The organism is Variovorax durovernensis (assembly GCF_977011995.1).
This window is the reverse complement of the sequence record NZ_CDRNCW010000001.1, coordinates 112,375-222,693: the sequence shown is the minus strand read 5'-3', so window position 1 is coordinate 222,693 and position 110,319 is coordinate 112,375. Positions and strand designations below refer to the sequence as shown.

The following is a 110,319-nucleotide window of genomic DNA, read 5'->3' as shown; positions in this document are numbered from 1 at the left end:
CGAACCTCGGGGAGATTGAAGAATGGCGCGAATGTAGGCCGCATCGCCCGTCAGGAAAATCTGTTTGTTTTGTACGGTGCGTATAGAAATTTCATACACTCCCCGGCCATGCGCGCCATCTCCCAGACCTTCCGCTGTTTCGACGAAGTGGCCCGCCGCGGCTCGGTGCGCAAGGCCGCCGAGGCGCTGCACCTCACGGCGGCCGCCGTGCACCAGCAGGTGCTCAACCTCGAGGAACAGGTAGGCACGCCGCTGTTCGACCGGCTGCCGCGCGGCATGCAGCTCACCACGGCCGGCGAGATCATGGTGGCCGCCGTGCGGCGCGGCCAGCGCGACTTCGACAACGCGCTGGCCCAGGTCGAAGACCTGCGTTCGCTTCGGCGCGGGCACATCAACCTGGCGGTGTCGCATTCGTCGGCCGAGCAGCTGGTGCCCGAGGTCATCGAGGCGGCCATGAAGCACTACCCCGGCGTGACCTACAGCGTGCGCTCGGGCAGCGGCGAGAACATCCTGAAATGGGTGGCCAACGGCGAATCGGACATCGGCTTCTGCCTGCGCCGCAAGCCGCCGCCCGGCGTGGAAGAGATCCGTGCCTTTCCGCAGCACCTGGGCCTGGTCACGCCGCCGGGCCATCCGCTCACGGTGGCCAGCAAGCTGCCGCGCCTGCGCGACTGCCTGGACCACCCGCTGATCCTCATGACGCCCGACACCGAGCTGCGCGCCATGGTCGACCAGATCGACCACCGCGAGCACCGCAAGGTGCGACCGCTGGTGGAGACCAGCTCGGTCGCGATGGTGCGGCGGCTGGTGGCCGGCGGCACCGGCATCGGCTTTCTCATTCCGGAGAACGTGGCCGAGGACGTGGAGCGCGGCACGCTGGTGTGGACCGGCCTGGCCGACGCGGGCGCGCGCTCGTTCAGTTGCCTCTACCAGCGCGCCGGCCAGACCACGGCGGTGGCCATGGGCATGTTCCTGCAGTTCCTGGAGGCCGCGCTGCTGGCCATCGAAAAGCGCTTCGAGCGGCAGGCGCCGCTGCCGTCGCTGAACGCCTTCGCGCAATAAACACGCCGGCGCGATACGATCATCGGATGAATTACGCGGCTTTTTTCCGCCACGACCGACTGACCGACAGCAGCGAATGATCCAGCGCAAGACCCACCTCGACTCCCTCGCCATCGGCCTCCTGATCGCCTGCTGCGCGTTCTGGGGGCTCCAGCAGATCCTCATCAAGACCACCGTGGCCGAGGTGCCGCCGATGTGGCAGGCCTCGATCCGCATGGTGGGCGCCACCGCGCTGCTGTGGCTTTGGTGCGTTTGGCGGCGGGTGCCGCTGTTCGAGCGCGACGGCACGCTGTGGCCGGGGCTCCTGGCCGGGCTGCTGTTCTCGGGCGAGTTCGCGGGCATCTACCTGGGGCTGCAGAACACCAGCGCGTCGCGGCTCACCGTGTTCCTCTACACCGCGCCCTTCTGGGTGTCGCTGCTGCTGCCGCGCTGGGTGCCGGCCGAGCGGCTGCGCGGCTTCCAGTGGCTGGGCCTCTTCATCGCGTTCTCGGGCGTGGTGCTGGCCTTCAGCGAAGGCTTCGGCCACATGAGTTCGTCTCAGCTGGTGGGCGACGCCATGGGCCTGGCGGCCGGCGCGCTGTGGGGCCTGACCACGCTCACGCTGCGCACCACCAGGCTGGCCACGGCCAGCGCCGAGAAGACGCTGTTCTACCAAGTGGCGGTCACCGCGGCGATGTGCCCGCTGCTGTCGCTGGCGCTCGGCGAGCACTGGGGCTTCGCCTATTCGGCCGGGGCCTGGACCTCCATCGGGCTGCAGACCGTGATCGGCGCCTTCGCGAGCTACCTCACCTGGATGTGGCTGCTGCGGCACTACCCGGCCACGCAGATGTCGTCCTTCACCTTCCTCACGCCGCTGTTCGCGCTGGTGTTCGGCGTGGTGGTGCTCAAGGAGCCGCTCACGGCGCAGCTGATCGTGGCGCTGATCGGCGTGGCGCTGGGCATCGTGCTGGTGAACCGGCGGCCTGCGGTACAACGCACCGCATGAACGGCAAGACCATGAACTTCCAGCCGGTGCTCGACGAGATCGTCGCCACCCTGCGCCCGCAGATCGACCATGGCTGCCCCGGCGGCACCGTGGCCAGCTACATCCCGGCGCTGGCGCGCATCGATGCGCGGCAGTTCGGCATCGCGCTGCGCACCTGCGACGGCACCGAGGCCGGCGCGGGCGACTTCGAGACGCCCTTCTCCATCCAGAGCGTGTCCAAGCTCTTCACGCTCACGCTCGCCATGCAGCGCATGGGCGACGCGCTGTGGGAGCGCATCGGCCGCGAGCCTTCGGGCAATCCGTTCAACTCGCTGGTGCAGCTGGAAAACGAACAGGGCAAGCCACGCAACCCGTTCATCAATGCCGGCGCCATCGCGGTGGCCGACCGGCTGGTGAGCCAGGCCAAAGCCAAGGGCGGCAGCGCCAAGGCCGACATCCTCGCGCTCATGGCCGGCCTGTGCGGCGAGCCCATCGCCTTCGACGACGAGGTGGCGCAGTCGGAAGCCGACACGGGCTTTCGGAACATCGCGCTGGCCAATTTCATGAAGAGCTTCGGCAAGATCGACAACGACGTCGCCACCGTGCTCGACACCTACTTCCACCAGTGCGCGCTGCGCATGAGCTGCCGCCAGCTGGCGCGCGCCGCCGCTTTCCTGTGCCGCGACGGCGCGCACCCGGTCGACGGCCAGCCCGAGATCACCGGCGAGCGGCAGACCCGCCGCATCAACTCGCTGATGCTCACCTGCGGCACCTACGACGCGGCCGGCGACGTGGCCTTCTCGATCGGCCTGCCCTGCAAGAGCGGCGTGGGCGGCGGCATCGTGGCCGTGGTGCCCGACAAGCTCACGCTGTGCGTCTGGTCGCCGGCGCTCGATGCCACCGGCAACTCGCTGCTGGGCATGAAGGCGCTCGAATTGTTCGTGGCGCGCACGGGGCTGTCGGTGTTCTGAGCGACGTTGCGCCTCAGGCCGCGGCCGCCACCGGCGCCGTGGCCAGGCAGCCCATGCCTTCGAGCGATGCCTCGACCGCCTCGTCGAGCGGCGTGTGCGGCTCGCGGCCCAGCAAGGCCACCAGCTTGGCGTTGTCCATGCCCACGGGCGTCTGCCACAGGTAGCGCATCTCGCGCATTTCACGGAAGGTGGCGACGAAGGGCGAGGCCAGCGTCAGCAGCCACCACGGGAAGGCAGACACCCGCGCCTCGGCGCCGGTGCGGCGCATCACCGCCTTGCGGATGGCGCCGCTCATGCGCGTGCCGTCAGCATCCCAATGGCCGGCCATGTGAAAGCGCGCGAAGGGCTCGAGCCGGTCGCGGCGCGCCAGCAGTTCGACCATGGTGCGCGCCACGTCCGGCAGGTACGACCACTGGTGGCCGATGCCGGCGCGGCCAGGGTAGCTCACCGCCTTGACCGGCTGCCCCGCCTTCACCAGCCCCTGCGAGAACCAGTTGTTGCCCGCCCTGGGACCGAAGAAGTCGCCGGCGCGCACGATCAGCACCCGGGCACCTTCGCGGCTCGCGTCTTCGAGGCGCTTTTCCATCTCGACGCGGATCGCGCCCTTGCGGGTGACCGGATGCTGCGGCGACGTTTCGGCCAGCAGCGGAAAGGCGTCGGGGCCGAAGTTGTAGACCGTGCCGGGCAGCACGATGGTCGCGCCCTCGGCCTTGGCGGCGGCGATGGTGTTGTCGAGCATCGGCAGCACCAGCTGCGACCAGTTGCGGTAGCCCGGCGGGTTGACCGCATGCACGATGACCGCGCAGCCCCTGGCGGCCTGCCGCACGGCTTGGGCGTCCATCGCGTCGCCGGCCAGCCATGTGATGCCATCGCGCTTTCCTTCGGCCGCGCCGCGCTTCAGTGCGCGCACCTCCCAGCCCGCGTCGCGCAGCTGTCGGGCCACCTCGCCGCCGATGCCGCCCGTTGCGCCAAGAACCAGAACCGTGTTGTCGTTGCCGTGTGCCATGAATGCTCCAGAACAGTTGTCGATGGATGAATTCTGGAACCGGGACGGGTCAATTGGAATTACCGAACATGAGCCATCAGCTATACATTTATGTATGACTTCGAACATCGGCTGGGAGCTCTATCGCTCCTTCCTAGGCGTGCTGCGCGAGGGCTCTCTCTCGGGCGCGGCGCGCGTGCTGGGCATCACCCAACCCACGGCCGGGCGCCACGTGGCGGCGCTTGAAGAAGCGCTGGGCGTGGTGCTCTTCACCCGCTCGCAGGTCGGGCTGCTGCCCACCGAGGTGGCGCTGGCGCTGCGCACGCACGCCGAGGCCATGGAAAGCACCGCCGCATCGCTTCAGCGCGCCGCCAGCAGCCAGGGCGAAGGCGTGCGCGGCGTGGTGCGGGTGTCGGCCAGCGAGGTGATCGGCGTCGAGGTGCTGCCGCCCATCGTGGCGCGGCTGCGCGAGGAGCATCCGGCGCTGAAGGTCGAGCTGGTGCTGACCAACCGCGTGCAGGACCTGCTGCGGCGCGAGGCCGACATCGCCGTGCGCATGGTGCGCCCCCGCCAGGAACAGCTGGTGGCGCGCCGCATCGGGAACATCGAGCTTGGCTTTCATGCGCACCGCGACTACCTCGCGCGCCACGGCACGCCGCGCCGGCTCGAGGAGCTGGCCGGCCACGCGGTGATCGGCTACGACCAGCCCTCGGCCTTCGTGCGCAACGCGGGCAAGTCGCTGCCGGGCTACAGCCGCGACAGCTTCTCGCTGCGCACCGACAGCGACCTGGGGCAGATGGCGCTCATTCGCGCCGGCGCGGGCATCGGCGTGTGCCAGGTCGGCCTGGCCCGGCGCACCGAGGCGCTGGTGCGGCTGATGCCGCGCGCCCTGGCGCTCAAGCTCGACACCTGGGTCACCATGCACGAAGACCTGCGCAACAGCCCGCGCTGCCGCGCCGCCTTCGACGCATTGGCCGAGGGACTGCAACAGTACGTTGACGGCCAGGAAGACGCCGGCGCACGGGGGAAAATGGCCCGCGCAAGCAAACAGGCCTCCGAATGACAGAACCGAACGAATCCGACACCCTCCCCCTGCAGGAAGCCCGCCTCTGGCGCGACGACACCTGGACCGCCCGCGTCATCAAGAACGAGGAAGACGACGGCTGGGCCGTCGAGATGACCCGCCACGGCGACCCCGAGCCGGCCCTGGTCGGCCCCTGGACCATGGGCCGCGACAAGAAGAACCCCAAGCCGCTCGACGGCCCCGCCTTCTCCACGCTGGTGAAGACCGCCGCCGAAGTCATCCGCCGCCACGAGCAGCAACTGCACGCCACGCTCAACAAGAGCGTGACCGTCACTGCGCGCAACGACCAGCGTGTGCGCGTGGCGCTGGCCATCGTGCCCGACGAGGACAACCCCTCGGCCACGCTCAGCGCCTACGACGATGCCGACGACTCCGAGCTCGCCAGCGTGAGCGTGTCGCCGGCCTTCAGGCTCACGGCCAGCAGCGCCAGCGCATGGATCGAGTCCGGCTACGCGCGCCCGCGCTGAGCGCAAATAACACATGAATCGCGATCTCGCCAATTAGCGAAACAGCGTATGTTCATGCCGGGGTGAGTTGAGAAGAATCCGCCCCAACGAGCAATCGTTACCAGTCATACGACACCCGCTGCCAGTGCTGCCAGCGAGGCGTCGGGCAATAAAGCCCGAATCGGTTTCACCACCGGTTCGGGCTTTTTTGTTTTCTCGGCCGCAAGGAAGCTTTTTCGAAACGGATGCGCGTCATCCGGTGGCGGAGCCTTGCCCGGAGAAAACGCACTGGCAGCCGAACGCACGTTTGCAGGGCCGCGCCGCGGGAGGAGACACCCAACGCGCGGTTCCGAAGGTCGGATCTTCCTGATGACTCGCACAAACACAAAGGAATTTGACATGACGAACGCTTTCAACCGCCGCCAGATCGTGAAGACCGGCGGCTCGATGATCGTGCTGGGCGCCGCTGGCGGCGTGGCCGGCATCGCATCGGCGCAGGACGGCGGCACCGTGAAACTCGGCCTGCTGCATTCGCTCTCGGGCACCATCGCCATTGCCGAGGCCTCGCTGGTCGATGCCGAAAAGCTCGCCATCGAGGAGATCAATGCGGCCGGCGGCGTGATGGGCAAGAAGATCGAGGCCGTGGTGGAGGACGGCGCGAGCGAGAACCCGGTGTTCGCCGAGAAGGCGCGCAAGCTGCTCGAGCGCGACAAGGTCGCGGCCATCATCGGCTGCTACACATCGGCCTCGCGCAAGGCGCTGCTGCCGGTGCTCGCCCAGGCCAAGGGCCTGCTGTTCTACCCGACCTACTACGAAGGCCAGGAGCAGGACAAGCGCGTGTTCTATCCCTCGCAGGAAGCCACGCAATCGGTGATCGCGGCCGTCGAGTGGATGGCGCGCGAGAAGGGCAAGAGCTTCTTCCTGGTGGGCTCCGACTACATCTACCCGCGCACCTGCAACAAGATCGCCAAGCCCGCCATCGCCAAGGCCGGCGGCAAGGTGCTGGGCGAAGAGTACGCGCCGCTGGGCCACACGGAGTTCTCGTCGATCATCAACAAGATCAAGGCCGCCAAGCCCGACTGCATCTACAGCACCGTGGTGGGCGGCTCCAACGTGGCCTTCTACAAGCAGCTGCGCGCGGCGGGCCTGGACGGCGCCAGGCAGGTGCTGCTGTCCACCGTGGTGTCGGAAAACGAGATCGACGGCATCGGCAAGGACAACGCCGCCGGCTACTACGCCTGCATGGGCTACTTCCAGAGCATCAAGTCGCCGGCCAACGAGAAGTTCGTGAAGGCCTTCAAGGCCAAGTACGGGCAGGACCGCGTGATCGGCGACCCGATGGAGGTGGCCTACAACAGCGTGTACCTGTGGAAGCTGGCTGTGGAGAAAGCCAAGTCCTTCGACGTCGACAAGGTCACGGCGGCAGCGGCGGGCGTGGAAATAGAAGCGCCCGAAGGCACGGTGCGCGTGCACGCCACCAACCACCATGTGTGGAAGAAGGTGCGCGTGGGCCGCGCCCGGCCCGACGGGCAGTTCGACATCGTGTGGGAATCGCCCCAGCTCGTCGAGCCCAACCCCTTCCCGAAGGTCTGAACGCGATGAACTTCGACATCGCGGTGATGCAGGTGTTCAACGGCGTGAGCCTGTTCACCATCCTGCTGCTGATGGCGATCGGGCTGGCCATCGTGTTCGGCCTGATGGGCGTCATCAACATGGCGCACGGCGAGCTGATGGCCCTCGGCGCCTACATGACCTACCTGGCCGCGCGCTTCTTCGAGCACTTCGCGCCGGGCTTCATGGACCTGTACCTGTTCGCCGCGATTCCGTTCGCGTTTGCCGTGACCTTCGCGTTCGGCTATGTGCTGGAGCGCGGCTTCATACGCTTCTTCTACGACCGGCCGCTGGACACCCTGCTCGCGACCTGGGGCCTGAGCCTCATGCTGCAGCAGGCCTACCGCTCGATCTTCGGCGCGCAGGAGGTGAGCGTGCCGCTGGCCTCGTGGCTCGCGGGGGCGTGGGAGCCGACGCCGGGCATCCAGCTGCCGCTCACGCGCATCTTCATCGTGGGGCTCACGGCCCTGGTCGCGACCGGCGTGTACCTGCTGCTGTACCGCACGCCGTGGGGGCTGAAGGTGCGCGCGGTGACGCAGAACCGCGCCATCGCCGGCGCGGTGGGCATCGACACCCACCGGGTGGACGCCATGACCTTCGCGCTGGGCTCGGGCCTGGCGGGCATCGCGGGCGCGGTGTTCACCATGATCGGCTCGACCAACCCGGGCACGGGGCAGCTCTACATCGTCGACTCGTTCATCGTGGTGGTGTTCGGCGGCGTGCAGAGCCTGGTGGGCACCGCCCTCTCGGGCTTCTCCATCGCGCAGTCGCAGACCTGGCTGGAGTACCTGATGAGCGGCTCCATGGCCAAGGCGACGATCCTGCTGCTGGTGATCGTGGTGCTGTACTTCCGGCCCAACGGGCTGTTCGCCACGCGGTCGAGGAGCTGACGGCATGTTGTCGAAACTCTCCCCCCAACGCAGGCGCGACATCGGCGCGATGGCCGCGGTGCTCCTGCTGCTGGCCGTGGTGCTGCCGGCCACGCTCGATCCGTTCCGGCTCAACCTCGTGAGCAAGTACCTGGCCTTCGCCTTCGTCGCGGTCGGCGTGGTGCTGACATGGGGCTACGGCGGCGTGCTAAGCCTGGGCCAGGGCATGTTCTTCGGCCTGGGCGGCTACATGATGGCGATGTTCCTCAAGCTCGAAGCCTCGGCGCCCGAGCTGCCGGACTTCATGGTGTGGAGCAGCGTGGACCAGCTGCCTTCGTGGTGGATTCCCTTCCACTCGCTGGGCTGGACCATCGTGGGCATCCTCGCCGTTCCCGCGGTGCTGGCGTATGTGTTCTCCTACGCCATCTTCAAGCGGCGGGTGAGCGGCGTGTACTTCGCGATCGTCACGCTCTCGCTGGCGCTCACGCTCACCGTGGTGGTCATCGGCCAGCAGGGCGACACCGGCGGCGCCAACGGCATCACCGATTTCCGCACGCTGCTGGGCCTGGACATCGCCGGCGACGACGCCAAGCGCACGATGTATTTCGTCGAGGTGCTGGCGATCGCGCTGGTGATGGCGGTGTCGCTCGTCATCGTGCGCAGCCGCTTCGGCAAGATCCTCATCGCCATCCGCGACCGGGAAGACCGCGTGCGCTTCAGCGGCTACAACACGGCGCACATGAAGGCCTTCGTGTTCGCGGTGGCCGCGGTGCTGTCTTCCATCGGCGGTGCCTTCTACAGCCTGCAGGTGGGGCTGATCGCGCCGGGCGTGATCGGCGTGGTGGCCTCGGTGGAGATGGTGATCTACGCGGCGGTCGGAGGTCGGCTTTCGATTCCGGGTGCTGTTGTCGGCGCGCTGCTGATCGGCTTTCTCAAGTCGTACCTGTCGGAGACCTTCCCTGAAGGCTGGCTGTACTTCCTGGGTGCCGTGTTCATCCTCGTGGTGTGGGCCATGCCCGACGGGCTCGCGGGCCTGGGCGCGAGGCTGCTGCGCCGGCGCGGCGCGGAGGCTGCGCCATGAACGCGACCATGACCATGCCCAACGGGGGCCTGCCGCGGGCCGCCTCGGCCGTACCGCCCTCGAACGAGCAGATCCTGCGCGTCGAAGACCTCACCGTGTCCTTCGACGGCTTCAAGGCGGTGGACGGCCTGAGCCTTGCGGTCGAGCGCAACGAGCTGCGCGTGATCATCGGCCCGAACGGCGCTGGCAAGACCACGCTGCTGGACATGATCTGCGGCAAGACCCGGCCGAGCGCGGGCCGCGTGCTGTTCAACGGCCAGGACCTCGGCCGACTGAACGAGTACGAGATCGTGCGCGCCGGCGTGGGCCGCAAGTTCCAGACGCCCTCGGTCTACGAAGACCTGACGGTGCTGGAGAACTTCGAGATCTCGCTGCCGCGCATGCACGGCCTGCTGCAGTCGCTGGCCTTTCGCCGCACCGCCGCGCTGCGCGAGCGAATCGACGCGATGGCGGCCGACGTGTTCCTGCTCGACCAGCTCGAGCGCCGCGCGGGCCAGCTCAGCCACGGCCAGAAGCAGTGGCTGGAGATCGGCATGCTGCTGATGCAGGAGCCCGAGCTGCTGCTGCTCGACGAGCCAGTGGCCGGCATGAGCCCGCGCGAGCGCGAGCAGACCGGCGACCTGCTGCGGCGCATCTCGGTGGGCAAGTCGGTGGTGGTGATCGAGCACGACATGGACTTCGTCAAGCGCATCGCCCACCGCGTGACCGTGCTGCACCAGGGCCGGCTGCTGAGCGAGGGAACGGCCGCCGAAGTGCAGTCCGACCCGCGCGTGATCGACGTCTACCTCGGCCATTGAGCACAAGGAGAAGCACAAATGCTCGAAGTCTCCGAACTCGACGTCGCCTATGGCGAGTCGCACGTCATCCGCGATGTGTCCCTTCGCGTCGCACCCGACGAGGCGGTGGCCATCATGGGCCGCAACGGCATGGGCAAGACCACGCTGCTGAAATCGCTCATCGGCCTCCTGCCCGCGCGCGGCGGCAGCATCCGCCTGGGCGGCGCCGACATCACGAAGCTGCCGAGCTACCAGCGCGTGGCACAGGGCCTGGCCTTCGTGCCGCAAGGGCGCATGGTGTTCCCGTTCCTCACGGTGGAGCAGAACATCCTCTCGGGCGCCGCGAAGTCCGGCCACCGCACTGTGCCCGACTACCTCTACCGCTTCTTCCCCGTGCTGAAGGACATGAAGCAGCGCAAGGCCGGCAACCTCTCGGGCGGCCAGCAGCAGATGCTGGCGATTGCGCGCGCGCTTATCTCCGAGCCGAAGCTGCTGATCCTCGACGAACCGACCGAAGGCATCCAGCCTTCGATCATCAAGGAGATCGCGCAGACGCTGAACGTGCTGCGCGCCGAGCGCGGCTTCGCCATCGTGGTGTCGGAGCAGGTGCTGAGCTTCGCGCTCGACCTGGCCGACCGCTTTCTCGTCATCGACCGCGGGCGCCTCGTGCACGACGAGGCGCGCGCAACGCTCGACCAGGACAAGGTCAGGTCCTTCCTGACCGTGTGAGAGCCCTTCCCTTCTTTCTTCAACCCCTCTTTCAGGAGCAGCGTCATGAGACATGGTGATATTTCGAGCAGCAACGATTGCGTGGGCGTCGCGGTCGTCAACTACAAGATGCCCCGCCTTCATACCAAGGCCGAGGTGCTGGACAACGCCCGCAAGATCGGCGAGATGCTGGTCGGCATGAAGAAGGGCCTGCCGGGCATGGACCTGGTGGTGTTCCCCGAATACTCCACGCACGGGATCATGTACGACGCCAAGGAGATGTACGACACCGCCGCCGCCGTGCCCGGCGAGGAAACCGCCATCTTCGCGGACGCCTGCCGCCGCGCCAACGTGTGGGGCGTGTTCTCGCTGACCGGCGAGCGCCACGAGGAGCATCCGAACAAGGCGCCCTACAACACGCTGATCCTCATGAACAACAAGGGCGAGATCGTCCAGAAGTACCGCAAGATCATGCCGTGGGTGCCCATAGAGGGCTGGTATCCGGGCGACTGCACCTACGTGAGCGAAGGCCCCAAGGGCATGAAGATCAGCCTGATCATCTGCGACGACGGCAACTACCCCGAGATCTGGCGCGACTGCGCGATGCGCGGCGCCGAACTCATCATCCGCTGCCAGGGCTACATGTACCCGGCCAAGGAGCAGCAGATCCTGGTGTCGAAGGCCATGGCCTTCATGAACAACACCTACGTGGCGGTGGCCAACGCAGCGGGCTTCGACGGCGTGTACTCGTACTTCGGCCACTCCGCGCTCATCGGCTTCGACGGCCGCACGCTCGGCGAATGCGGCGAGGAAGAGATGGGCATCAACTACGCCGAACTCTCCATGAGCCTGATCCGCGACGCACGCAAGAACGGCCAGTCGCAGAACCACCTGTTCAAGCTGGTGCACCGCGGCTACACCGGCACCATCAACTCCGGCGACGGCGACAAGGGCGTGGCGGCCTGCCCGTACAACTTCTACACCCAGTGGATCAACGACCCCGAGGGCACGCGCGAGATGGTGGAGTCGTTCACCCGCAGCACGGTGGGCACGCCCGAATGCCCGATCGAGGGCATTCCGAACGAGCCGGCCAAGCACCGCTGACGCGCCGCGCCATGGACTACGAAATCTTCGAACTCGGCGACGTCGTGCTGCAGCGGGGCGCCACCCTGCGCGGCGCGAAGCTCGCCTACAAGACCTACGGCACGCTCGATGCAGACAAGAGCAACGCCATCGTCTACCCGACCTGGTACTCGGGGCAGCACTACGACAACGAGTGGCTCATCGGCCCGGGCATGGCGCTCGACCCGGCGAAGTACTTCATCATCGTGCCCAACATGCTGGGCAACGGGCTGTCGTCTTCCCCCAGCAACACGCCCGAGCCCTACGACCTCTCGCGCTTTCCGAACGTCACGCTCTACGACAACGTGACGCTGCAGCACCGGCTGGTGACCGAGAAGTTCGGCATCCGGCAGGTGGCGCTGGTGGTGGGCTGGTCGATGGGCGCGCAGCAGACCAACCAGTGGGGCTGCCTCTACCCCGACATGGTGAAGCGCATCGCGCCCTTCTGCGGCTCGGCGAAGACCGCGCCCCACAACATCGTTTTCCTCGAAGGCGTGAAGGCCGCGCTCACGGCCGACGCGGCATGGAACGGCGGCTGGTACACCGCGCCGCCGGGCAAGGGGCTGCGCTCGGTGGGCCGCGTGTACGCGGGCTGGGGCCTGTCGCAGCCCTTCTACATGCAGGAACTGTGGCGCGAGCTGGGCTTCAGCTCGCTCGAAGACTTCCTGGTCGGCTACTGGGAGGGCTTCTTCCTGAAGAAGGACGCGAACAACCTGCTCGCCATGCTGTGGTCGTGGCAGCACGGCGACATCAGCGACAACCCGGTGTTCAAGGGCGACTTCAAGAAAGCGCTGGGCGCCATCAAGGCCCGCGCCATCGTGATGCCCGCCGAGCGCGACCTTTACTTTCCCGTGGCCGACAACGAGTGGGAGGTGTCGCACATGCCGAACGCCGAGTGCCGCCCGATCCCCGGCGTGTGGGGCCACTTCGCGGGCGGCGGCAGCAGCCCCGCCGACACCCGCTTCATCGACGACGCCCTCAAGGAACTGCTCGCCACGCCATGAACGCACCCGTCCACGATCCGCTGGCCGCCTACCGCATCGAGGCCGAGCCTTTCTACCGCCCCGCGGGCAACGAGGTGGCGCTCTACCGGCAGGCGTACCGCCACCGCATGCCGCTGATCCTGAAAGGCCCGACTGGCTGCGGCAAGACGCGCTTCGTGGAGCACATGGCGTGGTCGCTCGGGCGGCCGCTGGTGACGCTGGCCTGCAACGAGGACATGACCGCGTCGGACCTCGTGGGGCGCTACCTGCTCGACGCCAACGGCACCGCCTGGCACGACGGGCCGCTGACGCTGGCGGTGCGGCACGGGGGCATCTGCTATCTCGACGAAGTGGTGGAGGCGCGGCAGGACACGACGGTGGTGATCCACCCGCTGACGGATGCGCGGCGCATATTGCCGCTCGACAAGAAGGGCGAGCTGGTGCACGCGCACCCCGACTTCCAGCTGGTGGTGTCGTACAACCCCGGCTACCAGAGCAGCGCGAAGGACATGAAGCCCTCGACGCGCCAGCGCTTCGCGGCGCTGGAGTTCGACTACCCCGGCAGCTCGCTGGAGGCGGAGATCGTCGCGCACGAGGCCGGCGTCGAACCCGGGCTTGCAGCGAAGCTGGTGGCCATCGCGCGCTGCTCGCGCGAACTGAAGCACCGCGGGCTCGACGAGGGCGTGTCGACGCGCATGCTGATCTACGCGGGCGTGCTGATCCGCGACGGCGTAACGCCGCGCGAAAGCTGCGAGATGACGATGACACGCGCGCTGACCGACGACCCCGACATGGCGAGCGCGCTGCAGGGCTTCGTCGAGGCGCAGTTCGGATGAACGACGCGTACGGCAGCTTCGGTGCGCTGTCGCTGCTGGCGCGTGGCCTGGCCGGCGTCGACGTGGAAGTGCAGGCGCGGGCACGCGCGGGCACGCGCGCGGTGCTCACGGGCCGCAAGCTGCTGCTGCCCGAAGGCACCGGCGACCCGAACCTGCGCCGCGCGATGGTCGCGCATGCGGTCGCGCACCTGCGGCACTCGCGGCCCGCGCGCCCGGCGCATGGACTCAAACCGATGGGCATCGCCGTGGTCTCGGCCATCGAGGACGCGCGCGTCGAGCGCCTGCTGTGGAGCGACTTCCCCGGCCTTCACCGCTGGTTCGCGGCATCGCTCCCGCCCGTGCCCGACCCGCTCGACCTGCGCTTCGCAGCGCTCATCGCGCGCATGGACCGCCTGCTGCTGCTACCCGATGCGATCGACGACAACCACTGGGTGAACAAGGCACGCCGCCTGTTCGAGGAGACCGCCGCCAGCGCGGGCCTGGAGGACTACGACGCCTTTCGCGCCATCGCCTCGATCCTCGCCAACGACCTGGGCCAGATGCGCGTGCGCTTCGAGCCCCAGGACTACGCCGTGCCCGCGCCCTGGCGCGACGACAACAGCTACCTGTGGGAATTCGCCGAGACGGAGACCGCGCCTGACGAAGCCATCGCGCTGCAGCAGGCGGGCGCGCGGCCGCCACCGCCTTCCGATGCGCCGGACGAAGGCGGCGGCTCGCCCCCATCCGATGCCACAGGCGACATCGAACTCGGCCGCTACACGTATCCCGAATGGGACCGCCAGCTCGAGCGCCTGCGCCCCGACTGGTGCACGGTGATCGAGAAGCTGCCGGCGTGGCAGGGCCTGCTGCCGGGGCGTGAGCAGGCCGCGTCCGGCAACGAGCGCATCGCCCCGCTCGCCCTGCCCCGCGCGCGTCACCTCGACCGCACGCACCGCCTGCGCCGCCAGTGGGAGGGCGACGACATCGACCTGAACGCCGCCATCGAGGTGCTTGTCGACCGGCGCCTGCGGCTGCGGCCCGACGCGCGCCTGTTCATGCGGCCGGGCAAGGGCCCGCGCCCGTCGAGCGTGCTGGTGCTGCTCGACCTGTCGGCGTCGGCGAACGACCCCGGCCCGCATGCCGCCTCGCTGCTCGACATAGAAAAGCAGGCCGCGCTGCTGCTGGCCGCTTCGAACGCGCGCGGCGTCGACCGGCTCGCCATCCACGGCTTCTCGTCGAACACGCGCGCCGAGGTCTACTACTACCGCCTGCTCGAAGCCGGCCGTCCGCTGGATGCGCCCTCGCGCGCCATGATCGGTGCGCTGCGCGGGCGCTATTCGACCCGCATGGGCGCCGCGCTGCGCCACGCCGCCGCGCTGATGCAAGCCGAGCCGCCCGGCCAGCGCGCGGTGCTGCTGGTGACCGACGGCGCGCCTTCCGACATCGACGTGCACGATCCGCAATACCTGATCGAGGACGCCCGCGAGGCCGTCGCCGAGGCCCGCGACGCCGGCGTGCGCGCCGCCTGTATCGCCGTGGACGGCGCGGCCGACGACTATGTGCGGCGCATCTTCGGCTGGCGCAACTATTGCATCGCCGACGACGCGCGCAGCCTGCCGGTGCGGCTCGCGCGCATGAGCGCACGGCTTGCCGCGGCCCACTGACTGAAGACTATGATGATTCGACACCCCAGGAGACTTCAGCGTGGCTGACAAGGACCCCATACGCGTCGGCATCCTCTATTCGGAAACCGGCGTCACATCGACCATCGGACTCTCGCAGCTGCAGGGCGCGTTGCTCGGCATCGAGGAGATCAACGCGGCAGGCGGCGTGGACGGCCGCGAGATCGTGGCGGTGCGCTACGACCCGCAGTCCAACCCCGCGCGCTACGCCCAGCTTGCCGAGAAGCTGATCGTGCAGGACCGCGTGAACGTGATCTTCGGCTGCTACATGTCGAGCAGCCGCAAGGCGGTGATACCGGTCATAGAGAAGTGGAACAAGCTGCTGTTCTACCCGACGCTCTACGAGGGCTTCGAGTATTCGGGCAACGTGATCTACACCGGCGCGGCGCCCAACCAGAACAGCGTGCAGCTGGCCGAGTTCATGACCACGAACTTCGGCGCGCGGGTGTACCTGATCGGCTCCGACTACATCTACCCCTACGAGTCGAACCGCATCATGGGCGAGCTGGTGATGCAGCGCCCCGGCAGCGAGAAGCTGGGCGAGCGCTACGTGGCGCTGGACGCCGGCGAGCGCGACTACCGGGCCATCATGGACGACATCCGCGACAAGCGGCCCGACTTCATCTTTTCGACGGTGGTGGGTGACTCCACCGCGAGCCTGTACCGCGCGTATGCCGAGGCAGGCTTCGACCCGAAGACGATGCCGATCGCCAGCCTCACGACCTCGGAGGCCGAGATTTCGCAGATGGGCCATGGGGTGGCAACGGGGCACTTCACGGCGGCGCCGTATTTCCAGTCGATCGACTCGGCCGCGAACCGGCGCTGCCTGGCGATGCTGCGCGCGCGCTTCGGTGATGGCTGCGTGCCCAACCTGTGCTGGGAGGCTTCGTATTTCCAGATGCACATTTTTGCGAATGCCTACCGGCAGGCGGGGAGCGACGGCATCGCGGAGATTCTTCCGCACATCCTGGGCAGCGAGTTCGATGCGCCGCAGGGGTTGGTGAAAATCGATCCGGCCAACCATCACACATGCCTGTACCCCCGCATCGGCCGGGTCGACGCGCACGGGCAGTTCACCATCGTGCGGCAGGCGACGCGGGCGGTGTACCCGGATCCTTATCTGGTCACCCACTCGCTGGGCGACTGGACGGCCAAGCTGGATACGCTGGAGATCTAGGATGAACTTCCGTTCTTCCATTTGTCGCTCCAGGAGGCATTCGGGGCACGATCCCGCCGACGGGGTACCTTGCTCCGCGAATGTCCCCCGGCCTTCGGCCTCCTCCTTTATTTCGCTGCGCAAGGCACCCCATCGACGTGATCGTTGGACAGAGCGCTGGTTGATCGGCTGCAGACCGGCAGCGTGCCTCGTGCACAGGGCGTCGGGTGCTCCCCGCAGCGAAATAAAGGAGGAGGGGCGCAGCCCCGGGGGACATTCGCGGAGGGGAGTACCCGGCGCCCTGTGCACTCGCCCCGAACAACAGCGCCAAGAAAACAAGAAGGCCTGAAAGTGGACGGCACAGCCCCCAAACGGCACACCCTGCGCGTCACGCCGCCGCAGCTGAAAGAGCTGCGACTGCTGAAGATCGCCGTGATCCACCCCGACGACAGCGACGGCCGCCAACTCACACAACAGCTGCAACGCATCGGCTGCCAGGTGCAGGCCTTCTGGCCACCCGTGCAAGTCCTTCCCGAAGGCATCGACGTGGCCTTCATGGCGGTGCAGCCCGACTTCATCAACCTGCGCTTCGAATGGACCAAGAGCGAAGACGCGCCGGCCATCATCGCGGTCGTGACCTACGAGAACCCGACCATCATCGAAGCCGTGCTGGAAATCGGCGCCAAGGCGGTGCTGCCTTCGCCAGTGCGCTCGTTCGGGCTCTTCTCGGCACTGGTGGTGGCGCGCGAGGCGCACAAGGAGGCGCGCTCGCTCGCCAAGCGGCTGCGCAAGGTCGAGGCCAAGCTGCAGGGGCAACGCCGCATCGCCGAAGCCAAGGCCATTCTCATGAAGACGCACGACGTGTCCGAAGGCCAGGCCTACGACCTGATCCGCGACCAGGCCATGAGCAAGCGCACCACCACCGAAGAAATAGCCACCGCCATCGTCAACGCCAACGAGATCCTCTCGCTCGGCATGCGCAAGCCCGACGCGGGCTGATCTGCCGGGTTCCGTTCAGGTCTGGCGGAACGCCGTCAGCACCTTCAGCACGCTCAGCGTGGCACCGTCGAGCGCCGCGTGCTGCCGGTGCGCAATGCCCACGCGCCGCGTGAGCCTGGGGCTCACCGGCAGGATCTGCATGCGGTCGCCGCGCACGTTGTCGGTGCTCTGCTGCAGCGGCAGCAACGCCGCGCCGTAGCCGGCCGCCACCAGGCTGCGGATGGCGGCGTCGTAGTTGAGTTCTATGCGCGCACGCGGCGCAAAGCCCGCCTCGGCAAACCACTCCATCGTGAGCCGGTACATGTGCGTGGTGGCTTCGTTGAAGATCAGCGGCTGCGCCGCCAGCCACGCCGGCGTGACGCGCTTCGGCGCCTTCCAGCGCGGGGGCACGAAGGCCATCATGGGTTGTTCGCACCACGGCGTGACGACGATGCCGCGCACCGGTGGTTGCGGAATCGCGACCAGCCCGATGTCGAGCGTGCCCGCCGCCAGCCGCTCCATGGCCTCGTAGGAGCCGCGGATGCTCACCTCCACGTCGATGCCCGAATGCTCGGCGCCCAGCGCCTCCAGCACCTGCGGCAGCAGGTCGACCAGCACGCCGGTGGACGTGCCCAGCCGCACGCGGCCGGTGCGGCCCTCGGCCTGGCGCTTGACTGCCTCTACCGCGTCGTCGGTGTCGCGCAGCAGCTTGCGCCCTCGCTCGACCAATGCCGCGCCGGCGGCGGTCGGCGTGATGCGGCGGTTGCCGCGCACCACCAGCGGCGCCTCCAGCCGCGACTCGAGTTCGCTGATGTGCAGGCTCACCGTCGGCTGCGCCAGATGCAGCGCCTTGGCCGCGGCCGAGAAGGTGCCGAGGTCGACGATGGCGATGAGGGTGCGCAGTTGGTCGAGGTTGAGTTGTCGCATCGGGTGGATGTGTTCGGTGAAAGATCGCGCCATCAGTAAAGCTGATTGCAAGCCTCAGGATTCTCAACTTCCACAATAGCACGCACCGCCGGAAGATGAGCGCTCCCAACCAAGGAGCCCATAGTGACCGCGCCGAAGCCATCGACTTTTCATCAACGCCTGATCCATGCCCTGCGCGGCTGGCGCCGCCGCGTGGTGAATCGCCGCCGCGCGCGCACTGACACGCAGCACCTGGCCGGCATGAGCGAGCACGAGCTGCGCGACCTGGGCATCGGTCGCAGCGAAGTGCCCGAGCTGCTGGACCGCCACCGCTACTGAGCCGGCTCGGCGCTTTTCTTCAGGTATCGCGCCGGTTTTGAGGTTCAATTCGGGGCGTGTCCAAGCCCGCTCTTCTCTCCATCGAACTCACTTCGCCGCAGTCGGTCAACGGCCGGCGCGCGGCCTTCCAGTCGCTCTGGCTTCTCGTGCGCATGCAGCACGCCCACGAGTCCGGCACCGGCGTCGTGCGGCTGGCCGACCTGCGCGGCGAAGTGTCCGACGCCAGCACCCTGCGCATGGTCGTGAGCCGTGCGTTCCGCGACTTCAAGGCCTGGAACATAGAGGTCGGCTGGGGCGAAGACACGCTGCGCGAGCCGCGCTTCCTCAATGCCGAGCGGCGCAGCCAGGGCCCGTTCTGGCTGTCGGCCGCCGAAGCCAGGCGCGTGCGCGTGCTGGTGGAGGGCCGCCCGGCCACGGCCGCCGAGGTGGCGTCGTTCCTCGGCTTGCGCGCGCGCAAGTCGCAGGCCGCAGCCGGCTCGCCGCCGCCCGACGCGGTGCACCTGCAGGACGCCGCGTTCTGGAAGCAACTGGTCGCCTCCCAGCAGGCGGCGCGGCAGGGCCGGCTGATGGCGCCGGTGGCGGGCATGAGCGCCGGTGATGCGAGTGCCAGCGGCCAGCCGGCCAGCGCGCTCGAATCGATACGCCTGGCCGGCACGCTGGCTGCCACCGACTTCCAGCGCGCGCTGGTTACGCTCAACGAGGCCATGCTGTGGCGCCGGCTCGGCGACAACGAGCAGGCGCGGCGCCGGCTGCAGGCGCTGAAGAAACAGCGGCTGGCGCATCACGTGGCAGGCAACGACTACCTCGGCGCGATGGAATGCATCGTCTCCGCATGGTGCGCCTACACCGCGCGCGACCTGCCGCTGGCGCAGTCGCTGCTGGGCGGCATGGCCGACGACGCGGCGCGCGGGCTGGTGCTGCGGCACCACCCCGACGTGCGCTTCGAGTGGTGCAACCTGTGGGCGCTGGTGTGCCGCTCGCGCGCACTCGGCCTTTCTGCCGACGACAAGCCGGCCGCAGCCGCGCTCGCCGAAGAATCGCTGCGCCGCTTCGGCGAGGCGCTGGCGGCAGCCTTCGAGTCGCACTCCTTCGACGCGGCGCAGCACGTGGCCGCCAACATGGGCATGGCCGCGTGGCTGTTCGACCGCGTGGGTTTGTCCGACCTGCCCGCGCTGGCGCAGGACGGCAACGCCGACACCACGCGCCGCGCGGTGCAGTGGATCGCCTTCAGCGAGTGGCTGTGCGGCCATACCGACGGCCAGGGCCGCTCGGCGTGGAACGCGATCTACCTGATGCGCATCGCGCGCGGCCACTGCCGGCCCGAGAAGCAACCGACGCTCGCGCAGTTTCGCGCGCAGAAGCCGCTGGACCCGGCCTCCATCTCGAAGCTGGCCGGACCGCTCGCCGATGCTTTCGACGCGACGAACTGGCCCGCGCGCTGGGTGCAGGTGGCGCAGGCGCGGCTGGCCGACCACCAGGCCGGCCGCCGCCGCTACCCGGGCCTGCAGCATTGCAGCCTGTTGTTCGAGCACGCCTGGTACGCCGCGCACGCCGGCGAGCTGAAGGCGGCGGAGCAATCGCTCGCCCTGCTGCGCGAGGCGCTGCCGCAGCTGGTGCCAAGCGACCGCGCCTACTTCACCGAATCGTGGAACGACACGCTGCCGGCGGAACTCGTGCTGGAGGCAAAGCCGCCGCGCCGGCCGGCTGCGCGAAAGAAAAACGCGTCCTAGACTTCGGGGTCCGACCATGCCCGACAACTCCCACGAACCCATCGACTTGGCAGCGCACCGCGAGCGCCGCGCCCGTCAGCAGCAACAGCGTGCTGCGGAGCAAGCCGCGCGCGACGCGGCCTCGTCGTCCGCGTCAGAGCCGGGCCCCGGCGAAGTGCCCTGCATCCGCTGCGGCGAGCCGATCTTCGGCTACGTGCTGCGCTGCCCCTACTGCGGCGTGCATTTCAGCGGCCGTGCCGAAGACTTCGCACCCAGGGAGGGCATGTCGCGGCGCGCGAAGGCGCTGGTGGTGCTGGTTGCCGTGGCGCTGCTGCTGGCAGGCCTGAGCGACGACATCGCCGCCCTGTGGTGGCGCATGAAGTAAGGCGCCTCGCCGCCCGTCAGCGCGGTGCGGCGGTCGACTGGCGCACCACCAGCTCCGGGCGCAGCACCACGGTCGAGGCCGACATCGAGCGGCCGTCGATCTCGTCGAACAGCATCTCCGCCGCGCGCCAGCCCAGCTCGCGGTGCGGCAGGCGGATGGTGGTGAGCGGCGGGTCGACCATGTCGACCAGCGGCATGTCGTTGTGGCCGGTGATGGAAATGTCCTGCGGCACGCGCAGCCCGGCCGCGCGCAGCGCGTCGTAGGCGCCCAGAGCGACGAGGTCGTTGCAGCACACCACCGCCTGCGGGGCCGCGCCGGCATCGAGCATCTGCTTCATCGCCAGCGCACCGGCCTCGCGGCTGTAGCTTGCGCACTCGACCACGCGGAAGGGCTTCATGCGGTGGTCGCGCAGGGCCTGCTCCACGCCCAGCCGCCGGCCCACGCCGGTAGGGATGGTCTGCGGCCCCGCGAGATGCGCGATGCGCTTGTGGCCGAGCGCCACCAGGTGATCGACCGCGAGCTTCATCGCGAGCCGGTCGTCGCTGACCACGGCCGGCAGGCGGCCGGTTTCGTCGGCGCGGTTGACCAGCACGGCCGTCATGCCGGCCTTGGCGAGGAAGTCGACCAGCGGATCGTCGCGCGTGGCGGTGGCCATGACCACGCCGTCGACGCGCTGCGCGAGCATGCGCTCCAGCACCGGCCGCGCCAGTGCCGGGTCGGCCACGTTGGTGACGAACACGAAGTACCCGCGCGCCGCCGCGCTGGCCTCGATGCCCTGCAGGATCGGCGGGAACACCGCGTTGGTGATGTCGGGCACCAGCACGCCGATGGTGTGGGTGCGGCCCGTGCGCAATGCCGAGGCCGCGCGGTTGGGTCGGTAGCCCAGGCGCTGCGCCGCTTCCTCCACCACGCGCAGCACCTCGTCGCTGATGAGCGACCGCTTCTCGGGGCTGAGCGCACGCGAGACGGTGGACACATGCACGCCGGCCGCACGCGCGACGTCGCGGATGGTGACGGTGCCGGAAGACGGGGAAGAAGGCGGGCTGGTGCTCATTGGTGCAAACGATTGTCGCGCAGGCGGCAGGCGGCGTGTGCCAATGCTTGCCTCAGGGTCTGCCGGAAACCTCCATTTTACTTTTCGGCAAATCTGGCTAATATCATGCAAACGATTGCACAGATCCAACATGAACATCGCCACCTCCCCCGACTCGGTGCTGGGCCATGTGCTCGACGCCATGAAGCACACGCCCGACCCACGGCTGCGCACCGTGATGGAAGCGGTCACGCGCCACCTGCACGCGCTGGTGCAGGAAGTGAAGCTGACGGAAGAAGAGTTCGAGCAGGCCCTCGAATTCATCGTCGCCATCGGGCATGCCACCGGCGAGACCAAGAACGAGGTGGTGCTGGCTGCGGACATCCTGGGTGTGTCGACCGTGGTCGCGCTGCAGAACAACCAGGACCCGCACGGCGAATCGCCGGCCGCGCTGCTCGGGCCGTTCTGGCGTGCGAATGCGCCGGCCTGCCGGCTGGGCGACAACATCGCGCGCTCGGGCACTCCGGGCATTCCGCTCGAGGTGACGGGCACGGTGAACGACCACCAGAGCCGCCCGGTGGCCGGCGCCACGGTCGACGTGTGGCAGGCCTCGCCCATCGGCCTCTATGAAAACCAGGACCCGTCGCAGGAAGACATGAACTTGCGCGGCCGCTTCACCACCGACGCCGAGGGGCGCTTCCGTTTCCGCAGCGTGCGCCCGGCCGGCTACCCGGTGCCGACCGACGGGCCCTGCGGCGTGCTGCTGCGCGCGCAGCAGCGCCACCCCAACCGGCCCGCGCATCTGCACTTCATGGTGAGCAAGCCCGGCCACAAGGTGCTGATCACGCAGGTCTTCGCGGACGACGATGAGAACCTGGAGAGCGATCCGACCTTCGGCGTGACGCGCAGGCTGATCGGGCGCTTCGCGTTGGCGCCGGACGGCAAGAGCGCATCGATGCACCACGACTTCGAACTCGAGCCCGGGGAAATGAAGTTTCCCCGCCCCCCCATACCTTGACCACCCCCAGGCTTCGCGCACTTCGTGTCGCTTCGCCAACCCCCTTCGAGGGGGCAACACCCCGATCAACCAACTCTTCTCACATCCATGAGCTTCGATCCTGTCTCCAGACTCGACGGCAAGGTTGCCGTCATCACCGGCGGCCTGGGCGCCATCGGCTATGCCACGGCCACGCGCCTGGCCGCGCTCGGCGCGACCTGCGTGCTGCTGCACCGCAAGGGCGACGACGCCGCGGCGCGCGCGGCCGACCTGCCCTCGGCCAACGGTCAGCGCCATGCAGCGATCCGCGCCGACATCATTGACTCGGCGAGCCTCGTGGCCGCCGCGGCCGAGGTGAAGGCCACGCACGGGCGCTGCGACATCCTCGTCAACAGCGCGGGCCACACGCAGCCCGTGCCGGCCGCCGACCTCGATGCGCTGACCGACGATCTCATCGACGACATCGTGCGCGCCAACTTCCGCGGCGTGTTCGCCACCATCCGCGCCTTCGCGCCGATGCTCAAGGCCAGCGGCGACGGACTGGTGGCCAATATCTCGTCCATCGCCGGCTTCACGGGCGTGGGCAGCAACCTGGCCTACGTAGCGGCCAAGGCCGGGCTCGACGTGGTCGGCGACGCGCTGGCCAAGGCGCTGGCGCCTGCCGTGCGCGTGGTGTCGGTGTCGCCGGGCGCGGTGGAGTCGGGCTTCGTGCCCGGGCGCGGCGCGGAGTTCGCCAGCAAGATGGCCAGCACCACGCCGCTGGGCCGCATCGGCAAGCCCGACGACGTGGCGGCCACGGTCGAGGCGCTGGCCACCACCATGCGCTTCGTCACGGGCACGCGCATCGTGGTCGACGGAGGGCGCCACCTGTGAGCGCCGCCAAGACACTCATCACCTGCGCCGTCACGGGCAACCTCGTGAAGCCGGAGCAGACGCCGCACCTGCCGATCACGCCGGTGCAGATCGCCGACGAATGCCTGGCCGCTGCCGAGGCCGGCGCGGCGCAGGTGCACATCCATGTGCGCCATCCGGAAACCGGCAAGCCGTCGATGGAGGTGGAGCTGTACCGCGAGGTGGTGGACCGCATCCGCCGCGGGAACCGCGAGCTGATCATCAACCTCACGACCGGCCCGGGCGGGCGCTTCATTCCGAGCGAGGACGACCCGAAGGTCGCCGCGCCCGGCACCACGCTGCTGCCGCCGGAGAAGCGCGTGGAGCACATCGCGCTCATCAGGCCCGATGTGTGTTCGCTCGACCTGAACACCATGAACTCCGGCCCCGACGTGGTCATCAACACGCCGAGGAATGTGCGCCGCATGGCGAAGGTGATGCGCGAGGCGGGCGTGAAGCCGGAGCTGGAAATCTTCGATTCGGGCGACATCAACCTGGCGCTGGACCTGATCGCGGACGGCACGCTCGATGGCCCTGCCATGTGGACCTTCGTGCTCGGCGTGAAGTACGGCTTTGCGCCCACGCCCGAGACGCTGCTCTACGCACGCAACATGCTGCCGCGCGGCGCGTTCTGGAGCGCCTTCGGCATCGGCCGCATGGAGTTCCCGATCGTCGCGCAGTCGTGGCTGCTGGGCGGCCATGTGCGCGTGGGGATGGAGGACAACATCTACCTCGAGAAAGGCGTTCTCGCCGAGAGCAACGCCCAGTTGGTGGCGAAGGCGCGCGACATCCTCGTGAGCCTGGGGGGCGTAGTAGCCAACCCGCGTGAAGCGCGCGCGATGCTGGGGCTGTCGAATGTCTGAAGCGCGTCGTTCGGGGCGCGCTCACGCCGACGGGGTACCTTGCTCCGCGAATGTCCCCCGGGCTTCGCCCTCCTCCTTTATTTCGCTGCGCAAGGCACCCCGCCGTCGTGATCGTCGGACAGAGCAGTCGTTGATCGGCCGCGAACCAGCAGCGTGCCCTGTGCACAGGACGCCGGGTGCTCCCCGCAGCGAAATAAAGGAGGAGGGGCGAAGCCCCGGGGGACATTCGCGCAGGGGAGTACCCGGTGGCCTGTGCACTCGCCCCGAACAAAAACACGAGCCCCAAAAAACACAGCAAGCAGGAAACCAAAGATGAACGTCGCTGCCATGCACACGACCCACACCTCCCGCGCATTGCGCGTGAACGAGAAAGCCGCCAACCTCGATGCGCTGCAACTGCACGCCGCGCCGCAGGCCGAACCCACCCCGCCCCCGGGCCACGCCGTCGTGCGCATCGCCGCCGCCGCGGTGAACCCCAGCGACGTCAAGGCAACGCTCGGCATCATGCCGCAGGCCGTGTGGCCCAGAACCCCCGGCCGCGACTTCGCGGGCACCGTCGTCAGCGGCCCTTCCGAATGGATCGGCCGCGAAGTCTACGGCTCCGGCGGCGACATCGGCATCACGCGCGACGGCTCCCACGGCCGCTATCTGGTGCTGCCCGAACAGGCGCTGCGCGCCAAGCCCCGCGGCATCTCGATGGACGAGGCCGGCGCGGTCGGCGTGCCCTTCGTCACCGCGTATGAAGGCTTTCGGCGCAGCGGCATGCCGCAGGCCGGGCAGACGGTGCTGGTACTCGGCGCCAACGGCAAGGTCGGGCAGGCGGCCGTGCAGCTGGCGTCGCAGGCCGGTGCGCGCGTGATCGCGGTGCAGCGCCATGCCGGCCCATATGCGGGCTTTGCGAACGGGCCGGTGGACCTGATCGATGCGCGCCACCACACCGACGTGGCCGCGCGGGTGCGAGAGCTGACCGACGGGCGCGGCGCGCACATCGTCTACAACACCGTCGGCAGCGCCTATTTCGAGGCCGCCAACAAGGCGATGGCCAAGGGTGCGACGCAGATCTTCATTGCCACGCACGACCGCGCCGTGGCCTTCGACATCTTCGCGTTCTACCGCGGCATGCACACCTTCGTGGGCATCGACTCGCTGGCGATGGACTGCATCGCCAGCACCGCGCAGCTCGACGCCATGCGCGAAGGCTTCGAGCGCGGCACGCTGAAGCCCTTTCCCGTCGCGCGCCACTTCACGCTCGACGAAGCCATGGACGCCTACCGCCTGGTGCTGTCGGGCAGCACCGACCGCGTCGTACTGCGGCCCTGAAGAACCCCTCCTGGAGCACATCCCATGCACGTGACCCGTTTCAGCGCGGCGCCGCACTACGAGGCGCCCAACCATTTCGACATGCGCTGCCTGCGCCTGCAAGGCAAGGAAGCCGGCCCCTCCACGCAGATGTGGATGGGCATGAGCCAGATCCTGCCCGGCGGCCACACCGGGCTCGACGGCTCGCCGATGGAAAAGCTCTACCTCGTGCTCGAAGGCCAGCTCCACGTGGTCGGCGAGACCGACGGCGCGCACCAGGAAGACGTGCTCGAGCAATACGACAGCTGCCGCTTCGCCCCCGGTGAAAAGCGCCAGCTGGAAAACCGCACCAACCGGCCGGTGCTGGTCGCGCTGGTGATGCCCAACGCGCCGCCGCCGTAGCAGCTCTTTCGTCGGTCGGTCAGTCATTCATCGCTCAACCAAATAAATCAACGGAGACAAGACGCATGAAGAAGACACTCAACTGGAGCCGCCGGCGCACGCTGGCCGTGGCGGCGACTCTCGCGGCCTGCGCGCTCGGCGGCGCCCATGCGCAGGGCCCGTGGCCCGGCACGCAGGCGGTCAGGCTGGTCGTGCCGTTCACGGCGGGCAGCGGCACCGACATCGTCGCGCGCCTGGTGGCCGAGAAGCTGGGGCCCGCCCTGGGCACCAGCGTGATCGTGGACAACAAGCCCGGCGCGGGCGGCACGCTGGGCGCGGCCATCACGGCCAAGTCGCCGGCCGACGGCTACACGCTGCTGGTGCATTCGGCCGGCCACCTCGTGAACCCGTGGATCTACAAGGGCCTGTCTTACGACACGCTCAAAGACTTCACCGGCATCACGCCGATGGCCAGCCTGCCCAACGTGCTGGTGACGGCGCCGTCGCACTTCACCGACGTTAAAGACCTGGTGGCCAAGGTCAAGGCCAAGCCGGGCGGCTTCAACTACGGCTCCGCCGGCAACGGCTCGGCCACGCACATGAATGCCGAGGTGTTCCGCCTTGCGGCCGGCATCGACGCGCAGCACGTGCCCTTCCGCGGCACGCCAGAGGCCATGACCGAGGTGATGGCCGGGCGCGTCGACTGGTTCTTCGCGCCGATGGTGTCGGCACTGCCGCTCATCAAGACCGGCAAGCTGCAGGCACTGGCGGTGGGCACGGGCAAGCGCTCGTCGGCGCTGCCCGATGCGCCGACGACGGTGGAAGCCGGCGTGCCCGGCTCCGAATACCTGTTCTGGGTCGGACTGTTCGCGCCAGCGAAGACGCCGCAGCCGGTGGTCGACCGCCTGCAGGCCGAGGTCGCGAAGATCATGGTTTCGCCCGAGCTGAAGGAGCGGCTGGAGAAGCTCGGCGCCGAGCCTTTCACGATGTCGTCGGTGCAATTCAACAAGTTCATCGTCGACGAGACCGCCAAGGCCCAGCAAGTGGTCAAGGCCGCAAGCATCAAGGTCGACTGATGAAGCTCACCCACAGTCTTCGCGCACTTCGTGTCGCTACGCCAACCCCCTTGCAGGGGGCGACACCTGCAGCCCGGCAAAGCCGGTTCCGCGGTGTCCCTGGCAAGGCGCTGGTGCTTGCCAGCCTCTTCGCCCTGACCCTTGCCGCACAGGCGCAACCGGCAGACCTCGTCGTCACCAACGCAAAGATCGTCACGCTCGACAAAGCCGGCACCACCGCGCAGGCGCTCGCTGTGCGGGACGGGCGCATCGTGGCCGTCGGCAACGCCGCGCAGGTGCGACCGCTCTCGGGCCCCGCCACGCGCACCGTGGACGCTGGCGGACGCACCGTCATTCCCGGCCTCATCGACTCGCACATGCACGCGGTGCGCGCCGCGCTGAGCTATTCGACCGAGGTCAACTGGATCGGCGCCGGCACCATCGCCGAGGCCATGGCACGCATTCGCACCGCCGCGGCCAGCGCGCGCCCCGGCGGCTGGCTGATCGTGGCCGGCGGCTGGACCGAGCAGCAGTTCGCCGAACGCCGCAGGCCGACGCTGGCCGAGCTGCAGGAGGCCGCGCCGAACAATCCGGTGTACGTGCAGCTCTTCTACGAAGCGGTGGTGATGACGCCCAAGGCGCTCGAGGCGCTGGGCGTTCCCGCCGGCACGCTGCCCGCGGGCATGAAGCCCTCGCCCGATGGCGCGCCGGGCTGGATGACCGGCGACATCGTCGGCATCTCGGCGCTGTTCGACAAGCTGCCCAAGCCGACCTACGACGACAACGTGGCCGGCACGCGCGCCTTCTTCACCGAGCTGAACCGGCTCGGCATCACCGGCCTGGTGGACCCCGGCGGCTTCAGCATCGCGCCCTCGCAATACGCGGCGCTGTTCGAGCTGTGGCGCGAGAAGGCGCTGACGCTGCGCGTGGCCTACAGCGTGTTCGCGCAGAAGCCCGGCGCCGAGCTGCAGGAGTTTCGCGACCTGACGCAGATGCCGCCGATGGGCTTCGGCGACGACATGCTCAAGTTCAATGGCCTGGGCGAGCGCGTGACCCTCGCGATGTACAACAACAACTTCCCCGACGAGGCGGTGAAGGCGAAGTTCTACGAGCTCATCAAGTGGGCGGCGCAGCGCAAGCTGGCCGTCACCATCCACTGGCAGGAGAACGGCTCGGTCGAGCATCTGCTCGGGCTGTACGAGAAGCTGAACGCCGAGGTGCCGATCAAGGACCTGCGCTGGTCCATCGCGCATCTGGACGACGCCTCGCCCGAGACGCTCGCGCGCATGAAGGCGCTGGGCATCGGCTGGACCATGCAGGACGCGATGTACTTCCAGGGCGACCGCGCGCTCGCCGTGCGCGGCGACGCGGCACGGCGCATGCCGCCCATCGGCACCGCCTTGCGTGCCGGCGTGAACGTGGGCGCGGGCACCGACGCGCACCGCGTGGCCTCGTACAACCCCTTCGTCGCGCTGCAATGGATGCTCGACGGCAAGACGGTGAGCGGCAAGGCCATGCGCGGTCCCGACGAAACACCCACGCGCGAAGAAGCGCTGCGCCTGTACACAGCGGGCAGCGCATGGTTCAGCTTCGACGAGAACCGGCGCGGCACGCTGGAGGTCGGCAAGCTCGCGGACTTCGCGGTGCTCGACCAGGACTTTCTTGCCGTGCCGCTGGAGCGCATCGGCAAGACCACATCGCTGATGACAGTGGTGGGCGGGCGCGTGGTGTACGCGGTGCGGCCGTTCGATGCGGCGGCGACCCCGGTGGCGTCGGCGCGCTGACCTCAGGTGCCGAGTGCCAGGCGCACCCGCTCGCGAAGCGCGGGCAGCACGTCGCTCTCGAACCACGGGTGGTGCTTGAACCAGCCCGTGTTGCGCGGCGATGGATGCGGCAGCGGAATGAAGCGCGGCGCGTAGTCGGCGAAGGCCTCGACCGTGCCGGTCACGTTGCCGCGCGCGGTCTTGCCGAGGAAGTGGCGCTGTGCATATTGGCCGATGAGCAGCGTCAGCTCGATGTGCGGCATCTGCGCGAGCAGCTTGTCGTGCCACAGCGCGGCGCACTCGCGGCGCGGCGGCAGGTCGCCGCTGGTTCCGCGGCCGGGGTAGCAGTAACCCATGGGCATGAGCGCGATGCGCGCGGGGTCGTAGAAGACGGCACGGTCGACGCCGAGCCAGCGCCGCAGCTGCTCGCCGCTCCGGTCGTCCCACGGCACGCCGGTCTTGTGCACCGTGAGGCTGGGTGCCTGCCCGACGAGCAACAGCCGCGCGCTCGCGCTGGCCTGCACCACGGGACGCGGCCCGAGCGGCAGGTGCACCGCGCATGCACGGCAGGCACGTACCTCGGCGAGCAGCGCATCCACCGCGTCAGCCGGCGAACGGGCGGAAGAAGGCGTCGAGTTCGCTGCCCGCCGCGGCGTCCGCGAAGCCGTCGAAGCGGCCTTCGTCGGCGAGCGTGCGCGCGGCGCGCATGAAGCCGCCCCAGGCAGCGCGCGCCATGCCGCCGCCCACGCTGACACGGCGCACGCCGAGCTCGGAGATGTCCACCATGCTCAGCTCGCTGGTTCCGCCGACCAGCAGGTTGACCGGCTTGGGCGCCACGGCCGCGACCACCGCCGCGATCTGCTCGCGGGTCTTGATGCCGGGCGCGTAGAGGCAGTCGGCGCCCGCGTCCGCATACGCCTTGAGCCGCGCGATGGCGTCGTCCAGGTCGGGCCGTCCGGCGAAGAAGTTCTCCGCGCGGCCGATCAGCAGTACGTCAGCGCCCGAGGCGTCGATGGCCTGGCGCGCGGCGCGCATGCGCTCGGCCGCCACGTCAATGGGAAAGAGCGGGTCGGCCGCATTGCCGGTCGAGTCCTCGATCGACAGGCCGGCCACGCCGGTCTCGATGGCGAGGCGCACGCTTTCGGCAACGCCTTGCGCATCGGCGGCGAAGCCGTTCTCGAAGTCGGCGTTCACCGGCAGGCCGGTGGCGGCCACCAGCTCACGCAGGTGGTCGAGCATCTGTGCGCGCGACAGCGCCCCGTCGGCCCGCCCGCGCGACCACGCGAAGCCGGAGCTGGTGGTGGCCAGCGCCTTGAAGCCCAGGCCTTCGAGGTAGCGCGCGCTGCCCGTGTCCCAGGGGTTCGGAATGACGAAGCAGCCTTTTTCGTGGAGGGCGCGGAAATCAGCGCGCTTTTCGGCGACGGAGCGGGTCATGGGGCCTCGGCTTTCTGCATTGGACACAGTGAGCCGGCCATTCTGACGCAGCCTCCGTCAGCACTCCACCACGTTCACCGCAAGCCCCCCCAGCGAAGTCTCCTTGTAGGTGGACTTCATGTCCTCGCCGGTCTGCTTCATGGTGCGGATCACCGCGTCGAGCGACACATAGTGGCTGCCGTCGCCGCGCAGCGCCATGCGCGCCGCGTTGATGGCCTTGACCGCGCCCATCGCGTTGCGCTCCACGCAGGGGATCTGCACCATGCCGCCGACCGGGTCGCAGGTCAAGCCCAGGTTGTGTTCCATGCCGATCTCGGCGGCGTTCTCGACCTGCGCCGGCGTGGCGCCGAGCACCGCGGCCAGCGCGCCGGCCGCCATCGAGCAGGCCACGCCCACTTCGCCCTGGCAGCCGACCTCGGCGCCCGAGATGGAGGCGTTGGCCTTGTAGAGCATGCCGATGGCCGCGGCGGTGAGCAGGAAGTCGACGATGCCGTCGTCGCTCGCCTGCGGCACGAAGCGCTGGTAGTAGTGCATCACGGCCGGCACCACGCCCGCCGCGCCATTGGTGGGCGCGGTGACGACACGGCCGCCGGCGGCGTTTTCCTCGTTCACCGCCATCGCGAAGGCATTGACCCAGTCCATCACCGCGAGCGGATCGGCGGCGCCGGCCTGCGCCAGCAGCTCGCGGTTCAACTCCGGCGCGCGGCGGCGCATGCGCAGCGGACCGGGCAGCGCCTCTGCGGCCAGCGGGTTGTCGATGCCGAAGCCGCGCTGCACGCACTGCTGCATCACGCCCCAGATGCGCAGCAGCCCGGCGCGCACTTCGGCCTCGGGCCGCCAGACGCATTCGTTGCGCATGACCAGCGCAGCCACCGACAGGCCGGTGGCGCGGCATTGCGCCATGAGTTCGTCGCCTGTGGAGAAAGGATGCGGCACGGCGGACGCGGCGGCCACCGTCTCGGCCACGGCCTTCCCGCCCTCGACGACGAAGCCGCCGCCGACCGAGAAGTACGTGCCCTCGGCCAGCACGGCGCCTTCGGCCGAGAACGCGGTGAAGCGCATGGCGTTGGGATGCTCCGGCAGCGACTCTTCGCCGCGAAAGGCGATGTCGCGCACGCGGTCGAAGGCAATGGATTTGCGGCCCAGCAGGTCGAGCAGCCCGGTGCGGCGCAGCGCCTCCAGCCGGGGCTGCACTGTCTCGGGCCGCACGGTGTCGGGCGCATCGCCGAAGAGCCCGAGGATCACGCCCTGGTCGGTGGCGTGCCCGTGCCCGGTGGCGCCGAGCGAGCCGAACAGGTCGGCATGCAGCCGCGCGATCCGCGCGAGCAGGCCGCGTGCTTCGAGCGAGCGCGCGAACATGAGCGCGGCGCGCATCGGCCCCACGGTGTGGGAGCTCGACGGGCCGATGCCGATCTTGAAGATGTCGAAGGCGGAGAGCATCAGCGCATCATGCCCTCATCCCTTGATGCAGGAAGCTGCTGCTTGACCAGCGCCACCCAGTAGGCCGCGCCCAGGGGCAGGATGTTGTCGTTGAAGTCGTAGCACGGGTTGTGCACGTTCGGGTCGTTCGGGCCTTCCCCCGCGCCGATGCCGATGTAGGCGCCCGGGCGCTTCTGCAGCATGAAGGCGAAGTCCTCCGAGCCCATGGCCGGCGGGATGTCGGTCTTGACCTGTGCGCGCTCGACCAGGCTGGCGGCGGCGGCCACGGCGGCATCGGTCTCGGCGGGGGTGTTGACCACGCCGGGGTAGCCGCGGCGGTATTCGAGCGCCACCTTCGCGCCGTGCGTGGCGGCCACGCCGTCGCAGATCTGCTGCATGGCGGCCTGGGTCTTGTCCTGGATGGCGGCGTCGAGCGTGCGCACGGTGCCGCGCAGCACCACGGTTTCGGGAATCACGTTCCAGGTGTCGCCGCCGTGGATCTGCGTGACGCTGACCACGGCCGAGTCGGTCGCGCCGGTGCGGCGGCTCACGATGGTCTGCAATGCATTGACGAGCTGGGCCGAGACCACCACCGAATCGATGCCGGTCTCGGGCATGGCGCCGTGGCTGCCCTTGCCGGTGACGACGATCTCGAAGGTGTCGAGGAAGGCCGTCATCGTGCCCTTGCGGATCGCGAACTGCCCGCGCGGCAGGCCCGGGAAGTTGTGCATGCCGTAGACGGCGTCGGCCGGGAACTGGTCGAACAGGCCCTCCTCCACCATCACCCGGCCGCCGCCTTCGTTCTCCTCGGCGGGCTGGAACACGAAGTGCACCGTGCCCTTGAAGGGCTTGTGGCGCGACAGGTGCTCGGCAGCGCCCAGCAGCATGGCGGTGTGGCCGTCATGGCCGCAGGCGTGCATCTTGCCGACGCACTTGGAGGCATGCGCCTGCGTGCCCAGTTCCTGCATGTTGAGCGCGTCGAGGTCGGCGCGCAGCGCGATGCTCGGGCCCTCGCCGTTCTTCAGCGTGCCGACCACGCCGGTGCCGGCCAGGCCGCGGTGCACCGGCAGGCCCATCAGCATCAGCGCATTGGCGACGACGTTGGCGGTGCGGTGTTCCTCGAAGGCGGTCTCGGGGTTGGCGTGGATGTCGCGGCGCCAGCTGAGCATGCGGGCGCGGGTGTCTTCGGCGATTTCGGGGTCGCGGTACATAGGAATGATCTCGGTTGATGAGTGGGGACTGGAAGGACTTTTCGGGGAATACCGCGGAACCGGCTTTGCCGGGCCGCAGGTGTTGCCCCCGGTAGGGGGAAGGCGTGCGCGACACGAAGTGCGCGCAGCCTGGGGGCGAGCCTTTTTCGTCAGTGGAAGAATTCGGCGATGAGGGTCGCACCAAGGAAGGTGCCGGCCGTGGCGGTGAGCGACACCACCACGATGCGCCAGCCCAGCTGGCGGAACACCGGCAGGTCCTTCGCGACCGAGAAGCCGGCCAGCGCCAGCACCGGCGTGGTGAAGGCCAGGAAGTTGAGCTTGGCGGTGATGGCGATCAGCGCGTCGGAAAACGGAAACAGCCCCGGAATGCCCGCCAGCGTGGCCACCACCGACAGCACCAGCACCATCGGCAGGCGCGGCACCAGCCGCTTGATGCCCTCGACCACCAGCGCGATCAGCACCACCGCCGCCATGCCTTCGAGCGACACCAGCACCGGCACCTTGTAGGTCAGCGAATTGCCGATGAGCACGCCGCCGCCCACCACCGTCCAGGCGATGAGCGTGTCGCGCAGCGACGTGGCGCCGCCGTGCGGCACGCTGACTTGCGACACCGCACCGGTGCCCGCCGCGTCCTGCGCGCCGCGTTTGGAGAAGCGGCCCAGCACCGGCTCCAGCTTGCCGTAGAGCCACGAGCAAAGCGGCAGCGACAGGAACAGCGTGAAGTAGAAGCCGGCCACGGTGGTCAGCAGGTTCGACGCGGCCGCAATGGCGGTGAGCTGCGGCAGCATCTCGGCCGGCTGCTGCGCGGCGATGGCGCCCAGCGCTGCGGCCATCAGGCTGCCCGAGCCCACGCCGGCGCCCATGGCCAGCGAACGCGGATCGAAGATGTGCAGGCTGGCGATGAAGCCCGCCAGCACCGCGATGAAGAGCGCGCCCAGCACGGTGCCGGTGATGTATTCGGCCAGCACGCCGCGGCCTTCGGGCGAGGCCATGCCGTATTTCTCGCCGATGATCACCAGGTTGCCCTCGCGGCCCACCGAGAAGGTCGCGCCCACGGCCTCGCGCTTGATGCCCAGCAGCAGCGCCAGCGGCAGGCCCAGCGCCAGGGTGCCGAGCGCATGGCCGAACTCCTGGAACAGCAGCGCCCAGCCGGCCTGCTTGACCTGCGGCAGCGCGGCGCCCACCGTCAGGCCCAGCTTCACCACGAACAGCAGCAGGCCCGCGTTCAGCAGGCCGCCGGCCAGCGACTGCTCGGCCGTCGCCACGCGCACCGCGCCCGGCACGCGGCGTTGCGCAATGCCCCACACGGCCGCGATCAGCAGCGCCCACAGCATCGGCAGCAGCGCCACCTTGCCGGGGCCGACGCTGAACTGCACCGGGCCGATGAGTTCAGCCGCGGCCACGATGGCCAGCGTGACGAGCACGAGCTTGAGTTTTCCGGAGGCGCTGGAGGGCACGGCTGTGGAAAGAACGGAGGCGGCAGAGGTCATGGGTGGGGCTTCTTCTGGCGGAATGCCGGCGAGTTTCCGCGTCCGGCTCTATTGCATCAATGACCGTAAATCAGGATATTCGATGCATTGAATGCAACACTCGCCACGAACTTCAGGAGACCGGGCCATGGACGACAAGCTCGACACGCGCCGCGTGCGCTACTTCATGCAGGTGCTCGACAGCGGCTCGGTGCGCGGCGCCGCCGACGTGCTGGACATGGACCCCTCGGCCGTCAGCCGCGCCATCGGCATCCTCGAGCAGGAGTGCGGCGTGCCGCTGCTGGAGCGCCACGGACGCGGCGTGGTGGCCACCGACGCGGGCGAGATGCTGGCCGGCTACGTGCGGCGCCAGAACAGCCAGAAGCAGCACCTCATGGCGCAGATGGACAGCATCCGCAAGATCGAGCGCGGGCACATCGACATCGTGGCGGGTGAGGGTTACGTCGACTGGCTCATGCGCCACAGCCTGCGCGACTTCATGACCACGCACCCGAAGATCACCATCGAGCTGGACGTGGCCAGCACCGACGAGATCGTGCGCCGCGTGGTCGAGGAACGCGCCCACATCGGCATGCTGTTCCAGCCACCAAAGGACGACCGGCTCACCTCGCACCAGTCGCACCCGCAGCCCATCCAGGCGATGGTGCTGCGCTCGCATCCGCTCGCGCAGCTGGGCCGGCCGCTCAAGCTGGCCGACCTGCTGCCCTACCCCGGCGCCACGCTGCACCGCCACTTCGGCGTGCGCCAGCACATCGAGGCAGCGGAGGTCAGCGAGGGCGTGCGGCTGCCCGCGCTGCTGACCACCACCTCGTTCAGCGCGCTCGGCCACTTCGTGTCGGCCGGGCTGGGCTACACGCTGGGCACGCGCATCTCGCTCACGCCCAACGCCAACAGCCCCGAACTGGTGGAGCTGCCGATGAAGAACCCGCTGCTGTCTCAGGGGCGCTCGCACATCGTGTCCCGGCACGGGCGCATGCTGTCGCCGGCCGCGGCCGAGTTGCTGCGCCGCGTGGTGGCCGACATGCGGCTTTATGCCGACGACACGCCCGGCAAGGAAAAGCGCACGGCCGCGCGGGCCAGAAGCACCCCGGCCTGAAAGGGATGTTCGGCCGCATTGCGCGCACCGCCGCTTCGGTGTTCTGATCGGACCCCATGTCCTACGTCATTGCGCTTTTCATCCACCTGCTGTGCGCCGCCTTCTGGGTCGGCGGCATGGCGACCATGCACTTCGCGGTGCGCCCATCGGCCGTCGCCACGCTGGAGCCGCCGCTGCGGCTGCGCATGATGGCCGCGACGCTGCGGCGCTTCTTCGTCGGGGTGGATGCGTCGGTCACGCTGCTGTTCGTGACCGGCGTGACGATGATCCTTGCGACAGGCGGCTTTCGCGGCCTGCACTGGCGCATCGAGGCAATGATGAGCATCGCGATCGTGATGGCCGCGATCTACGTCTATATCCGCGCATCGGTGTTCCGGGCGCTGCGGCGCGCGGTGGAAGAAAGCGCCTGGCCGGCGGCTGCCGCGCGGCTGAACACCGTGCGCAAGCTGGTGACGCTGAACCTGGCGCTGGGCGTGGTGGTGTTCGCCGTGGCGACCATCGGGCGCGCGGGCTGACTCAGGCCAGTTGAATCAGCAAGGAGCGCCCTTGAGCTCGACGGTGTTGCCGTCGGGGTCGCTGAGGTAGATCGACGGGCCGTTGCCCTCGGCGCCGAAGTTGTGGTGCACGTCGCCTTGGATGGCGACGCCGTGCCGCGCCATCAGCGCGCGGATGCCGGCTTCATCGAAGGGCTCGATGCGCAGGCAGAGGTGGTCGAGGTTGCGGCCCTCGGCACCGGCAAGCGCCCCGCCCTGCTTGCCCAATGGGCCGTCTGGCGTGACGAGGTCGATCAGGCTCGCGCCGGCACGCAGGTGCACCAGCCCCAGGTCGTCGCGGCGCTTTTCGACGGTGCAGTTCAACACGTCGCAATAGAACGCTACGGCGCGCTCCATGTCCTTCACGCGCAGCACGACATGGTCGATGCGCAGCACCGAGAACGGCGGGCGCATCGGGCTTGTCATGCCGGCGGACTCTTCAGACCACGCCGGCCGAACGCAGGGCGTCGAAGCGGGCGTCGTCGATGCCCATCTCTGCCAGCACCTCGCGCGTGTGCTGGCCCAGCGCCGGCGGCGCGTGGCGCAGCACCGGCGGCGTGGCCGACAGGCGCAGCGGGCTCGCCACGCCGGTGATGCTGGCAATGCCGTCGCCCGCGTCGCGCGGCAGCGTGACAGCGAGGCCGCGCGCCTTGACCTGTGCATCGTCGAAGGCTTGGGCAATGTCGTTGATCGGGCCGCAGGGCACGGCCTTGTCCTCGAGCAGCGTGACCCACGCGGCCGTGGTGCGGGTGCGCGTGAGCTCTTCCATCATCGGGATCAGCACGCCGCGGTGCTTCACGCGCAGGGTGTTGGTGGCAAAGCGCGCGTCGCTCGCCCATTCCGGATGGCCAGCCGCCTCGCAGAAGCGCGCGAACTGGCCGTTGTTGCCGATGGCCAGCAGCATCGCGCCGTCCTGCGTCGGAAAGTCTTGATAGGGCGCGAGGCTCGGGTGCGTATTGCCCTGGCGCTGCGGCGCATGGCCGGTGTTGAGGAAGGCGCTGGCCTGGTTGGCGAGGATGGCCATGCCCACGTCGAGCAGCGCCATGTCGATGTGCTGGCCTTCGCCGGTGCGGTCGCGCACCTGCAGCGCCGCGAGGATGGCGGTGCTGGCATAGACGCCGGTGAACAGGTCGGTCAGTGCCACGCCCACGCGCAGCGGGCCGCCGCCGGGCACGTCGTCGGGGCGGCCGGTAATGCTCATCATGCCGGTCATGGCCTGGATCATCAGGTCGTAGCCGGCGCGCTCCGCATAGGGGCCGTCGTGGCCGAAGCCGGTCACGCTGCAGTAGATGAGGCGCGGGTTGGCCGCGCGCAGGCTTTCCTGGTCGAGGCCGTATTGCTTCAGGCCGCCGGTCTTGAAGTTCTCCACCACGATGTCGGCCTGCGCCGCCATCTGCCTGAGCAGCGCCTGCCCATCGGGCGTGGCCATGTCGACCGTGACTGACCGCTTGTTGCGGTTGCAGGCGGTGAAATAGCTGGCCTGGTCGGAGTCGTTGCCGTTCGCGTCCTTGATGAAGGGCGGGCCCCAGGTGCGCGTGTCGTCGCCGACGCCGGGGCGTTCGATCTTGACGACGTCGGCGCCCAGGTCCGCCAGGATCTGCGTGCACCACGGGCCCGCGAGCACGCGGGACAGATCGAGGACCTTGATGCCGTCGAGTGCTGCGGGCTTGTTGCTCATGCGTTCGATCAGTTCGCGAACGCCGCGATGCCGGTGATGGCCCGGCCGAGGATCAGCGCGTGAATGTCGTGCGTGCCTTCGTAGGTGTTGACCACCTCCAGGTTCACCAGGTGGCGTGCAACGCCGAATTCGTCGCTGATGCCGTTGCCGCCCATCATGTCGCGCGCCATGCGGGCGATGTCCAGCGACTTGCCGCAGTTGTTGCGCTTCATGATCGAGGTGATTTCGACAGCGGCAATGCCCTCGTCCTTCATGCGGCCCAGGCGCAGGCTGCCTTGCAGGCCCAGCGTGATTTCGGTCTGCATGTCGGCCAGCTTCTTCTGGATGAGCTGGTTGGCGGCCAGCGGACGGCCGAACTGCTTGCGGTCCAGCGTGTACTGGCGGGCGCGGTGCCAGCAGTCTTCGGCGGCACCCAGGGCACCCCACGAGATGCCGTAGCGGGCGCTGTTCAGGCAGGTGAACGGGCCCTTCAGGCCTTGCACTTCGGGGAAGGCGTTTTCTTCGGGGCAGAACACGCCGTCCATCACGATTTCGCCGGTGATGCTGGCGCGCAGGCCGACCTTGCCGTGGATGGCGGGGGCGCTCAGGCCCTTCATGCCCTTCTCGAGCACGAAGCCGCGAATGGGGCCGACCGTGCCGCTTTCGCTGACTTCCTTGGCCCACACCACGAACACGTCGGCGATGGGCGAGTTGCTGATCCACATCTTCGAGCCGCTGAGCGAGTAGCCGCCCGGCACCTTCTTGGCGCGCGTGGCCATGCTGCCGGGGTCGGAGCCGTGGTCGGGCTCGGTCAGGCCGAAGCAGCCGATCCATTCGCCGGTGGCGAGCTTGGGCAGGAACTTCTGCTTCTGCGCTTCGGTGCCGAATTCGAAGATAGGCACCATCACCAGCGAGCTCTGCACGCTGGCCATCGAGCGGTAGCCCGAATCGACGCGCTCGACTTCGCGGGCGATCAGGCCGTAGGCCACGTAGTTGAGGCCGGGGCCGCCGTACTGCTCGGGGATGGTCGGGCCGAGCAGGCCGAGCGCACCCATCTCGCGGAAGATGGCCGGGTCGGTCTCGCCGGTGCGGAAGCCTTCGATGACGCGGGGCGCCAGGCGCTCCTGGCAGTAGGCATTGGCCGCGTCGCGGATCATGCGTTCTTCGTCGGTCAGTTGCTGGTCGAGAAGAAGGGGGTCGTCCCAGTGGAATTGCGCTTTGGCGGCCATGTGGCTGTCTCCGGAGAAGGGGGAAGAAAACAAAAAGAGGGGGATCGGTCGATCCTAGCCACGCGGGGGCCATGACGCAAACGAGGATTCCTCACCCAGATATGCGTTTGTAGAATGTCTTGCAAGATGTTCGGGCAGCGTCTTCATTGGAAAGCGCTGCGTTCCATTCATACTTTCCAGGCATACATGCGCCGCAAGATCCCGCCCCTGCAGACCCTGGTGTGCTTCGACGCCGCCGCGCGCCACGAGAGCTACACGCGCGCCGCGCAGGAGCTTGCCCTCACCCAGAGCGCGGTGTCGCGCCAGATCGGCACGCTCGAAGCCTTCCTGGGCGTGGCGCTGTTCCGCCGCACGCGGCACGGCGTGGCGCTCACCGCCAGCGGCGCGGCCTATGCGCGGCAGACGGCCAAGCGGCTCGAGGCCATGGAGCGCGACACGCTCGACGCAATGGCGCACCAGGGCGAGGGCGGCTCGCTCTCGCTGGCGGCCGTGCCCACCTTCGCCACCCGCTGGCTCATGCCGCGCCTGAAGGGTTTCGCGGCGCTGCAGCCCGACGTGGTGGTGCACATCGAGACGCGCACCCGTCCCTTCCTGTTCGCGGATGCCGAGTTCGACGCCGCGCTCTACGCCGGCACGCCCGCGCAGGTCGAGAACTGGGCCGGCACGCATGCGCTGCTGCTGATGCACGAAGACGTGGTGCCGGTGTGCAGCCCCGCCCTGCTGCCGCGCGGCAAGGCCGTCACGCCCGCAGCCATCGCGAAGATGCCGCTGCTGCAGCAGAGCACCCGGCCCGACGGCTGGCGCCAGTGGTTCGACGCGCAGCAGATCGATGCGCCCAACGCACGCGGCGGGCCGCGCTACGAACTGTTCTCCATCCTCGCGGCCGCCGCGTCCCATGGCCTTGGCGTGGCGCTGATGCCGACGATGCTGGTGGCGGACGAACTGGCGCGCGGCGAGCTTGTCGTCGCATGCGCGCGGCCGCTGTCGGGCGAACGCAACTACTACCTCGTCACGCCGGAGCGCGCGGACCAGCGCCCGCTTTTGAAGTTCTTCAGCGACTGGCTGCTCGGGCAGGCGCGGCAAGGCTGAACGGGCATGCCGCGCGACCACCGCTCCGAGTACGAATGGCGCATGCACAAGGTGCTGACGCACATCGACGACCACCTCGACGAGCCGCTCGAACTGGCGGCGCTGGCCGACGTGGCGCATTTCTCCGCGTATCACTTTCACCGGCTGTTCGCGGCATGGGCCGGCGAGACGCTGGGCGACTACATCCGCCGGCGCCGGGTGGAGGTAGCGGCGCTGCGGCTGGCGACGCAGCCGCGCGTGACGGTGCTCGACGCCGCGCTGTCGGTGGGCTTCGGCTCGGGCGAGGCTTTCTCGCGGGCCTTCCGCGCGCACTTCGGCAGTTCGCCGACCGCATGGCGCACAACGCACCGCTGGGCGCCGGCCGACGCGGAAAGCAATCCTGATCAGATCGCTTTGCACGGCTTCACGAAGAATGGGCCTTCGCCGCGCGACATCGCGCCAACGGAGGCAACGCCCATGAACGTCGAACTCATCACCCGCCCGCCCCTCACCATTGCCTACCTGCGCTACGTGGGCCCGTTCGGCGCGCCGGTGGGCGCCTTCTGGGGCACGAAGGTGGCGCCGTGGATCACCGCGCACGACCTGTGGTCGCATCCGCGCTACGGCATCAGCCACGACGACCCGAGCATCACCGCGCCGGAGCATTCGCGCTACGACGCGGGAGTGGAAGTACCGGAAGACTTCGTGCCCGACGGCGGCTTCCAGAAGACGGTGCTGCCCGGCGGGCGCTATGCGGCAATGAAGTTCTACGGCGTGCCGCCGGAGATCAACGCCGCCTGGACCCGCCTGCTGCGCGACTGGCTGCCGGCCAGCGGCTTCCAGTTCGACGGCCGGCCGGCGTTCGAGCTTTATTCGCCGTGCGGCGCATTCGACGAGAAGACCGGCGCATTCGAATGCGACATCTGCATTCCCATCGCGCCGCTTTGAATGACGGCGGGAACTGCTGCTAACGCAGCGTGATGCCGAGCGAATCGAAGGGCGCGTCGAACTCGGCGCGCCAGGACTGACCGGATTCCAGCGGCCAGGCATCGGTCCACGTGCCGGTGGTGACCACGTCGCCGGGCATCAGCGCCGGCGCGCCGGGGCAGCGCTGCAGTTCCTGGTTGAAGTGGTGCAAGGCGTGCAGCGGGCCGTCGAGCACGTTGACGCCCTTGCCTTCTTCGACAAGTGCATCCCCACGGTAGAGCCTCACGCGGGTGCGGCCGAGCAGGCCGTCCAGCGCCTGGGCGCTGCTGGCGAAGTGGCCGACCGGCGTCTCGCGCCCGACCAGCAGGCGCGCATGCAACCCGCCGTCAGCCACGGTGTCGGCGGCGGCGAACTTCCAGCCGGGCAGGTGCGACTGCACGATCTCGAAACCCGGTGCGAGCCACGCAATGCAGCCGAAGAGTTCTTCCAGCGTGGCACCCTGCGGCGGTGTCGCGGCCATGCCGAACACAATCTCCGGCTCCAGGCGCGGCTGGCAGAGTTTGTCCAGGCTCAGCTCGGCGGTGCCACCGCTGCTGCGTGTGAGCGTCGTGTGCCACACGGTGCCCCAGATGGGCGCATAGACCTCGTAGCGGGGCCAGATCGTGCGGTTGGTGAAGCCGATCTTGTAGCCGACGGGCCGCTCGCCGCGAGCGGTGCGAAGCGCGCGCAAGGCCAGCGCCTGCTGGTAGGCGGCGTCGACGCTGGCAGCTATGGGGAGTGCGCGATCGGCGGGCCACAGCAGCCCCTGGTCGTAGTGCTCGAGAACGGCTTGCGGGGTCATGGCATCAGTCCTTTGCGGGCCGGGCGCCTTCCAGGGCGTAGGCCTCGATCAGCGCCGGAAAGGCATCCATTGCGGGCAGGGCACCGAAGCTGTGCTTCGCGGGCGTCGTGGCCCAGGGCAGCTTCTCGTCGGTCCAGGTTTCGACGAAGGGCTCGACCCAGCCGTGCCGGTCGAGCATCGACGGCCGGAGGTTGACGAAGTAGTCGAGGCCCTCGGTGCGCGTGAACATCCAGCTCTTGCAATGCGGGCAGAAGAAGTGGTGCGAATCGGCACCGTGCAGCCCGCCGACGACGGGCTCGCCCGACACCACCTCGAAGCCCTGCGCGGGAATGGCGAGCGAGAGCGAGAAGGCGCTCGCGCTCATGGCCTGGCAGCCGGTGCAATGGCATGCCATCGACAGCAGCGGCGGCGCGCTGATGCGCAGGCGCACCTGGCCGCAGCGGCAGCCGCCGGCCCAGGGGAGTTGCCAGTCGTCGCCGGCTTGGTCGGGGGATGGATTCGAGGTGGTGCTCATGGGGTGCTGCGGCCCTGTGGTTGTTGCGGTGGAATTTTCTTCTTCGCCGGCGAAACGCGCCGCGGCTTGAACGGCCCGGTCACCTTCTCCAGCCACGGATCGCACACGGCACGGAGTTGAGGATCGACCTTGAACTGCGGATCGCGCGCGTCGAAGAGAACCGACTTCTTCGCCTGCGCCCGCACCAGCGCGAAAGCGTCTTTCTCGGAGCGGCTGTTGTCGAACATGAGCGTCATGTTGGCGATCTGCGCCGCATGGCCGACCGCCGCCTGCGTGCGGGGAAAGCGCTCGACCAGCTTCCTGCGGTCCACGTCGTGGCCGCCCTGCTGCTTGCGGGTGCTCACGCGAAAGACGGACATGTCCACCGACACCAGGCCGACGAAGAGCAGCACGACGAAGTAGCCCGCCTGCTGCATCGCGCGGATGTCGTCCGCCTTGGACTCATGGCCGCCGCCCGGCAGCGGCTTCCAGTGGGAGAAGACCGTCTCGAACGCGAACGGCATGCGCTGGTCCATCACCAGGCTCTTGAAGGCGCGCACGCCTTCCTGCGACAGGATCTGCCACTTCTGGTCGTCGTCGCGCAGCTGCTGGGCCCAGAGGGGGATGTGCCCCGTCCTGGGGTCGGCATCCGGCAGGATCGACATCATCATGCGGTCGGCGTTGATGAGTGGCAGCCGCAGCGACGCGGCCAGCCGCGAGTACCACAGCGTGGACTTGCCGGAGCCGTTGTGGCCGGCAAGCACGAACGCCACCGGGCGCGGGCCCTGCGTCTGCTCGAGCAGCTTCTCGAGGCTGGGCGGGCGGCGGCTCACGCCTTGCTCGCGCGGAACCTGCCGTCGACCAGCCGGCCGATCACCTGGGTGCCGTCGGCGGACTCGCGGATGACCTTGCTGGGGTCCTGCGGGTAGGCGTAGTAGGCGAATATCCTGGCGGCGTTGGGTCCGCGAAAGACCACCGACCTGTCGATGCCGGGCTTGTTGAGCGCACGGGCCGCCTTCTTCAGCAGCACGGTCGTGTTGTCTTCGGGGCGCACCACAGGCCGCGATGCCTTGCCGACCTTCACCAGCGCCATGCCGCGCCCCAGCGTCGCAACCGAGCGGCCCTGCACCAGTTGCCCCGTGGCGCTTGCACGCGCGGTCGTCGTCTTTTCTCTTGCCATGGCCGGATGATCGCTCAAAAAGAGCGGCGCGGTGCATGCCGCGGACCCGTGTCCGGAAACGGCGAGCGCCGGCACTGCCGGAGCCGGACACTGCGCGCATGACAACCCCCGCCTCTCTTGTCGAAGCGCTCGACTGGCCCCGCATCGAAACCGAACTCGCCACCCGCGGCTGCGCCACCACCGGCGTGCTGTTCACGCCGAAGGAGTGCGCCGCGCTCGCGGCGATGTACGACCGCCCCGCCCACTTCCGCAGCCGCGTCGTCATGCAGCGCCACGGCTTCGGCCAGGGCGAGTACCAGTACTTCGCGAACCCGCTGCCGGCCAAGCTGGCCGCGTGGCGCGGCGCGCTGTACGAACGCCTCGCGCCGCTGGCCAATGCCTGGGCCGCCGCGATGGGCCAGCCCGCCGACTACCCGCCGGACCACGCCAGCTATCTCGCGCGCTGCCATGCCGCGGGCCAGTTGCGCCCCACCCCGCTGCTGCTGCGCTACCAGGAAGGCGACTACAACTGCCTGCACCAGGACCTCTACGGCGACCTGCAGTTTCCGCTGCAGCTCACTGTGCTGCTGAACCAGCCGGGCGAAGACTTCAGCGGCGGCGAGTTCGTGCTGACCGAGCAGCGCCCGCGCATGCAGTCGCGCGCCGAAGTCGTCTCGCTCGCGCTGGGCGAGGCGGTGATCTTCGCGGTCAACCAGCGGCCCGTGTCGGGTACGCGCGGCAGCTACCGCGTGACGATGCGCCACGGCGTGAGCCGCCTGCGCTCGGGCCGAAGGCACACGCTGGGCATCATCTTCCACGACGCGCGCTGAACGAGGGCTTTCCCGAACGGTCGTTCTACTTGTGCGAAACGGCCGCAACCACAGCCAAGACCGGCGAAAATCGCCACCGCATCAGGCACCCGCCAGGATCCCCGACACCAACGATCGGGGCCGTGGACTCGCCTGATGCCGATCCGCGCCTTCGTGGCGCGGATGTGTTCGAGTGGTCGTCAGGGAGCTGTATGAACAAGAACTCGTCCGGGAATCCGGGTGTGGCGGGAAAGCCGCCTTTCGAATCCGCCGCCGCGGCACAGCCATCGAGGCGCTCGCGGCACTTCAGGGTGGACGTTGGCACCATCGTCAGTGCGGTGGCGCTCACGCAGTCGCTGCTGCTGGTGTCGCTGGGCTACTGGGGATCGCAGCGGCTGGTTTCGCGGATCGGCATTTCCGCGCACAAGGCCAACCACGACCGCACCGAAGACAAGGTGCTGGCCTTCCTGCAGAAGGCCGAGTCGGTGATCGACGCGGCGGGCAGCGCCCCCAGCCTGCGGCCCGCGGGCGAGCAGTCCGAGAGAACGTCGGAACTGTTGTGGACGCTGCTGGCGCAGTCGCCCGAGCTCGACAGCATCTACGTGGCCAACGAAGCCGGCCAGATGCTGATGGCCCTGCGCTACCCCACGCCCGCCATGCGCCATATAGAGCGCGGCCCGCAGTTCACCACCGAGACCTGGCACTACAAGCCACCGCCCTCGGCCGAAGCCGACGCGCAAGACCGCTACGCCACGCAGCGCGTCGAGACTCTGCGCAGCAGCTACGACCCGACGCAGCGCAGCTGGTACGTGCAGGCCCGCAAGGCGCAGGGGCCGGTCTGGACGCAGCCTTATGTATTTGCCGCCGCGCAGGAACTGGGCGTGACCTACGCGCTGCCCGGCAAGCGGCGCTATGCCGAGGGCGGCACACAGGCGCTGGTGGTGGCGGGAGACGTGTCGCTGGGACGCCTGTCGGGGTTCGTGCAGCAGTTCAGCAGCAGCATCGGCCACGGCGACAGCGCCCTTCTGAGCGCCGACTTCCGCGTGCTGGCGCGCAGCGACCATCCGGGCGTGCTTCACAAGCTGGAAGCACCGTCGGGCGTGCTCGGCGCGCTGCATGCCCACATGCTGGCCGACGGCACCGCGGGCAGCAGCCACGACACCGCGTTTTCCTTCACCCACGAAGGGCGCAGCTACCTGGTGCAGACCTCGTTCATTCCCAGCACGGGCTGGCAGCTGGTGAGCTGGGTGCCCGAAGACGTCCTGCTGGGCGACCTGCGGCAAGCGGTGCTGCTGAGCGTGCTGCTCGCGCTGGCCTTCCTGGCGGTCGCGCTGTTCATGTCGCTCAAGCTGTCGAAGCTGGTGACATCGCCGGTGGAGAACCTCTCGCACATCGCTCGGCGCATCGGCCTGCTGGAGCTGGACAACCTGCCGCGCGAGCCCAGCCGCGTGCTCGAGATCCAGCACCTGGACCAGGCGCTGGACGACTCCGCGCGCAGCCTCAAGGCCTTCAGCAAGTTCGTGCCGGTGGATGTCATCAACCAGCTGGTCGCCGACGGCCATGCGCTGGCGCCCAACGGCTCGCCGCGCCGGGTGACGGTGACTTTCACCGACGTGGAGGGCTTCACCTCCATTTCGGAGTCGCTCGACACCGACGTGCTGGTGGGCATGCTGACCGAGTACTTCAACCTCGCGACGGCGGTGTTCGCGCGGCACGGCGGGGTGATCGACAAGTTCATGGGCGACGGCATCATGGTGCTTTGGGGCGCGCCCGCCGATCTGCCCGACGCGGAGTACAAGGCCTGCCTGGCGGCCCTCGAGCTGCACGTGGAAATGGACGAACTCAACCGCCGGTGGCAAGAGCAGGGCCTGCCCGAGTTCCGCACGCGCGTGGGCATTCACACGGGCATGGTGATCGCGGGGGTGCTGGGTTCGAACGACCGGCTGTCTTACACCGCGTTCGGCGACGCGATCAACGTGGCCAGCCGCATCGAGGGCATCAACAAGCAACTGGGCACGCAGGTGCTGATGTCGGAGGTGACGTTCGCGGGCCTGCAGGGCCGGCTGCACACGCGCCGCATCGAGGAGCTCGTGGAGCTGCGCGGCCGGCAGACGCGCATGGTGCTCTACGAGCTGATGACTTCGTAGCGACCCGCTCTAGCGCGGCGCCTGGGTGACGCGCACCAGCACCAGGTTGGCGCTGGTGCCGCTGCCCTGCGTGAGCACAGAGTACTGCGTGTCGTTGATGAACAGCAGCTGGTCGCCGCGCGAGATGCGCGCCGACACGGCATAGCGCATGCGCGGATCGATGCGGGCCGCGTCCACCTTCAGCTCGTAGGCGAACGGCGGCTGCCTGCCGTCGGCCTTGAAGCGCTGCTCGGCCAGCACGGTCGATGGCGCGTCCATGCGCGACACGTCGAGCAGCTGCACCACGATCTCGGCCGCGGGGTCGAGCGCAATGCGCTCGCGGTAGGCGACGGTGCCGCTCACACGCAACTGCGAGGCGCCAGCGGCCGCGCCGGACGACGAGGGCGCCGCGCAGGCACCCAGCAAAGAAGCGCCTGCCACGGCGGAAAACATGAGGAGGCTGGTACGTCTTTTCATCCGCCCATTATGCGGAGGCACGCTCCGCGGCGAAGGCCACATACCACTCGAGGCTTCCGGGGTTTGCCATCGCCTCGCGGTTGACCACCTTCTCCAGCGGCTGCCCCAGCAGCAGTTTCTTGATCGGCAGTTCCTGCTTCTTGCCCGAGAGCGTGCGCGGGATCTCGGCCACCTGGAAGATGTCGTTGGGCACGAAGCGCGGCGACAGCGAAGTCTTGATGGCGTTGTTCAGCCGCGTGCGCATGGCATCGTCGAGCGCCACGCCCGGGCGCAGCACCACGAATAGCGGCATGTAGCTGTCGCGGCCCAGGTACTCGAGGTCGACCACCATCGAATCGAGCACCTCGGGCAAGCCCTCGACCGCGCTGTAGATCTCGCTGGTGCCCATGCGCAGGCCCTGGCGGTTGATGGTGGCGTCGCTGCGGCCGTAGATGACGCAGCCGCCGTCGGTGCCTATCTTGATCCAGTCGCCGTGGCGCCAGACGCCGGGGTAGGTGTCGAAGTAGCTCGACAGGTAGCGCGCATTGCCCTCGTCGCCCCAGAAGTACAGCGGCATCGACGGAATGGGCTGGGTGCACACCAGTTCGCCCACCTCGCCGATGACGGGCTGGCCGTCGTCGTTCCAGGCCTCCACGGCATGGCCGAGCTCGCGGCACTGCATCTGGCCCGGCACCTCGGGCAGGTCGCGGTTGCCGCCGACGAAGGCGCCGCAGAAGTCGGTGCCGCCGGAGATGTTGCACCACCACACGTCGGGGGAGCCCGCGTCGAGGATCTGCCGCGAGCCCCAGCGCTGCACTTCCTCCGGCAGCGGCGAGCCGGTGCTGCCGAGCGCGCGCACGGCCGACAGGTCGCCGCAGTCTTTCGCGACGAGGCCGGCCTTCATGCAGTTGGTGAAGTAGGCCGCGCCCGCGCCGAAGAAGGTGACCTTGTGCCGCGCGACGAAGCGCCACAGCACGCTCCAGTCGGGCTTCTCCTTGCTGCCCGCCGGGTTGCCGTCGTAGATGCAGATGGTGGCGCCGAAGGCCATGCCCGAGAGCTGCGAGTTCCACATGACCCAGCCGGTGGAGCTGTACCAGTGGTAGCGCTCGCCGAGGTTGTTGGCGCCGTAGCTCGAGCCCACGTCGTTGTGCAGGCCGCAGGCGTGCATGGTGAGGATGATGCCGCCCTGCCCGTGCACGATGGGCTTGGGCAGGCCGGTGGTGCCGCTGGAGTAGACGATCCAGATCGGATGGTCGAAGGGCAGCCATTCGGGTTCGAAGGCGTTGACCTCGTCGTCGTAGCGGCCGATGGCGCGCGACCAGTCGATGTCGTGCGGCACCGCGTTGGCGGCGAAGGGCGACTTCACCAGCACCAGCTTCTTCACGCTGGGCAGCTGGCCGCGCAGCTCCTGGAGCACCGCGCTGCGATCGAGCGGCTTGCCGCCATAGTGCACGCCGTCCACCGCGATCAGCACCTTGGGCTCGATCTGGCGGAAGCGGTCGGCCACGGCGGCGGTGCCCATGTCGGGCGCGCACACGCTCCAGATCGCGCCGATGCTGGAGCACGCGAGGAAGGCGACCATGGTCTCGGGCACGTTGGGCAGGTAGGCCGCGACGCGATCGCCGCGACGCACGCCCAGCGCCCTGAGCGTGAGCGCGACCGACGCCACCTGGCGGCGCATTTCGGGCCACGACAGTTCGCGCACGTCACCGCGCTCGTTGTCGCTCACGATCGCGGGCATGCCGGCCGCATGGGCCGCATCGACGTGGCGCAGCACCTCGCGCGCGTAGTTGACCTGGGCGCCGGGGAACCAGCTCGCGCCGGGCATGCGGCGCTCGGCCAGCACGGTGGCGCCGGGCGCGAGCGGCGTGGGCGACTGGATGGCGGCGTAGTCCCAGATGCTGCGCCAGAAGGCGTCGAGCTCGGTGACGGACCAGCGCCACAGCGCGTCGTAGCTGTCGAAGGAGAGGCCGCGCTTCTCGCGCAGCCAGTTCTGATAGAGGCGGATCTGGGGAATGTTGGGGGCGGGCATCCTGCAAGCGTAGCGCCGCGCACGACCGCTCTCAATCGGGGTTGACCTCAGGGTTTGTACGTGTGTTCAAGTTTTTTGTACAAGCGTTCAATACGCCCCGATGAGCACCCGCACACCGACCACCAGGCGTGGCGCCTTGCGCGCCGCGGCACCTGCAGCCGCCGAGACTGTCCGCCCCGACCGCAAGCACGCCATCCTGCTGGCGGCCGAGAAGCTTTTTGCGCGGCACGGCTACCACGTGGTCACGATCCGCCAGATCGCCGAGGAAGCCGGCGTGCCGCTGGCGCTGGTGGGCTACTACTACGGCCAGAAGCACGAGCTGTTTCACGCCATCTTCGAACACTGGGGCCACACCATCGAGGAGCGGCTCGCCGGCCTGGCCGCACTGACCCTCGACCCCGAGGACGTGCGCACCCTGCCGCGCATCATCGAAGCCTTCACCGCGCCGGTGCTGGCGCTGCGCGCGAGCGCCGAGGGCGAGTACTACGCGCTGCTGGTGGCGCGCGAGCTGTACCACGCGACCGAGGAAGCCGACCGCGTGCTGCGCGGCTACTTCGACCCGCTGGCCGAGGCCTACATCGACGCGCTGCACATCGCGCTGCCGCACGCCACGCGCAGCCAGGTCGCCTGGGGCTACCAGTTCGCGCTGGGCTCGCTGCTGCACCACCTGAACGACAGCCGCATCGAGCGGCTCTCGCGCGGCGAGAACAAGCGCGCCGACCCGGCCGTGGCGCCGATGCTCGTGAGCTTCATCGTCGGCGGCCTGCGCGCCGCGCTGCCTCGCCCGAAAGCGGCCAGGACCCCAACCACGAAAACCACCCCACGGAGACAGAAGACATGATGACGAAGACCCCGGTGAAACGGCGCACCCTGTTGTTGTCGGCGCTCGCTGCCGCATCGACCACCGCCTCGCTGCCCGCGTTCGCTCAGTCCGCCACGAAAATCGTATTCGGCTACACGGCCGTGACCGACTTCGCATCGGCGTTCGTGGCGGCCGAAGAGGGCTACTTCAAGAAGCGCAGCCTCGATGTCGAACTCAAGTTCATTCCGCTGAACTCGACCATTCCGGCGGCGCTGCAGTCCGACTCGCTGCAGATCGGCGGGCCCACGCCTTCGGTGTTCCTGCAGGCGGTGGACGGCGGCCTCGACCTGGTGCTGGTGGCCGGCGGCGGGCTCACCTCGAAGAACATCACCGGCTTCGGCCTGGTGGCGCGCGCGGGTTCGGGCATCAAGAGTCCGCAGGACTGCGCGGGCAAGAAGATCGGCGTGCCGGGCCTGGGGGCCTTCCTGCACGTGACCTTCCGCGCATGGCTGAAGGACAGCGGCGTGGACTACCGCAAGGTCAACTTCGTGGAGGCGGCGTTTCCGCAGCATGCCGACCTGCTGCGCGGCGGCTCGGTCGACGCGGTGGTGTCGGCCGACCCGTTCATGAGCCGCATCACCGAGAGCGGCGCTGGCTACGTGGCCTCGTACTACTCCACCTTCCTGCCCGAGAACAACCAGACCATCGTGCATGCGGCCAAGCGCGAGTGGGTGGCGAAGAACCCGGCGGCGGCGCGTGCGTTCCGCGAGGCGCTGGTGGAAGCGGCCGCGTTCATGCAGCAGCCGAAGAACGACGCGAAGGTGCGTGCGGCCATCGGCAAATACATCAAGCTGCCGCCCGAGGTGCTGGCCAAGGTGCAGGTTTCGCCGCCCGGCCCCTTGGTGACCGAGAAGCAGCTCGCCTACTGGACCGGGCTCATGAAGGAGCAGGACATGCTCAAGACGAACATCGACGTGGCGAAGCTGGTGGCCAAGTGATCTCCGCGCCCGCCCCTGTCACCGCGCGCGCCGCGCTGTCGGCCAGCGCCTTCCATTCGCCAGCCGGCACCGCGATGCAAGCCACTCCTTTCCTGCGCTTCGACGGCGTGACCATCCGCCTCGGCGGCCGAGAGATCCTGTCGCCCACCTCGTTCGACGTGGCGCGCGGCGAATTCGTCTGCATCGTCGGCCCCAGCGGCTGCGGCAAGACCACGCTGCTGCGCGCAGCCAGTGGGCTCGTCACAGCCAGCGCGGGCGAGGTGCGGCGCAACGGCGTGAAGATGACCGAGCCCTCGCGCGAAGTGGCCTTCGTGTTCCAGGACTACGGCCGCGCGCTGCTGCCCTGGCGCACGGTGGAAGGCAACGTAAGCCTGGCGCTGGAAGCCGCCGGCGTGCCGACGGCCGAACGCGCGCCGCGCATTGCCGATGTGCTCGGCAAGGTCGGCCTCGCCAAGCATGCGCACAAGTTCCCGGTGCAGCTGTCGGGCGGCATGCAGCAGCGCGCGCAGATTGCCCGCTGCCTCGCGCAGAAGCCCGAGCTGATGATGATGGACGAGCCCTTCGGCGCGCTGGATGCGCTCACACGGCAGAGCCTGCAGGACGAACTGGCGCGGCTCGTGCGCGACGACGGTCTCACGGTGCTGTTCGTCACGCACGACCTGGAAGAAGCCATCTACCTCGGCGACCGCGTGATCGCGCTGCAGGCCAACCCCGGCCCGGGCCGGCCCAGCCTCGCGCGGATGATCGACGTGAAGATCCCGAGGCCGCGCGACCAGCTCACCACCAAGGAACATCCGGAATACCTGCGCCTGCGGCGCGAGCTGTTCGCCTTCATCGAGCAGGGCCATGACTGAGCGCGGCTTCTTCCGCTGGCTGCGGCCGTGGGTGTTCCCTGCGTTGCTGATCGGCCTCTTCGAGTGGTATGCGCGCCGCGCGGCTGCCCTGGGCAGCGACTCGCTCGCGCCGCCGAGCGCCGCGGCCAAGGCTTTCGCCGGCGCCGCGATGGACGGCTCGCTCTGGCAGGCCACCGGCTTCACGCTGGGCACCGCCGCGCTGGGCCTGCTGCTGGGCGCGGTGCTCGGCATTGCGTTGGGCCTGGTGCTCGGGCTCTCGCGCCGTGCGGCACAGCTCGGATCGATGTCCATCGAGGTGCTGCGCCCGGTACCTTCGGTCGCGCTGATTCCCCTCGCGATGCTGGGCTTCGGTTTCGGCGTGCGCATGGAGCTGGCGATCGTCGCCTTTGCCACCTTCTGGCCGCTGCTGGTGCTGGTGCAGGCGGCCGTGCAGCAGGTCGAGCCCCGGCTGCTCGAGGTGAGCCGCGTGCTGGGGCTGTCGGCGCGCGAGCGGGCCTTCAAGATCGTGCTGCCGGCCATCGTGCCGCGCCTGTTCGTCGCGCTGCGGCTGGGGGTGGCGGTGGCGCTGGTGGTGGCCGTGACGGTCGAGATCGCGGCCAACCCCAACGGCATGGGCTACGCGATGATGATCGCGCAGCAGAGCTTCGACCCCGCGCTGATGCTCGCCTGGCTGGGCTGGATCGGCGTGGTGGGCTTCGCAATCAACGCCGGCATGCTGCTGTTGCAGCGCGTGGTGGCGCGGCGCATGGGGGTGCAGGCATGAACGGCCGCGACAAACCCTCGCACCTGAACTGGCTCGGCTCGCTCGGCGTGCTGCTGGCGCTGGTCGCGCTGTGGTGGGTGGCAAGCAATGCCGGCTGGGTCAGCCGCGTGTTCCTGCCCACGCCGCAGGCCACGTTCGCAAGCCTGCTCGAAGGGCTGAATCTCTCTGGCACCGGCGGCAACGGCGAGCTGCTCGGCTTCACGCAGGCCACGGTGGGCCGGATGATCGAAGGCTGGCTGCTGGCCTCGCTGTTCGGCGTGCTGCTGGGCGCGGCCATCGGCGTGTCGCCCTCGGTGCGCGCATGGGTGCAGCCGACGCTGGAGTTCATCCGCCCCCTGCCAGCTTCCGCGCTGCTGCCGCTGGCGATTTCGATCTTCGGCCTGAACCCCGGCATGGTGCTCTTCGTGGTCGCTTTCGGCGCGATGTGGCCGGTGCTGCTGGCCACGGTGCACGGCTTCGCGGCGGTGGAGCCGCGCCTGTCGGAAGTTGCGCGCTGCCTGCAGATGTCGCGCGCGGCGTACATCTGGAAGATGGGCCTGCCCAACGCCATGCCCGACATCCTGGCCGGCATGCGCCTGGCGCTGACCATTGCGCTCATCGTCGCGGTGGTGGGCGAAATGATCGCCTCGCAAAGCGGCCTGGGCCAGGCCATCCTGCTGGCGGCGCGCGCCTTCCGCGCGAGCGACCTGTTCGCGGGCATCGTGCTGCTGGGGCTCATCGGCTTCGCGAGCAATGCGCTGCTGGCCTTTGCGGAACAACGCCTGCTGCGCTGGCAGCAGCCCTGATTCCTTCGTCTTCCAACACCAACACCCCACAAGGAGTTCCCATGCCACGCAAATTCGTCGACCTGTCGATCTTCCTGGAGAACGACGTGCTGTCCGATCCGCCAGCCTTCGCGCCCAAGATCCAGTACTTCACGCACGAGCAGACCTACGAGCAGATCGAGCCTTTCTTTCCGGGCCTGAAGAAGGAAGACCTGCCCGACGGCGAGGGCTGGGCCGTGGAGCTGGTGCAGCTGTCCACGCACAACGGCACGCACCTCGATGCGCCCTATCACTTCCACTCGACCATGGACAAGGCGCTGGGCGAGAAGAAGCCCGCCATCGCCATCCATGACGTGCCGCTCGAGTGGTGCTTCCAGCCCGGCGTGAAGCTCGACTTCCGGCATTTCGCCGACGGCTACGTGGTGACCGCCGCGGACGTCGAGGCCGAGCTCAAGCGCATCGGCCACACGCTGAGCCCGCTGGAGATCGTGGTGGTCAACACGCGCGCCGGTTCGCGCTATGGCAACCCCGACTACGTGTCGGCCGGCGCTGGCATGGGCTACGAAGCGACGATGTACCTTCTGGAGCGCGGCGTGCGCCTCACGGGCACCGACGCATGGAGCTGGGACGCGCCCTTCGTGCACACCGCCAAGAAATACGGCGAGACGCAAGATGCATCGCTGATCTGGGAAGGCCACAAGGCCGGGCGCGACATCGGCTACTGCCACATCGAGAAGCTGCACAACCTGGAGGTGCTGCCGCCTACCGGCTTCTTCATCAGCTGCTTCCCGCACAAGATCCGCGGAGCGTCGGCGGGTTGGACACGCGCGGTTGCCATCTTCGACGACGCACTGATGGCTTCGGTATGAGGGTCCGTTCATGAGCATTGCACTCAACCACACGCACGACGTTCATGCGCGCAGCTGGGTCGAATCGGCCAATGCGGCGGGCAGCGACTTTCCGATCCAGAACCTGCCGCATGCGGTGTTCCGCCGCGCGGGAAGCAGCGAGGCGTTTCGCGGCGGCGTCGCCATCGGCGACCAGGTGCTGGACCTCGCGGCGCTGGCCACTCGCGAGCAACTCGAGGGCCTCGCGCTGCATGCGGCACGCGCGGCCGCGCAGCCTGCGCTGAACGACTTCTTCGCGCTCGGCGCCGCCGCGTGGAAGGCGCTGCGCCATGCGCTCTTCGACCTGCTGAAGAACGATGCGCCAGTCGCCACGGTGCAGGCGGTGCGCGAATGCCTCGTGCCGCAGGCCGATGCCGAATACACCGTGCCCGCGCGCATCGGCGACTACACGGACTTCTACACCTCCATCGATCACGCGCTGAACATCAGCCGCCTGATGAACCCCGACGGCGACGTGACACCCAACTTCCGCTGGATCCCCACGGCGTACCACGGGCGCGTGTCGACCATCGGCGTGAGCGGCCAGCGCTTTCACAGGCCGATGGGGCAGTCGATGGCGCCCGGCGCGAAGGCGCCCACGTACCAGGCCTGCGCGCGGCTCGACTACGAGCTGGAGCTTGGCGTGTGGATCGGCACCGGCAATGCGCAGGGCGAGCCCATTGCGCTGGAGCGCGCGGAGGAGCACATCTTCGGCATCTGCCTGCTCAACGACTGGTCGGCGCGCGACATCCAGTTCTGGGAGATGGCGCCGCTCGGGCCGTTCCTCGCGAAGAATTTCGCGACCACGATCTCGCCGTGGATCGTGACGATGGAAGCGCTCGCGCCCTACCGGCAAGCGTGGACCCGGCCGGCCAACGAGCCCCAGCCGCTTGCCTATCTGGAGAACGCGGCGAACCGCGAGAGCGGCGCGCTCGACATCCGCCTGGAGGTCTGGCTCGAGAGCGAGAAGGCACGCAAGGAGAAGACCGGGCCGTCGCGCCTGTCATCCACCAGCTTCAAGCACCAGTACTGGAGCGTGGCGCAGATGGTGACGCACCACACCATGGGCGGCTGCAGCCTGAACCCCGGCGACCTGTTCGGCAGCGGCACGATCTCGGGGCCGGGCCCCGGCGAGGCCGGCGCGATCATCGAGCTGACGCGCGCGGCGCAGAACCCGGTGACGCTGGCCAACGGCGAGCAGCGCGGCTTTCTCGAAGACGGCGACGCGGTGCTGCTGCGCGGCTGGTGCGAGAAACCGGGGCATGCGCGCATCGGGTTCGGCGAGAGCCGCGGCACGGTGTTGCCGGCCAGAGGTTGACGCCCAAGTAAATACTCTTTACAGTCCGCCTCCTTCGAAACGAACACCTTCACCGGAAGCTTCATCGTGAACGCCGCATCGGTCATCGCCAACATCTGCCGCATCGTCTGCCCCGCATCGGGCGGCACATTCGCGTACGGCATCGACCATGCAACGAACCTGCATCAGGCAGGCGAACACACGGCACCGGGCGGAGGCAGCGCATAGCGCGCACCTCTTCGACACTCTTTCACAAGAGGCCCGGACACCGAATGGTTCCGGGCCTTTTTCTTTTTTGCGTCACCGTCAGTTCATCATCAATCAACCACAGGGAGAAAAAACCATGCGCAAGCTTGTCACCGTTCGCACTGTCGATGCCGTCCGCCCCATTCCCGGGGCCGACGCGATCGAATGCGCCATCGTCGAAGGCTGGACCGTTGTCACCAAGAAGGGGGAGTTCGCCGTCGGCGACCGGGGCGTCTTCTTCGAGATCGACGCGTTCCTGCCGCTCGACGATCCGCGATTCGCCTTTCTCGAGAAGTCGGCCATCACCTGGAACGAGCAGCGCGGCGTGCGGCTGCGCACGATGAAGCTGCGCGGGCAGATCTCGCAAGGGCTGATCCTGCCGCTGTCGCAATTCGCCGAGATCGACGCACTCGCGCTGGCCGATCCGGCGCTTCGCCAACGCGACTGGGCCGAACTGTTCGGCGTCGGCAAGTGGGAGCCGGTGATCCCGGCGTGCCTGTCGGGCGAGGTGGAAGGCGCGTTTCCCGCATTCATCGTCAAGACCGACCAGGAGCGCATCCAGAACCTGCCTGAAGTGCTCGCGGCCGATGACGGGCAGTCGTTCGAGGTCACGGTCAAGCTCGACGGTTCGAGCATGACCGTGTTCCACAACGCAGGCGCGCTCGGTGTGTGCGGACGCAACTGGCAGCTTCGCGAGACCCCCGGCAACAGCCTGTGGCGCGTGGCGCGGCAAGACCGGCTGCTCGAAGCGCTGGCCACTCTGGGCCGCAACCTCGCGCTGCAGGGCGAGATCGTCGGCGAGGGCATCCAGGGCAACCCGGAGAAGCTGCGCGGGCAAGCGTTCCACGTGTTCGATGTGTTCGACATCGACCGGGGCATCTACTGCGGGATGGAAGAACGCAACGCCGTCATCGACGTGCTTCGCGTGCTGGGGGCGACGGTTCGCACCGTGCCGCTGCTCGAAGTGACCACGCTCGAGCGCTTCGGCGGATCGACCGCCGAGGTGCTGGCCTATGCCGAGGGTCCGTCGCTGAACCCGGAGACCTCGCGCGAGGGTGTGGTGTTCAAGCGGCTGGACGGCGGGCTGTCGTTCAAGGCGATCTCGAACAGCTACTTGCTGAAGCACTCGGACCGTTGAACAGGAAGGCAAGCCAACAGGAAAGGCTTGCCGCAACGAAAAAAGGCCACCCGGATGGGTGGCCTTTTTCGGCAATGTTGGAGCGGGAGAAGAGTCTCGAACTCTCGACCTCAACCTTGGCAAGGTTGCGCTCTACCAACTGAGCTACTCCCGCGTCGAGCCTCAGATTATAGGGTACTTTTTGACGGGTTTTTCCGAATCCGAGAAAAAAGTTCTTTCAGACCCCGAACACCAGCGACCGGTGCATCGACACCCCTGCCATCAACCCGTCCGCAGACGCCAGCGTGGCGTTGGAAAACGCCATCGCAAGATCGCCCGCCGCGTAGACGCCGGGCACCGTCGACATCTTCATGGCATCGACGCGCAGCACCCGGCCCATGGGGCCGTCGTCGAAGACGCAACCGAGCTGTTCGGCCAGCGGACTGGAAGGCCGCGTGTGCGGCGCCACGAACAGCGCCTCGACAGGCACGAGCCTGCCGTCTTCGAGGCGCACGCCGGCCAGGTCCGTCGCCGCGCCTTCCAGGCTGGCGATGCGCCCCGGCTCGACAGTCACGCCGCGCGATTGCAGCCTGGCGCGAACCTCCGCATCGGGGGGCGGATTCAACCGGTCGATGCAACACATTCGCTGAACATTTCAGCAGGTGTATGGAAGCCGAGCGTCTTGCGCGGCCTCTCGTTCAATTGTCTCGCGATCGCGTTGAGTTGAAGCTGTGAGAACCCTGAGACGTCCATGCCCTTCGGCATGTACTGCCTGAGCAACCCATTGGTGTTCTCGTTGCTGCCGCGCTGCCAGGGGCTCTGGGGATCACAGAAGTAGACCTGGATGTCGGTGGCCATCGTGAATCGCTTGTGACCGTGCATCTCCGTGCCTCGATCCCAGGTCAATGACTTGTAGAGCTCCTGCGGCAACTTGCGCGCGTTCTTTATCAGCGCGTTGACCACCGATTGCGAGTCCTTGCCTTCGAGCTTCACCAACATCACATATCGCGTTTGCCGCTCGACCAACGTGGCGATCTGGCTGTTGCCGCTGCCGAACACCAAGTCCCCTTCCCAATGACCAGGCACTGCCCGATCCTCGACGGATGCGGGGCGCTCGCTGATCGACACGGCATCGGCAATCTGCCCATGGATCGCAGTCTTCTGCGTATAGGAACGAGAGCGTCGCATGCCGCGCGTGCGTCTGAGGTGCTCCAGCAGCTCCTTCTTCAATGCGCCGCGCGCTTGAATGAACAGGCTGCGATAGATGGTCTCGTGTGACACATGAAGGCTCTGGTCGTTCGGATAAGTATGCTTGAGCCAGCCGGCGATCTGCTCCGGCGACCACAGCATTCGAAGCAGGTCCGCCACGACGCCAGCCAGCGCCCGGTTCTTGACCAGCTTGCATCGCTTCGGCCGCAGGGCACGGTTCCAGGCAGCTTCGTCGGCGACGCTCGCCCGATAGCCGCCTTGCCCTACGTTGCGCCCGATCTCTCGGCTGATGGTCGACGGTGCCCTGCCAAGTCGGGCGGCCACCGAACGCATCGATTCACCAACCATCAGAGCGCGAGAGATCTCTTCCCTCTCTGCCAGGGTTAGCGCATTGGCGCCACGCCGTCGTTCCGGAGGTCGAATGCCACCGGTCTTGGACAAGATGTTCTGGATGGATGTGTGAGGTCGGTCAAACAGTTGGCCGATCTGGTGAAGGGTCCAACCTTCCCTCCACCGCTCCCACATCAATGCCTTCTGGGTACTCGTGTAGTAGGTCCGTGTCCGGTACTTCATCTGCAACACTCCTTCTGCCTAAGCAGTTATAAGTGTGTTGCATCGACCGGTTGAATCCGCCGGCCCTTGCTGCCGTTCAGGAAGAGCGTGGTCGGGCCCCACTCGGCGATCAGCAATGCATGGTCCGGCGGGCCGCCGGCGTGGAACAGCAGACCCAACTGGCGGTCGCCGAACTCGTAGCCGTGGCAATAAGGACAGTGCAGCACGCTCTTGCCCCAACGCTGGCCGATGCCGGGAATGTCGGGCAGGCCGTCCTGCACGCCGAACGACAGCAGCAGCTTGCGGGTCGACAGCTGCACGCCGTTGTCCAGCGTCACCGTGAAACCTCCCGCTTCGCAGGCGTCGTCGGCCTGCGCTGCCGTCACGCTGCCCTGGATGAAATCGACCGACGGATACGCGAGCAACTTCGCGCGCGCATCGGCGACCATCTCCAGCGGCGGCGTGCCGTCCTGCCCGAAGAAGCCGTGCGAGGCGGCGGCGAAGCGGTTGCGTGGCGCGCCCGCGTCGACCACGCACACCTTCCTGCGTGCGCGGGCCAGTTGCATCGCGGCTGAAAGGCCGGCAAAGCTGCCGCCCACCACCAGAACGTCATAGCGCATGTTCAATGTCCTTTGAAGTGAAGCCGCCGCCCGTCATGCGGCGATGAAAGTCCCTGGAAAGATCGGCCAGCGTGATGCTGTTGAAACGCCTAAGCAGCAGCGCCTCGGCCTCTTCGCACACGCCGTCGAGCGCGGCGTTCACCGCCTGCTCGACGATGCAGCCCGGGCTTTCGGTGCGGTTGCCCATGGCCAGCAGCGCGGGCGCGCCGACGGCGTTGTGCACGTCGCCCAGCGTGACCGCCGACAGCGAGCAAGACAGCACCCACCCGCCGCCGTGCCCCTTGGCCGAACTCACGAAACCCGCCTGCCGCAGGCCGGCCATGAGCCGGCGGATGACGACCGGGTTGGTGTGCATCGCGACCGCGAGCAACTCGGAGGTGACGGGGCCGTCCATTTCGGCCATGTGCAAGAGCACGTGGAGAACGCCTGAAAGCTTGCTGTCTCGTTTCATGCAACATTATTAGTTGCGTGTGTTTAACAGGGCACGCCGCAGGGTCTTGTGGAGCAGCAGCAACAACGAGAATCGGGCTGGCCCCATTTCTACGCCCCACACTGTCATGACGCCCGCCCTGCCCACCTTGCTCGACGCCGCCCTGCGCGGCGTGCTGCTGGCCCTGCTGCTCGTGCTCGCGCTGGTCTTCGGCCGCGACCGTCCGCGCCTGCCGGTCGCGCGCGCGGGCGTGCTGCTTGCGCTCGGGCTGTGCGTCCAGGTCGTCGGATCGACGCCCATGTTCGAGGCGAGCGTGCCGTGGCTTTGGCAGTCGCCCTTCGTTGCCGTGTCGGTCGGCAATGCGGTGTTGTTCTGGGTGTTCGCGCAGGCGCTGTTCGACGACGACTTCCAGCTGCGGCCATTGCACATCGCGGCATGGCTCGCGGTGGCGGCGCTGGCGATGCTCAACTGCACGGTGGTGGCGGGCGGCGCGTCGGTGCTCGCGCCGGTGACGATGGGCCTGCAGCGCGCGGTGCCGCTGGTGTTCGCGGTGCTGGCCGCTCTGGCGGCGGCGACGCAGTGGCGGGCCGATCTGGTGGAAGGGCGGCGCCGGCTGCGCATGTTCATTGTGGTCTCGGGCGCCGGCTACAGCGTCGGGATGCTCGCGGTCCGGCTGGCGTCGCCGCGCGGGCAGCTCTCGGGCCCGTCGGCGACGGTGGACGTGGTGATGCTGCTGCTGATCGTCGCGGTGGTGGCGTGGCGGATGCTGCGCCTGGCGGGGTCCGATCTGTTCCCGGCCGCGCGGATGCCGGCGCCGATCCCTGTGGAGGTGGCGCCAGACACGCCGGCCATGCCGCTCCCGGCAGAAGAACCCGCCGAACCCACACCCGACCCCGCCGAAGACCGCCTCGCCCAATCCCTGCAGCACGCGATGGCCGTCGACCACGCCTACCGCCGCGAAGACCTCAGCATCGCCGCCCTCGCCTCCCTGCTCTCGGTGCCCGAGTACCGGCTGCGCCGCGTCATCAACCAGCGGCTCGGCCATCGCAACTTCAACGCCTTCGTGAACGGCTTCCGGCTTGCCGAGGCGATGGCGGCGCTGGCCGATTCCTCGAAGCGCGAGCTGCCCGTGCTGACCATCGCGCTGACCGCGGGCTTCCAGTCGATCGGCCCGTTCAACCGCGCATTCAAGGCCGCAACCGGCCTCACGCCCACCGAATTCCGCAAGCAGAAGCTGGCCGATTCCTGAAATCCATGGCCGAAAACCGCGCTTGCAGATTTCGGCAAGACGTGGGCGGCACGCCACGGCATCGTCCGGTTCGACAGGGGCGTGGGCCCCTGACGACCACCAGGAGTTCGGTTCGATGCGACGTCTTGTTTTCATTTTCTGGCCAGCCTTGCTGGCGCTTTTCTGCGGACTGGCACAAGCCTCGATGGGTCTGGCGGAGTTGCCCGCCGCGGCCGGCGACGGGCCGGTCGCGGTGTTCTACCCGTCCGGCGATCCGCCGCAGCCGGCACGGCGCGGGCGCTTCACGCTCGACGTGGCGGTGCAGGGTGCGCCGGTGCGCGGCAACGGCCGGCTGGTCGTCGTCTCGCACGGTTCGGGCGGCGCGCCCTGGGTCCATAGCGACCTGGCACGCGACCTGGTCGACGCCGGCTTCATCGTCGCCATGCCGGAGCACAAGGCCGACAACTACAAGGACGACAGCAACACCGGCCCGGACAGCTGGACGATGCGCCCCGCCGAGGTGTCGCGCGCCATCGATGCGGTGGGGCGCGACCCGCGCTTCGCTCCGCTGCTGAAGCTCGACAAGGTCGGCATGTACGGCATGTCCGCCGGCGGCCATACGGCGCTGAGCCTGGCCGGCGGGCGCTGGTCGCCGGCCGCGTTCAGGCAGCATTGCGAAGCCGACCTGGTGGACGATTTCCAATCCTGCGTCGGGCTGATCACGCGGTTGACCGGCGGGCCTTTCGACGGCATCAAGAAATGGGGAGCGCTGCTCGTGATCCGCCATCGCTTCGGCGACGCCACGCCACGCGAAGACCACGACCCGCGCATCGCCGCCATCGTCGCGGGCGTGCCCTCGTCGGCCGATTTCGACATGGCCTCGCTGGCCAATCCGCGTGTGCCGCTGGGCTTGATCACCGCAAGGCAAGACCGCTGGCTGATCCCGCGCTTCCACGGCGACCAGGTGCTGGCGGCCTGCCTGCCGCGCTGCAAACTGATCGCCGACATGCCCACGGGAGGGCACGGCGCGCTGCTGTCGCCGCCTCCGCCCGGGCTCACCGGCCTGATCGGCGACATGCTCAACGACCCTCCGGGCTTCGACCGCGCCACCGTGCTGCCGGAAGTGAACCGCAAGACAACGGCCTTCTTCAGCGCGCATCTGCTGCATTGATGACCGGACCCGGAGGGCTCGGCGCGAACGTTCGAGCCCCCGATCCCGCCGACAGCCATGTCCCACACGCGTGGGCGACTGTGCCGCACATGGCGACAGACGACGGCCCGGCCATGGTTGCACCCGGATCGATCGAACCTCGGTCGCTCCTTGATACGTGACCATGCTACGAAAGGAACAGTCACCCATGAAGCAACAACAACACAACCGCATCCTGATCGGCGCCGTGCTCGCAGGCCTGCTGGCCATCGGCGGAACAGCCCAGGCGCAAGGCGTCGGGGTCGGCGTGGGCGTCAATGCCGACGTGAACGCATCCGGTTCAGGCACAGGTGGCAAGGCGGGCACAGCGGCCGGCGCCAATGCAGGAGCCAAGGCCAATACCGGGAGCACGGCAGGCGGCGCGGGCAATGCCGTGGGTGGCGTGCTCGGCGGCGCGACGGGCGCTGTCGGCGGTGCCACGAATGCAGCAGGCGGCGTGACCAATACCGTGGGCGGCACGCTCGACGGCGCGACCGGTGCTGTCGGCTCGGCCGGCAGTGCGGTGAAGGCGCCCGCCGCGGGCGTGAAGGCGAACGGCAAGGCCCAGGGCTCGGGCGCGGTCGACCTCCAGAAGTAAGCAAAGCCAAGCCAGGTCAAAGGCCCGCGGCGCTTGATTGCGCGGCGGGCCTTTTTGTTCGTCAGGAGAAAGCCTCAGTCGACGGGCTTCAGCTTGAACAGGCTGGTGACCTCGACATCGAGCACCAGCATTTCGCGCTGGTTGAACAGCCGCCAGCGCCAGCGCAGGATGCCGAGCGTGGGCCGCTTCTCGGAGCGCCGGACCTCGATCACGTCGGCCACCAGGCGAAGCGCATCGCCGGGCCGCACCGGGTTGGGCCAGCGCACGTGCTCCAGCCCTGGAGACGCGAAAGACTCCGAGCCCGCCAGCACCGCGTCGACCACCAGCCGCATCGCGATGGAGCAGGTGTGCCAGCCGCTCGCGATCAACCCGCCGAATGGGCTTTCGGCCGCGGCTTCGGCGTCTGTGTGAAACCACTGCGGATCGTAGGCCCGCGCGAACTGCACGAGTTCGGCTTCTGTGAGTACGTAAGGCCCGGCCTCGATGACCTGGCCCGCATGGAAGTCGGCGAACTGCATCCGCCGCAGCTTAGTACGTTTCGAGGTGCAGGCGGCCTTCGCGCTTCAAGGCGGCGCCGACGGTGTCCCAGTCGAGCCCCGCTTCCTTTGCAACGTCGCGCAGTGCGAGCACCACGCCCTCTTCCATGCTCTTCAGGCCGCACACGTAGAAGTGGCTGGCACCGTCCTTCAGCAGCGCGGCCAGGTCGGCGGCGCGCTCGCGCATCAGGTCCTGCACGTAGCGCTTGGGTTGGCCCGGCGTGCGCGAGAACGCCAGGTTGATGTCGATGAAGTCCTTGGGCAGCGACTGCAGCGGGCCGAAGTACGGCAGTTCCTGCTGCGTGCGCGCGCCGAAGAACAGCATCAGCTTGCCGCCCTCGAACTTGCCGCTCTTGCGCAGCCGGCGGCGCCACTCGGTCATGGCGCGCATCGGCGCGCTGCCGGTGCCGGTGCAGATCATCACGATGTGCGACTTGGGGTGGTTCGGCATCAGGAAGGACGAGCCGAAGGGCCCGACCACCTGCACCGTGTCGCCCACCTTCAGGTCGCACACGTAGTTGGAGCACACGCCGCGCACCGGTTCGCCTTCGTGGTCTTCGGTCACGCGCTTCACGGTGAGCGACACGTTGTTGTAGCCGGGCCGCTCGCCGTTGCGCGGGCTGGCCACCGAATACTGGCGCGCATGGTGGCGCTTGCCGATGGCGTCGATGCCCGGCGGCACGATGCCGATCGACTGGCCCTCGAGCACCGGGAACGGCACCACGCCGAAGTCCAGCACGATGTGGTGGGTCTCGCTGTCGAAGCCCGCTTCGGTGCAATTGAAATTGCCGACCACGGTGGCGGTCGTCGGGGTCTTCGGCGGGAACAGGTTGGTGTAAGCATGCGCGGCCGACCACGGCGGCACGCTGGCGCCGTACTGCGCCGAATTGAAGACCGGCTCCACCGATTCGGCGGCGGCCTGGGCCTGCGTCTGTGCGGGCAAGGCGGCCGCGGGGTCGCCTGCGGCGTCGGCGGACACGCCCGCGGCTTCTAGCTCTTCAGGGGAGAGTTCGTCGGGCAGCGACTCCCAGGTGAACTGTTCCTCGATCGAATACGCGCGCACCACCGGCATGGTGCGCCAGTTGTCGATCGAGCCCGTCGGGCACGGCGAGATGCAGGCCATGCAGCCGTTGCAGGTGTCCGCGCGCACGACGTAGTTGTTGTCGTCGTGCGTGATCGCGTTCACGGGGCAGATGGCCTCGCAGGTGTTGCAGCGGATGCAGATCTCGGGGTCGATCAGGTGCTGCTTGATGACTCCGGCTTCAACGGCCATGTCCATGTCTTTTTCTCCTGGAGCCCTCCCCCTCTGGGGAAGGGTTGGGTGGGGGCAGGCGGCGCTTGTCGTGGTCGCGCCGCTTGCCCCCATCCCAGCCTTCCCCCAGAGGGGGAAGGAGCAATACCCAAATACCAATCAACCGAAACGCACGTACTCGAAATCGACCGGCTGCCGGTTGATGCCCATCACCGGCGGCGAAATCCAGCCTGCGAACTTGCCCGGCTCCACCACGCGGCCCATCAACGATGCCACGAAAGCGAAGTCTTCGGAACTCGGCAGCCATTCGTCGCGCTTGGCGGCCCATTCGATCTCGTTCACCACGCGGCCGTCCGGCGACATCTTGATGCCGGCGAGCGCGCCGATCTGGCGGTTGAAGGCCTTGTGCGGCACGCTCAGGCGGGTCGGGATGCCGGCCTTCTCGAGCACCTTGTTCCAGCGGTTCACGCCGGCCACAGAGTCCTTGATGAAGTCGTCGCGCAGCACTTCGTTCAGCGCGTTGAGCATCGGCACGTCCTTCTCGACGAGCTGGCCGTCCTTCACTTCCAGCACCTTGTAGGTCTGGCCCTTGAGCACGTGGTCGTCCTCGCGCTTGCCTTCTTCATAGCGGCCCTTCAGGCCCGAGCTGTAGAAGATGGCGGCGTTGCTCGACTGGTCGGCGCCGAACAGGTCGATGGTCACGCTGTAGTGGAAGTTCAGGTAGCGCTGGATGGTGCCCAGGTCGATGGCGCCGGCCGCGCGCACCTTCTGTGCGTCGTCGGTCTTCAGCTCGTTCATGACCTGCGCGGTGCGCGCGATGACGCGCGACACGCCGCTCTCGCCCACGAACATGTGGTGCGCCTCTTCGGTCAGCATGAACTTCGTGGTGCGCGCGAGCGGGTCGAACGCGCTCTCGGCCAGCGCGGCCAGCTGGAACTTGCCGTCGCGGTCGGTGAAGTAGGTGAACATGAAGAACGCGAGCCAGTCGGGCGTCTTCTCGTTGAAGGCGCCGAGGATGCGCGGGTTGTTGGCATCGCCCGATGTGCGCTGCAGCAGCGCGTCGGCCTCTTCGCGGCCGTCGCGGCCGAAGTGCTTCTGCAGCAGGTAGACCATGGCCCACAGGTGGCGGCCTTCTTCCACGTTGATCTGGAACAGGTTGCGCAAGTCGTACATGCTGGGAGCGGTCAGGCCCAGGTGGCGCTGCTGCTCGACCGAGGCGGGCTCGGTGTCGCCCTGCGTCACGATGATGCGGCGCAGGTTGGCGCGGTGTTCGCCGGGCACGTCCTGCCAGGCCTTCTCGCCCTTGTGGTCGCCGAAGTGGATCTCGCGGTTGGCGTCGCCCGGGTTCAGGAAGATGCCCCAGCGGTAGTCGCGCATCTTCACGTGGCCGAACTGGGCCCAGCCCTGCGGGTCGACGCTCACGGCCGTGCGCAGGTACACCTCGTGGTTGGTCGAGCCCTCGGGGCCCACGTCGTCCCACCAGTTGATGAAGTTGGGCTGCCAGCCTTCGAGCGCGCGCTGCAGCGTGCGGTCTTCGCCGAGGTTGACGTTGTTGGGGATCTTCTCGCTGTAGTTGATCGTGCTCATCGTTGTTCCTTGGGTTCTTGCGGGGCTGCGCTATCAGACGCGGTTCATGTCGAAGCCGGCCTTCTGGCCGGTGCCGTAGACCTTCAGCGCGCCCTTTTCGCCGACGGCGTTGGGGCGGTTGAAGATCCAGTTCTGCCAGGCGGTGAGCCGGCCGAAGATGCGGGTGGCCATGTTCTCCTTGCTCGCAAAGCGCAGGTTGGCTTCGAGGCCGGTGAGTGCGTCGGGCGACATGGCGGCGCGCTCCTCGATGGCGATGCGGATCTCGTCGTCCCAGTCGATGTCGTCGGGCGCGGCGGTCACCAGGCCGAGCTTCAGCGCCTCGTCGGCGTCGAGCGGCTTGCCGGCTGCGGCACGCGCGGCTTCGAGCGGTGCGGCCTCTTCATAGAAGCGGCGCTGCAGGCGGCTCTGGTCGTTCACCATCGGGAAGAAGCCGAAGTTGAATTCGCCCAGCGTGAGCCTGGGCGCGCGGTCGGCGTCGTCGGGCAGCGCGAGCATGTAGGTGCGATCGGCGGCAAAGGCCAACTCGGCCAGCGTGCCGGCGAAGCACGAGCCGGTTTCGACCAGCGCGAACAGGCTGCGCGACGACACGTCCAGCCGTGCCAGCGTGCGGCGCAGCGCGCCGATGGTTTCGCGCACCAGCCAGTGGTCCTTGTTGGCGAACATCACGGCGTCCGACGCGAGCACGGCGGCGGCGTCGCCTTCCGTCTTGAGCAGCCAGGTGCCGATGTCGAGCTCGTTGGTGCGCAGGTTGAGGATTGCGTCGTCGAGTTCGCGGCACATCGCGAGCGGCCACCAGGCGGCGCCCGCGGCTTCGATGGCTGCCACGTCGGCCGGCTGCGTGCCGGTGGGCGCCTTGACGATGATGGTAGCGGTGCGCTTGCTGCGGTCGATCTGCACGTTGACGTGCGAATAGGCAATGCCGTCGGCGCTGTCGGTGCGCTCGAGGCGGGTCAGGGCCACGCCCTTGCCGCCGGCGGGGCGGTCGCTGCCGGCCGCGAGCTGCGAAGCACGGTCCTGCACCGCGGCGGCGAACTGCGCGGGCTTGGCCACGGCATCGACCAGGCGCCAGTCGACCGCGCGCTGGCCGCGCACGCCTTCGACGCTGGTGCAGAAGATGTCGGCGAGGTCATGGCGCACGTGGCGCTTGTCGGTCACGCGGGTCAGGCCGCCGGTGCCGGGCAGCACGCCGAGCAGCGGCACTTCGGGCAGCGAGACGGCGGAGGAGCGGTCGTCCACCAGCAGGATCTCGTCGCAAGCCAGCGCCAGTTCGTAGCCGCCGCCGGCGCAGGCGCCGTTCACGGCCGCGAGGAACTTCAGGCCCGAGTGCTTCGACGAGTCTTCGATGCCGTTGCGCGTTTCATTGGTGAACTTGCAGAAGTTGACCTTCCAGGCATGGCCCGAGACGCCGAGCATGAAGATATTGGCGCCGGAGCAGAAGATGCGGTCCTTGCCGCTGGTGACGATGACGCTGCGCACTTCGGGGTGCTCGAAGCGCACGCGGTTGAGCGCGTCGTTCAATTCGATGTCCACGCCCAGGTCGTAGCTGTTGAGCTTGAGCTTGTAGCCGGGGCGGATGCCGCCGTCTTCGGCGATGTCGAGCACGAGGCGCGCAATGGCGCCGTCGAAGCTCAGGGACCAGTGGCGGTATTGGGCGGGCTCGGTGCGGTAGTCGACGCGCGGGGGCGCCTGGAGCGTGGTGGTGTCGGTCATGCGGAAGTCTCCTGTGGGGCAGTGTTCGGAAACCGTGAACAGGAAAGATAATGCACTTTACTGCTCCGATGACATGCATCATGCTGCATGCATGCAGGCAAGTCAATGCCTGGTGCACTTTTTTTCAGATTTCAGGCTGGTTGGGGTTCGGGGGTGCGTGCCCAGGACACCGGGTACTCCCCTCCGCGAATGTCCTCCGGCCTGCGGCCTCCCCCTTTATTTCGCTGCGGGGAGCACCCGGCGCCCTGCGCACAACGAGCGCTGCTCTTGTGCCGGCTGATCAACAAGTGCTCTGAACGATCACGACGGCGGGGTGCCTTGCGCAGCGAAATAAAGGGGGAGCCCGAAGGGCGGAGGACATTCGCGGAGCAAGGTACCCCGTCGGCGTGATCGCGCCCCGAACAAGAACCCGAAGGCTCAGCCCCCCAGCCCCATCGACTGCCGAGCCACCGCCCGCAGCGCCTGGAAACTCTGCGACAAAGTCCTGCCGCTGGTATCCACCGACAGGTCGGCCTTCGAATAGAAGGCGGCGCGGCCGTTCAGGATGCGGCGCAGGTCTTCCATCGCCTCCTTGCTCGCCGCCATCGGGCGGGTGTCGCCCTGCGCGGCCACGCGGCCCATGTGCTCCTCGGGCGCGGCCTGCAGCCACACGGTGGTGCAGTGCGCGAGCAGCTCGTTGAAAGTGGCCGGGTCCGAGACGATGCCGCCGGGCGTGGCGATCACCACCTCGCTGTAGATCTGCACCGCTTCTTCGAGAGCGCGGCGCTCGTAGCGGCGATAGGCGTTGGTGCCGTAGAGGTCGTGGATCTCGCGCACGCTGCAGCCCGCGAGCTTCTCGATCTCGCGGCTCAGTTCGATGAAGGGAATCTCCAGGTCTTCGGCCAGCATCTGGCCCAGCGTCGACTTGCCCGCGCCGCGCAGGCCCACCAGCGCGATGCGGCGGTGCCGCGCCGGGTCGACGGAAGCGGTGCCCAGCAACTCGCCGAGCGCCACGCGCACGCGGCGCAGGTCGGCTTCGCTGCGGTTCTCGAGCAGTTCGCGGATCAGCAGCCACTCGGGCGAGCTGGTCGTGACGTCGCCGACCAGTTCGGCCAGCGAGCAGTGCAGCGCGCCGGCCACCTGCTGCAGCACCAGGATCGACGCGTTGCCGATGCCGTACTCCAGGTTGGCCAGGTGCCGCTCCGACACGTCGGCCGACAGCGCCACCGCCTTGCGCGTGAGGCCGCGTTGCGCGCGCAGGTTGCGCACGCGGTCGCCCAATGCCGCCAGCAACGGATTCTTGGCCTCCCCGGCCGGCGCCGCGCCGTTGCCGCCGGCGGCGCTTTCGGGCGCGGTGGCCAGCACCGCGTCTACATGCTCGTTCATGCAATTCCTCGTTCTTCGCCGGGATTGTGCGCGCTCAGGGTAAACACCATAGATGCACTATATTGCTTGACACTCATTGTCTCGATGCTTATTGTTCGGCCACAAGCAAGATACTGCACGCGCAGCATTCATGCAAGGTAGTTCATAAGTTCGAGGCCCCACGATGTCCGACCGCAACACACCCGTCACCGGCAAGGAAGCATTTCACCAGCTGATTGCCGGCCTGACCGCCGAAATCGCCGGCAAGCCGCTCGACAGCGCGCTCGACCAGTGGCTCAACGCCCACCACGGCGCGGGCAGCGCCAGCTTCGAGGCGCTGCGCCAGGCCTGCATCGGCGGCGTGGCCGAAGGCTGGCTCTGCGAGCGCGAAGGCGGCGGCATCAAGTACGGCCGCGTCTTCAAGGCCGAAGACGCGCTGCACCGCTTCTCGGTCGACGTGGTCGACATGCAGGACATCGCCGGCCCGCACCATACGCATCCCAACGGCGAGATCGACCTGATCATGCCGCTCGACCACCACCCCGCCACCTTCGACGGACGGCCCGCGGGCTGGTGCGTCTACGGCCCGGGCACCGCGCATCGCCCGACCGTGGCCCAGGGCCGCGCACTCGTCCTGTATCTCCTGCCCGAAGGGCAGATCAAGTTCACCCAATGACCGAACTCCTTTCCAACTACGTCGCCGGCCGCTGGCAAAGCGGCTCGGGCGCCGGCACGCCGCTGTTCGACCCGGTGCTCGGCACCGAGCTTGCGCGCGTCGACGCCACCGGCCTCGACCTGCCCGCCGCTTTTGCCTTTGCACGCGAACAGGGTGGCAATGCGCTGCGCGCCCTCACCTACCGCCAGCGCGCGGGGCTGCTCGCGGCCATCGTGAAGGTGCTGCAAGCCAACCGCGACGCTTACTACGAGATCGCCACCGCCAACTCCGGAACCGTGAAGAACGACTCGGCGGTCGACATCGACGGCGCGATCTTCACGCTCGGCCAGTACGCGAAGTGGGGCGATGCGCTCGGCGACGTGCGTGCGCTGCGCGACGGCGAGGCCGTCAAGCTGGGCAAGGAGCCGGTGTTCCAGTCGCAGCACCTGCAGGTGCCCACGCACGGCGTGGCGCTGTTCATCAACGCCTTCAACTTCCCCTCGTGGGGCCTGTGGGAAAAGGCCGCGCCCGCGCTGCTGTCGGGCGTGCCGGTGATCGTGAAGCCCGCCACGGCCACCGCCTGGCTCACGCAGCGCATGGTGCGCGACGTGGTCGATGCAGGCGTGCTGCCCGCCGGTGCGCTGTCCATCGTCTGCGGCAGCTCTGCCGGCTTGATGGATGCGCTGCAGCCCTTCGACGTGGCCTCGTTCACCGGCTCGGCCGAGACGGCGGCGGTCATCCGTTCGCACCCCGCCGTGGCCGAACGCTCTGTGCGCGTGAACATCGAGGCCGACAGCCTCAACAGCGCCCTGCTGCTGCCCGGCGCCGCGCCCGGCAGCGAAGCCTTCAACCTGTTCGTGCGCGAAGTGGTGCGCGAGATGACGGTCAAGTCGGGCCAGAAGTGCACCGCCATCCGCCGCATCCTGGTGCCGGCCGAGTTGTACGACGCGGCGGCCGAAGCCATCGGCGCCAAGCTTGCGGGCATCACGGTCGGCAATCCGCGCAACGAGGGCGTGCGCATGGGCTCGCTGGTGAGCCGCGCGCAGCTGAACGCGGTGCGCGAAGGGCTCGACGCACTGGCCGCGCAAACCGCAGTGCTGCACGACGGCCGCAACAAGCCGCTGGTCGATGCCGACCCGGCCGTGGCCGCGTGCATCGGCCCCGTGCTGCTCGGCGCTCGCGATGCAGACGCGGCACAGCGCGTGCATGACGTGGAAGTATTCGGCCCCGTCGCCACGCTGCTGCCGTACCGCGACCTTGCCCACGGCATTGCGCTGGCGCATCGCGGCCAGGGCTCGCTCGTCACCTCTCTATATGGCAGCGACGACACGGCCCTGGCGCAGGCTGCGCTCGCGGTGGCGCCGAGCCATGGCCGCGTGCACGTCATCACGCCCGAAGTGGCGCAGGCCCACACCGGCCACGGCAACGTGATGCCGATGTCGCTGCACGGCGGCCCCGGCCGAGCGGGCGGTGGTGCCGAACTGGGCGGGCTGCGCGCGCTCGATTTCTATCACCGCCGCAGCGCGGTGCAGGCGAGCCCCGGCGTCATCGCCGCGCTCGGCCTCTAGAACAAGAACACACGGCCGAAGGAGACAAGACATGACCCTGCCCACACGATTCAACTTCGCCGAGCACCTGTTCGCACTCAACCGCGGCCGCGCCGGGCGCACCGCCTACATTGACGACCGCGGCACGCTGAGCTACGGCCAGCTCGAAGACCGCGCGCGCCAGCTGGCCGCCGCGCTGAAGGCTGCCGGCATCCGGCGCGAAGAGCGCGTGCTGCTGTTGATGCTCGACGGCAACGACTGGCCGGTGAGCTTCCTCGGCTGCCTGTATGCCGGCATCGTGCCGGTCGCCGTCAACACGCTGCTCACTCCGGACGACTACGCCTACATGCTCGACCACAGCCGCGCGCAGGCGGTGCTGGTATCGGGCGCGCTGCTGCCGACGCTGCAGGAAGCGATGGCGCGCGGCGGCCATGAAGTGCAGGCGATGTTCGTGTCGCAGCCGACCGGCCCGCTGCCGGACAACGCGCAGGAGTTCGATGCCGCGCTCGCCGCCGCAGAGCCGCTGCCATCGCCCGTGACCACGGCCTCCGACGATCCAGGCTTCTGGCTGTATTCATCCGGCTCCACCGGCAAGCCCAAGGGCACGGTGCACACGCACGCCAACCTGTGGTGGACGGCGGAGCTGTACGGCAAGCCGGTGCTCGCGCTCACCGAAGACGACGTGTGCTTCTCGGCCGCCAAGATGTACTTCGCTTACGGCCTGGGCAACGCGCTGACTTTTCCGCTGTCGGTGGGCGCCACAGTGGTGCTGATGGCCGAGCGGCCCACGCCCGACGCCACCTTCCGCCGCTGGGTGGAACACAAGCCCACCGTGTTCTTCGGCGCGCCCACGGGCTTTGCCGGCATGCTCGCATCGCCCAGGCTGCCGGCGCGCGAGGCTGTGGCGCTGCGCATGTGCTCATCGGCCGGCGAAGCGCTGCCAGGAGAGATCGCGCAGCGCTTCAAGGCGCAGTTCGGCTGCGAGATCATCGACGGCATCGGCTCGACCGAGATGCTGCACATCTTCATCTCCAACCGGCCGGGCGACATCCGCTACGGCACCACCGGCAAGCCGGTGGACGGCTACGAAGTCGAGCTGCGCGGCGAGGACGGCCGCCCGGTGCCCGACGGCGAGGTGGGCGACCTCTACATCCGCGGCCCCAGTTCCGCGCTGATGTACTGGACCAACCGCGAAAAGTCGCGCGAGACCTTCCAGGGCGGCTGGACCAAGAGCGGCGACAAGTACACGCGCGACGCCGACGGCTACTTCACCTATGCCGGGCGCAGCGACGACATGCTGAAGGTCAGCGGCATCTATGTGTCGCCCTTCGAAGTCGAGGCGACGCTGATGCAGCACCCCTCGGTGCTCGAAGCCGCCGTCATCGGCAAGGAAGACGCCGAAGGGCTGACGAAGACCAAGGCCTTCGTGGTGCTGAAGGACGGCGCCGCGGCCAGCGAGGAAGAGCTGAAGGCTTTCGTGAAGGAACGCCTTGCGCCGTACAAGTACCCGCGCTTCCTGGAGTTCGTGAGCGAGTTGCCGAAGACGGCGACGGGCAAGATTCAGCGGTTCAGGTTGCGTGAGAAGGAAAAGCAGGCGTGAGCCGCGCCTCTTTTTCTTCCTCCCTCCCCCGCTGGGGGAGGGTCGGGGTGGGGGCATCGGCCTTCGCAAGCGCACAGCCTTTGCGAGTGCCGCTTGCCCCCATCCCTGCCTTCCCCCAAAGGGGGAAGGAGCAACAGCCATGAGCACCCCCCACTTCGCCACCATCACCTGGCGCGGCCGCACCGTGCAGATCGAGTGCGCCTGGATCGCCCCCGAAAAAACCGACGCCCCGCTCATCGTCTTCCTCCACGAAGGCCTCGGCTCCGTCGCCATGTGGAAGGACTTCCCCGCGCAAGTCTGCGAAGCCGCCAACGCGCGGGGCCTGGTGTTCTCGCGGCCCGGCTATGGACGCTCCACCCCGCGCGCCGACGACGAAACCTGGGACGTCGACTTCATGCACCGACAGGCGCACGAAGTTCTGCCCGCGCTCTTCACCGCGCTGAAGCTCGAAGACGAGAAGCCCTGGCTCTTCGGTCACAGCGACGGCGGTTCGATCTCGCTGCTGTATGCCTCGCGCTTTCCGGACAAGGTCGAAGGCCTGGTGGTGCTTGCGCCGCACATCTTCGTGGAAGACAAGACCGTCGCGAATATCGAGATCGCGCGCACTTCCTACCTGGGCACAGACCTGCCGAAGAAGCTCGGCCGCTACCACGACAGCGCCGACTCGGCATTCTGGGGCTGGAACCGCATCTGGCTGCATCCGCCATTCCGCGACTGGAACATCGAGGCCGAACTCGACGCCATCCGCTGCCCCGTGCTCGCCGTTCAAGGCATCGACGACGAGTACGGCACCCTGGCGCAGATCCGCGGCATCGCGGCGCGCGCCGGTGGTAGTTGCGAGCTGCTCGAAATCCCTGAATGCGGGCATTCCCCGCATCGCGATCAACCGGATCGTGTCATCGTCGCCACCGCTTCTTTCATCACCAAAAACAGGAGACAAACACCATGACCACCATTCGCACCGCGCGCCTCGCGCTGACGGCCCTCGCTTTCGCAGCCGCCTTGTGCGGCACCGCCGGCGCCCAGGGCACTGGCAAGCTCAAGGTCGGCCTGATGCTGCCCTACAGCGGCACCTACACCGCGCTGGGCGTGGCCATCGAGAACGGCTTCAAGCTGTACGTGGACGAGCAAGGCGGCAAGCTGGCAGGCCGCGAGATCGAGTATTTCAAGGTCGACGACGAGTCCGACCCCGCCAAGGCCACCGACAACGTCAACAAGCTCATCAAGCGCGACAACGTCGACGTGATCGTCGGCACCGTGCACTCCGGCGTGGCCATGGCCATGGCCAAGGCCGCGAAGGAAAGCGGCACCGTGCTGATCGTGCCGAACGCCGGCGCCGACGCCGTGACCGGCCCGATGTGCGCGCCCAACATCTTCCGCAGCTCGTTCAGCAACTGGCAGCCGGCCTATGCGATGGGCGAAGTGGCGGCCAAGCAGCAGGGCAAGAAGAAGATCATGACGATCACCTGGAAGTACGCGGCCGGCGAAGAGTCGGTCAACGGCTTCAAGGAAGGCTTCGAGAAGAACGGCGGCAAGGTCGACAAGCAGCTCACACTGCCCTTCCCCAACGTCGAGTTCCAGGCGCTGCTGACCGAGATCGCGGCGGCCAAGCCCGATGCGGTGTACGCCTTCTTCGCCGGCGGCGGCGCGGTGAAGTTCGTCAAGGACTACCAGGCCGCGGGCCTGAACAAGACCATTCCGCTGTACGGCCCCGGCTTCCTGACCGACGGCACGCTCGACGCGCAGGGCGAATCGGCACAAGGCATGCTGACCACGCTGCACTACGCCGACGGCCTGAACACCCCGCGCGACAACGCCTTCCGCACCGCCTATGCCAAGTCGTTCAAGCTGCAGCCCGACGTGTATGCGGTCCAAGGCTACGACGCCGCGCAGATGCTGGGCGTGGGCCTGAACGCCACCAAGGGCGACATCTCGAAGAAGGCCGAGTTCGCGGCCGCGGTGGAGAAGGCGAAGATCGACAGCCCGCGCGGCGCGTTCACCGTGAGCAAGTCGCACAACCCGGTGCAGGACATCTACCTGCGCAAGGTGGACGGCAAGGAGAACAAGCTGGTGAGCACCGCGATCAAGGGCCTGGCCGACCCGGCACGCGGCTGCAGGATGTAACCCAGGGCACCCCCCCAGGCTTAGCGCACTTCGTGTCGCTACGCCTTCCCCCTTGCAGGGGGCGACACCTGCGGCCCGGCAAAGCCGGTTCCGCGGTGTCTCGCGCACTGCATCCTTCCTCAACGATTGCGCCCTGAGAGAACCTCCAACGTGGATTTCGGCACCTTCCTGGTCCAGTGTCTGAACTCGGTTCAGTACGGACTACTCCTCTTCCTCGTGGCCTCGGGGCTGACGCTGATCTTCGGGATCATGGGCGTCATCAACCTCGCCCACGGCAGCTTCTACATGATAGGCGCGTACATGGCGTTCTCGCTCGCGCCGCTGTTCGGTGACCAGTTCCTGCTGATGCTGGTGGCCGGCGTGGTGCTGGCGGCCATCTTCGGCTACCTGCTCGAGTGGGCCTTCTTCAGCTACCTCTACCAGCGCGACCACCTGCAGCAGGTGCTGATGACCTACGGGCTCATCCTGGTGTTCGAGGAGCTTCGCTCCATCTTCGTGGGCAACGACGTGCACGGCGTGAAGGTGCCCGCCTGGCTCGACGGCAGCTTCGCGCTGGGCAGCGTCATGAGCTACCCGTGGTATCGCCTGTTCGCATCGGCCGCATGCATCGTGCTGGCCGTGGGCCTGTACTTCGTGGTCAACCGCACGCGCCTGGGCATGATGATCCGCGCCGGCGCGAGCAACCGCGACATGGTGCGCGGCCTCGGCATCGACGTGAAGCGGCTGTACCGCATCGTGTTCGCGGCCGGCGTGGCGCTGGCGGCGCTGGCCGGCATGATCGCCGCGCCGATGTCCTCGGTGTATCCGAACATGGGCGCGAGCGTGCTCATCATCTGCTTCGTGCTGGTGGTGATCGGCGGCATCGGCTCCATCACCGGCGCGCTGGTGGCTTCGCTGCTGGTGGGCTTCGTCGACACCTTCGGCAAGGTGTTCTTCGCGGACCTGAGCGGCATCGGCATCTACCTGCTGATGGCCATCGTGCTGATCTGGAAGCCCGAGGGGCTGATGGGGAGGCGGCCATGACAGCCATGAAGAAGAGCGCCTTCCTGCTGCCCGTGGCCTGCGCGCTGGTCATCGGCATCGCAGGCCCGTTCATGGGCAACTATGCGTCGGACTTCGTCGTGAAGATCATGATCCTGTCGATCTTCGCGCTCAGCCTGGAGCTGCTGGTCGGCATGACCGGCCTGGTGAGCCTGGGCCATGCGGCGTTCTACGGCATCGGCGCATACGTCACCGTGCTGGCATCCGGCAGCGAGGGCGGCAACTTCGCGCTGCTGCTGCCGCTGGCCATGGGCGCGGCGGCGCTGTATGCGCTGTTCGTCGGCGCGCTGAGCCTGCGCACGCGCGGGGTGTACTTCATCATGGTGACGCTGGCCTTCGCGCAGATGGCCTTCTTCGTGTTCCACGACACCAAGGTCGGCGGCGGCAGCGACGGCATCTACATGTATGTGCGGCCCGCCATCGGCGCGCTCGACATGGAAAACCGCACCGTGCTGTTCTACGTGGTGCTGGCGTCGCTGGTGTTCACCTACGGGCTGCTGGCGCTCATTCGCCGCTCGCGCTTCGGCGCGGCGCTGGCGGGCATCCGCGTGAACGAGCAGCGCATGCGTGCGGCGGGCTTCTCGGTGTACGGCTACAAGCTCGCGGCCTTCGTGCTGGCCGGTGCGCTGGCCGGACTCGCCGGCTTCCTGCTGGCCTCGCGCGACGGTGTGGTCAACCCGGAGCTCATGGCCTGGCACAACTCGGGCGAGGTGCTGCTGATGGTGATTCTTGGCGGCCTCGGCCATCTGCGCGGCGCGGTGATCGGCGCCATTGCGTTCACGCTGCTGAAGGAGATTTTCTCGACGCATGCCGTGATGGGCCCGCTGGCCGACCACTGGCAGCTGACGCTGGGGCTGACGATCATCGTGTTCGTGGCACTGCTGCCGAAGGGGCTGATCGGCCTGGTGCAGCGACTGTCGCCGAAGGGGGCCGCATGACGACAACCGCATTGCTCTCCGTCGAAAAACTCACCCGCCGCTTCGGCGGCCTCACAGCCGTCAACGCCGTCACGCTCGACCTGCACGTCGGCGAAGTCCATGCCGTGATCGGCACCAACGGCGCCGGCAAGTCGACGCTCATCAACATGCTCTCCGGCGAGATCGAAGCCTCCGAAGGCCGCATCGCGCTCGACGGCGTGGACATCACCGGCCGTGCCCAGTCGAAGCGCGCGCGCGACGGCGTGGGCCGCAGCTACCAGCGCACGACCATCTTCCCGGAGTTCAGCGTGCACGAGAACTGCCGGCTCGCCGCGCAGGCCGCCACGCCGAAGCCATGGGCGTTCTGGCAATCGTCGCAAAGCTGCGCCGCCAGCACCGCATCGGCCGACGCGGCCCTGGAAGCGGCGGGCCTGGCCCACGAGGCGCACCGCATTGCCGGCACCATGAGCCACGGCGCGCAGCGCCAGCTCGAGGTGGCAATGTGCCTGGCCACCAAGCCGCGCGTGCTGCTGCTCGACGAACCGCTCGCCGGCATGGGCGCCGAGGAAACCGACCGCATGCTCACGCTGCTCGCGCGGCTGAAGGCCACGCATGCCATCCTGCTGGTGGAGCACGACATGGACGCGGTGTTCCGCATTGCCGACCGCATCACGGTGATGGTGAACGGCACGGTCATCGCCACGGGCAACCCCAAGGAGATCCGCGAGAACCCCGAGGTGCGCACCGCCTATCTCGGCGAGGAACAACACTGATGCTGATCGTCCGCGACCTCAACACCTACTACGGCAACAGCCACATCCTGCGCGGCGTGCACGCCGGCATTCCGGCGGCCACCTCGGTCGGCCTGCTCGGGCGCAACGGCATGGGCAAGACCACGCTGATCCGCACGATGATGGGCTACGTGCGCCCCGCTTCGGGCGAAGTGCAGGTCGACGGCCGCACCGTCACCGGCTTGCCGCCCGAGAAGATGGCGCGCCTGGGCATCGGCTACGTGCCCGAAGGGCGCGGCATTTTCCCCAACCTGTCGGTGCGCGAGAACCTCGTGATGAGCGAGCGCGCCGGCATCGACGGCCGCCGCGAATGGACCTTCGACCGCGTCATGGCGACCTTCCCGCGCCTGTCGGAGCGGCTGTCGCACGGCGGCCAGCAGCTGTCGGGCGGCGAGCAGCAGATGCTGTCGATCGGCCGCGCGCTCATGACCAATCCGCGCCTGCTGATCCTCGACGAAGCCACCGAAGGCCTCGCGCCGCTGATCGTGGCGGAGATCTGGCGCGTGATCGGCGAGATCCGCGCCACCGGCATCGCCACGCTGATCGTCGACCGCGACTACCGCAAGGTGCTGGCCCACACCGACCTCGCGGTGGTGATGGAGAAGGGGCTGATCGTGCGGCATGGGGCTTCGGCGGATCTGCTGGCGCAGCCGCACGCGCTGGAAGAATTGCTGGGGGTCTGAAGCCCGCACCCGGTGCCTTGCGTTGTGAGAGGGAGTAACACGTCCGTTCCACCGGGTTTCACCTCTCTACTGCGACAGTGCGACAGCCGAATGATGTGCGGCTGCCCACCCAGGCACAGCGAGGTTGAGCATGGCTTCCCTGCAATCGCGTCACATCGACAACGTCTACTCCATCGCCACCGGCGCGGCGCTGGCCGATCCGGCGCAGAGCCTGGTCCACAAGTCGTGGGCGCGCTGCGTGCGCGACCATGGGCTCGATCCGTCGAAGCCGAGCCCCGCGCGCATCCTTCCCGCACAGGAGGTGCGTGCGCACCAGCAGCAGCTCGAACACTTCCTGCGCGCCGCCCGCGCGGGCATGGAAGACATCTACCGCCGCGTGGCCGACCTCGGCTACATGGTGCTGCTGACGGACGCCGAGGGCATCACCGTCGACTACATCGGCCACCCCGCGTGGGACGACCAGCTGCGCAAGGCCGGCCTGTACCTGGGCGCCGACTGGAACGAGGCACACGCCGGCACCTGCGGCGTGGGCACCTGCCTGGTAGAGCGCCAGCCGATGACCTGCCACCAGACCGAGCACTTCGACGCCACGCACATCGCGCTCACCTGCACCACCGCGCCGCTGTTCGACCACAGCGGCAAGCTCACCGCCATCCTCGACGTGTCGGCGCTGCGCTCCCCAGAGGCGCGCGAGAGCCAGCATCTGGTTCGCCACCTGGTGTCGATGTACGCGCGGATGATCGAGGACGCAGATTTCCTGCGCCACTTCCGCGGCCACTGGATCCTGCGGCTGGGCAGCGCCTACGGGCTGGTCGACGTGGCGGGCGAGGTGATGCTGGCCTTCGACGATGGCGGCACGCTGGCGGGTGCCAACGGCGGCGCGCGGCAGGCCTTTGCGGGGCAAGCGCTGAGCGGCGCGGTGTCGGAACTGCTGCACATGCCGATGGATGCGATCTGGCGCATCGGCAACGGCGGTGCGGCGTCGGCATTGATGCCCTTCGCGCACACGGTGCTGCTGCCGGGCGGGGGCGAATACCACGCGTCGCTGATTGCGCCACGCGTGCGCAAGATGTCGGCACCGGCAACCGCCGCGCCAGGCGGGCGACCGTCCGACCGCCTGCCGCCGCTGGAGCGCATCGCGGGCGACGACCCCGCGATGCAGAAGCTGCTCGCCCAGGCGCGCCGGCTGGTGGACCGCGGCATCCATGTACTGGTCGAAGGCGAAACCGGCAGCGGCAAGGAAGTGCTTGCACGTGCGCTTCACGGCGCGAGCAGCCGCGCGGCGATGCCCTTCGTGGCGGTGAACTGCGCGGCCATTCCAGATTCGCTGATCGAGAGCGAACTGTTCGGCTACACGCCCGGCAGCTTCACGGGCGGCCGCGCCAAGGGCATGAAGGGACTGATCGCGCAGGCCGACAGGGGCACGCTGTTCCTCGACGAGATCGGCGACATGCCGATGGCGCTGCAGACGCGGCTGCTGCGCGTGCTGTCCGAAGGCGAGGTGCTGCCGCTGGGGGCGGAGTCGCCGCAGCGGGTCGATATTGCGGTGGTCGCGGCCACGCACCGGCATCTGCCTGACCTGGTGGCGTCGGGGCGGTTCCGCGAAGACTTGTATTACCGGCTTTGCGGCGCGGTGCTGAAGCTGCCGCCGCTGCGCGAGCGCGGCGACATGCGCTATCTGGTCGAGGGGATGTTCAATGAGGAAGCCGCGGCGATGTCTTCTTCGGCGCGGCTGTCGGAAGAGGCGATGCGGCAGCTGCTCGCGCATGACTGGCCGGGGAATCTGCGGGAGTTGCGCAATGTGCTGCGGCTGGCGCTGGCGTTGTGCATCGAGGGGAAGGTTGGTGTGGACGATCTTCAGCTGCCTGCGCGCAACGCAAGCGCTGGGACTGCGGCCACGCACGCACCCGGAACCAGCGAGGTGGCCAGCGCAGACCACCTGCTCGACCTGCTGAAGCGCCACCGCTGGCATGTGTCGCTTGCCGCGGACGAACTGGGCGTCTGCCGGGCGACGGTCTACCGGCACATGAAACGCCACGGCATCACGCCGCCGCGGCGCCTGTAGCAGCCGCGACGACTGTCGCGCGATGCGTGCGACAGATGCGACAAAACCGCCCGCAACCCATTGATTTGTCGTCGTGCAGCCCAAGGCACGAAAGCTGCGCAATGAACACCGCGCCTCGCAGCGCATTCATTCATCAACGACGCTCCGGAGACATTCAATGACAGACCCGACCCTCAGCTCGAGCGGCCCCACCAGGGCCGCTTCCCAATGGCTCGCCGATTTCGCCGCCGCGCTCGCGCAGGGCGACATCGACGCAGCCGTCGCGCTCTTCGAGCCCGACAGCTTCTGGCGCGACCTCGTCGCCTTCACCTGGAACATCCGCACGCAGGAAGGGCCGGCCGCCATCCGCGCAATGCTGCAGGCGCGGCTGGCCGACACGCAGCCCACGGCCTTCGCCTTGGAGGGCGAAGCGACCGAGGCCGACGGCGTGGTCGATGCGTGGTTCACCTTCGAGACGCGCGTGGCGCGCGGCCGTGGCCACTTGCGGCTTCGCAACGGCAAGGCCTGGACGCTGCTCACCACCATGACCGAGCTGAAGGGCTTCGAGGAAAAGACGGGCGACAACCGCGTCAAGGGCGCGGAACACGGTGTGCACAAGGGCCGCAAGAACTGGCTCGAGAAGCGCCGCGACGAAGAGGCTGCGCTGGGCTACACCGAGCAGCCCGAGGTGGTGATCATCGGCGGCGGCCAGGGCGGCATCGCGCTCGGGGCGCGGCTGCGCCGGCTGGGCGTGCCGACCATCATCGTGGAGCGCAACGCGAAGGCTGGCGACTCCTGGCGCAAGCGCTACAAGTCGCTGTGCCTGCATGACCCGGTCTGGTACGACCACCTGCCCTACATGCCCTTCCCCGACGACTGGCCGGTGTTCGCGCCCAAGGACAAGATCGGCGACTGGCTCGAGATGTACACGAAGATCATGGAGCTGAACTACTGGAACTCCACCACCGCGAAGAAGGCGCGCTTCGACGAGGCCACGCAGCGCTGGGAAGTGACTGTGGAGCGCGAAGGCAAGCCGGTGGTGCTGCGGCCGAAGCAGCTGGTGTTCGCGCTCGGCGTGTCGGGCTATCCGAACGTGCCGAAGGTGGCGGGCGCGGAGAACTTCAAGGGCGACCAGCATCACTCCAGCCAGCATCCCGGGCCCGAGGCCTACGCGGGCAAGAAGTGCGTGGTGCTGGGCTCGAACAATTCGGCGCACGACATCTGCGCTGCGCTGTGGGAGCACGGCGCCGACGTGACGATGATCCAGCGCTCGTCCACCCACATCGCGCCTTCGCAGTCGCTGATGGAACTGGCGCTGGGCGGGCTCTACTCCGAGCAGGCGGTGAAGAACGGCATCGACCACCACAAGGGCGACCTGATCTTCGCGTCGGTGCCCTACAGGATCATGCACACCTTCCACATCCCGGTGTACGAGGAGATGAAGAAGCGCGACGCCGACCTGTACGCGCGGCTGGAGAAGGCGGGCTTCCTGCTGGACTTCGGTGTCGACGGCTCGGGCCTGTTCATGAAGTACCTGCGGCGCGGCTCGGGCTACTACATCGACGTGGGCGCCTCGGAGCTGGTGGCCAACGGCAGCATCCACCTGAAGAGCGGCGTGAACATCGAGCGGGTGAACGAACACTCGGTGACGCTGACCGACGGCACCGAGCTGCCGGCCGACCTGCTGGTGTACGCCACCGGCTACGGCTCGATGAACGGCTGGCTCGCCGACCTGATCTCGCCGGAGATCGCCGACAAGGTCGGCAAGTGCTGGGGCCTGGGCTCCGATACGCCCAAGGATCCGGGCCCATGGGAAGGCGAGCTGCGCAACATGTGGAAGCCCACGCAGGTCGACAACCTGTGGTTCCACGGCGGCAACCTGCACCAGTCGCGGCACTACTCGCAGTTTCTGGCGCTGCAGCTGAAGGCGCGCATGGAAGGGATCGATACGCCGGTGTACGAGCGGGCGGCGTCGCACCACACGCGCTGACAAGCGCGCGAAGCGAGGCCATGGCAGCAGCCGCCCATCAGGGCCGACCGCGCGGACGGCCCAGCCCCAGCTTCTCCATGGCTTCGCTCGCCTCCACCACCATCAACGCGACCTCCGCCACCGTGACGCGCAGGGCGGTGGCCCGTGCGCGCATGTGCTCGTAGGCCTGGGCTTCGGAGAGCGCCTGGGTTTCCGCCAGCAGGCGCACGGCCTTCTCGATCTGCCGGCGCGACTTGATGGTGTCTTCGAGCTTCAGGACCTTGCTTTGCAGGCGCTCCTGGTAGCCCCGCGAGGAGCGAGCCAGCACCAGCGTGCTCAGGATGCCCGAAGAGCGAAAAGGCCGGGTGATCACGCCGTGCGCGCTCGTGTCGAGCAGCAGCTTCAGCGTGGTCGGGTTCTCATAGTCGGACAGCGCGATCAGCGTGGCCTCCACCGCGCTCGCGCACCAGTTCGTGCTGTCCTGCAGCTCCTGCGAGACCTGGAAGAAGATCACGTCAACGCCCGTGGGCGGCGCCGCCGGAAAGGGCCAGATCACCTTGAGCCTGCAGCCGATGCGCTTGAGCTGGTCGAGCAACAGGTCGCGGTCTTCGCCCGGCGGGTACACCACCGCGACGCAGATGCTGCGCAGGTCATCGTAGAGGCGACGCAAGCTGCTCACGGCGTCAGCTCAGCCAGAACTCGGAAAACCCGAAGGTCGACAGGTACGGGTCGGGCTTCACCGGTGCGGCGCTTTCCCAGACGATGTCGAACTGCCCGTCGCTGCGGCACACGCCGATGCGTGGCGTCAGCAGGGTGTGGTTGTTGTCGGGGTCGATCGACAGAGGTCCTTCCGGCGAATCGAAGCGCACGGTGCGCGCCGCGTTCACCAGCTTGCGGGTGTCAAGGCTGCCGGTGCGCTCGAGCGTGCGAGCGAACAGGTGCATCTGGCTGTACGCCATCTCGGACCAGGTGCTGGTCGGGCGGTCGCCGAAGCGCGCGCGCCACAGCGCGACGAAGCGCGTGTTGCACTCGTTCTCCAACGACCCGAAGTAGGTGGCCGCGGTGATGTGCCCGGCGCAGACCTGCGCGCCGGTCAGCCGCACCTCTTCTTCGGCCATCGACAGGCTGGCGATCGGCATGCGCTGCGGATCGAGCCCGTGCGCGCGGTAGATCTGGTACAGGCGACGTGCCGACTGGCCCACGACGGTGGAGAAGATCACGTCGGGCTGCATGTCGACGATGTCGCGCATCACCGCCTGCAGCTCGGCCTCCGAGGCCTCCAGCGGGATGTAGACCTCGTCGAGGATTTCACCGCCGTGCTGCTCGACCATGTCGCGCATCACGCGGTTCGACTCGCGCGGATAGATGTAGTCGGCGCCGACCAGGAAGAACCGACGGCCCTTGTTCTTCAACAGGTAGGCGGCGAGCTGCACGCTGCCCTGGTTGGGCAGGGCGCCGGTGTAGATCACGTTGGGCGAATACTCGAAGCCTTCGTAGAACGAGCAATACCAGAGCAACGCGTTGTTGCGCTCGATCACTGGCAACACGGCCTTGCGGCTCGACGAGCGCGAGCAACCGAACACCACATTGATTTCATCTTCCAGCAGCAGCCGCGTCGCGAGCCGCCGGTACTCGTCGGAATCCCCCTTGGGGTCGTAGGCCACCGGCAGCAGCGGCCGGTCGAGCACGCCGCCCAGGCCGTTGATTTCCTCGATGGCCAGTGCAGTGCCGAGGAAATGCTCGGTCTCGGTCACGCCCGTGGGACCCGAGCGCGAGAACAGCACGCCGATGCGCCAGCCTTCGTCGGCGGGCGGATGGTTGTCAGCGGCCATCGGTTTCTTTCGTCATCGGTCGAACAGGCTCTGGATCTCGCGAGGTGTCTGGGCGTTCTGCAGCGCAAGCATAAGCAGAATGCGTGCCTTCTGGGGGCTGAGGTTGTCCGCGAAGACGGCCCCGGCAGCCTCGAGCGTGCGCCCGCCGCCCACGAAGCCGTAGACCGGCGCGACGCGCCCATTCGGCACCCGGGTCGAGACCACGACCACCACGCCCTGGCGGATCGCCGCCTCGATGGCCTCGAACATCGCCGCGTTCACGTTCCCCAGGCCCAAGGCCTGGATGACGATGCCGCGCGCACCGAGCGATGTCGCCGCCCGCACCATCGCGCCACTGGCGCCGCCGTACATCGCAACGATCTCCACGCACGGCAGGACGTCGGCGCTCACGGGCAGGTGCTGGCGGCGTGACGACGCGCGCGAGAACACGATGCGGTCCTCGTCGACGACACCGAGAAAGCCGAAGTCGCCCGACTTGAAAGACTCGACGTCGGCGGTATGGCTCTTGGTTGCCTCTCGCGCCGCATTGATCTGGTTGTTCATGACGATCAGCACGCCCTGCCCCACCGCTTCGGGTGCGATGCAGGTTCGCACGGCATTCAGGAGGTTGCGCGGCCCGTCGAAATCCGGTGCCGAGGCGTTGCGCTGCGCGCCGGTCAACACGACCGGCTTGCGGCCTGCCAGCGTCAGGTCCAGGAACCAGGCGGTCTCTTCGAGGGTGTCGGTGCCGTGCGACACGACAACGCCCGTCACCTCGGGTCGCTGCAACGCGGCGTCGACCGCGCGGCTCAGGGCGATCCAGCGCTCGGGCCCCATGCAGTCGGACGGCACGTTGGACAGGTTGTGGACTTCCAGCCTTGCAAGGCGGCCGATGCCCGGCACCGCCGCAAGCAGGTCCTCCCCGGACAACGCCGGCACCGGGGCCCGACCGACCGGGTCGACCTTCATGGCGATGGTGCCGCCGGTCGCGATGAAAACACAGGTGGGCAACACCATGTTCAAACCCGCAGATGGTCGAAGACCGTGTCGAGCGCACCGCCGGCCTTGGCATCGCCCTCGTCGACCAGTTCGCCCTGCTTGAGCACCACGTAGCGATCGGCGACCTGGAGCGCGAACCGCACGTTCTGCTCGACGATCAGCATCGTCGTGCCGCGGCGGGCGCGTTCGGCCAGCAACGCATGCGCCAGGCGATCGATCACCGAGGGTTGCAGCCCTTCGGTGATTTCGTCGAGCAGGATCACCGCCGGACGCATCATCAGGGCGCGGGCCAGCAGCAGCATCTTCTGCTCGCCACCGGACAGGGTGCCCGCGTCCTGCTGCAGCCGCGCCTTGAACACCGGAAACAGCGGCTCGATGTCGGCAAAGCGCTCACCGAACGTCGATTCGTCCACCAGGCCGAGCCGCAGGTTGTCGCGAATGCTCAGGTCGGCGAACAGCGCATTTTCTTGCGCCGCATACGCGATGCCCTGGCGTGCGATGCGGTGCGGCGGCAGCCGGGTGATGTCCTCTCCCTTCAGATGCACGGCCCCCTGCTGCTTGGGCAGGTAGCCCATCACCGTCTTCAGCAGCGTGCTCTTGCCCATGCCGTTCTTTCCGAGCAGGGCGACCGCTTCTCCGGCGGCAATGCCGAGCGACAGTTCGCGCAGCACCACGGAGGCCCGATAGCCGCTGGTCACGCCATCCAGCCTCAATGCAAGTTCGCTCATGCAACCTCCTTCGGCACGTGTGCGCTGCCGGAGTAGATGGTCTTCACCAGCGGCGAGTTGACCACCTCCTCGAAGCTGCCCTGCATCACGATCGTGCCCTGGTGCAGCACCACGATGCGGGTAGCGATCTGCTCGACAAAGTCCAGGTCGTGTTCCACCAGGAGGCAGCACAGCCGGTAGCGGTGCGCCAGCGACGACAGCACTTCGCCGATCTGCGTGCGTTCGGTCTTGGTGAGGCCCGCGGTCGGTTCGTCCAGCAGCACGATGCGCGGCTCCAGCGCCAGCACCATCGCGAGTTCGAGCGCCTGCTGTTCGCCGTGCGACAGGTCGCGTGCCACGGTGCAGAGCTTGGCGTCCAGGCCGGTGGTTCGCACGACATCGAGCGCATAGGGCGGCAGGCGCAGCGCGCGGCGTTGCCGCACGAGCGACGGCTTTTCGAGCAGGGTGCCCGCGATGCGCAGGCATTGCGCGACCGTCAGCGATTCGAAGATGTTGGCGTTCTGGAACTTGCGGCCCAGGCCAAAGCGCACGCAGGCCTCGGGCGGCAACTGGCGGATGTCATGGCCGCACAGTTCCACCGTGCCGGCACTGCGGTCCGCACCGTCGCTCATGCAGCGCATGAGCGTGGTCTTGCCGGCGCCGTTCGGACCGATCAGGCCCACCAGTTCACCGGCATGGGCCTCCAGGTCGATGCCCTGAAGCACCTTGAGCGAGCCGAAGCGCTTGGCGACCTGGTGCATGCGCAGGGCCGGCGCGGACGGCGTCTCGGTGGGGGCACTCACCGCGCGCTCTTCGAGCACCGGCATGCGCCCTGCCAGGCGCCCGAGGCCGAAAGGCTTGAGCAACACGGGCACCAGTCCCTGCGGCCACAGCACGATGACGCCCACGAACGCCAGGCCGACGATCAACTGCCAGGCGAAGGGCATGCTGCCGCTCAGGTAGGCGGTGGCCACGTTGATCAGCACCGTGCCGATCAGCGGTCCCCAGAGCGTGCCCCGGCCGCCCAGCGCCACCCAGATGATCAGCTCCGTGCCGAACGCAAAGCCCGTCAGCTCGGGCGCCACCACGCCGCTGAAACTGCCGTAGCCGAAACCGGCAATGCCGGCAACGGCGGCCATGACGACCAGCAGCGCGATCCTCACCAGCGCCGTCGGAATGCCGAGATAGGCGCAACGCGATTCGTTGTCCCGCATGGCCACCAGCACGCGCCCCGCGTCGCTGCGCACCAGCAGCCAGCCCAGCACGCCGAACAGCAGCAGCATCGCGCCGGCGATCCAATACCAGGCTTCGATGGAGAGGTCGAAGGTCTCGTAGCCGGTCAGTCCCGAGCTGGAGCCCGTCCACTGGCCGCCCGACAGCAGCAATTGCGTGAGCACGATGGGCAGCACCAGCGAAATGACGGTCGCGAAGAACGGCGACGCACCTCGATAGAACGACAGCCAGCCGACCAGCGCGCCCACGGCCGCACTGACCGCGATGGCCGCCAGCAATGCCAGCAGCACGGTCGACACGCCGAAGCCGCCGTGCGTGAAGACCAGCCCGGCCGCATAGGCGCCGATGCCGAAGAAGGCCGACTGGCCGAAGCTCAGGTAGCCGGTGTAGCCCCACAGCACATCCACCGTCAGCGCCGCGATGGCGAAGAAGAACGCCTTGACGAGGATGTTCAGCAGGTAGGTGTCGAACACCCACGGACCGGCCACGATCAATGCGACGCCCAGGGTGCCCAGCACCAGCAGGCCGCGGCCGGAACGAAGCGCCGCGCGCGCGGAAGAGGCTGGAGGAGCCGAAGGGACTGAAGACGAGGCCGAAGCCATTGCAGCGGTTTCAGCCACGGGCAAACCCCTTCGGACGGATGCGCAGCGTCACGGCCGCAAGCACCGCGATGGTCAGGCCGCCCAGCACCGGGTTTGCATAGGTGCTGACCAGCACCTGGCAGGCACCGAACACCAGGCAGGTCGCCAGGAGGCTCAGCATCGAATGGCCCGACACCATGACCAGCATGAACGCACTCACCAGCCACGGCAGGCCCATGTTCGGATCGACGCTGGACAGCGGCGTGATCATCGTGCCGGCCAGGGTGCCCAAGCCCGCGCCCAGGCTGAAGGTGATGAACCGCACGCGGCCGGCATGAATGCCCAGGCCGCTGGCCAGTTCCTCGTTCATGATCACCGCGCGCGTGCGGATGCCGAAGCGCGTGCCGTTCAGCAGCGCCGTGAGCAACAGGCACAGCGCGACGGCGATCGGCACCAGCAGCAGGCGGTAGGCCGAGTAGTCGACGCCGAACACCGACCAGGTGCCCGACAGCGGCGCGTCGACGAACTGCACCTCGCGCCCGAAGCCCATCACGATCAGCTGGCCGATGACGATGCCCAGGCCCCAGGTCGCGAGGATGGCGTCGAGCGGCCGCTTGTAGAGCGGCTTGACGATCAGCCACTCCACCAGCATGCCCGCGGCCACGCCCGCGACCAGCGCGAGCGGCCAGCTCAGCCAGGGGTCGAGCTTGAGTTGCGTCACGACATAGCTGGCGTAGCCGCCCAGCGTGAGCAATGCGCCGTGCGCGAAATTGACGATCTTCATGACCCCGAAAATCATCATCAGCCCGGCGGTGACGACGAACAGCATCGCCGCGGTAGTGAGCAGGTCCAGCAGTAGCACCATGGAAAGGTCTTCAGCGTGCGGTGACGAACGCGGTTACTTGAGGTTCGGGCACTGTGCACCCGGATCGACGTTCTTGAAAGTCTCCAGGATCTGGATCGATCCGTCGGCCTGCACGTGCCCCAGCCGCATCGACAGCTGCGTGTGACGGCTGCTGTTCATTGCGACCGCACCGCGCGGGCCGGTGTACGACACCTCGCCCAGCGCCTGCGTCACTTTGGCCGAGTCCGTCGAGCCCACCTTCTCGACCGCCGCCTTGTACAGGAAGAACGCTTCGTACTGGGGTTCGGAAAGCTCGTTGGGCGTCTTCAGGTCGGCGCCGAACTTCTTCGTCATCGCGGCGATGAATTCCTTGTTCTGCGGCGTGTCGATGCCGGTGAGGTACGAGGCCGACATGTACAGGCCCGTGGCCACGTCGCCCATCGTCTTTGCCGTGCCTTCGTCGATCGCGAGGTTGCCGTAGGGCAGCGTGAGGCCCGCGCCCTTGAGCTGCTTGGCCAGGGAAACATTGGGCGCGCCGCCGGCTGTCGCGCTGATCAGCGCATCGGGCTTCACCGAGCGGATCTTGGAAACCACCGAGGTCCAGTCGCTGCCGTCGATCGGCAGATACTCCTCGCCGACGACCTTGCCGCCCTTCTTCTCGATGTACTTCTTCGTGAACTCCAGCATGCCGCGGCCAAAGGCGTAGTCGTTGCCGACCAGGAAGAAGTTCTTTGCGCTCTTGGCGTTCGCAAAGTAATCGACCATCGGGGCAACCTGTTGCTCGGGCACCCAACCGTTCACGTACATCCAGGGGTTGCACGAGCGGCCTTCATAGAACGAGGTGTAGATGTAGGGAATCTTGCCTTTGGTGACCACGGGCAGCGCGGCATTGCGCGCGGCGCTGGTCTCCATGGCGATGATGGCCTGCACCTTCTTCTGGAAGACCAGCGTATCGAAGGCCTTCTGCGCGCCCACCGCGCCCGAGGCGTCGTCCACGATCTCCAGCTCGACCTTGCGCCCGAGAATGCCGCCGGCCGCGTTGATCTGCTCGACCGCCAGCTGCGACGACTGCACGACGGCAGGCGCGACCACGCTGTTCGCGCCCGACAGGCCGACGGCCACGCCGATGCGGATCGGATCGGCTGCTTGGGCATTCAGGGTCAGGACCAGCGCGGCGGTGCCGACCAGCGTGCCGCTGCACAGGAGGGATGTCAGTTTTTTCATGGTCAAAATCCTCGAGGGGTTCAGGTTGAGAAATCGAAGGGAGCCGTCGGCTCAGTGCCGCGGCAACGGCCAGCCCGTGCCCAGCATCGGGTCGTAGATGTCGTCGCGCCGGTCGCGCAGCACGTCGTTGAACGCGTTCAGGTGGCGAGCCCGGCGCGAGGCCTTGAGGTTGATGCGGGCATAGAGAATTTCCTCGGCGTCGTGCGAGGCGGGCCCGGCCAGCGGCCACCCCTGCGCACCCACGATGAGGCTCTGCCCGACGAAAGGCTGGCCCCGCTCGGTGCCGACCCGGTTCGCGCAAACGATGTTCAGTCCGTTGCTGTGGGCATTGGCCATGGCCAGCGTGGTCGCCATGGCCGGCCGGTCCGCCGGCTGCTCGGGCATGGGCACCCAGTTGGTGGGCATGCAGACGATGTCGACACCCTGCATCGCGAGCAGGCGGTACGTCTCGGGGAACCATCCGTCGTAGCAGATCAACACGCCCAGTCGGCCCAGCTCGGTGTGGAACACCGGCAGCCCCTTGTCGCCGGACTCGAAGAACAGATGCTCGTCGCCCCAGAGGTGCAGCTTTCGGTAGGTGCCGAGCCAGCCATTGGGGCCCAGCACCACGGCGGCGTTGTACAGGCGGTCGCCCGTGCGTTCGGCGATGCCTGCAACCACGTGAACCTTGCACCGCTGCGCCACCTCGGCCCAGGCCTGCGTGCTGGGCCCGTCGGGCACGGGCTCGGCCAGCGAGAAGGCCTCGGCGCGGCTCGCGAACACATAGCCGCTGTTGGCCAGTTCGGGCAGTACGACGATCGACGCACCTTGTGCCGCCGCTTCTTCGATCTGCCGCACCGACCGCTCGACGTTCGCCGCCGTATGCCCGACGCGCGGCGCCATCTGCACGCTCGCCACGATCAAGTCCGGGAATGCCGGGCTCGCTGAAAGTCCATCCACTGTTGCCATCTGAGCTCCAAAACGCAAAAAAGCCCTCGACCCCGCTTGCGCGTTGTTCGAGGGCTTTCATAGCCGGTATGTGAAGCAGCAATGTTGCTGCCCGCCGCACTCAAGGCCGAGTGCTGACGTGAGGCCGGAGAATAGGAGAAGGTTTCGGGCGTGTCAAACGGAATTTTCCGCGGGCCGTCGGGACCTTGTTCGGGGCTCTATTCGATGAAGCGCCGCAACCCTTCGAGGTCGATCACGGTGATCCCCCCGTACTCGATGCGAAGAAAACCCGCTTCCTTCAGCCGGTTCAGCGCCGCATTGCAGCGCTGTCGCGACACGCCCGACAGGTTGGCGATTTCTTCCTGAGAGGTCTGCAGGTGCGGCTCGCTGCCCGGGTGCAGCCACGGGTGGAACAGCCCGGCCAGCGCGCGCGCCACCTGGCTGTCAGCATCGAGCAGCCGGTGCGCCGCATAGCTGCCCATGAACCAGTGCAGCCGTTCGTTGATCTGCTGCAGCAGGAAATGGTCGAAGCCGCGCTGCGTGCGGTGCAGCCACTCGAAGGTCTCCAGCGGCAGCTGCGCCACGCGGCTGGGCCGCAGCGCAATGATGTCGGCCGAACGCGGCAGCGCGCGCAGCAGCGTGCCCTCGCCGAACCAGCTGCCCACCGACAGCCCGCCCAGCGTCACCGAGCGCCCGTCGCTCGAGGTGATCGACCACTTGAGCAGCCCTTCGAGCGTGCCGTACCAGTGCGCCGGCGTGTCGCCGCGCCGGCACAGCGCGGCACCGGGCGCCACCTCGACCTCGCGCATCTCGTCGAGCACACGCTCGCCCGCGGCCACGTCGAGCAGCGGGAACCAGGCCGAGCCTTGCAGCAGCTGGGGGATGGTCAGCGATGCCGCCTTGATGGCCGGCTTCGTGGTGGGCATGAAATGAAAGCTCCTGCGCGGACGGGCCGCGCCTCGTAAACCCTGATCCCAAATGTCATCGCAATGACTGCCCGGGTGACGGCAGCCAAAAATAATAGCGCGCTTCCCACAGGAGAAATCGCATGTCGAAGCGCAAAGTGATCGTGACCATCGCCCCCACCGGCGGCATGGCGCACAAGTCGCAGAACCCCCACCTCCCCACCCAGCCCGCGGAGATTGCCGCCGACGTGCTGCGCTGCTGGAACGCCGGCGCCAGCGTGGTGGCCATCCACGCCCGCCGCCCCGACGACGGCGCCACATGCAATGCCGACGTGTACCGCGACATCAACAGCCGCATCCGCGCGGGCGGCAGCGACATCGTCATCAACAACTCCACCGGCGGCGGCGTGCACGGCGACATGGTGAAGCCGCTGGCCGGCGACCGCTGGGAGATTGCCTGGGAAGAACGCATCAAGGGCATGGATGCCGGCGCCGAGATGTGCACGCTCGACGCGACCACGCTCAACCTGAGCTTCGAGGGCAAGCAGATCCTGATGGACACGCCCATCACCCGGGGCCGCGAGCTGGCCGCCGGCATGAAGGCGCGCGGCATCAAGCCCGAGTGGGAGGTGTTCAGCCCCACGCACATCCTGCAGGACACGACCACGCTGATCCAGGAAGGCCACGACGACGAGCCCTACTTCATCAACCTGGTGATGAACGTGCACCGCAACTTCCAGAACGCGATGCCGTACTCGCCGCGCTTCCTGCAGATGATGGTCGACACCCTGCCCAAGGGCAGCATCTTCTGCGTGAGCGGCATCGGCCCCTCGCAGCTCGAAGCCAACGTGGCGGCGCTGCTGCTGGGCGGCCATGCGCGCGTGGGCCTGGAAGACAACCTCTACTTCCGCCAGGGCGAGCTGGCCACCAACGTACAGCTCACCGAACGCATCGTGCGGGTGATCCGCGAGCTAGACATGGAAGTGGCCACTCCGGCAGAGGCACGCCAGATGATGGGCCTGCCGCGCACGGGCACGCCGCGGCCCGAGTTCGCATTGGGCTGAACCGGCACTCACAAGAACAACGAACGGAGACAAGAGCACATGAACCTATCCCGCACAGCACTGGCCCTGGCGCTCGGCACCGCGTTCGCCGCGAGCGCCTCGGCCCAGGTGTCCGACGACGTGATCCGCATCGGCTTCATCAGCGATATGTCGGGCATCTACCGCGACTACGACGGTCCGGCCGGCGCCGAGGCCATCCGCATGGCCATCGCGGACATGGGAGGCGCCATCGGCGGCAAGAAGATCGAGCTGGTCACGGCCGACCACCAGAACAAGCCCGACATCGCCGCCGCCAAGGCTCGCGAATGGTTCGACGTGCAGAAGGTCGACATGCTGATCGGCGGCGTCAACTCGGGCGCGGCCATTGCCATGGCCGGCGTGGCGGCGGACAAGAAGAAGCCGTACTTCGTGGTGGGCTCGGGTGCGTCGAGCCTCACCAACGAGTACTGCTCGCCCTACACGGTGCACTACGCCTACGACACGGTGGCCATGGCCCGCGGCACGGCAAGCGCGGTGGTCAAGGCCGGCGGCAAGAGCTGGTACTTCGTGGCGGCCGACTACGCTTTCGGCGCGGCGCTGCAGAACGACGCGACCAAGACCGTGCTGGCAAGCGGCGGCACGGTCGCGGGTTCGGTCAAGCACCCGCTGGGCGCGAGCGATTTCTCGTCCTTCATGCTGCAGGCACAGAACTCGAAGGCGCAGGTGCTGGCTCTCGCCAACGCGGGCGGCGACACGGTGAACGCCATCAAGTCGGCCGCGGAGTTCGGCCTTGGCAAGAACATGAAGCTGGCGGGCATGATCATCACCATCAACGACGTGCATGCGCTGGGCCTGAAGACATCGCAGGGCATGTACCTCACCGACAGCTGGTATTGGAACCAGAGCCCCGAGTCGCGCGAGTGGTCGCGCCGCTTCTTCGACAAGCACAAGCGCATGCCCTCCTCCTTCCATGCCGGCGACTACTCTGCCGCGCTGCAGTACCTGCAGGCGGTGAAGGCCGCGGGCAGCGACGATGCCGACAAGGTGATGGCGCAACTGCGCAAGACGAAGTTCAACGACATGTTCGTCAAGGGCGGCTGGCTGCGCGACGACGGGCTGATGGTGCACGACATGCACCTGATGCAGGTGAAGACACCGGCCGAGTCGAAGGAGCCATGGGACTATTACAAGGTGGTCGAGCCGATCCGCGGCGAGGCCGCATGGACGACCAAGGCGGAGAGCCGCTGCACGCGGTGGAAATCGACATGAGCACATTCCTGGACGTGAAGCGCGTGGCGGTGGTCGGCACCGGCGTGATCGGGGCAAGCTGGGCCGCGTACTTTCTGGCGCATGGCCTGGACGTGAACGCGACCGATCCGTCGCCCGGAGCCGAAGAGCGGCTGCGCGCGGCGGTGGCGCAGCACTGGCCCACGCTGGAGCGCTTCGGCCTGGCGCCGGGTGCTTCGGTCGACCGGCTGCGCTTTCACGACAGCCTGGAAGACGCCGTGTCGGTGGCCGACTTCGTGCAGGAGAACGGCCCCGAGCGCATGGATTTCAAGATCGACCTGTTCCGCCGCATGGACGCAGCGGCGCCGCCGGAGACCATCCTTGCGTCGAGTTCATCGGGCCTGGCGATCAGCGGCGTGCAGTCGGGCTGCGCGCATCCGCAACGCGTGGTGCTGGGGCATCCGTTCAACCCGCCGCACCTGATTCCGCTGGTGGAGGTGATCGGCGGCGAGCAAACTTCGGCCGAGGCCATCGAACGCACGATGGCGTTCTATGCGGCCATCGGCAAGCGGCCGATCCACGTGAAGCGCGAGGTCAAGGGCCACATCGCGAACCGGTTGCAGGCTGCGTTGTGGCGTGAGGCCTTTCACCTGGTCAATGAAGGCGTGGCGAGCGTGGCCGACATCGACACGGCCATCGCGCACGGCCCCGGCTTGCGCTGGGCGGTGATGGGACCGTTCATGAACCTGCACCTGTCGGGTGGCGTGGGCGGCATCGAGCATGTGCTGGCGCATCTGGGCGGACCGATCGAGGACTGGTGGAAGGACCTGGGCGCGCCGTCGATGACGGCGGAGCTGAAGCAGAAGGTGAAGGAAGGTGTGGACGAGGAGCTGGGGCAACGCCGCACGGCGGACCTCGAAACGGTGCGCGACACCCTGCTGTCAGACCTGATTCGCGCGAAGGCTGATAGCGGCAAGCTTGAATAGGTCGAGGCCTTGCTTGGCTCTTGTCGTGCTGTGAGCGGCTTGTTCGGGGCGCGCTCACGCCGACGGGGTACCTTGCTCCGCGAATGTCCCCCGGGCTTCGCCCTCCTCCTTTATTTCGCTGCGCAAGGCACCCCATCGGCGTGATCGTTGTACAGAGCGGTCGTTGATCGGCCAGCACGAGAGCCGCGCTCGTTGTGCACAGGGCACCGGGTGCTCCCCGCAGCGAAATAAAGGAGGAGGCCGCAGGCCGGGGGACATTCGCGGAGGGGAGTACCCGGTGGCCTGTGCACGCACCCCGAACAAAACCCGGAACAAAAAATGACCGACTTCCTCAACGACGAAAACCTGATCGCCCCACCCCGCACGGTACGCATCGACTTCGACGACGGCTCTTTCGCGCTGCGCTCGCCGGTGGCGCTGAAGCCCTATGCGCGCTGCATCGGTGAATGGATAGAACGCTGGGCGCGCGAGACACCCGACGCGCTGGCGCTTGCCGAGCGCGACGAGACCGGCGAAGGCTGGCGCAAGCTCGACTACCGTGCATTGCGACAGGCCGTGGGCTCCGTCGCGCAGGCGCTGCTCGACATGAAGCTGCCTGCAACCCAACCGGTGGTGATCCTCTCGGACAACGCCATCGACCACGCGGTGCTGATGCTCGCGGCCATGCACGTGGGCCACACCGCTTGCTCGCTTTCCAGCGCCTACTCGCGCATGGCGAAAGACCCGTCGCGGCTGCACGGCATGCTGCAGGCGCTGAAGCCGGCACTCATCTATGCATCGGACGCCAGGGTCTATGGCGGCTCGCTCGCTGGCTGCGGCTTGGATGCGGTCACGGTGTTCAGCCGCAATGCCGATGCGCATCCGGGCGCAATCGCGTTCGAACAGTTGCTCGCGGTACAAGAGACGCCCGCAGTCATGCAGGCCTTCGCCAACGTGCTGCCCGACACGCACGCCAAGTACCTGCTGACCTCCGGCTCCACCGGCAAGCCCAAGGTGGTCATCAACACCCACCGCATGCTGTGCGCCAACCAGCAGATGATGGCGCAGACCTGGCGCTTCCTCGCGCAAGAGGCGCCGGTGCTGGTCGACTGGCTGCCCTGGAGCCACACCTTCGGCGGCAACCACAACCTGCACATGGTGCTGTGCCACGGCGGCGCGCTCTATATCGACGAGGGCCGGCCCGCGCCGGGCCTGATCGAGAAGACCGTGCGCAACCTGCGCGAGGTGAAGCCCACGCTGCTGTTCAACGTCCCGCGCGGCTTCGACATGCTGCTGCCTTTTCTCGAAGCCGACGACGCGCTGGCCGCCGAGGTTTTCTCGCGGCTGCGGCTCGCGTTCTACGCGGCGGCGGCGCTCGCGCCTTCCACATGGCAGCGGCTCGAAGCCGTGGCGAAGCGCGTGCGGCCCACGCGGCCGTTGTGGCTCACCACCTCATGGGGCGCGACGGAGACTTCGCCCGCCATCACCTCCGCGCACTGGAAGCTCGACGGGGCCGGCTGCATCGGCGCGCCGCTGCCTGGGCTGGAGCTGAAGTTCGTGCCCAACGGCGAGAAGCTGGAGATGCGCGTCAAGGGTGTCTCGGTGTTCCCCGGTTATCGCGACGCGCCGCGCGAAACCGCCGATGCCTTCGACGCAGAAGGCTACTACCGCATCGGCGATGCCGGCTATCTCGCGAACCCGGCGCAGCCCGCGCACGGCGTGATCTTCAACGGCCGCGTGGCGGAAGACTTCAAGCTCTCCAGCGGCACCTGGGTGTCGGTGGGCACGCTGCGCGTGAAGCTGGTGTCGATGCTCGCGCCGCATGCGCAGGACGTGGTGCTCACCGGCCACGACCGCGACGAGATCGGCATGCTGGTATTCGCGAGCCCGCAAGGCGCCGCGCTGCCGCCGGAGGCCATGGGCGAGCGCATCGCCGGCGTGCTGCGTTCGCTGCGCGACGAGGGCGCGGGCTCCTCGCAGTGCCCGGCCTGCGCGCTGGTGCTGGCGGAGCCGCCGAGCCTCGATGCGGGCGAGATCACCGACAAGGGCTACATCAACCAGCGCGCGGTGCTGACGCGGCGCGCGGCCGAGGTGGAACGGCTGCACGCTCGCGTACCTGCGGGCGATACGCAGGTGGTACGGATCGGCGCCTGATTGCCCGGCGAGGGCAGGCAAATGCTCAGGCCTGCTCGAACAGCTCCAGCAGCGTGTTCTTCAGCCAGCGGTGCAGCCCCGAGGTCTCGTTGCGCTGGTGCCAGAACAGCTCGATGATGCGCGGCGGCGCCTCCAGCGGCACGGGCATCTTGCGCAAGCCGGTCAGGCGCGGAGGCTCGAACTTCTCGGACCATGGCAGCACGGCGATCAGGTCGGAGCGGCGCACCACTTCGTATGCCGCGCCGTAGTGGTTCACCGTTGCGACCAGGTTGCGCTGCAGTCCCCGGCTGCGCAGGAACAGGTCGTAGGTCGGCGTGGTCTTGCCGACCAGGCTCACGTCCACATGGCGTGCGGCAAGAAACTTCTTCAGCGGAATCCTTTCCGCGCGCGCCAGCGGGTGGCCGGCACGCATGATGCAGACGAAATCGGGCGACCACAGCGCCCGTGACTTGAGGAACGCCGGCCGCCGCACCTCCTCGTTGTAGACGCTGATCGCGAAGTCGGCCTTGTTGTCGGCCAGCACCGGGCCGAAGTCGACCAGCGTGTTCGGAATGGCATGGACCTGCATCGAAGGCGCGACCTTGCCCAGCCGTTGCGCCAGCCGCGGCACCACGATGGAGGCCACGTAGTCGGACATGGCGATGCTCACGCTCGCGGTGCTGCGCAGCGCGTCGAACTGCTCGACGTCCATCGTCGCGCGGATCGCGTGCAGCGACTGCGACAGCGGCTCCCACAGGTCGATGGCGCGCCGCGTCGGGTTGACGCCCACGCCGCTGCGCACGAAGAGCGGATCGTCGAAGGTGTCGCGCAGCCGGCGCAGCGCGTTGCTGACCGCGGGCTGCGTCAATGACAGCTTGCTGGCCGCGCGCGTGACGTTGCCCTCGGTCATGAGGGCCTCGAACACCTTCAGCAGGTTGAGGTCGGCATTGCGGTAGTTCATCGCGCGTCCTCTTCGTCCATTCATTCACTGGATCAATAAACACAATCACGCATATAAATTTGTCGTGATATCCCTCCCGATCCTACGATCTGCCGCTTCTCTGCACCACCGAAGTCGAGGGATTCACATGACCATGCTGTCGGCCCGCATCGAGCGCCTGCCGTTCTCCGGTTTCCATCGGCGCCTGCTCCTCATGGGAGGACTGGGCTACACCTTCGACGCGATGGACGCCGCGGTGATCGCCTTCGTGCTGCCGGTGCTGCGCACCGAATGGGGGCTCAGCAGCGTGCAGATCGGCGTGCTGGCCAGCGCGAACTTCATCGGCTTCTTCTTCGGCGCTCTCGCATCCGGCACCTGCGGCGACTTGTTCGGGCGGCGCGTGGTGATGATGTCGGCGCTGGCGATCTACTGCGTGGCGTCGCTCTTCAGCGGCATGGTCGACAGCTGGACGGTGTTCCTCGGGCTGCGCATCGTGGCCGGCTTCGGCGCCGGCGCCGAAAGCGCGATCATCGCGCCCTACCTGTCGGAGTTCGTGGCGCGCCGCTACCGGGGCACCTTCACCGGCGCGCTGGCGGGCTTCTTCTCGTTCGGCTTCGTGGCGGCGGCGCTGCTGGGCTATTTCATCGTGCCGGCGCACCCGCAAGGATGGCGCATCGTCATCTTCATCACCGCGATGCCGGTGCTGCTGCTGCTGTGGTGGCGCCGCGCGCTGCCTGAATCTCCGCGCTGGCTGGAAAGCCAGGGGCGGCAGGCCGAGGCCGGGACCATCGTGGACGCCATGGAGGCCGACGCCGCGCAGCGCGGCCTTGCGCTGCCCGCGCTCAACGCGGAAGACGTGGCCGCGCCGCCGCCCAGCAACAGCCGCGGCAGCCTGCTGAAGAACTACGCCACGCTGGTCTCCGCCAAGCTCATCCGCATCAGCACCATGACCTGGCTGATGTGGCTGGCGATCACCTTCAGCTACTACTCGTTCTTCACCTGGATTCCGAGCCTGCTGATCCAGAACGGCATGACGATCACCAAGAGCTTCGGCTACTCGCTGGTGATCTACCTCGCGCAGATTCCGGGCTACTTCTCGGCCGCGTGGCTCAACGAGAAGATCGGCCGGCAGGCCACCATCGTGAGCTACATGCTGCTGGGTGGGCTCTCCGCGCTGGGCCTGGCCTTCACGCACAGCGACGGGCAGATCATGGCGGCGGGCGTACTGCTGTCCTTCTTCATGAACGGCACCTATGCGGGCGTCTATGCCTACACGCCGGAGGTTTTTCCGACACAGGTGCGCGCGACCGGCTCCGGCCTGGCGTCGGCCATCGGGCGCATCGGCGGCATCACGGCGCCGATCCTGGTCGGCTTCATCTATCCGGCGCTGGGCTTCGCGGGCGTGTTCGGCATGACGACGGCAGTGCTGCTGCTGGGCGCGGCGGCCGTCACCTTCATGGGCATCCCGACGCGCGGCCGGTCGCTGGAAGACATTGCGGCAGCCGAACTTTCCTGACTCAGAGCATCCATGCAACCCAAGCTTCTCGATGAATCGCTGTCGGCCGTCGCGCGCGCGCACGCCGACACGCAACAACCCCAGGCCACCTTCGACGCACTCGAGCAGGCGGTGGCCGCGACCATCGGCCACAGGCTCTTCACCATCCTGGTGCACCACCGCGAGGCGCGCGAGTCGGAACGCATCTACACCAACATGCGCGAGGCCTACCCGGTGGGCGGGCGCAAGCCGATCACCGATTCGCCGTGGATGCAGCAGGTGATGCAGCGCGGCCTGCCCTACATCGGCCGCAACGCCGACGACCTGCGCGACGTGTTCTACGACCACGAACTCATCGTTTCGCTGGGCTGCCGCAGCGTGCTGAACATTCCGCTGCGCTGGCGCGGCGAGACGCTGGGCACGCTCAACATGCTGCACGAGGAAAACTGGTACGACACCGGGCACGTCGAACTCGCGCGCGTGTTCGCGCAACTGGCGCTGCCGGCCGTGATGGCGCAACAGACCAAGGAGTCCATGGCATGACGAACACGGTGCTTTTCAGGAACGCCAACCTGCTCGACCCGCAGCGCCCCGAATTGCTGGAAGACCACCACATCCTGGTCGAAGACGGCGTGGTCCGCGAGGTCTCCGACAAGCCGATCCACAGCGCCTCGGCGCGCACGATCGACGTGAAGGGCAAGACGGTGATGCCCGGCCTCATCGACCTGCACGTGCATGTGATCGCGGTGGAGCTCAATCTATCGCGCCAGGTGCATATGCCCAACGTGCTCATCACGCTGCGCAGCGTGCCCATGCTGCGCGGCATGCTGCGCCGTGGCTTCACCACGGTGCGCGACGCGGGCGGCGCGGGCTTCGCGTTCAAGCAGGCGGTGGAATCGGGGCTGGCCCAAGGGCCTCGCCTGTTCGTCTCCGGCCGCGCACTGAGCCAGACCGGCGGGCACGGCGACATGCGCGCGCGCTCCGACTACCTGATGAGCAACGACGGAGCGTGTGCCACCTGCGTGCGCGTCGGTGCGCTGGCGCGCGTGGTCGACGGCGTGGACGCGGTGCGCCGTGCCGTCCGCGAAGAGCTGCAGATGGGCGCGGACCAGATCAAGATCATGGCCTCCGGCGGCGTGGCCTCGCCGACCGACCCGGTGGGCGCCTTCGGCTACAGCGAGGACGAGATCCGCGCCATCGTGGCCGAGGCGCAGGCGCGCGGCACCTATGTGATGGCGCACGCCTACACCGCCGAAGCCATTGCACGGGCCGTGCGCTGCGGCGTGCGCACCATCGAGCATGGCAACCTTGTCGACGCCCCCACGGCCGAACTCATGGCGCAGCTCGGTGCCTACGTAGTGCCAACGCTCGTCACCTATGACGCACTGGCCAACGAGGGCGAGAGCTTCGGGCTGCCAACGGAAAGCGTGGCCAAGGTGGCCAGCGTGCGCGAGGCCGGCCTGCGCTCGCTGGAGATCTACAAGGCGGCCGGCGTGAAGATGGGCTACGGCTCCGACCTGCTGGGCGAATCGCAGCGCCTGCAGAGCGACGAGTTCCGCCTGCGCGCCGAGGTGCTGTCGCCGGCCGAAGCCATCGCCAGCGCAACGACGGTCGCGGCCGAGGTGCTGGGCATGAGCGACCGCCTGGGCCGGTTGGTGCCGGGCGCGCTGGCCGACATCCTGGTGGTGGACGGCAACCCGCTGCGCGACGTCGGCTGCCTGCTGGGCCAGGGCGAGCGCATTCCGCTGGTCATGAAGGAGGGCGTGGTGCAGTTCGACGAACTGGGCACCGTCCACTGAAGGGCTACGGCAGCGCCAGCCACTTGCGCCAGAGGACCAGTGCCTTGTCCTGGTAGCGGCGGGTGGCGGCGAGCAGCTCGGCGCGCGGCTCGGGCGACATGAGTTCGGCCGGCAGCAGCGGATCGCGGATGAGGTGCGCGATCACGGCGCGCCCCAGCAGCAGCGACTCGCGCGTCGCCACTTCGAGCCGCTGGGTGCGCAACCGCTTCTCGCTGCGTTCCAGGCCCGTCTGCAGGCGGCGGCAATCGGCCGTCAGGACGCGCACGTTCCACAGCTTGCGCGCGGCGGCCTGCGCGGCATCGTCCAGGTCGGCCAGCCGGAACACCAGCGCGCTGGACGAGAGCCCCAGGGCCGCAAGCTGCACACGCTCGCCCTCCAGCCCGCCCGCGAGGTTGTCGGGCCGGATGTGCAGCCCCGGCCGCAGCGCCGCAAAGCCGCGCAGCGACAGCGCCAGGGCGTGGTGGCGCCAGGCCGTCTTGTCGGCACGCGGCACGCCGGCGTCGTGCACGGCGAGCCAGTCACCGTGCCATGCGACGGTCTGCGCCTGCTTGTGCCGCCAGTCATCGACTGCGCGCGACAGCGCCGGGCCCTTGCGGTTGAGCGCGTAGCTGCCTCGCTCGCCGCGCGCGATCTTGCCCTCGGCCGCGAGCCGCGTGAGGCCCACGCGCAGCGTCGATTCGCCGATGCCCATGAGCTCGCCCGCGCGGCACAGCGCCTGCGAACTCAGCGTGCCGCCGTCGGCCACCAGCAGGTCGAGGATCAGCTCCGGCGCGCTGGGGATGGCCACCGGCACATTACATACTTTGTCCATAATTGCGAAAGAGAGAAATATTTCCTAGGATGCAGCCGAGCGATCGCTAATGTAATTTAGCCCGAAAGGATGCACACATGGCCATGCAGTACGTGACGTACGACGTGGACCGCACGGTCTGCACCATCACGCTGAACCGCCCGGAAAAGCGCAACGCGGTCGACGGCGTCGTGGCCGCCGAACTGCGCCAGGCCTTCGAGCGCTTCGAGGCCGACGACGCGCTGCGCGTCGCGGTGCTGACCGGCGCGGGCGGCAACTTCTGCGCAGGCGCCGACCTGTCGGCCGTGGGCGAACCGGCCCGGCGCAACGAGCTCGACCCCGAAGGCGGCGGCAGCGGCCCGATGGGGCCGACGCGCATGGCGCTGTCGAAGCCGCTGATCGCGGCAGTGAACGGCTATGCGGTGGCGGGCGGCCTCGAGCTCGCGCTGCTGGCCGACCTGCGCGTGGCCGACGACGACGCGGTGTTCGGCGTGTTCTGCCGCCGCTGGGGCGTGCCGCTGATCGACGGCGGCACGGTTCGGCTGCCGCGCATCGTGGGCATGGGGCGCGCGCTCGACATGATTCTTTCGGGCCGTCCGGTGGGCGCGCCCGAGGCGCTGGCGATGGGCCTGGTCAACCGCGTGACGCCGCCCGGCCGCGCGCTGGCCGCCGCGCAGGAACTGGCCCACCAGCTCGCCGCCTTCCCGCAGCAATGCATGCTGGCCGACCGCCGCTCCGCCTACGGGCAGTGGGACATGCCGCTGGCCGAAGCGCTGCGCCGCGAAGGCGCCCAAGGCGTGCCGATGGTCTTTGCCGAGGGCGAAACCGGCGCCGCGCGTTTTGCCGGCGGCGCGGGCCGCCACGGCGAGTTCGGGCGCTGAAGCCCTCAGCGCCTGGGCGCGGGCTTGTTCGGCTTCGGCTTGCTCCCGCCGAACATCTTCTCCACCTGCTGCCCCACCCGCGCCCCGATGGCCGTGCCCACGCCCGGCAGCACCGCGCTACCGATGGCCGCGCCGGTGAGCGCGGCGCCGGTCAGCGAGAGCTCGGGGTCGCTCACGGTGCCGCCTATCTTGAGCGGCACGCCGACCACGCCGTCGACCAGGTCCACCGCGATCTCGCCGTCGAGCTTGCGGTTGAACAGCTTCAGGCTGCCGCTCGCGGTGAGCACGCCCGAGCGGGCCTTGAGGTTGGAGTACTGCAGCACCACGCCGTTGTCGGTGCCCTGGGTGTCGAGCGTGCCTGTGAGCTCGTCCAGCGGCGTGCGGCCGCCACGGCTGATGCCGGCGGTGCTCACTGCCTTGGCCACGTCCAGCTTGGTGAGCGTGGCGGGCTGCACGGAGAAGGTGGTGCGGGTGTGCAGGTTGCGGACCAGCGCGCTGACCTCTTCGGCGCTGCCCGCCTCGGCCACCAGCGTCGAGTGGCCGGAGACCTTGCCGGCCACCGAGGTGCGGCGGTCGAAGGCCTGCACCAGGCTTTCGATGTCGACCTGGCGCGGGTCGAGCTCGGCCGACACGCGCAGCTTGCCGTTGGCCAGGGTCTCGAAGCGCGCGACGCCGTTCAAGGTGCCGCCGCCCAGGTCGATGCGGGTGCGCCAGCGGTCCTGCCCCGCTTCGCGGTCCAGCCGCAGGCGCGCAGGTGGCAAGGGCGATGCCAGGCCGGCGCGCTCCACGCGGGCCTGGCGCGGGCGCCACTGGGGGTCGAAGACGATGTCGCCGTCGTAGGCCAGCGCAATGTCGCGCCGGTCGATCCAGCTCAGGTCGCGCCAGCGCACCCGTTCCACGGGCACCGGTGCCAGGGTCCAGGGTGCCGGCAGTGCCACGGGCGCCGCGCCCTCGACGGGCTTGGGGCCCTTGCCGCGAAAGGCCCGCACCGACGCGCTGGGCAGCACCAGGCTTTCGATCTCGACGTCGTCCAGCGCAATGACGCGGTGCAGCAGCGGTGCCAGCTTGAGCCGCAGCGTGACCTGCCGCAGGGTGATGGGCCGAGGCTGCCCGGTGGCGACGTCGGACAACACCAGCATGGGCATCGGCAACAGCGACCAACGGGCGCTGCCGACCTTCAGCGGCACGCCGAAGCGCTGCTCGAAGCCCTCGGCGATCTTCGCGGCCACCTCTTCGTCGGTGGGAAGTTTCGAGCGCACCACCAGCACCAGGGCGCCCACGCCGATCACCAGGACGGCGGCAATGCCGAGGAGCCAGCGGCGAACAGGGTGCTTCATCGATCCAAGTTAACACGCAAAGGCGACTGCCGATGTCAGCCGCCGTCGCTATAGTTTTAGCCACCTATTTCAGGAAAGAAGAACCGAATGCGTATCTGGAAAAAAGAGATCTCCGTCGAGGAGCTGACCCGCAACCACGTCGGGACTGCCGTCTCCACGCTGGGCATGGAGTTCCTGGAGGTGGGCGACGATTTCATCCGCGCCCGCTGCCCGGTCGACGAGCGCACCCGCCAGCCCTACGGCATCCTGCACGGCGGCGTGTCGGTGGTGCTGGCCGAGACGCTGGGCTCCTGCGGCGCCCACTACTCCGCCCCCGAAGGCGACCGCGCGGTGGGGCTGGACATCAACGCGAACCACATCCGCTCCGTCACCAGCGGCTGGGTGATCGGCACGGCGCGGCCGGTGCACCGGGGCCGCACCACGCAGGTCTGGCAGATCGACCTGACCAACGAGGCGGGCGAGCTGACCTGCGTCTCGCGCATCACGATGGCGGTGCTGCAGCCGCGCTGAGGACGGCGGTTTTCTTTCTCCGGCGCAGGGTGCGTGCCGGTGTTCAGGCGGGGGTTCATCACCCACAATCACGCCCCGGGAAAGCCGGGACGTCCCGGCCACCGAGCACCACACCCAACAAGAGGAGATAGAAGAATGTTCAACTGGACTGAACGGCCCGCGTCCGCATTGGCCAACGGCGCGGTCATCGCGCCCGACGAGCGGCTGCCCTGGCTGCAGACCGGCGCAATGGGCGTGCAGCACGTCATCGCCATGTTCGGCGCCACGGTGCTGGCGCCGATCCTGATGGGCTTCAGCCCCAACATCGCGATCCTGATGAGCGGCATCGGCACGCTCATCTTCTATTTCGTGACCGGCGGCAAGGTGCCCAGCTACCTGGGCTCAAGCTTCGCCTTCATCGGCGTGGTGATAGCGGCCAGCGGCTACGCGGGCAAGGGGCCCAACGCCAACATCGCGGTGGCGCTGGGGGGCATCGTGGCCTGCGGGGTGGTGTACATCCTGATCGGGGCGCTGGTGCAGGCCATCGGCACGGGCTGGATCGAGCGCTTCATGCCGCCGGTGGTGACCGGTGCGGTGGTGGCGGTGATCGGGCTCAACCTGGCGAGCGTGCCGATCAAGAACATGGCGGCCAGCAACTTCGATTCGTGGATGCAGGCCGTGACCTTCCTGTGCGTCGGGCTGGTGGCGGTGTTCACGCGCGGCATGCTGCAGCGCCTGCTGATCCTGGTCGGGCTGATCCTGGCCACGCTGGTCTACGCGGTGCTGACCAACGGCATGGGGCTGGGCAAGCCGGTGGACCTGAGCGGCATCGCCAACGCGGCCTGGGTCGGACTGCCGACCTTCACCGCGCCGGTGTTCACGGCCAACGCAATGCTGCTGATCGCCCCGGTGGCGATCATCCTGGTGGCGGAAAACCTAGGCCACCTGAAGGCGGTGACGGCCATGACCGGCCGCAACCTGGACGCCTACATGGGCCGCGCCTTCATCGGCGACGGCATCGCCACGGTGGTGAGCGGCAGCGCTGGCGGCACTGGCGTCACCACTTACGCCGAGAACATCGGCGTGATGGCCGCCACGCGCATCTACTCCACCGCGGTGTTCGTGGTGGCGGCGCTCATTGCGCTGGTGCTGGGCTTCAGCCCCAAGTTCGGCGCGCTGATCCAGGCGATTCCGCTGCCGGTGATGGGCGGCGTGAGCATCGTGGTGTTCGGCCTGATCGCCATTGCCGGCGCCAAGATCTGGGTCGACAACAAGGTCGACTTCTCGCAGAACAAGAACCTGATCGTGGCGGCCATCACGCTGATCATCGGCACCGGCGACTTCACGCTGAAGTTCGGCGACTTCGCCCTGGGCGGCATCGGGACCGCCACCTTCGGCGCGATCATCCTGTACGCCCTGCTGGGCCGCACGAAGAACTGACCGGATGAAAAGCGGCACGAAGCGCGCGCGGCGCGGGGGCCGGGTGTAACGCCCGGTCACCCGGGTTTGGCCGGCGCCCGTTAGACTCCAACGCTTTTCGCACCGACGTTTTCCAATGGCCGATGTCTCCGCCGCGCGCACCAAGGCGGTTTTCGAATTCAAGAGCGCCACGCTGCCGCTGATCGCAGTGATCCTCAAGACGTCCGACCTGGACGTGCTGGCCGAGGCGCTCGACGCCCAGCTGGCGGATTCGCCCGATTTCTTCGAGCAGGAGCCGGTGGTGATCGACCTCTCGCTGCTGCAGGAAGCACAGGGCGAGAGCGGCGAGGCCGCCGGCGACATCGACTTCGCCGCCCTGCGCAGCCTGCTGGCGCGCCACCAGACCCAGCCCATCGCGGTGCGCGGCGGCAATGCCGCCCAGCACGCCGCGGCGCGCGCCGCCGGCCTGTCGGTGGCGGCCATGCCTGCTGCGCCGGCGCCGCGCGCTCCCGCCCCGCCGGCGGAGCCGCCAGCGTCCGAAGCCCCGCAGATCGTGCGCGAAGTGCCGGTGCCGGCCAACGGCACGCTCCTGATAGACAAGCCGCTGCGTTCTGGCCAGCAGGTCTACGCCCGTGGCGGCGACGTGGTGGTGACGGCGGTGGTGAGCTTCGGCGCCGAGGTCATCGCCGACGGCAACGTGCACGTGTACGCGCCGCTGCGCGGCAAGGCCATTGCCGGCGCGCGCGGCAACACCGAGGCCCGGATCTTCTCGACCTGCATGGAAGCCCAGCTGGTGGCCATCGCCGGCATCTACCGGACCAACGAAGTGGCGCTGCCCGACTCGGTGCTGGGAAAATCGGCCCAGGTTCGCCTGGACGGCAAAAAAATAGCGATCGACCCCATCTGATGCGCCCCCCGGCTTTGCACTCCGCTTCGCTGCGTGTCGTTCGCCACCCCCCGAGGGGGAGGCGCGGCTCGCCTTGGGGCGGCCCGGCGGCGGCCGCATCTCGCACAACCAACAACTGAATCGAAACAAGAAGGAATGGCCATGGCCAAAATTGTGGTGGTGACTTCGGGCAAGGGCGGCGTCGGCAAGACGACCACGAGCGCCAGCTTCGCATCGGGCCTGGCGCTCGCGGGCAAGAAGACGGCGGTGATCGACTTCGACGTGGGCCTGCGCAACCTGGACCTGATCATGGGCTGCGAACGCCGCGTGGTGTACGACCTGATCAACGTCATCCAGGGCGAAGCCAACCTGAGCCAGGCACTCATCAAGGACAAGCAGTGCGACAACCTGTTCGTGCTGGCCGCCTCGCAGACGCGCGACAAGGAAGCGCTCACGCAGGAGGGCGTCGAGAAGGTGCTGACCGACCTCGCCGCGATGGACTTCGAATACATCGTCTGCGACTCGCCCGCGGGCATCGAGACCGGCGCCATGATGGCGATGCACTTCGCCGACGAGGCACTGGTCGTCACCAACCCCGAGGTGTCCTCGGTGCGCGACTCGGACCGCATCCTGGGCATGCTCAGCAGCAAGACCAAGCGCGCCAAGGACGGCGGCGACCCCATCAAGGAACACCTGCTGATCACCCGCTACAACCCGAACCGGGTGGCGGGCGGGCAGATGCTGTCGCTGGAAGACATCCAGGACATCCTGCGCATCAAGCTGATCGGCGTGATCCCCGAGTCGGAGAGCGTGCTGCACGCCTCCAATCAGGGCGTGCCGGCGATCCACGACAAGGAAACCGACGTGGCGCAGGCCTACAGCGACGTGGTGGCGCGCTTCCTGGGCGAAGAGAAGCCGATGCGCTTCGTCGACGCCGAGAAGCCGGGCTTCTTCAAGCGGATTTTCGGAGGCAAGTAGGCCATGTCCTTTCTCTCGTTCCTGCTGGGCGAAAAGAAGAAGACTGCCAGCGTCGCGAAAGAGCGGCTGCAGATCATCCTCGCGCACGAGCGGTCCAGCCTCAGCGGCAAGAAGCGGCCCGACTATCTGCCCGAACTCCAGCGCGAGCTGGTGGCGGTGATTTCCAAGTACGTGTCGATCAACGCGGAAGACATCAAGGTGCACCTGGAGACCCAGGACAACCTCGAAGTGCTCGACATCAAGATCGAGCTGCCCGACCCTGCGCCGGCGCCCGCGCGCTGAGCGGGCCCACGGATCCGGACCGGCACCGCCGGCCTCAGTCCCCCGGAGCGGCCTCGGGCAGCGCCTGCAGGCGCTGCGCCCATTCGGCCGCCTTGTGCGCGTCGAACAGCGGGCTCTCGCGGTCGCCATAGAGCACCTGCGCCAGGTCCTCGACACAGGCGCGCTGGCTTTCCAGGTTCTGCTCGCAATCGCCGAGCGCGGCGCCGGCCAGCAGCCAGCGTTCGGCCTCGGCGGCGTCCGGCGGCGCGCCATGCCCGTGAAAGCGCAGCATGCCCAGCTCGTAGCAACCCCAGCCCTGCAGGCGGCTGTCGTCGTCTTCAGCCAGCTTCTGGAACGCGTAGGCCGCCTCGGCATGGAGCACCTTCGCCTGCGCCGCATCGGCTGCCTCGTCGCCATTTTTCTCGCCCGCCTCCGCGGCCTGCCTGCACAGCGTGACGCCGAGTTGCAGCGTGCCGTCTTGGTCGCCAGCTTCGTCGCTGCGGCGGAAGTAGCCTGCGGCGCGCGCCATGTCGGGCGCTACCTGCTCGCCGGCCCGCAACGCCAGCCCCAGGTTGAACAGCGCCATGGGGTTGTCGCGTTCGGCGGCCGCTTCGTAGTGCCGCACGCCGGCCTCCGGGTCGCGTTCGCCGCCCAGCCCTTCGAAGAGCATGTAGCCCAGCTGGGCCTGGGTTTCCGCGTCGTCGGCGCCGCCGTGCGCAACGGCGTGGACGAGCCATGCGCGCGCGCCGGCCGGGTCGGCGCCCCTGCCCGCCGCGTCCGCGCGCAGCATCAGCGCGAGCTCGCGCATGGCTTCGGGCAAGCCGCCGGGTGACGCGCTGGCAGGCGCATCGCCCGGCGCACGCACGCCGGCGGCACGCGCCATCCATTGCAGGGCCTGCATTGCGTCGGCCGGAACGCCCTCGCCGTCGCGCAGATGGCAGGCCAGCTCGTAGGCCGCCCGCAGGTCGCCCGCCGCATGGCGCGCGGCCATGTGCGCGGCGTGCTCCTGCTCGCTACCGTCGGCATGCAGCCAGACGTACACGTCGCGGTCGTTGCGCGCGGCCTTCACTGGCTCGCCCGCGCTCCAGCGTTTGCGCAGTTCGGAGCGGACCAGCACGGCGTACCAGCCCTCGCTGACGGAGACGGGCGACCCGATCCAGGGATAGGCCTGCGGATGCAGCGTGGACCCGTCGGCGCGCAGCACGCCCACGGCCAGCTGCCCCTTGGCGGTCTTGTCGGTCTTTTCAGCGCGCGGCAGCGGGTCGGCCACCAGCCAGCCGATGTCCTGCGTGCCCCACGTCAGCGGCTGCACCGTGCGATGCCTGCAGGGCACCAGCTCGCGGCCGGCGCCGATGTCGTAGATGCCGCGCAACCATGGCGCGTTCTTCGCCGTGCGGCCGCCCTTGGACGCCACGCGCACCAGGTCGCGCTGCACCATCGCGTGGGCGCGCTCCTCGCCGGTCAGCGGCTCCAGCGATTCGAACAGGCCGTAGTCGAAAGGCACCAGCACCTGGCCCCGCGCGTCGATCAGCCCGCACCGGCCCGCTTCGCGCTGCACGGCGAAGCGCTTCGGCCGGGCCACGGGCGCGGCATGGCTGGACGCCGCGTCGGCGGCCTCCAGCATCTCGACGGGATATTCCTCGAGCAGCTCCAGCACCTCGTACACCGGCTCGACCGCCACGCGGCCCTGCGCATCGATGAGCCCGGCCTTGCCGCCGCGCGTGGCTTCGAAGGCGTCCCAGTCGTGGCGCCACTCGAGGGTGTCGAAACCCGGCGGCACGGCCCATGCGCCATCGGTGCGCACCAGGCCCCAGCCGGCGTCGGTGTGCGCGGGTGCGAGGCCGCAGGGCGCGAAGTCTTCGGCCTCGTCGAATTGCGGCGCAATGGCCCATCGGCCCTGCGCATCGACATAGCCCTGGCGCTCGCCCACGCGGGCGCGCGCCACGCCGCCGGCAAAGCTCCAGATCTCGTCGACCGAAGGCGCCATGAGCCAGCTGCCGTCCATGCGCAGCAGCCCGATGTGGTCGCCCACCAGCACGGTGGCGATGTCGTCCTCGAAGTCCCACGCCTCGTCGAGCTGGGGTTCGAGCAGCACGCGCAGTGCATCGGCGTCCGCAAGCAGCAGACCGGTGTGCTCGCCGCGCGACACCCACAGCAGGCGCGCGTCGCTCGCGCCGCTGGCGCGGATGTCGTCCCA

The 110,319-nt window shown here is 68.2% G+C and carries 107 protein-coding genes and 1 tRNA gene (1 of these 108 only partly in view); 68 read left to right on the top strand and 40 right to left on the bottom strand.

All coding sequences use genetic code 11. From position 1 onward, the window contains the following. Positions 1–108: 108 nt before the first annotated feature. The 3 genes from ACWV14_RS01045 to ACWV14_RS01035 all read left to right on the top strand — a co-directional run bounded on the left by ACWV14_RS01045 (position 109) and on the right by ACWV14_RS01035 (position 2,997). Positions 109–1,062 (top strand): LysR family transcriptional regulator, encoded by a 954-nt coding sequence (locus ACWV14_RS01045; protein ID WP_454901938.1) that lies wholly within the window; start codon positions 109–111, stop codon positions 1,060–1,062. 76 nt (positions 1,063–1,138) lie between these two features. Further along, positions 1,139–2,047 carry a DMT family transporter gene (locus ACWV14_RS01040; RefSeq protein ID WP_454901936.1) on the top strand — a complete coding sequence of 303 codons (909 nt, stop codon included), beginning with the start codon at positions 1,139–1,141 and terminating at the stop codon, positions 2,045–2,047. Next, the gene (locus ACWV14_RS01035; protein ID WP_454901934.1) at positions 2,044–2,997 is read left to right on the top strand and encodes a glutaminase; all 954 of its coding nucleotides are present in this window, start codon (positions 2,044–2,046) and stop codon (positions 2,995–2,997) included. Before ACWV14_RS01040 ends, ACWV14_RS01035 begins: the two co-directional genes overlap by 4 nt. A 13-nt stretch (positions 2,998–3,010) precedes the next feature. On the opposite strand, the gene ACWV14_RS01030 is transcribed toward ACWV14_RS01035, so the two are convergent. Continuing rightward, positions 3,011–4,003: an SDR family oxidoreductase gene (locus ACWV14_RS01030; protein WP_454901932.1), complete on the bottom strand. Its 993-nt coding sequence runs from the start codon at positions 4,001–4,003 to the stop codon at positions 3,011–3,013. Between the two features lie 94 nt (positions 4,004–4,097). On the opposite strand from ACWV14_RS01030, the gene ACWV14_RS01025 reads away from it, so the two are divergent. The 13 genes from ACWV14_RS01025 (at position 4,098) to ACWV14_RS00965 (ending at position 17,314) form a co-directional block, all read left to right on the top strand. Next, positions 4,098–5,045 (top strand): LysR family transcriptional regulator, encoded by a 948-nt coding sequence (locus ACWV14_RS01025; RefSeq protein ID WP_454901930.1) that lies wholly within the window; start codon positions 4,098–4,100, stop codon positions 5,043–5,045. Further along, the gene (locus ACWV14_RS01020) at positions 5,042–5,533 is read left to right on the top strand and encodes a hypothetical protein (RefSeq protein WP_454901928.1); all 492 of its coding nucleotides are present in this window, start codon (positions 5,042–5,044) and stop codon (positions 5,531–5,533) included. The genes ACWV14_RS01025 and ACWV14_RS01020 overlap by 4 nt, the downstream gene beginning before the upstream one ends. 378 nt (positions 5,534–5,911) lie before the next feature. Beyond that, entirely contained in the window at positions 5,912–7,105 is a 1,194-nt protein-coding gene (urtA, locus tag ACWV14_RS01015) for an urea ABC transporter substrate-binding protein (RefSeq protein ID WP_454901926.1), read from the top strand. Positions 7,106–7,110: 5 nt separating this feature from the next. Next, a complete protein-coding gene (gene urtB, locus ACWV14_RS01010) occupies positions 7,111–8,013 on the top strand; it encodes an urea ABC transporter permease subunit UrtB (protein ID WP_106936193.1) in 903 nt (300 codons plus the stop codon). Positions 8,014–8,017: 4 nt separating this feature from the next. After that, positions 8,018–9,073 (top strand): urea ABC transporter permease subunit UrtC, encoded by a 1,056-nt coding sequence (gene urtC / locus ACWV14_RS01005; RefSeq protein WP_454901923.1) that lies wholly within the window; start codon positions 8,018–8,020, stop codon positions 9,071–9,073. 14 nt (positions 9,074–9,087) lie between these two features. Beyond that, positions 9,088–9,870 (top strand): urea ABC transporter ATP-binding protein UrtD, encoded by a 783-nt coding sequence (gene urtD / locus ACWV14_RS01000; protein ID WP_301505015.1) that lies wholly within the window; start codon positions 9,088–9,090, stop codon positions 9,868–9,870. An 18-nt stretch (positions 9,871–9,888) separates the two neighbouring features. Continuing rightward, positions 9,889–10,578, top strand: coding sequence for an urea ABC transporter ATP-binding subunit UrtE (urtE, locus tag ACWV14_RS00995; protein WP_422088913.1), 690 nt, complete (start codon positions 9,889–9,891; stop codon positions 10,576–10,578). A 45-nt stretch (positions 10,579–10,623) separates the two neighbouring features. Next, complete coding sequence (locus ACWV14_RS00990; protein WP_454901921.1) at positions 10,624–11,661, top strand: aliphatic amidase; 1,038 nt, start codon at positions 10,624–10,626, stop codon at positions 11,659–11,661. 11 nt (positions 11,662–11,672) lie between these two features. Further along, positions 11,673–12,683, top strand: a complete 1,011-nt coding sequence (locus ACWV14_RS00985) for an alpha/beta fold hydrolase (protein WP_454901919.1) — start codon at positions 11,673–11,675, stop codon at positions 12,681–12,683. Beyond that, a complete protein-coding gene (locus ACWV14_RS00980; RefSeq protein WP_454901917.1) occupies positions 12,680–13,498 on the top strand; it encodes an AAA family ATPase in 819 nt (272 codons plus the stop codon). The genes ACWV14_RS00985 and ACWV14_RS00980 overlap by 4 nt, the downstream gene beginning before the upstream one ends. Beyond that, on the top strand, positions 13,495–15,141 hold the full coding sequence (locus ACWV14_RS00975) for a VWA domain-containing protein (RefSeq protein WP_454901915.1): 1,647 nt from the start codon (positions 13,495–13,497) through the stop codon (positions 15,139–15,141). The genes ACWV14_RS00980 and ACWV14_RS00975 overlap by 4 nt, the downstream gene beginning before the upstream one ends. 40 nt (positions 15,142–15,181) lie before the next feature. After that, the gene (locus tag ACWV14_RS00970) at positions 15,182–16,336 is read left to right on the top strand and encodes a transporter substrate-binding domain-containing protein (protein ID WP_422088918.1); all 1,155 of its coding nucleotides are present in this window, start codon (positions 15,182–15,184) and stop codon (positions 16,334–16,336) included. 330 nt (positions 16,337–16,666) lie between these two features. Next, a complete protein-coding gene (locus tag ACWV14_RS00965) occupies positions 16,667–17,314 on the top strand; it encodes an ANTAR domain-containing response regulator (protein ID WP_454901912.1) in 648 nt (215 codons plus the stop codon). A 15-nt stretch (positions 17,315–17,329) separates the two neighbouring features. Here ACWV14_RS00965 and ACWV14_RS00960 read toward each other — a convergent pair whose 3' ends face one another. Then, positions 17,330–18,220 carry a LysR family transcriptional regulator gene (locus tag ACWV14_RS00960; RefSeq protein WP_422088920.1) on the bottom strand — a complete coding sequence of 297 codons (891 nt, stop codon included), beginning with the start codon at positions 18,218–18,220 and terminating at the stop codon, positions 17,330–17,332. A gap of 123 nt (positions 18,221–18,343) precedes the next feature. Between ACWV14_RS00960 and ACWV14_RS00955 the strand changes: the two genes are divergently transcribed. Genes ACWV14_RS00955 through ACWV14_RS00945 form a run of 3 tightly spaced genes read left to right on the top strand, consistent with a single transcriptional unit; the run spans position 18,344 to position 20,632 of the window. Then, positions 18,344–18,538 (top strand): DUF1127 domain-containing protein, encoded by a 195-nt coding sequence (locus ACWV14_RS00955; RefSeq protein WP_454901910.1) that lies wholly within the window; start codon positions 18,344–18,346, stop codon positions 18,536–18,538. Between the two features lie 56 nt (positions 18,539–18,594). Next, complete coding sequence (locus ACWV14_RS00950; RefSeq protein WP_454901908.1) at positions 18,595–20,268, top strand: hypothetical protein; 1,674 nt, start codon at positions 18,595–18,597, stop codon at positions 20,266–20,268. A 16-nt stretch (positions 20,269–20,284) separates the two neighbouring features. After that, positions 20,285–20,632: a hypothetical protein gene (locus tag ACWV14_RS00945; RefSeq protein WP_422088923.1), complete on the top strand. Its 348-nt coding sequence runs from the start codon at positions 20,285–20,287 to the stop codon at positions 20,630–20,632. Between the two features lie 16 nt (positions 20,633–20,648). Here the strand turns inward: ACWV14_RS00945 and ACWV14_RS00940 are convergent, their stop codons facing one another. After that, a complete protein-coding gene (locus ACWV14_RS00940; RefSeq protein WP_454901906.1) occupies positions 20,649–21,686 on the bottom strand; it encodes a LacI family DNA-binding transcriptional regulator in 1,038 nt (345 codons plus the stop codon). 130 nt (positions 21,687–21,816) lie between these two features. On the opposite strand from ACWV14_RS00940, the gene ACWV14_RS00935 reads away from it, so the two are divergent. From ACWV14_RS00935 to ACWV14_RS00905, 7 genes are all read left to right on the top strand, one after another. Beyond that, on the top strand, positions 21,817–22,683 hold the full coding sequence (locus ACWV14_RS00935) for a dioxygenase family protein (RefSeq protein WP_454901904.1): 867 nt from the start codon (positions 21,817–21,819) through the stop codon (positions 22,681–22,683). 87 nt (positions 22,684–22,770) lie between these two features. Next, positions 22,771–23,535: an SDR family NAD(P)-dependent oxidoreductase gene (locus tag ACWV14_RS00930; protein WP_454901902.1), complete on the top strand. Its 765-nt coding sequence runs from the start codon at positions 22,771–22,773 to the stop codon at positions 23,533–23,535. Then, entirely contained in the window at positions 23,532–24,416 is an 885-nt protein-coding gene (locus tag ACWV14_RS00925; RefSeq protein WP_454901900.1) for a 3-keto-5-aminohexanoate cleavage protein, read from the top strand. The genes ACWV14_RS00930 and ACWV14_RS00925 overlap by 4 nt, the downstream gene beginning before the upstream one ends. Positions 24,417–24,728: 312 nt before the next feature. Beyond that, positions 24,729–25,736: a quinone oxidoreductase family protein gene (locus ACWV14_RS00920; protein ID WP_454901899.1), complete on the top strand. Its 1,008-nt coding sequence runs from the start codon at positions 24,729–24,731 to the stop codon at positions 25,734–25,736. 24 nt (positions 25,737–25,760) lie between these two features. After that, positions 25,761–26,117 carry a cupin domain-containing protein gene (locus ACWV14_RS00915; RefSeq protein ID WP_454901897.1) on the top strand — a complete coding sequence of 119 codons (357 nt, stop codon included), beginning with the start codon at positions 25,761–25,763 and terminating at the stop codon, positions 26,115–26,117. A 65-nt stretch (positions 26,118–26,182) separates the two neighbouring features. Beyond that, positions 26,183–27,172, top strand: a complete 990-nt coding sequence (locus ACWV14_RS00910) for a Bug family tripartite tricarboxylate transporter substrate binding protein (RefSeq protein WP_454901895.1) — start codon at positions 26,183–26,185, stop codon at positions 27,170–27,172. Positions 27,173–27,285: 113 nt separating this feature from the next. Next, entirely contained in the window at positions 27,286–28,935 is a 1,650-nt protein-coding gene (locus tag ACWV14_RS00905) for an amidohydrolase (protein WP_454901893.1), read from the top strand. A gap of 2 nt (positions 28,936–28,937) precedes the next feature. On the opposite strand, the gene ACWV14_RS00900 is transcribed toward ACWV14_RS00905, so the two are convergent. The 5 genes from ACWV14_RS00900 to ACWV14_RS00880 all read right to left on the bottom strand — a co-directional run bounded on the left by ACWV14_RS00900 (position 28,938) and on the right by ACWV14_RS00880 (position 34,468). Then, entirely contained in the window at positions 28,938–29,513 is a 576-nt protein-coding gene (locus tag ACWV14_RS00900) for a uracil-DNA glycosylase family protein (protein WP_454901891.1), read from the bottom strand. Between the two features lie 4 nt (positions 29,514–29,517). After that, positions 29,518–30,348, bottom strand: coding sequence for an isocitrate lyase/PEP mutase family protein (locus tag ACWV14_RS00895; protein WP_454901889.1), 831 nt, complete (start codon positions 30,346–30,348; stop codon positions 29,518–29,520). A gap of 57 nt (positions 30,349–30,405) precedes the next feature. Next, entirely contained in the window at positions 30,406–31,791 is a 1,386-nt protein-coding gene (locus ACWV14_RS00890; protein ID WP_454905978.1) for an L-serine ammonia-lyase, read from the bottom strand. Further along, positions 31,788–32,978 (bottom strand): M20 aminoacylase family protein, encoded by a 1,191-nt coding sequence (locus ACWV14_RS00885; RefSeq protein ID WP_454901887.1) that lies wholly within the window; start codon positions 32,976–32,978, stop codon positions 31,788–31,790. The genes ACWV14_RS00890 and ACWV14_RS00885 overlap by 4 nt, the downstream gene beginning before the upstream one ends. A gap of 149 nt (positions 32,979–33,127) precedes the next feature. After that, a complete protein-coding gene (locus tag ACWV14_RS00880; protein ID WP_454901885.1) occupies positions 33,128–34,468 on the bottom strand; it encodes a DUF3100 domain-containing protein in 1,341 nt (446 codons plus the stop codon). 127 nt (positions 34,469–34,595) lie between these two features. On the opposite strand from ACWV14_RS00880, the gene ACWV14_RS00875 reads away from it, so the two are divergent. Continuing rightward, the gene (locus tag ACWV14_RS00875; protein ID WP_422088936.1) at positions 34,596–35,564 is read left to right on the top strand and encodes a LysR family transcriptional regulator; all 969 of its coding nucleotides are present in this window, start codon (positions 34,596–34,598) and stop codon (positions 35,562–35,564) included. A gap of 56 nt (positions 35,565–35,620) precedes the next feature. Continuing rightward, a complete protein-coding gene (locus ACWV14_RS00870; RefSeq protein WP_454901882.1) occupies positions 35,621–36,079 on the top strand; it encodes a CopD family protein in 459 nt (152 codons plus the stop codon). A 15-nt stretch (positions 36,080–36,094) separates the two neighbouring features. Here ACWV14_RS00870 and ACWV14_RS00865 read toward each other — a convergent pair whose 3' ends face one another. Genes ACWV14_RS00865 through ACWV14_RS00855 form a run of 3 tightly spaced genes read right to left on the bottom strand, consistent with a single transcriptional unit; the run spans position 36,095 to position 38,983 of the window. Beyond that, on the bottom strand, positions 36,095–36,523 hold the full coding sequence (locus ACWV14_RS00865) for a VOC family protein (protein ID WP_454901880.1): 429 nt from the start codon (positions 36,521–36,523) through the stop codon (positions 36,095–36,097). Positions 36,524–36,536: 13 nt separating this feature from the next. After that, positions 36,537–37,775, bottom strand: a complete 1,239-nt coding sequence (locus ACWV14_RS00860) for a CaiB/BaiF CoA transferase family protein (RefSeq protein WP_454901878.1) — start codon at positions 37,773–37,775, stop codon at positions 36,537–36,539. A gap of 8 nt (positions 37,776–37,783) precedes the next feature. After that, positions 37,784–38,983, bottom strand: coding sequence for an acyl-CoA dehydrogenase (locus ACWV14_RS00855; RefSeq protein ID WP_258351965.1), 1,200 nt, complete (start codon positions 38,981–38,983; stop codon positions 37,784–37,786). A 186-nt stretch (positions 38,984–39,169) separates the two neighbouring features. Between ACWV14_RS00855 and ACWV14_RS00850 the strand changes: the two genes are divergently transcribed. Continuing rightward, positions 39,170–40,072, top strand: coding sequence for a LysR substrate-binding domain-containing protein (locus ACWV14_RS00850; protein ID WP_081267332.1), 903 nt, complete (start codon positions 39,170–39,172; stop codon positions 40,070–40,072). Between the two features lie 6 nt (positions 40,073–40,078). After that, the gene (locus ACWV14_RS00845) at positions 40,079–40,999 is read left to right on the top strand and encodes an AraC family transcriptional regulator (protein ID WP_454901876.1); all 921 of its coding nucleotides are present in this window, start codon (positions 40,079–40,081) and stop codon (positions 40,997–40,999) included. 19 nt (positions 41,000–41,018) lie between these two features. Here the strand turns inward: ACWV14_RS00845 and ACWV14_RS00840 are convergent, their stop codons facing one another. Genes ACWV14_RS00840 through ACWV14_RS00825 form a run of 4 tightly spaced genes read right to left on the bottom strand, consistent with a single transcriptional unit; the run spans position 41,019 to position 43,492 of the window. Continuing rightward, positions 41,019–41,819: a 2-keto-4-pentenoate hydratase gene (locus tag ACWV14_RS00840; protein WP_454901874.1), complete on the bottom strand. Its 801-nt coding sequence runs from the start codon at positions 41,817–41,819 to the stop codon at positions 41,019–41,021. Between the two features lie 4 nt (positions 41,820–41,823). Further along, complete coding sequence (locus ACWV14_RS00835) at positions 41,824–42,333, bottom strand: GFA family protein (RefSeq protein ID WP_454901872.1); 510 nt, start codon at positions 42,331–42,333, stop codon at positions 41,824–41,826. After that, positions 42,330–43,145, bottom strand: coding sequence for a zeta toxin family protein (locus tag ACWV14_RS00830; protein WP_422088943.1), 816 nt, complete (start codon positions 43,143–43,145; stop codon positions 42,330–42,332). The genes ACWV14_RS00835 and ACWV14_RS00830 overlap by 4 nt, the downstream gene beginning before the upstream one ends. After that, entirely contained in the window at positions 43,142–43,492 is a 351-nt protein-coding gene (locus ACWV14_RS00825) for a hypothetical protein (protein WP_454901870.1), read from the bottom strand. Before ACWV14_RS00825 ends, ACWV14_RS00830 begins: the two co-directional genes overlap by 4 nt. A gap of 98 nt (positions 43,493–43,590) precedes the next feature. Between ACWV14_RS00825 and ACWV14_RS00820 the strand changes: the two genes are divergently transcribed. Then, a complete protein-coding gene (locus ACWV14_RS00820; protein ID WP_454901868.1) occupies positions 43,591–44,301 on the top strand; it encodes a 2OG-Fe(II) oxygenase in 711 nt (236 codons plus the stop codon). Positions 44,302–45,404: 1,103 nt separating this feature from the next. Next, positions 45,405–46,427: an adenylate/guanylate cyclase domain-containing protein gene (locus ACWV14_RS00815; RefSeq protein ID WP_454905977.1), complete on the top strand. Its 1,023-nt coding sequence runs from the start codon at positions 45,405–45,407 to the stop codon at positions 46,425–46,427. A 9-nt stretch (positions 46,428–46,436) separates the two neighbouring features. Here the strand turns inward: ACWV14_RS00815 and ACWV14_RS00810 are convergent, their stop codons facing one another. Next, positions 46,437–46,859, bottom strand: a complete 423-nt coding sequence (locus tag ACWV14_RS00810) for a YbaY family lipoprotein (RefSeq protein ID WP_454901867.1) — start codon at positions 46,857–46,859, stop codon at positions 46,437–46,439. 31 nt (positions 46,860–46,890) lie between these two features. Next, positions 46,891–48,894, bottom strand: coding sequence for an acetoacetate--CoA ligase (locus tag ACWV14_RS00805; protein ID WP_454901865.1), 2,004 nt, complete (start codon positions 48,892–48,894; stop codon positions 46,891–46,893). Positions 48,895–48,994: 100 nt separating this feature from the next. Between ACWV14_RS00805 and ACWV14_RS00800 the strand changes: the two genes are divergently transcribed. The 9 genes from ACWV14_RS00800 to ACWV14_RS00760 all read left to right on the top strand — a co-directional run bounded on the left by ACWV14_RS00800 (position 48,995) and on the right by ACWV14_RS00760 (position 56,643). Beyond that, positions 48,995–49,735 (top strand): TetR family transcriptional regulator, encoded by a 741-nt coding sequence (locus ACWV14_RS00800; protein ID WP_422088949.1) that lies wholly within the window; start codon positions 48,995–48,997, stop codon positions 49,733–49,735. Then, positions 49,732–50,694, top strand: a complete 963-nt coding sequence (locus ACWV14_RS00795) for an ABC transporter substrate-binding protein (protein WP_454901864.1) — start codon at positions 49,732–49,734, stop codon at positions 50,692–50,694. The genes ACWV14_RS00800 and ACWV14_RS00795 overlap by 4 nt, the downstream gene beginning before the upstream one ends. Beyond that, positions 50,691–51,548: an ABC transporter ATP-binding protein gene (locus ACWV14_RS00790; protein WP_454901862.1), complete on the top strand. Its 858-nt coding sequence runs from the start codon at positions 50,691–50,693 to the stop codon at positions 51,546–51,548. The genes ACWV14_RS00795 and ACWV14_RS00790 overlap by 4 nt, the downstream gene beginning before the upstream one ends. Next, complete coding sequence (locus ACWV14_RS00785) at positions 51,541–52,311, top strand: ABC transporter permease (RefSeq protein ID WP_422088952.1); 771 nt, start codon at positions 51,541–51,543, stop codon at positions 52,309–52,311. Before ACWV14_RS00790 ends, ACWV14_RS00785 begins: the two co-directional genes overlap by 8 nt. Beyond that, the gene (locus tag ACWV14_RS00780) at positions 52,308–53,096 is read left to right on the top strand and encodes an ABC transporter permease (protein WP_454901859.1); all 789 of its coding nucleotides are present in this window, start codon (positions 52,308–52,310) and stop codon (positions 53,094–53,096) included. Before ACWV14_RS00785 ends, ACWV14_RS00780 begins: the two co-directional genes overlap by 4 nt. Positions 53,097–53,137: 41 nt before the next feature. Further along, positions 53,138–53,944 (top strand): cyclase family protein, encoded by an 807-nt coding sequence (locus ACWV14_RS00775; RefSeq protein WP_454901857.1) that lies wholly within the window; start codon positions 53,138–53,140, stop codon positions 53,942–53,944. A gap of 10 nt (positions 53,945–53,954) precedes the next feature. Continuing rightward, on the top strand, positions 53,955–55,280 hold the full coding sequence (fahA, locus tag ACWV14_RS00770) for a fumarylacetoacetase (RefSeq protein ID WP_454901855.1): 1,326 nt from the start codon (positions 53,955–53,957) through the stop codon (positions 55,278–55,280). 66 nt (positions 55,281–55,346) lie between these two features. Further along, the gene (locus ACWV14_RS00765; RefSeq protein ID WP_454901853.1) at positions 55,347–55,487 is read left to right on the top strand and encodes a hypothetical protein; all 141 of its coding nucleotides are present in this window, start codon (positions 55,347–55,349) and stop codon (positions 55,485–55,487) included. A gap of 115 nt (positions 55,488–55,602) precedes the next feature. After that, positions 55,603–56,643 carry an RNA ligase (ATP) gene (locus tag ACWV14_RS00760; protein WP_454901851.1) on the top strand — a complete coding sequence of 347 codons (1,041 nt, stop codon included), beginning with the start codon at positions 55,603–55,605 and terminating at the stop codon, positions 56,641–56,643. A gap of 78 nt (positions 56,644–56,721) precedes the next feature. Here ACWV14_RS00760 and ACWV14_RS00755 read toward each other — a convergent pair. The 5 genes from ACWV14_RS00755 to ACWV14_RS00735 form a co-directional block, all read right to left on the bottom strand. Further along, a tRNA-Gly gene (locus ACWV14_RS00755) sits at positions 56,722–56,797 on the bottom strand. A 63-nt stretch (positions 56,798–56,860) separates the two neighbouring features. Then, entirely contained in the window at positions 56,861–57,247 is a 387-nt protein-coding gene (locus ACWV14_RS00750; protein WP_454901849.1) for an FAD-dependent oxidoreductase, read from the bottom strand. After that, complete coding sequence (locus ACWV14_RS00745; RefSeq protein ID WP_454901848.1) at positions 57,244–58,404, bottom strand: IS30 family transposase; 1,161 nt, start codon at positions 58,402–58,404, stop codon at positions 57,244–57,246. The genes ACWV14_RS00750 and ACWV14_RS00745 overlap by 4 nt, the downstream gene beginning before the upstream one ends. A gap of 26 nt (positions 58,405–58,430) precedes the next feature. Then, positions 58,431–59,003 carry an NAD(P)/FAD-dependent oxidoreductase gene (locus ACWV14_RS00740; RefSeq protein WP_454901846.1) on the bottom strand — a complete coding sequence of 191 codons (573 nt, stop codon included), beginning with the start codon at positions 59,001–59,003 and terminating at the stop codon, positions 58,431–58,433. Beyond that, entirely contained in the window at positions 58,993–59,454 is a 462-nt protein-coding gene (locus ACWV14_RS00735; RefSeq protein WP_454901844.1) for an RrF2 family transcriptional regulator, read from the bottom strand. Before ACWV14_RS00735 ends, ACWV14_RS00740 begins: the two co-directional genes overlap by 11 nt. Positions 59,455–59,560: 106 nt before the next feature. Between ACWV14_RS00735 and ACWV14_RS00730 the strand changes: the two genes are divergently transcribed. The 3 genes from ACWV14_RS00730 to ACWV14_RS00720 all read left to right on the top strand — a co-directional run bounded on the left by ACWV14_RS00730 (position 59,561) and on the right by ACWV14_RS00720 (position 62,448). Further along, positions 59,561–60,682, top strand: coding sequence for a helix-turn-helix domain-containing protein (locus ACWV14_RS00730; protein WP_454901842.1), 1,122 nt, complete (start codon positions 59,561–59,563; stop codon positions 60,680–60,682). A 115-nt stretch (positions 60,683–60,797) separates the two neighbouring features. Beyond that, on the top strand, positions 60,798–61,832 hold the full coding sequence (locus tag ACWV14_RS00725) for an alpha/beta hydrolase family protein (RefSeq protein WP_454901840.1): 1,035 nt from the start codon (positions 60,798–60,800) through the stop codon (positions 61,830–61,832). 187 nt (positions 61,833–62,019) lie between these two features. Beyond that, entirely contained in the window at positions 62,020–62,448 is a 429-nt protein-coding gene (locus ACWV14_RS00720) for an adhesin (protein WP_454901838.1), read from the top strand. Positions 62,449–62,522: 74 nt separating this feature from the next. Here the strand turns inward: ACWV14_RS00720 and ACWV14_RS00715 are convergent, their stop codons facing one another. The 5 genes from ACWV14_RS00715 to ACWV14_RS00695 all read right to left on the bottom strand — a co-directional run bounded on the left by ACWV14_RS00715 (position 62,523) and on the right by ACWV14_RS00695 (position 68,898). Next, positions 62,523–62,966: a MaoC family dehydratase gene (locus ACWV14_RS00715; RefSeq protein WP_237677622.1), complete on the bottom strand. Its 444-nt coding sequence runs from the start codon at positions 62,964–62,966 to the stop codon at positions 62,523–62,525. A gap of 10 nt (positions 62,967–62,976) precedes the next feature. Beyond that, entirely contained in the window at positions 62,977–64,263 is a 1,287-nt protein-coding gene (boxA, locus tag ACWV14_RS00710; protein WP_285413752.1) for a benzoyl-CoA 2,3-epoxidase subunit BoxA, read from the bottom strand. Positions 64,264–64,395: 132 nt separating this feature from the next. Further along, positions 64,396–65,823, bottom strand: a complete 1,428-nt coding sequence (gene boxB, locus ACWV14_RS00705; RefSeq protein ID WP_422088962.1) for a benzoyl-CoA 2,3-epoxidase subunit BoxB — start codon at positions 65,821–65,823, stop codon at positions 64,396–64,398. 33 nt (positions 65,824–65,856) lie between these two features. Further along, positions 65,857–67,533 carry a 2,3-epoxybenzoyl-CoA dihydrolase gene (gene boxC, locus ACWV14_RS00700; RefSeq protein ID WP_454901835.1) on the bottom strand — a complete coding sequence of 559 codons (1,677 nt, stop codon included), beginning with the start codon at positions 67,531–67,533 and terminating at the stop codon, positions 65,857–65,859. Between the two features lie 417 nt (positions 67,534–67,950). After that, on the bottom strand, positions 67,951–68,898 hold the full coding sequence (locus ACWV14_RS00695; RefSeq protein ID WP_422088964.1) for a helix-turn-helix transcriptional regulator: 948 nt from the start codon (positions 68,896–68,898) through the stop codon (positions 67,951–67,953). A gap of 163 nt (positions 68,899–69,061) precedes the next feature. On the opposite strand from ACWV14_RS00695, the gene ACWV14_RS00690 reads away from it, so the two are divergent. The 11 genes from ACWV14_RS00690 to ACWV14_RS00640 all read left to right on the top strand — a co-directional run bounded on the left by ACWV14_RS00690 (position 69,062) and on the right by ACWV14_RS00640 (position 82,269). Continuing rightward, complete coding sequence (locus tag ACWV14_RS00690; protein WP_454901833.1) at positions 69,062–69,553, top strand: 4-hydroxylaminobenzoate lyase; 492 nt, start codon at positions 69,062–69,064, stop codon at positions 69,551–69,553. Further along, a complete protein-coding gene (locus tag ACWV14_RS00685; protein ID WP_454901832.1) occupies positions 69,550–71,100 on the top strand; it encodes a 3,4-dehydroadipyl-CoA semialdehyde dehydrogenase in 1,551 nt (516 codons plus the stop codon). Before ACWV14_RS00690 ends, ACWV14_RS00685 begins: the two co-directional genes overlap by 4 nt. Positions 71,101–71,131: 31 nt before the next feature. Beyond that, the gene (locus ACWV14_RS00680; RefSeq protein WP_454901830.1) at positions 71,132–72,679 is read left to right on the top strand and encodes a benzoate-CoA ligase family protein; all 1,548 of its coding nucleotides are present in this window, start codon (positions 71,132–71,134) and stop codon (positions 72,677–72,679) included. Between the two features lie 139 nt (positions 72,680–72,818). Continuing rightward, complete coding sequence (locus ACWV14_RS00675; RefSeq protein ID WP_454901828.1) at positions 72,819–73,628, top strand: alpha/beta fold hydrolase; 810 nt, start codon at positions 72,819–72,821, stop codon at positions 73,626–73,628. After that, entirely contained in the window at positions 73,625–74,803 is a 1,179-nt protein-coding gene (locus tag ACWV14_RS00670; protein WP_454901826.1) for an ABC transporter substrate-binding protein, read from the top strand. Before ACWV14_RS00675 ends, ACWV14_RS00670 begins: the two co-directional genes overlap by 4 nt. A 150-nt stretch (positions 74,804–74,953) precedes the next feature. Beyond that, positions 74,954–75,826: a branched-chain amino acid ABC transporter permease gene (locus tag ACWV14_RS00665; protein WP_454901824.1), complete on the top strand. Its 873-nt coding sequence runs from the start codon at positions 74,954–74,956 to the stop codon at positions 75,824–75,826. Then, on the top strand, positions 75,823–76,782 hold the full coding sequence (locus ACWV14_RS00660; protein WP_454901822.1) for a branched-chain amino acid ABC transporter permease: 960 nt from the start codon (positions 75,823–75,825) through the stop codon (positions 76,780–76,782). Before ACWV14_RS00665 ends, ACWV14_RS00660 begins: the two co-directional genes overlap by 4 nt. Then, positions 76,779–77,534 carry an ABC transporter ATP-binding protein gene (locus ACWV14_RS00655; RefSeq protein WP_454901821.1) on the top strand — a complete coding sequence of 252 codons (756 nt, stop codon included), beginning with the start codon at positions 76,779–76,781 and terminating at the stop codon, positions 77,532–77,534. The genes ACWV14_RS00660 and ACWV14_RS00655 overlap by 4 nt, the downstream gene beginning before the upstream one ends. Further along, positions 77,534–78,235: an ABC transporter ATP-binding protein gene (locus ACWV14_RS00650; RefSeq protein ID WP_454901819.1), complete on the top strand. Its 702-nt coding sequence runs from the start codon at positions 77,534–77,536 to the stop codon at positions 78,233–78,235. Before ACWV14_RS00655 ends, ACWV14_RS00650 begins: the two co-directional genes overlap by 1 nt. Before the next feature lie 130 nt (positions 78,236–78,365). Continuing rightward, entirely contained in the window at positions 78,366–80,300 is a 1,935-nt protein-coding gene (locus ACWV14_RS00645) for a sigma-54-dependent Fis family transcriptional regulator (RefSeq protein ID WP_454901817.1), read from the top strand. Between the two features lie 157 nt (positions 80,301–80,457). After that, complete coding sequence (locus ACWV14_RS00640; RefSeq protein ID WP_454901815.1) at positions 80,458–82,269, top strand: NAD(P)/FAD-dependent oxidoreductase; 1,812 nt, start codon at positions 80,458–80,460, stop codon at positions 82,267–82,269. 37 nt (positions 82,270–82,306) lie between these two features. Here the strand turns inward: ACWV14_RS00640 and ACWV14_RS00635 are convergent, their stop codons facing one another. The 9 genes from ACWV14_RS00635 to ACWV14_RS00595 all read right to left on the bottom strand — a co-directional run bounded on the left by ACWV14_RS00635 (position 82,307) and on the right by ACWV14_RS00595 (position 91,500). Then, complete coding sequence (locus ACWV14_RS00635; protein ID WP_435486547.1) at positions 82,307–82,927, bottom strand: ANTAR domain-containing protein; 621 nt, start codon at positions 82,925–82,927, stop codon at positions 82,307–82,309. Between the two features lie 4 nt (positions 82,928–82,931). Further along, positions 82,932–84,080 carry a transporter substrate-binding domain-containing protein gene (locus ACWV14_RS00630; protein WP_454901812.1) on the bottom strand — a complete coding sequence of 383 codons (1,149 nt, stop codon included), beginning with the start codon at positions 84,078–84,080 and terminating at the stop codon, positions 82,932–82,934. A gap of 12 nt (positions 84,081–84,092) precedes the next feature. After that, positions 84,093–85,076, bottom strand: coding sequence for an asparaginase (locus ACWV14_RS00625; protein ID WP_454901810.1), 984 nt, complete (start codon positions 85,074–85,076; stop codon positions 84,093–84,095). Positions 85,077–85,078: 2 nt separating this feature from the next. After that, the gene (locus ACWV14_RS00620; protein WP_454901808.1) at positions 85,079–85,786 is read right to left on the bottom strand and encodes an ABC transporter ATP-binding protein; all 708 of its coding nucleotides are present in this window, start codon (positions 85,784–85,786) and stop codon (positions 85,079–85,081) included. After that, positions 85,783–87,600, bottom strand: a complete 1,818-nt coding sequence (locus tag ACWV14_RS00615; protein WP_454905976.1) for an ABC transporter permease subunit — start codon at positions 87,598–87,600, stop codon at positions 85,783–85,785. The genes ACWV14_RS00620 and ACWV14_RS00615 overlap by 4 nt, the downstream gene beginning before the upstream one ends. 10 nt (positions 87,601–87,610) lie before the next feature. Further along, complete coding sequence (locus tag ACWV14_RS00610; RefSeq protein WP_435486551.1) at positions 87,611–88,444, bottom strand: ABC transporter permease subunit; 834 nt, start codon at positions 88,442–88,444, stop codon at positions 87,611–87,613. 33 nt (positions 88,445–88,477) lie between these two features. Continuing rightward, positions 88,478–89,647 (bottom strand): substrate-binding protein, encoded by a 1,170-nt coding sequence (locus tag ACWV14_RS00605; protein WP_454901806.1) that lies wholly within the window; start codon positions 89,645–89,647, stop codon positions 88,478–88,480. A 51-nt stretch (positions 89,648–89,698) separates the two neighbouring features. Next, positions 89,699–90,595: a nitrilase family protein gene (locus ACWV14_RS00600; RefSeq protein WP_454901804.1), complete on the bottom strand. Its 897-nt coding sequence runs from the start codon at positions 90,593–90,595 to the stop codon at positions 89,699–89,701. 197 nt (positions 90,596–90,792) lie between these two features. After that, the gene (locus tag ACWV14_RS00595) at positions 90,793–91,500 is read right to left on the bottom strand and encodes a Crp/Fnr family transcriptional regulator (RefSeq protein ID WP_454901802.1); all 708 of its coding nucleotides are present in this window, start codon (positions 91,498–91,500) and stop codon (positions 90,793–90,795) included. Between the two features lie 122 nt (positions 91,501–91,622). Here ACWV14_RS00595 and ACWV14_RS00590 point away from each other — a divergent pair, with 122 nt between their 5' ends. The 4 genes from ACWV14_RS00590 (at position 91,623) to ACWV14_RS00575 (ending at position 96,868) form a co-directional block, all read left to right on the top strand. Beyond that, entirely contained in the window at positions 91,623–92,543 is a 921-nt protein-coding gene (locus tag ACWV14_RS00590; protein WP_454901800.1) for a 3-keto-5-aminohexanoate cleavage protein, read from the top strand. Between the two features lie 39 nt (positions 92,544–92,582). Beyond that, complete coding sequence (locus ACWV14_RS00585; protein ID WP_454901798.1) at positions 92,583–93,791, top strand: ABC transporter substrate-binding protein; 1,209 nt, start codon at positions 92,583–92,585, stop codon at positions 93,789–93,791. Beyond that, positions 93,788–94,735 (top strand): 3-hydroxyacyl-CoA dehydrogenase NAD-binding domain-containing protein, encoded by a 948-nt coding sequence (locus tag ACWV14_RS00580; protein WP_454901796.1) that lies wholly within the window; start codon positions 93,788–93,790, stop codon positions 94,733–94,735. The genes ACWV14_RS00585 and ACWV14_RS00580 overlap by 4 nt, the downstream gene beginning before the upstream one ends. A gap of 318 nt (positions 94,736–95,053) precedes the next feature. Then, positions 95,054–96,868, top strand: coding sequence for a feruloyl-CoA synthase (locus ACWV14_RS00575; protein WP_454901794.1), 1,815 nt, complete (start codon positions 95,054–95,056; stop codon positions 96,866–96,868). A 25-nt stretch (positions 96,869–96,893) separates the two neighbouring features. Here the strand turns inward: ACWV14_RS00575 and ACWV14_RS00570 are convergent, their stop codons facing one another. Further along, entirely contained in the window at positions 96,894–97,808 is a 915-nt protein-coding gene (locus ACWV14_RS00570; protein WP_454901792.1) for a LysR substrate-binding domain-containing protein, read from the bottom strand. Positions 97,809–97,935: 127 nt separating this feature from the next. On the opposite strand from ACWV14_RS00570, the gene ACWV14_RS00565 reads away from it, so the two are divergent. The 3 genes from ACWV14_RS00565 to ACWV14_RS00555 are packed head-to-tail and all read left to right on the top strand — an operon-like array spanning position 97,936 to position 101,081. Continuing rightward, positions 97,936–99,303 (top strand): MFS transporter, encoded by a 1,368-nt coding sequence (locus tag ACWV14_RS00565; RefSeq protein ID WP_422088982.1) that lies wholly within the window; start codon positions 97,936–97,938, stop codon positions 99,301–99,303. Positions 99,304–99,315: 12 nt separating this feature from the next. Then, a complete protein-coding gene (locus tag ACWV14_RS00560) occupies positions 99,316–99,825 on the top strand; it encodes a GAF domain-containing protein (protein ID WP_454901790.1) in 510 nt (169 codons plus the stop codon). Then, a complete protein-coding gene (locus ACWV14_RS00555) occupies positions 99,822–101,081 on the top strand; it encodes an amidohydrolase family protein (protein WP_454901788.1) in 1,260 nt (419 codons plus the stop codon). The genes ACWV14_RS00560 and ACWV14_RS00555 overlap by 4 nt, the downstream gene beginning before the upstream one ends. Positions 101,082–101,085: 4 nt before the next feature. On the opposite strand, the gene ACWV14_RS00550 is transcribed toward ACWV14_RS00555, so the two are convergent. Further along, positions 101,086–101,892: a PaaX family transcriptional regulator gene (locus ACWV14_RS00550; RefSeq protein WP_454901786.1), complete on the bottom strand. Its 807-nt coding sequence runs from the start codon at positions 101,890–101,892 to the stop codon at positions 101,086–101,088. 77 nt (positions 101,893–101,969) lie between these two features. On the opposite strand from ACWV14_RS00550, the gene ACWV14_RS00545 reads away from it, so the two are divergent. After that, the gene (locus ACWV14_RS00545) at positions 101,970–102,752 is read left to right on the top strand and encodes a crotonase/enoyl-CoA hydratase family protein (RefSeq protein WP_454901784.1); all 783 of its coding nucleotides are present in this window, start codon (positions 101,970–101,972) and stop codon (positions 102,750–102,752) included. A 5-nt stretch (positions 102,753–102,757) separates the two neighbouring features. On the opposite strand, the gene ACWV14_RS00540 is transcribed toward ACWV14_RS00545, so the two are convergent. Continuing rightward, complete coding sequence (locus tag ACWV14_RS00540) at positions 102,758–104,089, bottom strand: hypothetical protein (protein WP_454901783.1); 1,332 nt, start codon at positions 104,087–104,089, stop codon at positions 102,758–102,760. 87 nt (positions 104,090–104,176) lie between these two features. On the opposite strand from ACWV14_RS00540, the gene ACWV14_RS00535 reads away from it, so the two are divergent. The 5 genes from ACWV14_RS00535 (at position 104,177) to minE (ending at position 108,143) form a co-directional block, all read left to right on the top strand. Continuing rightward, entirely contained in the window at positions 104,177–104,599 is a 423-nt protein-coding gene (locus ACWV14_RS00535) for a hotdog fold thioesterase (protein WP_081267295.1), read from the top strand. A 135-nt stretch (positions 104,600–104,734) separates the two neighbouring features. After that, positions 104,735–106,018 (top strand): solute carrier family 23 protein, encoded by a 1,284-nt coding sequence (locus ACWV14_RS00530; protein WP_422088987.1) that lies wholly within the window; start codon positions 104,735–104,737, stop codon positions 106,016–106,018. A gap of 115 nt (positions 106,019–106,133) precedes the next feature. Next, on the top strand, positions 106,134–106,904 hold the full coding sequence (gene minC, locus ACWV14_RS00525) for a septum site-determining protein MinC (RefSeq protein WP_422088988.1): 771 nt from the start codon (positions 106,134–106,136) through the stop codon (positions 106,902–106,904). Positions 106,905–107,045: 141 nt separating this feature from the next. After that, positions 107,046–107,861, top strand: coding sequence for a septum site-determining protein MinD (gene minD, locus ACWV14_RS00520; protein ID WP_422088989.1), 816 nt, complete (start codon positions 107,046–107,048; stop codon positions 107,859–107,861). A 3-nt stretch (positions 107,862–107,864) separates the two neighbouring features. Next, positions 107,865–108,143: a cell division topological specificity factor MinE gene (gene minE, locus ACWV14_RS00515; RefSeq protein WP_081269713.1), complete on the top strand. Its 279-nt coding sequence runs from the start codon at positions 107,865–107,867 to the stop codon at positions 108,141–108,143. Between the two features lie 34 nt (positions 108,144–108,177). Here the strand turns inward: minE and ACWV14_RS00510 are convergent, their stop codons facing one another. Beyond that, on the bottom strand, positions 108,178–110,319 hold the 3' portion of the coding sequence (locus ACWV14_RS00510; RefSeq protein WP_454901780.1) for an SEL1-like repeat protein. Its footprint extends 786 nt past the window's final position; only the last 2,142 of its 2,928 coding nucleotides appear in the window; its start codon lies off the right edge, out of view; the stop codon is at positions 108,178–108,180.

What these genes read in the sequence shown, in the direction of transcription:
- ACWV14_RS00545 (WP_454901784.1), top strand. Translation starts at nt 101,970, where the DNA reads ATGGCCATGCAGTACGTGACGTACGACGTGGACCGCACGGTCTGCACC.
- ACWV14_RS00660 (WP_454901822.1), top strand. Translation starts at nt 75,823, where the DNA reads ATGACAGCCATGAAGAAGAGCGCCTTCCTGCTGCCCGTGGCCTGCGCG.
- ACWV14_RS00895 (WP_454901889.1), bottom strand. Translation starts at nt 30,348, where the DNA reads ATGACCCGCTCCGTCGCCGAAAAGCGCGCTGATTTCCGCGCCCTCCAC.
- ACWV14_RS00610 (WP_435486551.1), bottom strand. Translation starts at nt 88,444, where the DNA reads ATGGTGCTACTGCTGGACCTGCTCACTACCGCGGCGATGCTGTTCGTC.
- urtB (WP_106936193.1), top strand. Translation starts at nt 7,111, where the DNA reads ATGAACTTCGACATCGCGGTGATGCAGGTGTTCAACGGCGTGAGCCTG.
- ACWV14_RS01025 (WP_454901930.1), top strand. Translation starts at nt 4,098, where the DNA reads ATGACTTCGAACATCGGCTGGGAGCTCTATCGCTCCTTCCTAGGCGTG.
- ACWV14_RS00745 (WP_454901848.1), bottom strand. Translation starts at nt 58,404, where the DNA reads ATGAAGTACCGGACACGGACCTACTACACGAGTACCCAGAAGGCATTG.
- ACWV14_RS00850 (WP_081267332.1), top strand. Translation starts at nt 39,170, where the DNA reads ATGCGCCGCAAGATCCCGCCCCTGCAGACCCTGGTGTGCTTCGACGCC.
- ACWV14_RS00640 (WP_454901815.1), top strand. Translation starts at nt 80,458, where the DNA reads ATGACAGACCCGACCCTCAGCTCGAGCGGCCCCACCAGGGCCGCTTCC.
- ACWV14_RS00725 (WP_454901840.1), top strand. Translation starts at nt 60,798, where the DNA reads ATGCGACGTCTTGTTTTCATTTTCTGGCCAGCCTTGCTGGCGCTTTTC.
- ACWV14_RS00860 (WP_454901878.1), bottom strand. Translation starts at nt 37,775, where the DNA reads ATGAGCAACAAGCCCGCAGCACTCGACGGCATCAAGGTCCTCGATCTG.
- ACWV14_RS00550 (WP_454901786.1), bottom strand. Translation starts at nt 101,892, where the DNA reads ATGGACAAAGTATGTAATGTGCCGGTGGCCATCCCCAGCGCGCCGGAG.
- ACWV14_RS00620 (WP_454901808.1), bottom strand. Translation starts at nt 85,786, where the DNA reads ATGAGCGAACTTGCATTGAGGCTGGATGGCGTGACCAGCGGCTATCGG.
- ACWV14_RS00810 (WP_454901867.1), bottom strand. Translation starts at nt 46,859, where the DNA reads ATGTTTTCCGCCGTGGCAGGCGCTTCTTTGCTGGGTGCCTGCGCGGCG.
- ACWV14_RS00605 (WP_454901806.1), bottom strand. Translation starts at nt 89,647, where the DNA reads ATGAAAAAACTGACATCCCTCCTGTGCAGCGGCACGCTGGTCGGCACC.
- ACWV14_RS00795 (WP_454901864.1), top strand. Translation starts at nt 49,732, where the DNA reads ATGATGACGAAGACCCCGGTGAAACGGCGCACCCTGTTGTTGTCGGCG.
- ACWV14_RS00680 (WP_454901830.1), top strand. Translation starts at nt 71,132, where the DNA reads ATGACCCTGCCCACACGATTCAACTTCGCCGAGCACCTGTTCGCACTC.
- ACWV14_RS00875 (WP_422088936.1), top strand. Translation starts at nt 34,596, where the DNA reads ATGGACGACAAGCTCGACACGCGCCGCGTGCGCTACTTCATGCAGGTG.
- ACWV14_RS00800 (WP_422088949.1), top strand. Translation starts at nt 48,995, where the DNA reads ATGAGCACCCGCACACCGACCACCAGGCGTGGCGCCTTGCGCGCCGCG.
- ACWV14_RS00675 (WP_454901828.1), top strand. Translation starts at nt 72,819, where the DNA reads ATGAGCACCCCCCACTTCGCCACCATCACCTGGCGCGGCCGCACCGTG.
- ACWV14_RS00990 (WP_454901921.1), top strand. Translation starts at nt 10,624, where the DNA reads ATGAGACATGGTGATATTTCGAGCAGCAACGATTGCGTGGGCGTCGCG.
- ACWV14_RS00575 (WP_454901794.1), top strand. Translation starts at nt 95,054, where the DNA reads ATGACCGACTTCCTCAACGACGAAAACCTGATCGCCCCACCCCGCACG.
- ACWV14_RS00565 (WP_422088982.1), top strand. Translation starts at nt 97,936, where the DNA reads ATGACCATGCTGTCGGCCCGCATCGAGCGCCTGCCGTTCTCCGGTTTC.
- ACWV14_RS00580 (WP_454901796.1), top strand. Translation starts at nt 93,788, where the DNA reads ATGAGCACATTCCTGGACGTGAAGCGCGTGGCGGTGGTCGGCACCGGC.
- ACWV14_RS00840 (WP_454901874.1), bottom strand. Translation starts at nt 41,819, where the DNA reads ATGACCCCGCAAGCCGTTCTCGAGCACTACGACCAGGGGCTGCTGTGG.
- ACWV14_RS00880 (WP_454901885.1), bottom strand. Translation starts at nt 34,468, where the DNA reads ATGACCTCTGCCGCCTCCGTTCTTTCCACAGCCGTGCCCTCCAGCGCC.
- ACWV14_RS00600 (WP_454901804.1), bottom strand. Translation starts at nt 90,595, where the DNA reads ATGGCAACAGTGGATGGACTTTCAGCGAGCCCGGCATTCCCGGACTTG.
- ACWV14_RS00655 (WP_454901821.1), top strand. Translation starts at nt 76,779, where the DNA reads ATGACGACAACCGCATTGCTCTCCGTCGAAAAACTCACCCGCCGCTTC.
- minC (WP_422088988.1), top strand. Translation starts at nt 106,134, where the DNA reads ATGGCCGATGTCTCCGCCGCGCGCACCAAGGCGGTTTTCGAATTCAAG.
- ACWV14_RS00885 (WP_454901887.1), bottom strand. Translation starts at nt 32,978, where the DNA reads ATGTACCGCGACCCCGAAATCGCCGAAGACACCCGCGCCCGCATGCTC.
- ACWV14_RS00720 (WP_454901838.1), top strand. Translation starts at nt 62,020, where the DNA reads ATGAAGCAACAACAACACAACCGCATCCTGATCGGCGCCGTGCTCGCA.
- ACWV14_RS00540 (WP_454901783.1), bottom strand. Translation starts at nt 104,089, where the DNA reads ATGAAGCACCCTGTTCGCCGCTGGCTCCTCGGCATTGCCGCCGTCCTG.
- ACWV14_RS01020 (WP_454901928.1), top strand. Translation starts at nt 5,042, where the DNA reads ATGACAGAACCGAACGAATCCGACACCCTCCCCCTGCAGGAAGCCCGC.
- ACWV14_RS00920 (WP_454901899.1), top strand. Translation starts at nt 24,729, where the DNA reads ATGAACGTCGCTGCCATGCACACGACCCACACCTCCCGCGCATTGCGC.
- ACWV14_RS00775 (WP_454901857.1), top strand. Translation starts at nt 53,138, where the DNA reads ATGCCACGCAAATTCGTCGACCTGTCGATCTTCCTGGAGAACGACGTG.
- ACWV14_RS00570 (WP_454901792.1), bottom strand. Translation starts at nt 97,808, where the DNA reads ATGAACTACCGCAATGCCGACCTCAACCTGCTGAAGGTGTTCGAGGCC.
- ACWV14_RS00910 (WP_454901895.1), top strand. Translation starts at nt 26,183, where the DNA reads ATGAAGAAGACACTCAACTGGAGCCGCCGGCGCACGCTGGCCGTGGCG.
- ACWV14_RS01035 (WP_454901934.1), top strand. Translation starts at nt 2,044, where the DNA reads ATGAACGGCAAGACCATGAACTTCCAGCCGGTGCTCGACGAGATCGTC.
- ACWV14_RS01045 (WP_454901938.1), top strand. Translation starts at nt 109, where the DNA reads ATGCGCGCCATCTCCCAGACCTTCCGCTGTTTCGACGAAGTGGCCCGC.
- ACWV14_RS01040 (WP_454901936.1), top strand. Translation starts at nt 1,139, where the DNA reads ATGATCCAGCGCAAGACCCACCTCGACTCCCTCGCCATCGGCCTCCTG.
- ACWV14_RS00595 (WP_454901802.1), bottom strand. Translation starts at nt 91,500, where the DNA reads ATGCCCACCACGAAGCCGGCCATCAAGGCGGCATCGCTGACCATCCCC.
- ACWV14_RS00760 (WP_454901851.1), top strand. Translation starts at nt 55,603, where the DNA reads ATGCGCAAGCTTGTCACCGTTCGCACTGTCGATGCCGTCCGCCCCATT.
- ACWV14_RS00690 (WP_454901833.1), top strand. Translation starts at nt 69,062, where the DNA reads ATGTCCGACCGCAACACACCCGTCACCGGCAAGGAAGCATTTCACCAG.
- ACWV14_RS00740 (WP_454901846.1), bottom strand. Translation starts at nt 59,003, where the DNA reads ATGCGCTATGACGTTCTGGTGGTGGGCGGCAGCTTTGCCGGCCTTTCA.
- ACWV14_RS00630 (WP_454901812.1), bottom strand. Translation starts at nt 84,080, where the DNA reads ATGGCCGCTGACAACCATCCGCCCGCCGACGAAGGCTGGCGCATCGGC.
- boxB (WP_422088962.1), bottom strand. Translation starts at nt 65,823, where the DNA reads ATGAGCACGATCAACTACAGCGAGAAGATCCCCAACAACGTCAACCTC.
- ACWV14_RS00695 (WP_422088964.1), bottom strand. Translation starts at nt 68,898, where the DNA reads ATGAACGAGCATGTAGACGCGGTGCTGGCCACCGCGCCCGAAAGCGCC.
- ACWV14_RS00915 (WP_454901897.1), top strand. Translation starts at nt 25,761, where the DNA reads ATGCACGTGACCCGTTTCAGCGCGGCGCCGCACTACGAGGCGCCCAAC.
- ACWV14_RS00785 (WP_422088952.1), top strand. Translation starts at nt 51,541, where the DNA reads ATGACTGAGCGCGGCTTCTTCCGCTGGCTGCGGCCGTGGGTGTTCCCT.
- ACWV14_RS00590 (WP_454901800.1), top strand. Translation starts at nt 91,623, where the DNA reads ATGTCGAAGCGCAAAGTGATCGTGACCATCGCCCCCACCGGCGGCATG.
- ACWV14_RS00715 (WP_237677622.1), bottom strand. Translation starts at nt 62,966, where the DNA reads ATGCAGTTCGCCGACTTCCATGCGGGCCAGGTCATCGAGGCCGGGCCT.
- urtC (WP_454901923.1), top strand. Translation starts at nt 8,018, where the DNA reads ATGTTGTCGAAACTCTCCCCCCAACGCAGGCGCGACATCGGCGCGATG.
- ACWV14_RS00825 (WP_454901870.1), bottom strand. Translation starts at nt 43,492, where the DNA reads ATGGCAAGAGAAAAGACGACGACCGCGCGTGCAAGCGCCACGGGGCAA.
- fahA (WP_454901855.1), top strand. Translation starts at nt 53,955, where the DNA reads ATGAGCATTGCACTCAACCACACGCACGACGTTCATGCGCGCAGCTGG.
- ACWV14_RS00835 (WP_454901872.1), bottom strand. Translation starts at nt 42,333, where the DNA reads ATGAGCACCACCTCGAATCCATCCCCCGACCAAGCCGGCGACGACTGG.
- urtD (WP_301505015.1), top strand. Translation starts at nt 9,088, where the DNA reads ATGCCCAACGGGGGCCTGCCGCGGGCCGCCTCGGCCGTACCGCCCTCG.
- ACWV14_RS00650 (WP_454901819.1), top strand. Translation starts at nt 77,534, where the DNA reads ATGCTGATCGTCCGCGACCTCAACACCTACTACGGCAACAGCCACATC.
- urtA (WP_454901926.1), top strand. Translation starts at nt 5,912, where the DNA reads ATGACGAACGCTTTCAACCGCCGCCAGATCGTGAAGACCGGCGGCTCG.
- ACWV14_RS00845 (WP_454901876.1), top strand. Translation starts at nt 40,079, where the DNA reads ATGCCGCGCGACCACCGCTCCGAGTACGAATGGCGCATGCACAAGGTG.
- ACWV14_RS00670 (WP_454901826.1), top strand. Translation starts at nt 73,625, where the DNA reads ATGACCACCATTCGCACCGCGCGCCTCGCGCTGACGGCCCTCGCTTTC.
- ACWV14_RS00980 (WP_454901917.1), top strand. Translation starts at nt 12,680, where the DNA reads ATGAACGCACCCGTCCACGATCCGCTGGCCGCCTACCGCATCGAGGCC.
- ACWV14_RS00820 (WP_454901868.1), top strand. Translation starts at nt 43,591, where the DNA reads ATGACAACCCCCGCCTCTCTTGTCGAAGCGCTCGACTGGCCCCGCATC.
- ACWV14_RS00805 (WP_454901865.1), bottom strand. Translation starts at nt 48,894, where the DNA reads ATGCCCGCCCCCAACATTCCCCAGATCCGCCTCTATCAGAACTGGCTG.
- ACWV14_RS00960 (WP_422088920.1), bottom strand. Translation starts at nt 18,220, where the DNA reads ATGCGACAACTCAACCTCGACCAACTGCGCACCCTCATCGCCATCGTC.
- ACWV14_RS00780 (WP_454901859.1), top strand. Translation starts at nt 52,308, where the DNA reads ATGAACGGCCGCGACAAACCCTCGCACCTGAACTGGCTCGGCTCGCTC.
- ACWV14_RS00685 (WP_454901832.1), top strand. Translation starts at nt 69,550, where the DNA reads ATGACCGAACTCCTTTCCAACTACGTCGCCGGCCGCTGGCAAAGCGGC.
- ACWV14_RS00940 (WP_454901906.1), bottom strand. Translation starts at nt 21,686, where the DNA reads ATGAGCACCAGCCCGCCTTCTTCCCCGTCTTCCGGCACCGTCACCATC.
- ACWV14_RS00555 (WP_454901788.1), top strand. Translation starts at nt 99,822, where the DNA reads ATGACGAACACGGTGCTTTTCAGGAACGCCAACCTGCTCGACCCGCAG.
- ACWV14_RS00870 (WP_454901882.1), top strand. Translation starts at nt 35,621, where the DNA reads ATGTCCTACGTCATTGCGCTTTTCATCCACCTGCTGTGCGCCGCCTTC.
- ACWV14_RS00535 (WP_081267295.1), top strand. Translation starts at nt 104,177, where the DNA reads ATGCGTATCTGGAAAAAAGAGATCTCCGTCGAGGAGCTGACCCGCAAC.
- boxC (WP_454901835.1), bottom strand. Translation starts at nt 67,533, where the DNA reads ATGACCGACACCACCACGCTCCAGGCGCCCCCGCGCGTCGACTACCGC.
- ACWV14_RS00530 (WP_422088987.1), top strand. Translation starts at nt 104,735, where the DNA reads ATGTTCAACTGGACTGAACGGCCCGCGTCCGCATTGGCCAACGGCGCG.
- ACWV14_RS00730 (WP_454901842.1), top strand. Translation starts at nt 59,561, where the DNA reads ATGACGCCCGCCCTGCCCACCTTGCTCGACGCCGCCCTGCGCGGCGTG.
- ACWV14_RS00625 (WP_454901810.1), bottom strand. Translation starts at nt 85,076, where the DNA reads ATGGTGTTGCCCACCTGTGTTTTCATCGCGACCGGCGGCACCATCGCC.
- boxA (WP_285413752.1), bottom strand. Translation starts at nt 64,263, where the DNA reads ATGGACATGGCCGTTGAAGCCGGAGTCATCAAGCAGCACCTGATCGAC.
- ACWV14_RS00945 (WP_422088923.1), top strand. Translation starts at nt 20,285, where the DNA reads ATGCCCGACAACTCCCACGAACCCATCGACTTGGCAGCGCACCGCGAG.
- ACWV14_RS01030 (WP_454901932.1), bottom strand. Translation starts at nt 4,003, where the DNA reads ATGGCACACGGCAACGACAACACGGTTCTGGTTCTTGGCGCAACGGGC.
- ACWV14_RS00985 (WP_454901919.1), top strand. Translation starts at nt 11,673, where the DNA reads ATGGACTACGAAATCTTCGAACTCGGCGACGTCGTGCTGCAGCGGGGC.
- ACWV14_RS00615 (WP_454905976.1), bottom strand. Translation starts at nt 87,600, where the DNA reads ATGGCTTCGGCCTCGTCTTCAGTCCCTTCGGCTCCTCCAGCCTCTTCC.
- ACWV14_RS00855 (WP_258351965.1), bottom strand. Translation starts at nt 38,983, where the DNA reads ATGGCCGCCAAAGCGCAATTCCACTGGGACGACCCCCTTCTTCTCGAC.
- ACWV14_RS00585 (WP_454901798.1), top strand. Translation starts at nt 92,583, where the DNA reads ATGAACCTATCCCGCACAGCACTGGCCCTGGCGCTCGGCACCGCGTTC.
- minE (WP_081269713.1), top strand. Translation starts at nt 107,865, where the DNA reads ATGTCCTTTCTCTCGTTCCTGCTGGGCGAAAAGAAGAAGACTGCCAGC.
- ACWV14_RS00645 (WP_454901817.1), top strand. Translation starts at nt 78,366, where the DNA reads ATGGCTTCCCTGCAATCGCGTCACATCGACAACGTCTACTCCATCGCC.
- ACWV14_RS00735 (WP_454901844.1), bottom strand. Translation starts at nt 59,454, where the DNA reads ATGAAACGAGACAGCAAGCTTTCAGGCGTTCTCCACGTGCTCTTGCAC.
- ACWV14_RS00935 (WP_454901904.1), top strand. Translation starts at nt 21,817, where the DNA reads ATGAACATCGCCACCTCCCCCGACTCGGTGCTGGGCCATGTGCTCGAC.
- ACWV14_RS00865 (WP_454901880.1), bottom strand. Translation starts at nt 36,523, where the DNA reads ATGACAAGCCCGATGCGCCCGCCGTTCTCGGTGCTGCGCATCGACCAT.
- urtE (WP_422088913.1), top strand. Translation starts at nt 9,889, where the DNA reads ATGCTCGAAGTCTCCGAACTCGACGTCGCCTATGGCGAGTCGCACGTC.
- ACWV14_RS00930 (WP_454901902.1), top strand. Translation starts at nt 22,771, where the DNA reads ATGAGCTTCGATCCTGTCTCCAGACTCGACGGCAAGGTTGCCGTCATC.
- ACWV14_RS00560 (WP_454901790.1), top strand. Translation starts at nt 99,316, where the DNA reads ATGCAACCCAAGCTTCTCGATGAATCGCTGTCGGCCGTCGCGCGCGCG.
- ACWV14_RS00815 (WP_454905977.1), top strand. Translation starts at nt 45,405, where the DNA reads ATGCTGGCCGACGGCACCGCGGGCAGCAGCCACGACACCGCGTTTTCC.
- ACWV14_RS00975 (WP_454901915.1), top strand. Translation starts at nt 13,495, where the DNA reads ATGAACGACGCGTACGGCAGCTTCGGTGCGCTGTCGCTGCTGGCGCGT.
- minD (WP_422088989.1), top strand. Translation starts at nt 107,046, where the DNA reads ATGGCCAAAATTGTGGTGGTGACTTCGGGCAAGGGCGGCGTCGGCAAG.